This is a genomic window from Actibacterium sp. 188UL27-1 (assembly GCF_016901225.1).
Lineage (GTDB): Bacteria > Pseudomonadota > Alphaproteobacteria > Rhodobacterales > Rhodobacteraceae > 188UL27-1.
The window spans coordinates 112,599-226,998 of the sequence record NZ_JAFEUL010000005.1; the positions used below are offsets into that span (position 1 = coordinate 112,599).

Annotated in this window: 116 protein-coding genes (2 of these 116 only partly in view); 32 read left to right on the plus strand and 84 right to left on the minus strand. The window is 60.0% G+C overall.

Features of this window, described 5'->3' with window-relative positions:
* The 6 genes from gyrA to gluQRS form a co-directional block, all read left to right on the plus strand.
* A protein-coding gene (gene gyrA / locus IU397_RS08855) for a DNA gyrase subunit A (protein WP_204412470.1) crosses the window boundary here: on the plus strand, positions 1-1,810 show its 3' portion. 941 nt of this gene lie to the left of the window's left edge; 1,810 of the gene's 2,751 nt are visible here — the last part of the coding sequence; its start codon lies beyond the left edge, outside the window; the stop codon is at positions 1,808-1,810.
* A gap of 93 nt (positions 1,811-1,903) precedes the next feature.
* A complete protein-coding gene (locus IU397_RS08860; protein ID WP_204412472.1) occupies positions 1,904-3,307 on the plus strand; it encodes a GMC oxidoreductase in 1,404 nt (467 codons plus the stop codon).
* Positions 3,304-3,672, plus strand: coding sequence for a hypothetical protein (locus IU397_RS08865; protein WP_204412473.1), 369 nt, complete (start codon positions 3,304-3,306; stop codon positions 3,670-3,672). The genes IU397_RS08860 and IU397_RS08865 overlap by 4 nt, the downstream gene beginning before the upstream one ends.
* 47 nt (positions 3,673-3,719) lie before the next feature.
* Entirely contained in the window at positions 3,720-5,072 is a 1,353-nt protein-coding gene (trmFO, locus tag IU397_RS08870) for a methylenetetrahydrofolate--tRNA-(uracil(54)-C(5))-methyltransferase (FADH(2)-oxidizing) TrmFO (protein WP_204412475.1), read from the plus strand.
* Between the two features lie 78 nt (positions 5,073-5,150).
* Positions 5,151-5,711: a class I SAM-dependent methyltransferase gene (locus IU397_RS08875; protein WP_370541645.1), complete on the plus strand. Its 561-nt coding sequence runs from the start codon at positions 5,151-5,153 to the stop codon at positions 5,709-5,711.
* Entirely contained in the window at positions 5,708-6,547 is an 840-nt protein-coding gene (gene gluQRS, locus IU397_RS08880) for a tRNA glutamyl-Q(34) synthetase GluQRS (protein ID WP_204412478.1), read from the plus strand. Before IU397_RS08875 ends, gluQRS begins: the two co-directional genes overlap by 4 nt.
* A 35-nt stretch (positions 6,548-6,582) precedes the next feature.
* On the opposite strand, the gene hisI is transcribed toward gluQRS, so the two are convergent.
* On the minus strand, positions 6,583-6,945 hold the full coding sequence (gene hisI, locus IU397_RS08885; RefSeq protein WP_204412479.1) for a phosphoribosyl-AMP cyclohydrolase: 363 nt from the start codon (positions 6,943-6,945) through the stop codon (positions 6,583-6,585).
* 65 nt (positions 6,946-7,010) lie between these two features.
* On the opposite strand from hisI, the gene IU397_RS08890 reads away from it, so the two are divergent.
* Both IU397_RS08890 and IU397_RS08895 read left to right on the plus strand, forming a co-directional pair.
* Positions 7,011-7,466, plus strand: a complete 456-nt coding sequence (locus IU397_RS08890; protein ID WP_204412481.1) for an iron-sulfur cluster assembly scaffold protein — start codon at positions 7,011-7,013, stop codon at positions 7,464-7,466.
* A gap of 63 nt (positions 7,467-7,529) precedes the next feature.
* Positions 7,530-8,930 carry a methyl-accepting chemotaxis protein gene (locus IU397_RS08895; RefSeq protein WP_204412482.1) on the plus strand — a complete coding sequence of 467 codons (1,401 nt, stop codon included), beginning with the start codon at positions 7,530-7,532 and terminating at the stop codon, positions 8,928-8,930.
* Between the two features lie 339 nt (positions 8,931-9,269).
* Here the strand turns inward: IU397_RS08895 and IU397_RS23595 are convergent, their stop codons facing one another.
* The 5 genes from IU397_RS23595 to IU397_RS08915 form a co-directional block, all read right to left on the minus strand.
* On the minus strand, positions 9,270-9,392 hold the full coding sequence (locus IU397_RS23595; protein WP_255569782.1) for a hypothetical protein: 123 nt from the start codon (positions 9,390-9,392) through the stop codon (positions 9,270-9,272).
* A 94-nt stretch (positions 9,393-9,486) separates the two neighbouring features.
* Positions 9,487-11,577: an ATP-dependent DNA helicase RecG gene (gene recG, locus IU397_RS08900; RefSeq protein ID WP_204412484.1), complete on the minus strand. Its 2,091-nt coding sequence runs from the start codon at positions 11,575-11,577 to the stop codon at positions 9,487-9,489.
* The gene (gene ligA / locus IU397_RS08905) at positions 11,574-13,703 is read right to left on the minus strand and encodes an NAD-dependent DNA ligase LigA (RefSeq protein ID WP_204412485.1); all 2,130 of its coding nucleotides are present in this window, start codon (positions 13,701-13,703) and stop codon (positions 11,574-11,576) included. The genes recG and ligA overlap by 4 nt, the downstream gene beginning before the upstream one ends.
* A gap of 169 nt (positions 13,704-13,872) precedes the next feature.
* Positions 13,873-14,589, minus strand: coding sequence for a response regulator transcription factor CtrA (gene ctrA / locus IU397_RS08910; RefSeq protein WP_204412487.1), 717 nt, complete (start codon positions 14,587-14,589; stop codon positions 13,873-13,875).
* A gap of 154 nt (positions 14,590-14,743) precedes the next feature.
* The gene (locus IU397_RS08915) at positions 14,744-15,016 is read right to left on the minus strand and encodes a DUF1153 domain-containing protein (protein WP_204412488.1); all 273 of its coding nucleotides are present in this window, start codon (positions 15,014-15,016) and stop codon (positions 14,744-14,746) included.
* Positions 15,017-15,137: 121 nt separating this feature from the next.
* On the opposite strand from IU397_RS08915, the gene mnmA reads away from it, so the two are divergent.
* Entirely contained in the window at positions 15,138-16,283 is a 1,146-nt protein-coding gene (mnmA, locus tag IU397_RS08920) for a tRNA 2-thiouridine(34) synthase MnmA (RefSeq protein ID WP_204412490.1), read from the plus strand.
* Positions 16,284-16,302: 19 nt separating this feature from the next.
* On the opposite strand, the gene ggt is transcribed toward mnmA, so the two are convergent.
* From ggt to pyrH, 15 genes are all read right to left on the minus strand, one after another.
* The gene (gene ggt / locus IU397_RS08925; protein WP_204412491.1) at positions 16,303-18,099 is read right to left on the minus strand and encodes a gamma-glutamyltransferase; all 1,797 of its coding nucleotides are present in this window, start codon (positions 18,097-18,099) and stop codon (positions 16,303-16,305) included.
* Between the two features lie 114 nt (positions 18,100-18,213).
* Positions 18,214-19,359: a lipid-A-disaccharide synthase gene (gene lpxB, locus IU397_RS08930; RefSeq protein WP_204412778.1), complete on the minus strand. Its 1,146-nt coding sequence runs from the start codon at positions 19,357-19,359 to the stop codon at positions 18,214-18,216.
* Positions 19,356-20,213: an LpxI family protein gene (locus IU397_RS08935; protein ID WP_204412493.1), complete on the minus strand. Its 858-nt coding sequence runs from the start codon at positions 20,211-20,213 to the stop codon at positions 19,356-19,358. Before IU397_RS08935 ends, lpxB begins: the two co-directional genes overlap by 4 nt.
* Before the next feature lie 4 nt (positions 20,214-20,217).
* The gene (gene lpxA / locus IU397_RS08940; RefSeq protein WP_204412495.1) at positions 20,218-21,015 is read right to left on the minus strand and encodes an acyl-ACP--UDP-N-acetylglucosamine O-acyltransferase; all 798 of its coding nucleotides are present in this window, start codon (positions 21,013-21,015) and stop codon (positions 20,218-20,220) included.
* Between the two features lie 3 nt (positions 21,016-21,018).
* The gene (gene fabZ / locus IU397_RS08945; protein WP_204412497.1) at positions 21,019-21,492 is read right to left on the minus strand and encodes a 3-hydroxyacyl-ACP dehydratase FabZ; all 474 of its coding nucleotides are present in this window, start codon (positions 21,490-21,492) and stop codon (positions 21,019-21,021) included.
* 70 nt (positions 21,493-21,562) lie between these two features.
* Positions 21,563-22,183, minus strand: coding sequence for an OmpH family outer membrane protein (locus IU397_RS08950; RefSeq protein WP_204412499.1), 621 nt, complete (start codon positions 22,181-22,183; stop codon positions 21,563-21,565).
* Positions 22,183-24,543, minus strand: a complete 2,361-nt coding sequence (bamA, locus tag IU397_RS08955) for an outer membrane protein assembly factor BamA (RefSeq protein ID WP_204412501.1) — start codon at positions 24,541-24,543, stop codon at positions 22,183-22,185. The genes IU397_RS08950 and bamA overlap by 1 nt, the downstream gene beginning before the upstream one ends.
* A gap of 94 nt (positions 24,544-24,637) precedes the next feature.
* Entirely contained in the window at positions 24,638-24,772 is a 135-nt protein-coding gene (locus IU397_RS23600) for a hypothetical protein (RefSeq protein WP_255569783.1), read from the minus strand.
* 64 nt (positions 24,773-24,836) lie between these two features.
* Positions 24,837-26,186 (minus strand): RIP metalloprotease RseP, encoded by a 1,350-nt coding sequence (rseP, locus tag IU397_RS08960; protein WP_204412503.1) that lies wholly within the window; start codon positions 26,184-26,186, stop codon positions 24,837-24,839.
* Position 26,187: 1 nt separating this feature from the next.
* Positions 26,188-27,366: a 1-deoxy-D-xylulose-5-phosphate reductoisomerase gene (gene dxr / locus IU397_RS08965; RefSeq protein WP_204412505.1), complete on the minus strand. Its 1,179-nt coding sequence runs from the start codon at positions 27,364-27,366 to the stop codon at positions 26,188-26,190.
* Positions 27,363-28,097 (minus strand): phosphatidate cytidylyltransferase, encoded by a 735-nt coding sequence (locus tag IU397_RS08970; RefSeq protein WP_239479703.1) that lies wholly within the window; start codon positions 28,095-28,097, stop codon positions 27,363-27,365. The genes dxr and IU397_RS08970 overlap by 4 nt, the downstream gene beginning before the upstream one ends.
* Positions 28,098-28,149: 52 nt before the next feature.
* The gene (gene uppS / locus IU397_RS08975; RefSeq protein WP_204412517.1) at positions 28,150-28,893 is read right to left on the minus strand and encodes a polyprenyl diphosphate synthase; all 744 of its coding nucleotides are present in this window, start codon (positions 28,891-28,893) and stop codon (positions 28,150-28,152) included.
* Between the two features lie 535 nt (positions 28,894-29,428).
* Entirely contained in the window at positions 29,429-29,989 is a 561-nt protein-coding gene (frr, locus tag IU397_RS08980; RefSeq protein ID WP_204412525.1) for a ribosome recycling factor, read from the minus strand.
* A gap of 32 nt (positions 29,990-30,021) precedes the next feature.
* Entirely contained in the window at positions 30,022-30,222 is a 201-nt protein-coding gene (locus tag IU397_RS08985; protein ID WP_204412526.1) for a hypothetical protein, read from the minus strand.
* 746 nt (positions 30,223-30,968) lie between these two features.
* A complete protein-coding gene (gene pyrH, locus IU397_RS08990; protein WP_204412527.1) occupies positions 30,969-31,709 on the minus strand; it encodes a UMP kinase in 741 nt (246 codons plus the stop codon).
* Positions 31,710-31,786: 77 nt separating this feature from the next.
* Here pyrH and miaA point away from each other — a divergent pair, with 77 nt between their 5' ends.
* The 6 genes from miaA (at position 31,787) to IU397_RS09020 (ending at position 39,522) form a co-directional block, all read left to right on the plus strand.
* Complete coding sequence (gene miaA / locus IU397_RS08995) at positions 31,787-32,653, plus strand: tRNA (adenosine(37)-N6)-dimethylallyltransferase MiaA (RefSeq protein WP_204412528.1); 867 nt, start codon at positions 31,787-31,789, stop codon at positions 32,651-32,653.
* Between the two features lie 272 nt (positions 32,654-32,925).
* Positions 32,926-33,753, plus strand: coding sequence for an AraC family transcriptional regulator (locus IU397_RS09000; RefSeq protein WP_239479692.1), 828 nt, complete (start codon positions 32,926-32,928; stop codon positions 33,751-33,753).
* 241 nt (positions 33,754-33,994) lie between these two features.
* Entirely contained in the window at positions 33,995-35,659 is a 1,665-nt protein-coding gene (locus IU397_RS09005; RefSeq protein ID WP_204412529.1) for an ABC transporter substrate-binding protein, read from the plus strand.
* A 126-nt stretch (positions 35,660-35,785) separates the two neighbouring features.
* On the plus strand, positions 35,786-36,871 hold the full coding sequence (locus IU397_RS09010) for an ABC transporter permease (RefSeq protein WP_204412530.1): 1,086 nt from the start codon (positions 35,786-35,788) through the stop codon (positions 36,869-36,871).
* Positions 36,872-36,884: 13 nt separating this feature from the next.
* Positions 36,885-38,318, plus strand: coding sequence for an ABC transporter permease (locus IU397_RS09015; RefSeq protein ID WP_204412531.1), 1,434 nt, complete (start codon positions 36,885-36,887; stop codon positions 38,316-38,318).
* 358 nt (positions 38,319-38,676) lie between these two features.
* Entirely contained in the window at positions 38,677-39,522 is an 846-nt protein-coding gene (locus IU397_RS09020; RefSeq protein ID WP_204412532.1) for a class D beta-lactamase, read from the plus strand.
* Between the two features lie 119 nt (positions 39,523-39,641).
* Here the strand turns inward: IU397_RS09020 and IU397_RS09025 are convergent, their stop codons facing one another.
* Both IU397_RS09025 and IU397_RS09030 read right to left on the minus strand, forming a co-directional pair.
* Complete coding sequence (locus IU397_RS09025) at positions 39,642-40,457, minus strand: cyclase family protein (protein ID WP_204412534.1); 816 nt, start codon at positions 40,455-40,457, stop codon at positions 39,642-39,644.
* A gap of 61 nt (positions 40,458-40,518) precedes the next feature.
* Positions 40,519-41,607, minus strand: a complete 1,089-nt coding sequence (locus IU397_RS09030) for an anhydro-N-acetylmuramic acid kinase (protein ID WP_204412782.1) — start codon at positions 41,605-41,607, stop codon at positions 40,519-40,521.
* Between the two features lie 68 nt (positions 41,608-41,675).
* Between IU397_RS09030 and tyrS the strand changes: the two genes are divergently transcribed.
* Together tyrS and IU397_RS09040 are read left to right on the plus strand one after the other, a co-directional pair.
* Positions 41,676-42,929: a tyrosine--tRNA ligase gene (gene tyrS / locus IU397_RS09035; protein ID WP_204412536.1), complete on the plus strand. Its 1,254-nt coding sequence runs from the start codon at positions 41,676-41,678 to the stop codon at positions 42,927-42,929.
* A 337-nt stretch (positions 42,930-43,266) separates the two neighbouring features.
* A complete protein-coding gene (locus IU397_RS09040; protein WP_204412545.1) occupies positions 43,267-44,418 on the plus strand; it encodes an aromatic ring-hydroxylating dioxygenase subunit alpha in 1,152 nt (383 codons plus the stop codon).
* 62 nt (positions 44,419-44,480) lie between these two features.
* Here the strand turns inward: IU397_RS09040 and IU397_RS09045 are convergent, their stop codons facing one another.
* A complete protein-coding gene (locus IU397_RS09045; protein WP_204412547.1) occupies positions 44,481-44,861 on the minus strand; it encodes a nuclear transport factor 2 family protein in 381 nt (126 codons plus the stop codon).
* A gap of 141 nt (positions 44,862-45,002) precedes the next feature.
* A complete protein-coding gene (locus IU397_RS09050; protein ID WP_204412549.1) occupies positions 45,003-46,175 on the minus strand; it encodes a serine hydrolase in 1,173 nt (390 codons plus the stop codon).
* A gap of 222 nt (positions 46,176-46,397) precedes the next feature.
* Here IU397_RS09050 and IU397_RS09055 point away from each other — a divergent pair, with 222 nt between their 5' ends.
* From IU397_RS09055 to IU397_RS09080, 6 genes are all read left to right on the plus strand, one after another.
* Positions 46,398-46,739 carry a hypothetical protein gene (locus IU397_RS09055; RefSeq protein ID WP_204412550.1) on the plus strand — a complete coding sequence of 114 codons (342 nt, stop codon included), beginning with the start codon at positions 46,398-46,400 and terminating at the stop codon, positions 46,737-46,739.
* A gap of 145 nt (positions 46,740-46,884) precedes the next feature.
* Positions 46,885-48,492 (plus strand): peptide chain release factor 3, encoded by a 1,608-nt coding sequence (locus IU397_RS09060; protein ID WP_204412784.1) that lies wholly within the window; start codon positions 46,885-46,887, stop codon positions 48,490-48,492.
* Positions 48,493-48,744: 252 nt separating this feature from the next.
* Positions 48,745-49,983: an AAA family ATPase gene (locus IU397_RS09065; protein ID WP_204412559.1), complete on the plus strand. Its 1,239-nt coding sequence runs from the start codon at positions 48,745-48,747 to the stop codon at positions 49,981-49,983.
* 128 nt (positions 49,984-50,111) lie between these two features.
* On the plus strand, positions 50,112-50,579 hold the full coding sequence (locus IU397_RS09070; RefSeq protein WP_204412566.1) for a copper chaperone PCu(A)C: 468 nt from the start codon (positions 50,112-50,114) through the stop codon (positions 50,577-50,579).
* Entirely contained in the window at positions 50,521-50,970 is a 450-nt protein-coding gene (locus IU397_RS09075) for a hypothetical protein (protein WP_204412568.1), read from the plus strand. The genes IU397_RS09070 and IU397_RS09075 overlap by 59 nt, the downstream gene beginning before the upstream one ends.
* Positions 50,971-51,130: 160 nt before the next feature.
* On the plus strand, positions 51,131-52,510 hold the full coding sequence (locus IU397_RS09080) for a DEAD/DEAH box helicase (RefSeq protein ID WP_204412570.1): 1,380 nt from the start codon (positions 51,131-51,133) through the stop codon (positions 52,508-52,510).
* Positions 52,511-52,614: 104 nt separating this feature from the next.
* Here the strand turns inward: IU397_RS09080 and IU397_RS09085 are convergent, their stop codons facing one another.
* The 17 genes from IU397_RS09085 to IU397_RS09165 all read right to left on the minus strand — a co-directional run bounded on the left by IU397_RS09085 (position 52,615) and on the right by IU397_RS09165 (position 68,371).
* A complete protein-coding gene (locus tag IU397_RS09085) occupies positions 52,615-54,282 on the minus strand; it encodes a ribonuclease J (protein ID WP_204412572.1) in 1,668 nt (555 codons plus the stop codon).
* Positions 54,283-55,059, minus strand: coding sequence for a type III pantothenate kinase (locus IU397_RS09090; protein WP_204412573.1), 777 nt, complete (start codon positions 55,057-55,059; stop codon positions 54,283-54,285).
* A 12-nt stretch (positions 55,060-55,071) separates the two neighbouring features.
* On the minus strand, positions 55,072-55,857 hold the full coding sequence (locus tag IU397_RS09095) for a biotin--[acetyl-CoA-carboxylase] ligase (protein ID WP_255569784.1): 786 nt from the start codon (positions 55,855-55,857) through the stop codon (positions 55,072-55,074).
* Positions 55,847-57,286, minus strand: coding sequence for an NADH-quinone oxidoreductase subunit NuoN (nuoN, locus tag IU397_RS09100; protein ID WP_204412574.1), 1,440 nt, complete (start codon positions 57,284-57,286; stop codon positions 55,847-55,849). The genes IU397_RS09095 and nuoN overlap by 11 nt, the downstream gene beginning before the upstream one ends.
* A gap of 1 nt (position 57,287) precedes the next feature.
* Positions 57,288-58,835 carry an NADH-quinone oxidoreductase subunit M gene (locus IU397_RS09105; RefSeq protein WP_204412575.1) on the minus strand — a complete coding sequence of 516 codons (1,548 nt, stop codon included), beginning with the start codon at positions 58,833-58,835 and terminating at the stop codon, positions 57,288-57,290.
* On the minus strand, positions 58,835-60,976 hold the full coding sequence (gene nuoL, locus IU397_RS09110; protein WP_204412578.1) for an NADH-quinone oxidoreductase subunit L: 2,142 nt from the start codon (positions 60,974-60,976) through the stop codon (positions 58,835-58,837). The genes IU397_RS09105 and nuoL overlap by 1 nt, the downstream gene beginning before the upstream one ends.
* Before the next feature lie 6 nt (positions 60,977-60,982).
* Positions 60,983-61,288, minus strand: a complete 306-nt coding sequence (gene nuoK / locus IU397_RS09115; RefSeq protein WP_204412579.1) for an NADH-quinone oxidoreductase subunit NuoK — start codon at positions 61,286-61,288, stop codon at positions 60,983-60,985.
* A gap of 100 nt (positions 61,289-61,388) precedes the next feature.
* The gene (locus IU397_RS09120; protein ID WP_204412580.1) at positions 61,389-62,003 is read right to left on the minus strand and encodes an NADH-quinone oxidoreductase subunit J; all 615 of its coding nucleotides are present in this window, start codon (positions 62,001-62,003) and stop codon (positions 61,389-61,391) included.
* A complete protein-coding gene (locus IU397_RS09125) occupies positions 62,000-62,419 on the minus strand; it encodes a carboxymuconolactone decarboxylase family protein (RefSeq protein ID WP_204412581.1) in 420 nt (139 codons plus the stop codon). Before IU397_RS09125 ends, IU397_RS09120 begins: the two co-directional genes overlap by 4 nt.
* Positions 62,416-62,808 (minus strand): carboxymuconolactone decarboxylase family protein, encoded by a 393-nt coding sequence (locus IU397_RS09130; RefSeq protein WP_204412583.1) that lies wholly within the window; start codon positions 62,806-62,808, stop codon positions 62,416-62,418. Before IU397_RS09130 ends, IU397_RS09125 begins: the two co-directional genes overlap by 4 nt.
* Positions 62,805-63,299, minus strand: a complete 495-nt coding sequence (gene nuoI, locus IU397_RS09135) for an NADH-quinone oxidoreductase subunit NuoI (protein WP_204412585.1) — start codon at positions 63,297-63,299, stop codon at positions 62,805-62,807. The genes IU397_RS09130 and nuoI overlap by 4 nt, the downstream gene beginning before the upstream one ends.
* A 3-nt stretch (positions 63,300-63,302) precedes the next feature.
* Entirely contained in the window at positions 63,303-64,340 is a 1,038-nt protein-coding gene (nuoH, locus tag IU397_RS09140) for an NADH-quinone oxidoreductase subunit NuoH (protein ID WP_204412587.1), read from the minus strand.
* Between the two features lie 204 nt (positions 64,341-64,544).
* On the minus strand, positions 64,545-66,563 hold the full coding sequence (nuoG, locus tag IU397_RS09145) for an NADH-quinone oxidoreductase subunit NuoG (RefSeq protein WP_204412589.1): 2,019 nt from the start codon (positions 66,561-66,563) through the stop codon (positions 64,545-64,547).
* Positions 66,564-66,851: 288 nt separating this feature from the next.
* Positions 66,852-67,259: a DUF5333 domain-containing protein gene (locus IU397_RS09150; protein ID WP_239479693.1), complete on the minus strand. Its 408-nt coding sequence runs from the start codon at positions 67,257-67,259 to the stop codon at positions 66,852-66,854.
* Between the two features lie 159 nt (positions 67,260-67,418).
* Positions 67,419-67,838 carry a DUF5333 family protein gene (locus IU397_RS09155; RefSeq protein ID WP_204412591.1) on the minus strand — a complete coding sequence of 140 codons (420 nt, stop codon included), beginning with the start codon at positions 67,836-67,838 and terminating at the stop codon, positions 67,419-67,421.
* Entirely contained in the window at positions 67,820-68,131 is a 312-nt protein-coding gene (locus IU397_RS09160) for a hypothetical protein (RefSeq protein ID WP_204412592.1), read from the minus strand. The genes IU397_RS09155 and IU397_RS09160 overlap by 19 nt, the downstream gene beginning before the upstream one ends.
* A 9-nt stretch (positions 68,132-68,140) precedes the next feature.
* Positions 68,141-68,371 carry a hypothetical protein gene (locus IU397_RS09165; protein WP_204412593.1) on the minus strand — a complete coding sequence of 77 codons (231 nt, stop codon included), beginning with the start codon at positions 68,369-68,371 and terminating at the stop codon, positions 68,141-68,143.
* Between the two features lie 122 nt (positions 68,372-68,493).
* On the opposite strand from IU397_RS09165, the gene IU397_RS09170 reads away from it, so the two are divergent.
* Positions 68,494-68,883, plus strand: a complete 390-nt coding sequence (locus IU397_RS09170; RefSeq protein WP_204412594.1) for a nuclear transport factor 2 family protein — start codon at positions 68,494-68,496, stop codon at positions 68,881-68,883.
* An 11-nt stretch (positions 68,884-68,894) separates the two neighbouring features.
* On the opposite strand, the gene IU397_RS09175 is transcribed toward IU397_RS09170, so the two are convergent.
* From IU397_RS09175 to IU397_RS09310, 28 genes are all read right to left on the minus strand, one after another.
* Complete coding sequence (locus IU397_RS09175; protein WP_204412595.1) at positions 68,895-69,203, minus strand: hypothetical protein; 309 nt, start codon at positions 69,201-69,203, stop codon at positions 68,895-68,897.
* 3 nt (positions 69,204-69,206) lie between these two features.
* Positions 69,207-70,499: an NADH-quinone oxidoreductase subunit NuoF gene (gene nuoF, locus IU397_RS09180; RefSeq protein ID WP_204412606.1), complete on the minus strand. Its 1,293-nt coding sequence runs from the start codon at positions 70,497-70,499 to the stop codon at positions 69,207-69,209.
* Between the two features lie 19 nt (positions 70,500-70,518).
* The gene (locus IU397_RS09185; protein WP_204412608.1) at positions 70,519-70,740 is read right to left on the minus strand and encodes a DUF5337 domain-containing protein; all 222 of its coding nucleotides are present in this window, start codon (positions 70,738-70,740) and stop codon (positions 70,519-70,521) included.
* 6 nt (positions 70,741-70,746) lie between these two features.
* Positions 70,747-71,550 (minus strand): hypothetical protein, encoded by an 804-nt coding sequence (locus IU397_RS09190; protein ID WP_204412610.1) that lies wholly within the window; start codon positions 71,548-71,550, stop codon positions 70,747-70,749.
* A gap of 45 nt (positions 71,551-71,595) precedes the next feature.
* Entirely contained in the window at positions 71,596-72,726 is a 1,131-nt protein-coding gene (locus tag IU397_RS09195; protein ID WP_204412612.1) for an NADH-quinone oxidoreductase subunit E, read from the minus strand.
* A 13-nt stretch (positions 72,727-72,739) separates the two neighbouring features.
* Entirely contained in the window at positions 72,740-73,024 is a 285-nt protein-coding gene (locus IU397_RS09200) for a hypothetical protein (protein ID WP_204412614.1), read from the minus strand.
* A complete protein-coding gene (locus IU397_RS09205) occupies positions 73,015-73,281 on the minus strand; it encodes a hypothetical protein (RefSeq protein WP_204412616.1) in 267 nt (88 codons plus the stop codon). The genes IU397_RS09200 and IU397_RS09205 overlap by 10 nt, the downstream gene beginning before the upstream one ends.
* Positions 73,278-73,433 carry a hypothetical protein gene (locus IU397_RS09210; protein WP_204412617.1) on the minus strand — a complete coding sequence of 52 codons (156 nt, stop codon included), beginning with the start codon at positions 73,431-73,433 and terminating at the stop codon, positions 73,278-73,280. The genes IU397_RS09205 and IU397_RS09210 overlap by 4 nt, the downstream gene beginning before the upstream one ends.
* Before the next feature lie 180 nt (positions 73,434-73,613).
* Entirely contained in the window at positions 73,614-73,838 is a 225-nt protein-coding gene (locus IU397_RS09215) for a hypothetical protein (protein ID WP_204412619.1), read from the minus strand.
* 11 nt (positions 73,839-73,849) lie between these two features.
* The gene (locus IU397_RS09220; protein ID WP_204412790.1) at positions 73,850-75,061 is read right to left on the minus strand and encodes an NADH-quinone oxidoreductase subunit D; all 1,212 of its coding nucleotides are present in this window, start codon (positions 75,059-75,061) and stop codon (positions 73,850-73,852) included.
* A 6-nt stretch (positions 75,062-75,067) separates the two neighbouring features.
* On the minus strand, positions 75,068-76,081 hold the full coding sequence (locus IU397_RS09225; RefSeq protein WP_204412621.1) for a sulfotransferase: 1,014 nt from the start codon (positions 76,079-76,081) through the stop codon (positions 75,068-75,070).
* A 227-nt stretch (positions 76,082-76,308) separates the two neighbouring features.
* A complete protein-coding gene (locus IU397_RS09230; protein ID WP_204412623.1) occupies positions 76,309-76,917 on the minus strand; it encodes an NADH-quinone oxidoreductase subunit C in 609 nt (202 codons plus the stop codon).
* Between the two features lie 3 nt (positions 76,918-76,920).
* Positions 76,921-77,145: a DUF2158 domain-containing protein gene (locus IU397_RS09235; RefSeq protein WP_204412625.1), complete on the minus strand. Its 225-nt coding sequence runs from the start codon at positions 77,143-77,145 to the stop codon at positions 76,921-76,923.
* Positions 77,142-77,666, minus strand: a complete 525-nt coding sequence (locus IU397_RS09240) for an NADH-quinone oxidoreductase subunit B family protein (RefSeq protein WP_204412627.1) — start codon at positions 77,664-77,666, stop codon at positions 77,142-77,144. The genes IU397_RS09235 and IU397_RS09240 overlap by 4 nt, the downstream gene beginning before the upstream one ends.
* Positions 77,657-78,022 carry an NADH-quinone oxidoreductase subunit A gene (locus tag IU397_RS09245; protein WP_204412629.1) on the minus strand — a complete coding sequence of 122 codons (366 nt, stop codon included), beginning with the start codon at positions 78,020-78,022 and terminating at the stop codon, positions 77,657-77,659. Before IU397_RS09245 ends, IU397_RS09240 begins: the two co-directional genes overlap by 10 nt.
* 389 nt (positions 78,023-78,411) lie before the next feature.
* Positions 78,412-79,194: a crotonase/enoyl-CoA hydratase family protein gene (locus IU397_RS09250; protein WP_204412631.1), complete on the minus strand. Its 783-nt coding sequence runs from the start codon at positions 79,192-79,194 to the stop codon at positions 78,412-78,414.
* A 50-nt stretch (positions 79,195-79,244) separates the two neighbouring features.
* Complete coding sequence (locus IU397_RS09255; protein WP_204412633.1) at positions 79,245-80,102, minus strand: hydroxymethylglutaryl-CoA lyase; 858 nt, start codon at positions 80,100-80,102, stop codon at positions 79,245-79,247.
* The gene (locus tag IU397_RS09260) at positions 80,102-80,770 is read right to left on the minus strand and encodes a glutathione S-transferase family protein (RefSeq protein WP_204412635.1); all 669 of its coding nucleotides are present in this window, start codon (positions 80,768-80,770) and stop codon (positions 80,102-80,104) included. Before IU397_RS09260 ends, IU397_RS09255 begins: the two co-directional genes overlap by 1 nt.
* Positions 80,767-82,710, minus strand: coding sequence for a biotin carboxylase N-terminal domain-containing protein (locus IU397_RS09265; protein WP_204412637.1), 1,944 nt, complete (start codon positions 82,708-82,710; stop codon positions 80,767-80,769). The genes IU397_RS09260 and IU397_RS09265 overlap by 4 nt, the downstream gene beginning before the upstream one ends.
* Positions 82,707-82,889 carry a hypothetical protein gene (locus tag IU397_RS09270; protein ID WP_204412639.1) on the minus strand — a complete coding sequence of 61 codons (183 nt, stop codon included), beginning with the start codon at positions 82,887-82,889 and terminating at the stop codon, positions 82,707-82,709. Before IU397_RS09270 ends, IU397_RS09265 begins: the two co-directional genes overlap by 4 nt.
* Positions 82,886-83,641 carry a hypothetical protein gene (locus tag IU397_RS09275; RefSeq protein ID WP_204412641.1) on the minus strand — a complete coding sequence of 252 codons (756 nt, stop codon included), beginning with the start codon at positions 83,639-83,641 and terminating at the stop codon, positions 82,886-82,888. Before IU397_RS09275 ends, IU397_RS09270 begins: the two co-directional genes overlap by 4 nt.
* Positions 83,638-83,868 (minus strand): hypothetical protein, encoded by a 231-nt coding sequence (locus tag IU397_RS09280; RefSeq protein WP_204412643.1) that lies wholly within the window; start codon positions 83,866-83,868, stop codon positions 83,638-83,640. The genes IU397_RS09275 and IU397_RS09280 overlap by 4 nt, the downstream gene beginning before the upstream one ends.
* A gap of 84 nt (positions 83,869-83,952) precedes the next feature.
* Positions 83,953-84,366, minus strand: coding sequence for an ASCH domain-containing protein (locus IU397_RS09285; protein WP_204412644.1), 414 nt, complete (start codon positions 84,364-84,366; stop codon positions 83,953-83,955).
* 67 nt (positions 84,367-84,433) lie between these two features.
* Positions 84,434-86,038 (minus strand): carboxyl transferase domain-containing protein, encoded by a 1,605-nt coding sequence (locus IU397_RS09290; RefSeq protein WP_304519726.1) that lies wholly within the window; start codon positions 86,036-86,038, stop codon positions 84,434-84,436.
* Complete coding sequence (locus IU397_RS09295) at positions 86,038-86,367, minus strand: hypothetical protein (RefSeq protein ID WP_204412648.1); 330 nt, start codon at positions 86,365-86,367, stop codon at positions 86,038-86,040. Before IU397_RS09295 ends, IU397_RS09290 begins: the two co-directional genes overlap by 1 nt.
* Positions 86,364-87,170, minus strand: a complete 807-nt coding sequence (locus IU397_RS09300) for an EcsC family protein (protein ID WP_204412650.1) — start codon at positions 87,168-87,170, stop codon at positions 86,364-86,366. The genes IU397_RS09295 and IU397_RS09300 overlap by 4 nt, the downstream gene beginning before the upstream one ends.
* Positions 87,167-88,717: an AMP-binding protein gene (locus IU397_RS09305; RefSeq protein ID WP_204412652.1), complete on the minus strand. Its 1,551-nt coding sequence runs from the start codon at positions 88,715-88,717 to the stop codon at positions 87,167-87,169. The genes IU397_RS09300 and IU397_RS09305 overlap by 4 nt, the downstream gene beginning before the upstream one ends.
* A 163-nt stretch (positions 88,718-88,880) precedes the next feature.
* Positions 88,881-89,348 (minus strand): lysozyme inhibitor LprI family protein, encoded by a 468-nt coding sequence (locus IU397_RS09310; RefSeq protein ID WP_204412654.1) that lies wholly within the window; start codon positions 89,346-89,348, stop codon positions 88,881-88,883.
* Positions 89,349-89,766: 418 nt separating this feature from the next.
* On the opposite strand from IU397_RS09310, the gene IU397_RS09315 reads away from it, so the two are divergent.
* On the plus strand, positions 89,767-90,042 hold the full coding sequence (locus tag IU397_RS09315) for a hypothetical protein (RefSeq protein ID WP_204412656.1): 276 nt from the start codon (positions 89,767-89,769) through the stop codon (positions 90,040-90,042).
* Between the two features lie 14 nt (positions 90,043-90,056).
* Here the strand turns inward: IU397_RS09315 and IU397_RS09320 are convergent, their stop codons facing one another.
* Positions 90,057-91,220 carry an isovaleryl-CoA dehydrogenase gene (locus IU397_RS09320; RefSeq protein WP_204412658.1) on the minus strand — a complete coding sequence of 388 codons (1,164 nt, stop codon included), beginning with the start codon at positions 91,218-91,220 and terminating at the stop codon, positions 90,057-90,059.
* Positions 91,221-91,341: 121 nt separating this feature from the next.
* Between IU397_RS09320 and IU397_RS09325 the strand changes: the two genes are divergently transcribed.
* Complete coding sequence (locus IU397_RS09325; protein ID WP_204412660.1) at positions 91,342-91,794, plus strand: CreA family protein; 453 nt, start codon at positions 91,342-91,344, stop codon at positions 91,792-91,794.
* A gap of 15 nt (positions 91,795-91,809) precedes the next feature.
* Here IU397_RS09325 and IU397_RS09330 read toward each other — a convergent pair whose 3' ends face one another.
* Positions 91,810-93,012 carry a DegT/DnrJ/EryC1/StrS aminotransferase family protein gene (locus IU397_RS09330; protein ID WP_239479694.1) on the minus strand — a complete coding sequence of 401 codons (1,203 nt, stop codon included), beginning with the start codon at positions 93,010-93,012 and terminating at the stop codon, positions 91,810-91,812.
* Between the two features lie 118 nt (positions 93,013-93,130).
* Here IU397_RS09330 and IU397_RS09335 point away from each other — a divergent pair, with 118 nt between their 5' ends.
* Positions 93,131-93,481, plus strand: a complete 351-nt coding sequence (locus IU397_RS09335; protein WP_204412666.1) for a hypothetical protein — start codon at positions 93,131-93,133, stop codon at positions 93,479-93,481.
* A gap of 32 nt (positions 93,482-93,513) precedes the next feature.
* Here IU397_RS09335 and IU397_RS09340 read toward each other — a convergent pair whose 3' ends face one another.
* Positions 93,514-94,173 (minus strand): HAD-IA family hydrolase, encoded by a 660-nt coding sequence (locus IU397_RS09340; RefSeq protein WP_204412668.1) that lies wholly within the window; start codon positions 94,171-94,173, stop codon positions 93,514-93,516.
* A gap of 115 nt (positions 94,174-94,288) precedes the next feature.
* Here IU397_RS09340 and glmU point away from each other — a divergent pair, with 115 nt between their 5' ends.
* The 3 genes from glmU to IU397_RS09355 are packed head-to-tail and all read left to right on the plus strand — an operon-like array spanning position 94,289 to position 98,159.
* The gene (gene glmU, locus IU397_RS09345) at positions 94,289-95,644 is read left to right on the plus strand and encodes a bifunctional UDP-N-acetylglucosamine diphosphorylase/glucosamine-1-phosphate N-acetyltransferase GlmU (protein WP_204412670.1); all 1,356 of its coding nucleotides are present in this window, start codon (positions 94,289-94,291) and stop codon (positions 95,642-95,644) included.
* Positions 95,644-97,461, plus strand: a complete 1,818-nt coding sequence (gene glmS / locus IU397_RS09350) for a glutamine--fructose-6-phosphate transaminase (isomerizing) (RefSeq protein ID WP_204412672.1) — start codon at positions 95,644-95,646, stop codon at positions 97,459-97,461. Before glmU ends, glmS begins: the two co-directional genes overlap by 1 nt.
* Positions 97,458-98,159, plus strand: coding sequence for a DNA alkylation repair protein (locus tag IU397_RS09355; protein ID WP_204412674.1), 702 nt, complete (start codon positions 97,458-97,460; stop codon positions 98,157-98,159). Before glmS ends, IU397_RS09355 begins: the two co-directional genes overlap by 4 nt.
* On the opposite strand, the gene IU397_RS09360 is transcribed toward IU397_RS09355, so the two are convergent.
* Positions 98,156-98,662 carry a hypothetical protein gene (locus IU397_RS09360; protein WP_204412676.1) on the minus strand — a complete coding sequence of 169 codons (507 nt, stop codon included), beginning with the start codon at positions 98,660-98,662 and terminating at the stop codon, positions 98,156-98,158. The two genes, IU397_RS09355 and IU397_RS09360, sit on opposite strands and share 4 nt — an antisense overlap.
* 84 nt (positions 98,663-98,746) lie before the next feature.
* Here IU397_RS09360 and moaA point away from each other — a divergent pair, with 84 nt between their 5' ends.
* Positions 98,747-99,754: a GTP 3',8-cyclase MoaA gene (gene moaA, locus IU397_RS09365; RefSeq protein ID WP_204412678.1), complete on the plus strand. Its 1,008-nt coding sequence runs from the start codon at positions 98,747-98,749 to the stop codon at positions 99,752-99,754.
* A gap of 65 nt (positions 99,755-99,819) precedes the next feature.
* Here the strand turns inward: moaA and IU397_RS09370 are convergent, their stop codons facing one another.
* Positions 99,820-100,587 carry a glycosyl transferase gene (locus tag IU397_RS09370; protein ID WP_204412680.1) on the minus strand — a complete coding sequence of 256 codons (768 nt, stop codon included), beginning with the start codon at positions 100,585-100,587 and terminating at the stop codon, positions 99,820-99,822.
* A gap of 120 nt (positions 100,588-100,707) precedes the next feature.
* Between IU397_RS09370 and typA the strand changes: the two genes are divergently transcribed.
* Complete coding sequence (gene typA, locus IU397_RS09375) at positions 100,708-102,522, plus strand: translational GTPase TypA (RefSeq protein ID WP_204412687.1); 1,815 nt, start codon at positions 100,708-100,710, stop codon at positions 102,520-102,522.
* A gap of 67 nt (positions 102,523-102,589) precedes the next feature.
* On the opposite strand, the gene IU397_RS09380 is transcribed toward typA, so the two are convergent.
* The 9 genes from IU397_RS09380 to IU397_RS09420 form a co-directional block, all read right to left on the minus strand.
* Entirely contained in the window at positions 102,590-103,552 is a 963-nt protein-coding gene (locus IU397_RS09380; protein WP_204412688.1) for a DoxX family protein, read from the minus strand.
* Between the two features lie 57 nt (positions 103,553-103,609).
* Positions 103,610-103,948 carry a hypothetical protein gene (locus IU397_RS09385; protein ID WP_204412689.1) on the minus strand — a complete coding sequence of 113 codons (339 nt, stop codon included), beginning with the start codon at positions 103,946-103,948 and terminating at the stop codon, positions 103,610-103,612.
* 204 nt (positions 103,949-104,152) lie between these two features.
* Positions 104,153-104,440: a DUF1330 domain-containing protein gene (locus tag IU397_RS09390; RefSeq protein WP_204412690.1), complete on the minus strand. Its 288-nt coding sequence runs from the start codon at positions 104,438-104,440 to the stop codon at positions 104,153-104,155.
* Entirely contained in the window at positions 104,437-107,100 is a 2,664-nt protein-coding gene (gene alaS / locus IU397_RS09395) for an alanine--tRNA ligase (RefSeq protein ID WP_204412691.1), read from the minus strand. Before alaS ends, IU397_RS09390 begins: the two co-directional genes overlap by 4 nt.
* Before the next feature lie 102 nt (positions 107,101-107,202).
* Positions 107,203-108,279, minus strand: coding sequence for a recombinase RecA (recA, locus tag IU397_RS09400; protein ID WP_204412693.1), 1,077 nt, complete (start codon positions 108,277-108,279; stop codon positions 107,203-107,205).
* 265 nt (positions 108,280-108,544) lie between these two features.
* Positions 108,545-110,866, minus strand: coding sequence for an ATP-binding protein (locus IU397_RS09405; protein ID WP_204412792.1), 2,322 nt, complete (start codon positions 110,864-110,866; stop codon positions 108,545-108,547).
* A gap of 123 nt (positions 110,867-110,989) precedes the next feature.
* Positions 110,990-112,153 (minus strand): RsmB/NOP family class I SAM-dependent RNA methyltransferase, encoded by a 1,164-nt coding sequence (locus tag IU397_RS09410; RefSeq protein ID WP_204412695.1) that lies wholly within the window; start codon positions 112,151-112,153, stop codon positions 110,990-110,992.
* Between the two features lie 9 nt (positions 112,154-112,162).
* The gene (gene guaB, locus IU397_RS09415; protein ID WP_204412698.1) at positions 112,163-113,617 is read right to left on the minus strand and encodes an IMP dehydrogenase; all 1,455 of its coding nucleotides are present in this window, start codon (positions 113,615-113,617) and stop codon (positions 112,163-112,165) included.
* Positions 113,618-113,746: 129 nt separating this feature from the next.
* Positions 113,747-114,400, minus strand: the 3' portion of a protein-coding gene (locus IU397_RS09420) for an HpcH/HpaI aldolase/citrate lyase family protein (protein WP_204412710.1). Its footprint extends 186 nt past the window's final position; the window shows 654 of its 840 coding nt (coding positions 187-840); its start codon lies beyond the right edge, outside the window; its stop codon occupies positions 113,747-113,749.

Here is a 114,400-nt window from a genome sequence, read left to right on the forward strand (position 1 = left end):
CGTGCGTGTCGTCATCGAATTGAAGCGGGATGCCACGGCGGAAGTGGTGCTGAACCAATTGTTCCGCTTCACACCCATGCAGATCTCGTTTGGGTGCAACATGTTGGCCCTGAATGGCGGCCGACCCGAGCAACTGACCTTGCGCAAATTCCTGACCCATTTCCTTGACTTCCGGGAAGAGGTTGTCGCTCGCCGCACGGCATTTGAGCTGCGCAAGGCGCGCGAGCGGAGCCATGTCCTGTGCGGCTTGGCTGTTGCCGTGTCGAATGTCGATGAGGTGGTCGCCACCATCCGCGCCTCTGCCGATGCGACCGAAGCGCGCGAAAAGCTGATGACCCGGCGTTGGCCCGCCGCGGATATCGCGGAATACATCCTGCTGATCGACGATCCGACCCATACGATGAACGATGACGGGACCTATAACTTGTCTGAGATCCAGGCGCGCGAGATCTTGAATCTGCGTCTTCAACGCCTGACCCAAATCGGCGTGACCGAGGTCACCGACGAACTGAAAGAACTTGCCGCCAAGATCATCGACTATCTCGATATCCTGCGCTCTCGCGACCGGATCATGGAGATCATCCGGAACGAACTGATGGAAATCAAAGAACAATTCGCCGTCCCCCGCCGGACCGAGATCGTCGATTGGTCGGGCGACATGGAGGATGAGGACCTGATCGAGCGGGAGGATATGGTCGTTACCATCACCTCTGGCGGCTACATCAAGCGCACACCGCTGCATGAATTCCGCGCCCAGCGTCGCGGTGGCAAGGGCTTGAGTGGCATGTCCACCAAGGAAGATGACGTCGTCACCACACTGTTTGTGGCCAATACCCACACGCCGTTGTTGTTCTTCACGACCGATGGCATGGTCTACAAGCTGAAAACCTGGCGCTTGCCGCAAGGGGGCCGCACTGCCAAGGGCAAGGCGATCATCAATATTTTGCCGATCCCGCAAGGGGTGAGCATCGCTGCAATCATGCCCGTTGACCGGGACGAAGCCGATTGGGGTGACCTGCAGATCGTCTTTTCCACCACCGCGGGGGATGTGCGCCGCAACGCCTTGTCGGATTTCACCAATGTCATGCGCAACGGCAAGATCGCAATGAAGCTGCCCGAGGATGTGCAGCTGGTCCGCGCCCGGATCTGCAGTGAAGATGACGACGTGATGCTGGTCACCGCCCATGGACGGGCCATCCGCTTCCGGACCACCGATGTGCGGATTTTCAAGGGGCGCGATTCAACCGGCGTTCGGGGCATTCGGCTGGCCAGCGGGGATAAGGTGGTTTCCATGGCGGTTATCCGGCACTTTGAAGCAACGCCCGAGGATCGGGCGGCTTATCTGAAAATGCGCCGTGCTGTCGCGGGCTTAGCGGATGATGTTGAACCCGCAGATGATGATGAAGCCACAGCCAGTGCTGATTTCAGCACGGATCGCTATGCGGAAATGTCCGCGTCGGAGGATTTGATCCTGACCATCACATCGGGCGGCGCGGGCAAGATCAGCTCTAGCCATGACTACCCGATCCGGGGCCGTGGCGGTCAAGGCGTCATGGCCATGGACAAAGCCATGCGCGGCGGTGAGTTGGTGGCCTGTTTCCCTGTGGAGCTGGATGACCAGATCATGCTCGCCACCTCCACCGGCCAGTCGATCCGGTGTCCCATTGACGGCATCTCTTTCCGGTCGCGCAGCGCGGGTGGGGTCAAGGTGTTCAACACCGCCACCGGAGAGCAAGTCGTTTCGGTCGCATATATAGCCGATCAGGGGGATGATGGCGACGTGGATGGCACCACTCCTGAAGAGGCGTGAGGATCCAAACTTTTAATTCATCACCGCCATATTGAGCGCATATTTACCGGCGACGTGGACAGCAAGTCTGGAGCCAAAGGGGGCGCGTAGGGCATGATGATTTCGGTCGAACAGGCCAAGGCGGAAGCGTGGGATGTCATCGTCGCGGGAACCAGTTTTTCCGCGATGTATTTCGTGTTGGGCCTGCCAAGCGACCTGCGCGTACTGATGATCGAAAAAGGCGGCTTTGAAGATCATGCTGACCAAGTCTTTGAAAGGCGCATTCCCGGACGCGAAGATTTTCGCCTAGGTGACCGGCATCCCGATACCAAGGAATGGGTGGCCCATACCACATTTGGCGGCAATTCCAATTGCTGGACCGGCAACGTCCCGCGATTTATGCCAAATGATTTCCAGATGAAGACCCTGTACGGTCAGGGCGAAGACTGGCCGCTCAGCTATGATGACCTGGAGCCCTATTATGCACGCGTCGAGGCCGCGATGGAGGTGGCCGGTGGCGGCTCTGAACACCTTTTTCCGCGTTCCACGCCTTACCCTTTTCCACCGCACGCTCCGACACGGACGGATGACCTATTGCGCCAGCATTCCGATGGGTGGATCCCGTTGCCAACAGCCCGGTCAAATGGCGGTAGTCGCGCGACGTGCTGCGCCACCGGTCTTTGCCACCTATGCCCAATCGATGCGAAATACTCGATCTTGAATGATCAGGACCGCTTCCTGCGGGATGGTGTGGCGGTCGTGCTGAACACCGAGGTGCGCCAGGTCATCGTCGAAGGCGGGAAGGCAACTGGGATCATTGCTCGCAGTGCGGGTCGCGACATCACTTTCAAGGCAGGTCATGTCGCGCTCGCGGCTAATGGGGTTTTCAATCCGGCGATCCTTCTCCGATCCGGGATTGAGCATCCCGCATTGGGCCGGTACCTGAACGAGCAATACGGGGCCCATCGTCTGGTCGACGCACCCGGGCTGGGGTACTTCGGAGGCACCTCTTACACAGGCCTTGGCTTCGACCTTTATGACGGTCCCCATCGCAAAGACTACGCCGCCGCACTGATTGAAATTATCAACGTACCGGCGCAACTCCGTCCAGAGATTGGCCGTTGGGGAGAGCGTGCCTTTACCAAGATCATTGTTGAGGATCTGCCGCTGGAGCATAACCGGGTATACCTCGACGATGACGAACCAGTACTCGATTGGTCGGGTTTCTCGGATTACGCGATCAAGGGCATGAAAGCAGCAACCGACGCCCTGCCCGACCTGTTCCCGGATGTGGAAGACTACATACTGTTAGAGGACGCACGGTCAGAGGCGCACATTCAGGGCACACACCGGATGGGCAACGATCCAGAGCGGTTCGTGACCGATGGTTACCAACGGATGCATAGCATACCAAATATCCATGTCCTGGGTTCGGGTGGGTTCCCGACCAGCGTTACCGCAAACCCGACACTGACATTGGCGGCACTCGCCCTGCGCGCCGGGGAGGCGATGACATGATCACACGTCGCAGGCTTCTCTCAGGTGTCGCCGCCTGTGCGGTGGGCACGGGGATTGGGGCGGGCGCCATCGGCTCTGGCTTTGGCCGACGGTTTCAGTTGAGCCGCGCCCTTCAGCGCAGGGTTGGGGCAAGCCTGGCGGAAACGGCAGCCGCCCAGGAATTCATCGACAGCGTGCTGGAAGATGCGCGCTTTCAAAACGTCCAGATTGCCGCGATCCCGGTCACCCAACTGTTCTTTATGTCGACCACGGCGATGGCCGCAGCCGAAACCGGGCAAGAGCCCGAATTTCTGGGTCTCTTCGACTACCGGCAGGGCTGTCAGAACGGGTTGTCCGCGGCCTTTGCGCCTCAGGTCTCTGCCTGACGGCCCCGGGGCTTGTCTGTCGGCCTTAAAACCCGATATGCAGAGCAATGGCAGACACTCTTCACATCATCGGCGGCGGCATGGCGGGCAGCGAGGCAGCCTGGCAGGCCGTGCAATTGGGCGTACCAGTCGTTATCCACGAAATGCGGCCCAAGGTTGGGACGTTTGCCCATAAAAGCGGCGATCTGGCGGAGATGGTATGTTCGAACTCCTTCCGGTCCGACGATAATGAGCAAAACGCCGTGGGCTTGCTCCATTGGGAAATGCGGGCCGCCGGTGGCCTGATCATGGAGATGGCCGATGCCCATGCGCTGCCTGCGGGCGGTGCCCTGGCCGTTGACCGTGACGCCTTTGCCGCTGGTGTAACAGCGCGGCTGAGGGCACATCCGCTGGTCACGGTCTTGGATGACGAGGTGACCACCATGCCCGACGCCCGTGCGATCATCGCAACCGGCCCCCTGACATCGGGCGCTTTGGCGCAAGCCATCGCGGCCGAGACGGGGCAGGATGCGCTGGCATTCTTCGATGCCATCGCCCCCATCGTCTATACGGACAGTATCGACATGGATGTCGCCTGGGAACAGTCCCGCTATGACAAGGGGGAGACTGAAGCGGAGCAACGCGCCTACATCAATTGCCCGATGACGCGCGAGCAGTACGAGGACTTCATCGATGCCCTCCTGGCCGCCGACAAGACAGAGTTCCACGAAGGCGAAACGGCCGGGTATTTCGACGGCTGTCTGCCCATCGAGGTGATGGCCGAACGCGGGCGAGAGACCTTGCGGTTTGGGCCGATGAAACCCGTGGGCCTGACCAATCCGCACCAGCCCGACGTCAAGCCCTATGCCGTGGTTCAATTGCGCCGCGACAACAAGCTAGGCACGCTTTACAATATCGTGGGCTTTCAGACTAAGATGAAGTATGGCGCGCAAGCTGATGTTTTTAGGCGTATTCCCGGGTTAACTGACGCGCGATTTGCACGGTTGGGCGGGATCCACCGGAATACATTCCTGAACTCTCCCACCCTGCTGGATGATCAGATGCGCTTGCGATCGCGACCTGATTTGCGTTTTGCGGGCCAGATCACGGGCGTTGAGGGCTATGTCGAAAGCGCTGCGATGGGTCTGCTGGCCGGGCGCATGGCGGCGTCTGAAATTCTGGGCCTGCCCATGGATCCGGTGCCCGTTGAGACAGCGATGGGAGCTTTGTTGACCCATATCACTGGCGGCGCAGAGGCCAAGACATTCCAGCCGATGAACGTAAATTTCGGGCTCTTTCCAACTGTCGAAGGGTTGAAAGGCGGGCGCCGTGGGCGCAAGGACCGCTATAAAGCCTATACGGATCGGGCGAAGGCCGCGTGGACAGACTGGCTGCACCGCCCCGACATTGCCGCACAGTAGCGTGGGCCAAGCCGGTTTGATAAGCGAGCGACAATGGCAAAATCAGGGATACAACCGCAGCTTTGGACCCCGAGACCGGTGGCCGAAACGCTGCAGGTCTATACCGATTGGGCAGACAGTTATGACGCCGATGTTGGCGATCGTGGCTATGTCACCCCCACCCGGATCGCGGATGCCGTTCTGCCTTGGGTGACGCCTGCGGTAACTGTTTTGGACTATGGCTGTGGCACGGGGCTATCGGGGCGCGCTTTGGCGCGGGCGGGCTTGGGCCCCCTGCACGGGACAGACATCACCCCGGCCATGGTCGAGGTGGCGCGGCAAAAGAAGATCTATGACCGACTTTGGGTTGGCGAGCCGGGCACGCCTCCTTGCGCGCCAGGCGAATACCCGGTGATCATCGCGACAGGTGTGGTCAGCCTGGGCGCAGCTCCGCCCGATTGCTTTGACCTGTTGCTTGATGCCTTGGCACCGGGCGGCGTGCTCGCCCTGTCATTCAATGATCCCACCCTCCAGGATGGCCGCTATGATGCCCGACTGACCGCCCGTGCGGACGATCTGGAGATCCTATTTCGTGAACACGGCCCCCATCTGCAAGAAAGCCAGATGGGCGCCGATGTTCTGGTGTTACGTCGACGATGATCACGCGGTTTGCGCCGTCTCCAACCGGTTCGCTTCACCTTGGTCATGCGTTTTCGGCGATCACCGCCCATGACGCCGCCCGCGCCGCGGGTGGAACTTTTCTGCTGCGGATCGAGGATCTGGACCAGACCCGCTGCCGGCCGGAATATGAGCAGGGCATCTATGAAGATCTCGACTGGCTTGGCCTGTCATGGGATGGCGACGTCTGGCAACAATCCAAACGGGCGGGGCATTATCAGGCTGCATTGGCTGTTTTGGAGACGTGCGACCTGCTCTTTCCCTGTTCGTGCAGCAGATCGCAGATCCGCGCAGCAGCCCAAGCCCGGGGGCAGATGACATTTGGACCGGATGGCCTGGTCTATCCCGGGACGTGCCAAGATCGCCCCATGGCAGACCGGCGCCCCGGCGACACGCTGAGGCTGAACATGGGGCGGGCCCTGACCACCATCGGGCAGGACCTGCATTTTCCAGAGATGGGTCCTGCACAAACCGGTCATGTCACCGTCGCGCCTACCGCTTTGCTCAAAGAGGTGGGCGATGTTGTCCTGGTGCGTCGCGAGACCGGCGCCGCCGCCTATCATCTGGCCTGTATCTGCGATGATGCGGCGCAAGGCATCACCCACGTGATCCGCGGTCAGGATCTGTTCAAGGCGACGCAGATCCATGTCGTGCTGCAACGTCTTTTGGGATTGCCCACGCCGTTTTATCACCATCATCGATTGATCACCGATACTGCGGGCAAACGACTGGCCAAAAGGGACGATTCAAAAGCGATCGCCAAATATCGGTCCGAGGGCATCTCTCCAGACGAAATTCGCCGGATGATCGGGCTTTGACACAGAACCCCCGGGGGCCAATGGCGTACCGAGACCTAACCGTCAGCCGGTGACATCAGTTCGACCTCCACCCCGCCCTGCACAGCTGTGTAAAAACAGGTGCGCCTGCCCGTATGGCAGGCCGGGCCGGTCTGGCGCACCAACACCAGCAGGCAGTCGCGATCACAATCCAGTCGCATCTCGATAAGTTCCTGAATATGGCCGCTGGTCTCTCCCTTGACCCAAAATGCCTGCCGTGAGCGCGACCAGTAGGTCACACGCCCTGTTTCCAACGTGCGCGCCACGGCCTGTGCGTTCATCCAGGCCATCATCAGCACTTCGTGGCTGGCCGCGTCCTGCGCAATGACCGGGATTAGCCCGACTGCGTCAAAGGTCAGGGTTGCGGGGTCAAAATCCATGGGTCTATCCTTTGATCCAAGCGATGGGCGGCTTATGTCAGCCTTAGATATAAAAGGACAAGGCCATGGGCACCGACAGCGATCTTGTTAAACTTTATTCCGGGCGCATTCTGGCACTGGCCAGCGATATTCCCTTGGTTGGTCGCCTGGACACACCCGACACCACGGCCAAGCGCCGGTCCCCCCTTTGCGGATCGACAGTGACCGTGGATCTATGCCTGGACGGCGACCGGGTGACCGATTTCCGGCAAGAAGTTAAGGCGTGCGCCCTGGGTCAGGCCGCTGCTGCCGTTCTTGCCCAAAACGTCATCGGCCGGACTGAAGCAGAGTTGGTGACCGCACGCGATGCCCTGCGCGCGATGCTCAAAGATGACGGCCCTGTGCCCGCAGCTCCATTCGATGGGTTTGACGTGTTAAAGCCTGCGGTCGGGTTCAAGAATCGCCATGCCTCGATCCTGCTGGCGCTTGAGGCGACGACCGATGCGTTGCAAGCCGTCGGGCAGGCCTCCGCGACACGTTAATTCATACGTAAAACCTGATCTTTAAAGTGCTCGGAAATCTGTCCTAACGGTTCGGGCCCGATCATGCCTCGCGATAGTCGATCTATTGAACCTGACGCGCGTATTGTTACCGCGCTGACCCGCGTTGCGTCCGATATGGGTGCAGACATCGTTGATATTGCGGGCTTTCTGGACGAGGTGGAGCATAAGTCGAACCTTCAGGTGGGATCGCTGCATGTTCTCCAAAGCCGCGCCATCGACATGGTGGACCGCAACAGCGCCGTCAGCATTGCCATCGGGCAGGTCAGCGAAACCAGCGATCAGACACTGAAGACGGTCGAAAATTCCATCGACCGACTGCGCGATACCGCAAACTCATCGGAGGCGGTGGCCAGTTGGGTAGGTGCGGTCGAGGCGCGTATGGGTGAATTGGTGCAGACCCTGGGATCCGTCACCACTACCACGACCGAGATTGCAAAAATCGCCCGCCAGGTGAATATCCTGGCTATCAATGCCAAGATCGAAGCGTCCCGCGCGGGCGATACCGGTCGCGGATTTGCCGTGGTGGCAGAGGCGATCAACGATCTTTCCACCCAGACCGGTCAGGCGGCGCGTCAGATCTCGGACAGTATCAGCGCGCTGACCGATCAGGTCACCGATCTGAAATCCGAAGCTGAAACCGTGGGAGGGACGGCAAAGACAGTGCTGGAAACCTCTGACGATGCGGATCGCGCATTAAACGACATTGCCGACAACGTCCGCGAATCCGCAAAAATCGCCGGGGATATCGAGGTGCAGGCATCGGCGTTACGCACCGCCATCGATACATTTAGCCCTGCCCTGACGGACATTCAGAATGCCACGGTGGAAACCGCCCACGGGATCGAGGATGCACGCAAACGGGTCAACGGGCTGATCGACTTTAGTGAGGCCATCCTGCAGAACAGTGTTCAGCTGGGCGGCACGTCGACAGATACCCCGTTCATTGATCACATCATGGTGCTGGGGCAAACGGTTTGCGATGTTTTCGCCAAGGGGATCGCGAGCGGTCAGATCAGTCGGGAGGCGTTATTCAGCCAGACCTACACCCCGATCCCAGGCACCAATCCACAGCAATTCATGGCGCCGTTCACCGAGTTTGCAGACGCCGTTCTGCCCGCAACGCTGGAAAGTGCCCTGCAATTCGACCGACGTATCGTCTTTTGCGCCGCGGTTGATGTGAATGGCTACCTGCCGACGCATAACCGGAAATTCTCTGCCCCACAGGGGACCGACCCGCACTGGAATGCCAGGCATTGCCGAAACCGCCGTGTGTTTAACGACCGGGTCGGGTTAAAGGCCGGGCAGAGCCAGGAACCCTTTCTGTTACAAACTTATCGCCGTAACATGGGTGGTGGTGAGTTTGTCATCGTCAAGGATCTGTCCACGCCAATCACGGTGGAGGGACAACATTGGGGCGGGCTTCGCCTCGGCTATCGGCTTTAGAGCGTTTGACGAATTACCTGAAACATTACGCATCACGTAACGCGTTGAAATCTACAATTTCAGGCAGTTTTAAGTGATTCAGGTTTTTCGCATGACGCTCTAGCAACGGCGTAGATGGTTGAGCCACCCTTGGATCTGGCGCATATGTTCCAACCAAATAAAAAGCCGCCGCACATCCTGGCAGGGATGGCGGCGGAGGAATGCGGAAGTGATCCAAGGCGCGACCGGGACAGGAAGAAAACCCGGGGGCTCTGGGGACAGGCAGATCAGAGGCACAGCATCATGTTGGGGATAGGATGCACGCGCAGGTCACAGGGTCCGCAGGCAGAAACTCGAAAATCAGGTCAGGCTGGGCAAGTGCAGGGCTGCAATCATCATCACGACAAGGGCCGCTGCACCCAAGGCATCTGAAACCAAGGTGGTATCACGACGGGACAAAAGGGCTTTGATGTCGGCTATCATATCGAACCATCCTTAATATTGGTTTGTTGTTGATTTGTTCCCATTTTTTGGCGCGGCTGTAAAGAACTTTTTAAGAACATATCGGAACAAAAATCTAACCCACTGAAATCAGACGGATCGCTTTGTCCTGTTCCATCAACCAAAGCAGCATGCGCATGGCCTGACCGCGCTCTGTTTTCAGGTCGGGATCCCGGGCTAGAAACGCCCGCGCATCTCGCTGTGCCAAATCCATCAAAGCAGCCTGCCGATCCAGATCAGCAACGCGGAACCTTGGCAGACCGGATTGCGCCGTCCCGATCACGTCGCCTGCCCCGCGTAACGACAGATCTTCCTCGGCGATGCGAAATCCATCCTCCGTTTCACGCAGCACCTCAAGCCGGCGCTGTCCGCTTTCGGTCAGAGGGGCCTGGTACATCAGCAGGCAAGTCGACGCCGCCGAACCGCGCCCCACTCGGCCCCGCAACTGATGCAGTTGCGCCAACCCGAATGTTTCGGCCCGCTCAATCACCATTATCGATGCGTTGGGCACGTTCACCCCCACTTCGATCACCGTCGTGGCAACAAGCAGCGACAATTCCCCCGCAACGAACCGGCCCATCGTGACGTCGCGCTCTGCCGGGGCCATCTGGCCGTGTACAAGACCCACCACATCGTCGCCAAACACCGCCCGCAACCGTTTGAACCGATCTTCTGCGGCGGTCAGATCCACGACTTCGCTTTCCTCGACAAGCGGACAGACCCAATAGGCCTGGCGCCCTTGCGCAATGGCCCGGCGCAAACTTTCCACAACTTCATCCATACGCCCAACCGAGACGAGGGCCGTTTTGACCGGCTGGCGCCCCGGCGGTTTCTCATCCAGAACCGACACGTCCATATCGCCGTGTTGCGCCAGGGCCAGGCTACGCGGGATCGGTGTGGCGGTCATGACCAGCACATCGACCGCCTCCCCCTTTGCGCCCAACTCCATCCGCTGGGCCACGCCAAATCGATGCTGCTCGTCAATGACGGCTAGGCGCAAATCGGCAAAGGCGACATCGCGCTGGAACACGGCATGCGTGCCGACAAGGATCTGAATATCCCCAGCTGCAAGGGCGGCCAGTTTGGCAGCCCGCTCTGACGCCTTGTCACGCCCAGTCAGAACCTCCAACACAACACCAGCCGCTTCGGCCAAGGGGTGCAATCCGTTCAAATGCTGTCGGGCCAGGATCTCCGTCGGGGCCATCAAGACCCCCTGCCCTCCCGCTTCAACCGCCGTCAACAGGGCCAACAAGGCTACCAGCGTCTTACCGGATCCAACATCGCCTTGCAGGAGACGGTTCATCCGAAAGGGCTGCGCCATATCAGCCACGATTTCGTCAGTCGCCCGTCGCTGCGCGCCTGTGGGGTCAAAATCGAGCGCATCCAATACATTCTGGCGCAAAATCCCGGCTCCCTCGGATCGCTGCCCAGGGATCTTGCGCTGTTGTGCCCGCGCCAAGGCGAGCGTGGTCTGATGCGCCAAAAGCTCGTCATAGGCCAGTCGTCGCCGCGCAGCGCTATCGGGCGACAGATCATCCGGACCCGCCGGCAGATGCACCGCCTGCACGGCATCGTGCCAATCGGGCCATCCTTCCCGCGCGACCAGAGGCGGATCGATCCATTCCGCCAGTTCCGGAACACGCGCCACAGAACCCGCTGTGACCCGCCCGATGGTGCGCTGGGTCACACCGGCGGTCAGCGGATAGATCGGTTCAAATGCTGGGATCTGGTCCGCCTCCTCTGGCCGCAAGATGTGATCTGGATGCACCATCTGGGCGACGCCATCGAAAAGCTCAACTTTGCCAGAGACGATCCGCTCTTGCCCCGTCGGCAATTGCTGCTGCACATATTCGGGCCGCGCGTGGAAAAACACGATGGCAAAGGTGGTTTGGGCATCCTCGACCGTCACCCGGTAGGGGCCGCCGCGTCGGGTTGGCGCCCGGTGCAACCCCACGCGCACCTTGACCGTGACAGTCATTGGCGGTGAGACATCCCGCACCGACATGCGCAACGAGCGATCAACCCCTGCATAGGGCAGCACGAACAGGGCATCGCGCGGTCGGTGAATGTCGAGACCGGCCAGGTTTTGGGACGTCTTCTTGCCAACACCGTCCAGCGTTTCCAAATCGGCAAACAGAGGAAACAGAACCGATGGCCGGGTGCTCATTCCCCGGTCGGCAAAGCGTTGATCAGGGTCAGCCAGCCATCTTCATCAAGGGTCTCAACGCCAAGCTCCGCCGCCTTTTTGGCTTTGGATCCTGCACCGGGACCCGCCACAAGGATATCTGTCTTGGCCGAAACCGACCCCGACACCTTCGCGCCAAGCGCTTCGGCTCGCGCTTTGGCCTCGGCCCGCGTCATCTTTTCCAAAGTGCCGGTGAACACGACGACCTTTCCGGCGACCGGGCTGTCAGATTGCGCAAGCGCCGCGATGGGTTGGATATCGAGATGGGCAATCAGCCGGTCGATGGAGGCGCGTTCCGCCTCCTGCGTCAGGCTGGTGACAAGTGATCCGGCCATGACCGCGCCAACGCCATCAATCCCTAACAAATCGTCCCAGGCCGTGCCTTCCAACGGCGCGGCGGCGGCAACCGCGTCGCTGAGATGCTCCCAATCACCGTAGTGGCGGGCCAACAATGCCGACGCGCTTTCGCCGACATGGCGCAACCCCAAGGCAAAAATCATGCGGTTCAAGGGAATTTGTCGTCTATCATCAATGGCGTTGAAAAGGTTGGCAGCACTCTTCTCACCCCACCCGTCGCGATTTTTGAGCTGCTGAAGCCCATCGCTGTAGCGCTCTCGCAGGGTAAAAATATCTGCGGGCTCCTTGATCCAACCATCGCTGTGAAATTGCTCAACCTGCTTTACGCCCAGACCTTCGATGTCAAAAGCAGCACGTGAGACAAAATGTTTCAACTTTTCAACGGCCTGAGCCGGGCAAATGAGCCCGCCCGAACAGCGCCGTACGGCGTCGCCCTCCTCCCGGCGCGCTTCCGATCCGCATTCCGGGCAGAGGGTGGGAAAGTCATAGGTCACGGCATCAGTCGGGCGTTGGGACAGATCGACATCGGCGATCTTTGGGATTACATCGCCTGCGCGATACACCTGAACCAGATCCCCGGCGCGAATGTCGCGGCCATCACGGATCATGCCGCCTTTGGCGTCACGACCTGCGATGTAGTCTTCGTTGTGCAAAGTGGCGTTCGACACAACGACCCCCCCCACTGTCACGGGCACCAGACGGGCCACGGGGCTCAACGCGCCGGTTCGGCCTACCTGAATCTCGATCCGTTCCAAGCGCGTCCAGGCCAATTCAGCGGGAAACTTATGGGCAATGGCCCAACGGGGCGTGGTTGAGCGATATCCCAGTCTGCCCTGGAGCGTCAGATCGTTCACCTTGTAGACTACACCGTCGATGTCATAGCCCAATTCGGCCCGGTCAGCCTCGATCCGGTGGTAATGGGCCAGGATTGCATCCGGTGTGTCACAGATTTGGGTCAGCGGGTTGGTGGAAAACCCCAGTTCGGACAAGCGTTCAATGGCGGCGAATTGGGTGTCGGCCAGGGGTGCCGATGTTACGCCCCACGCATAGGCAAAAAACCGGAGCGGGCGCGCGCGGGTGACAGAGGCATCCAACTGACGAAGCGATCCGGCAGCCGCATTGCGGGGATTGGCAAAAGTCTTCGCCCCAGCTCGGGACTGTCTTTCATTCAAAGACGCAAAATCGGCATGGCTCATGTAAACCTCACCCCGGACCTCTAGCAGGTCGGGCGCATCCGTGAGCGTTTCGGGGATATCAGCCACCGTTCTGGCATTTGCAGTGACATTTTCCCCGACACTGCCGTCACCACGGGTCGCGGCCTGTACCAGCACGCCGTATTCGTATCTGAGAGCAAGTGATAAGCCGTCGATCTTTGGCTCAGCGGTATAGGATAAGGACTGATCCTCGGGCCAACCAAGATATTTCCGGATCGATTGATCAAACTCGGTCACATCCGCCTCGTCAAAGGCGTTTCCCAACGACAGCATGCGCTGTTCGTGCGTGACCTTGCCAAACCCCTCGGCGGGGGCGGCACCGATCTGATCGGTCGGGCTGTCGGCACATTTCAAATCAGGGAAACGGTCCTCGATCGCGGCATTGCGGCGTTTGAATGCGTCGTAATCGGCGTCGGTAAGTTCAGGCGCATCGTCGCGGTGATACGCAGCATTAGCCTGGGTCAAAACGTCGGAAAGGCGGGCAATCTCTGCCTTGGCCTCATCTTCGGTCAATTGATCTATCGGCTTTGCATCCACCTGACGGCCCCTCCCTCACCGGGTCCAGTGATATTGTCGCATCTGGTGAAGGTCCAGAGGAAGGAACAATGCACACAAATATGGCGATATCGATTGAGAGGGCGATATCATGTGACTGACACGAAAACGGGGGCACATGGCCCCCGGCTGTCACGATCTTGGAAAAGGACTATGCTCCGATTGCAACGTTCGGCGGCTGCATTGCGTCCGGCTCAGGATCGCGCAGAACGTAGCCTCGCCCCCAAACCGTTTCGATATAGTTTTCCCCGTTGGTGGCCTTGCTGAGCTTTTTGCGAAGTTTGCAGATGAAGACATCGATGATCTTCAACTCAGGCTCATCCATCCCTCCATAAAGATGGTTGAGGAACATTTCCTTGGTCAGTGTCGTGCCTTTGCGCAGCGACAATAGTTCCAGCATCTGGTATTCCTTGCCGGTCAAGTGCACGGCGCGACCCGCTACGCTGACCGTCTTGGCATCAAGATTGACGGAGATGTGGCCGGTATCGATGACGGACTGGGCGTGCCCTTTGGATCGACGGATGATGGCATGGATGCGCGCCACCAATTCCTCTCGATGGAACGGCTTTGTCAGATAGTCATCAGCTCCGAACCCAAAGCCCTTGATCTTGTTTTCGGTGTCATCGGCGCCCGACAGGATCAGAATTGGCGTATCAATGCGTGACAAGCGCAGTTGTCGAAGGACCTCGTGTCCCGTCATGTCTGGCAGGTTCAAATCCAGCAAGATTAGATCGTAATCATAGAGCTTGGCCAGATCTATACCTTCCTCACCCAGATCAGTTGTATACACATTCAGATTGGCATGGGTCAGCATCATTTCGATGCTTTTGGCAGTCGTCGGATCGTCTTCTACCAGTAAAACGCGCATTCAACTTGCTCCGGTTCGGTCTATCTTCGTCGTTACCATTGCTCACAATAGTTAACTCCTCGTTACTTATCGTAGCGCCAAGCTCGCACATCTCAAAGTTGTCTGACCAATTGACAGACAATAACCGTGAAAAAGTCGTGAAATCGGGCACCGGCTATCGATAACGCTGAAGAGTTGTTGCCTTCAAGGCGGCCTCGCCGTGCTGTTGCACCGCGCAGATCCAACTGTCAAACTCTTCTTGTGACAAAGAATACCGCTCCATCGCTTCTTTTTGACCGATCAGACCATACATAACCGCGCGCACAACTGTTGCCTTGCGGCTGGCGACCCAGCGCCGGGTTTGTACGGGCGGTAGATCGGCGCGGGTCAAAACCGTGCCATCTGGCAACGTAACGGCTCGCGGTCCGTCCACTTTTTTGATAAACATCGTTCTGGCCTCGTTTGATCACAAGACGACCATCGCGGGGCACGCTTAAGAACACATGAAGTCCGATCTGCCGTTTGTGTCGGATTTTCTTATATTTTCTCCAGATTGGGAGGCAGTTTCGATGGCACGCGATCACCGTGACACAGGGTTGAACTCCCTGGGTTTCGCCAAACCCAAACAGGACACACGCGTCGTGGTCGCGATGTCCGGTGGGGTGGACAGTTCTGTTGTCGCGGCAGAACTGGCCACTCAAGGCTACGATGTGGTGGGCGTGACCTTGCAACTCTATGACCACGGCGCCGCCCTGGCGAAAAAGGGGGCGTGCTGCGCCGGTCGCGACATCCACGATGCACGCCGTGTGGCGGAGGCAATGGGATTTCCGCACTATGTCTTGGATTACGAGAACACATTCCGGGAAGCCGTGATTGACGAATTCGCCGAAAGCTATCTGACAGGCGCCACACCTGTACCGTGTATTCGATGCAACGAACGCGTAAAATTTAAGGATCTGTTGGAAACTGCCAAGGATCTTGATGCTGATTGCATGGCAACCGGACACTATATCCAACGAAAAATCGGAGCAGCTGGCCCGGAATTACACATGGCGGCTGATTCATTGCGGGATCAGTCCTATTTCTTATTTTCCACGACGGCTGATCAATTGGCGTATCTGCGGTTTCCCTTAGGGCACTTAAAGAGCAAAGAGGAGACCCGGGCATTGGCAGCCAAACATGACCTGATCGTTGCGGATAAACCGGACAGTCAGGACATTTGTTTTGTGCCAGACGGTAATTACGCCAGCGTGATCGAAAAGCTGCGCCCCGGCGCCGGGGAACCTGGTGATATCGTGGATCAGTCCGGCACCGTGCTGGGGCAACATCATGGCGTGATCCATTACACGATCGGGCAACGCCGGGGGCTGGGCATCGGTGGCCTCGCCGATCCGCTCTATGTGGTCAAATTGGACCCGGATGCCCGTCAGGTCATCGTCGGCCCAAAAGATGCGCTGGCGACCCGCATCGTACCCATTCGGGAGATCAACTGGCTTGGCGACCGGCCCCTGACGTCGGGGGATGCATTGCCAATCGCCGTCAAGATCCGGTCGACCCGGCCGCCCCGGGAGGCGATCCTGCGCCCAGGGGCGGATGGTCTGGCCACGGTTGAATTACTATCACCCGAGGAAGGTGTCTCCCCCGGCCAGGCCTGCGTGTTCTACGATCCCAACAGCACGCGCGTTCTGGGTGGCGGATGGATCTGGCGCGGCTAAACCGCCGCGCCAGCCCCCGTCAGTCCCCCAATGCGATTCCTTCTCGGCGCGGATCCGCCCCGCCCTGCAGCCCGTCGCCCACCGCAATGGCGTGCAGGCCGGAATTCAGATCGCGGACATTCACTTCGAACCCCGCAGCGGTCAATGTATCTTCCAGATCCGTTGCCGCAGTTCCAACCTCCAAGTCATAGGTGCCAAAGCGGTTCACAAGATGCGGCAAGCTCACCGCCTGCTGCACATCCATGCCCCAATCGAGATGGGCAATGATCGTCTTGGCGACATACCCGATGATCCGGCTGCCGCCAGGAGAGCCCACCACCAGAACCGGGGCACCGTCTTTCAAAACGATGGTCGGCGCCATGGATGACCGCGGTCGCTTGCCCGGCGCCACGCGATTGGCAATCGGCACGCCCTCCTCGTGACTGGCAAACGAGAAATCCGTCAATTCGTTATTCAACAGAAATCCGCGAACCATGAGACGGGAGCCAAAGCCGTTCTCGATCGTTGTCGTCATGCTCAGCGCGTTGCCTTCAGCATCCACGATGGAAATATGGGAAGTTGATGGAAATTCGATGCTGCGATCATCCGCCCAGTTCAATGCGTGATCAAAAGCCGGGTTTCCGGCCGAAACCTCGGCCAACGCGGCCTCACCCGCCAATAACGCACCCCGTTCCGCCAAATAATCCGGCGCGACCAATCCCTGGACCGGCACCGGGACAAAGTCGCTGTCGGCCATGTAGCGGCCACGATCCGCAAAGGCCAAACGCGACGCATCCCCGATCAACCGCCAGCTTTCCGGGCTCTGCGCGCCCAAGGAGGCAAGGTCATACCCCTCCATCATGCCCAGGATCTGGCCCACCGTCAGCGCGCCTGAAGACGGCGGCCCCATCCCGCAGACATCATGGGCGCGATATTCCACACAAACCGCCGACCGCTCCTTGACGCTGTAAATCGCCAAATCCGTCTCGGTCAGCACACCCGGATTGCCGTCGGCCCCCTGGACCGTGGCCACGATGTCCGATGCAATTTCTCCGGTGTAAAAAGCGCTGGCTCCATCGACCGCAATTGATTGCAACGTGGCACTGTATTCCGCATTCACCAGCATGTCGCCTGCGGCCAAGGGCGTGCCGCCGGGTAGAAAATAGTCGGCTGTGCTAGCAAAGCGTGACAGCCGCTCGGCATCATCGGCGATCAACCCTGCCAGACGCGGCGAGACGGCAAATCCATCCTCCGCCAGGGTAATGGCGTCATTGAACAAACCGTCCCAGGGTTGGTTGCCCCATTTCTCATGGGCCATTTGCATCAAAGCAGGTGTACCGGGTGTCCCGACGGACCGCCCCCCGACGACCGCATCGAAAAAGGCTAGGGGTTCGCCAGCATCATCCTGAAAAAGCCGCGGCGTCGCGGCCAATGGCGCCGTTTCGCGCCCATCCAGCGTGGTCACCGATCCGCTTTCCGCATCATACCACACCAGAAATGCGCCACCGCCCAAGCCGGAGGATTGCGGCTCGACCAACCCAAGCACGGCCTGTACGGCCACCATCGCATCGGCGGCAGTTCCGCCTGCATCCAGCACCTTGGCCCCGGCCTCCACCGCCAGCGGATTGGCAGCAGCCACCATCCAGGTGCTGGCTTCAACCGGCGCGCCCGCCTCTTTCGCGGCAAGTGCCGCCAAGGCCCCATTGGTCAGGCCGGTAAAACCGGTTTCGGTGGTGGCTTCAGGCGCGGTAGCATCCGCAGCGTCCTGGGCCCAGGCGGGTAAAACCGCCAAAAGTGCGATCAACGAAAGATGCGTGCTGAGAGGGATCCGAGGCATTTCGCCATTCTCCTGTCGGTGGTTAACCCTGCGGAACCTAGCACATTGAATGCCGGTGTCTTCCCCGTGTTACCACCCATCACCCGGATGGATGAAACGCTGCATATACCACAATCAATCTGACGCGATCACGCGCAAAACGGCATCGGCCGCGCGATCTCCGGGGGCCGGACCACCGCGCCCCAACGCCGTCATGGTGGCAATCATGGCGTCTTGCTGCGACCGGGGCTGATCCAACACCGAAAGGATAGCAGGTGCGATCAATTCGGGCTGGCACCGCGCCCCGATGAATTCCGGCACAACCCGCGTTTCTGAGACCAGATTGACCAGCGTTACGGTATCAACGATCAGCATCCGGGAAATGATCTGGCGGCTCAACCAGTTCATATCATAGGCGATTACCATGGGCGTACCAGCCGCAGCCAGTTCAAGGGAGACAGTCCCCGACGCGGCCAATGCAACATCAGCAGCGGCGAAGGCTGCCCGCTTCAACCTCGGCCCTTTGTCAGGATCCAAAACCAGCGGATCACCTGGCCAGTCAGCGACAAGGTCGCGTACCGTTTCGGCTTGGGCCCGAACTGTCGGCACGATCACGCGGGCACCGGGACGGGCAGCAATCACGCGGGCCAAGCTCTGCCCAAAGGTCGGGGCAAGCCGGGTCACCTCCCCCTGGCGGGACCCAGGCAAGGCCAGGATCACCGGCCCCTCCGCCCCAAGGTCCGCCCGAAAGGCCGCAATCTCCGCTGCGGTGGCGATGGGTTCAGCGACAACGGGATGCCCGACGAAATCACATCCCATCCCCGCGGCTTCCATATAGGGTGGCTCAAACGGAAAAAGCGCCAGAACATGGTCGATCACGCGCGCCATTTTCACCGCCCGGCCCGGACGCCAGGCCCAGACCGTCGGCGCCACGCAATGGATGGTCTTCTGGGAAGGCCACGCCGCTTTCACAAGCTTTGCGACGCGCAGTGAAAAATCGGGGCTATCGATGGTGATCATCGCATCGGGTGCTGCGGCCAGAACCGCATCCGCCGTCTGCCGAATCCGCCGCTTGAGATGGAAATACTTGGGCAAAACCTCTGCGATCCCCATGACCGACAGGTCCTGCATCGGGAACAGGCTATTCAGCCCCTGTCCCTCCATGCCAGAGCCTCCAACACCGATGAACGAAATATCGGGCACTTGCTGCCTCAATCCAGCCATGACAGCCGCACCCAACATGTCGCCCGATGGCTCACCCGCGATGATGAACACCTTCATGGTGCGCTCTGCCTTGCCCATAGGAACAGCCCGTCAGTATCACAGCGTTGGATCACCGTGTCTCGGTCCAGGACGATCACCCCCCCTGCCTCGATCACCAGACCACGCAGTCCCAAAGCCGCGACTCGCTCAACAGTCTCCCGCCCGATGGTGGGCAAATCAACCCGTCGGTCCTGGTCCGGCTTCGGTCCCTTGTAGAACAGCCCCCGTTGCAGCAGCGCCTTCAGGGCAGGCTGGGCGGGCATGGTCGCTGAAAGCGCCGGGGCCGACCCTGCCTGCAAAGACTGCAACATCCAATTGGTGCCCGGCAGGGCCTCCACCGCAAGGGCCTGACAGTCTGCAATCACACAGGATTGCCCCAGATCCGCCACACCCATCGCGGCCACAATCGCGGCACCACGCGCAGCATTGACACCGTCACGGTCATTTGGACCCGCAACCGTCGGCACTCCAGGTCCCAACAATAGATCCGGCGCCACATCCTGAACTCCCAGCACGCGCAGACCCGCCCGTTCGAACAAACCCAGAATTACCCGAAGCGCGCCATCGTCGCCGGCCCGCAGCGCCGCACCGATCTGCTCCATCAGAGGACGCGTCGCATCATCGATCATGTCCATCTCGATGGCAGGACGAGACACAGCACCGGCAAAACAGACCTCCCGCGCCCCGATCCGGCCCAGCTCCGCCAAAAGGCTGCCCAATCGTTCGATCCGAAACCGCCGCACAGGCACATCGATATCCAGATCGACCGGCACACCGTCCAGGGCATAAACCCGGACCGACCGGCCAGAATCAAAGACCTGCCGCGCCACAATTCCGGGTAACGCGCCCGCTCCGGCAATCAGGACGATCATCGCGCTATTCCGGTGTCAAAAAACTGCGATCACTATCGCCCAGCACAAAGGCCACGATCTCCCGCACATAATCACTGGAGGTCTCATCCCCCAAACGGCGGGCGCGGTCCTGAAACGCGCCCTCTCCCTGGGCCAACATCTGATAGGCGGCGCGCAAGGCCGTGATATCGACACGCGCCACGCCCCGACGCTTCAACCCGACAAGGTTCAACCCGTCCAGACGGCCCCGCGGCGCCTGAACCAACCCATGGGGAATGACATCATTGGTCACCATCGTGACCGCGCCGATGATCGCGCCGCGCCCCACCCGCACCCATTGATGGATACCGGACAAACCGCCAACGATCACCTCATCCTCGATCACGCAATGGCCAGCCACGGCAGAGTTGTTGACCAAGATCACCCTATCGCCGATCCGGGCATCATGGGCGACATGGCAGCCCGCCATGAATAGGCCGTCATCCCCGATCCGGGTGACACCCCCGCCCGCCGCAGTGCCGGTATTCATCGTCACATGCTCCCGGATCCGGTTGCGTGCGCCAATGATCAACTGCGTGCTCTCTCCCTTGAACTTCATGTCCTGCGGGATCTCGCCGATCACCGCGAACGGAAAGATCGTCGATCTCTCGCCGATCTCGGTCTGTCCGCTGATCACCGCATGGGATTTCACCGCCACGTCGCGCCCCACCGCAACATCGGCCCCGATCACGCAAAACGGGCCAATGCTGGCACCCGCGGCGATCCTGGCGCCCTCTTCGACAATCGCACTCGGATGCACATCTGCGCTGGGATCGATGGCCATGGGTTACCCCTGTTCTTGCTGGGACAGGTCCAACATTGCGGTAAAGGCCGCTTCGGCCGCAACCTCATTTCCGACCATACCCTTGCCCGAAAATTTCCAGACCTTGGATCCGCTGCGCGTCACGCTGACATGCAATTCCAGAACATCGCCGGGCGCGACCTTACGCCGAAACTTGGCCCCCTCAATGGCCATGAAATACACCAACATGTTCTTGTCGACCATATCCATGGTGATCCCGGCCATCACGGCAGCGGTCTGGGCCATGGCCTCGATGATCGTGACGCCGGGCATGATCGGCGCGCCGGGAAAGTGACCTTGAAAATGCGGCTCGTTGAAGGTGACGTTCTTGATCCCCACCGCGCTCTCGCCCGGGATGATATCCTTGACATGGTCGATCAACAAAAAGGGATACCGGTGCGGGATCAATCGTTGGATCAGGTTGATGTCTGCCGCCTGTGGCTTTTCTTGGTCTGACATCGGATTTCCCTTCTTTACTGAACTCTTCTTTTTGGCGGGGTGTTCGCTTTCGGCGCGCCCGGTGCAGAGCTCACTCTGACCGGGGTGCCTCTTCCGGCACGGCATCCGGGAGCACGGTCGGAGCGCTCCCATCGCCCAGTTCCGCATTCATACGCTTGATCGCGATATCCGTAATATCGATTTTGTTGACCGTCAGAAAGACCGAGTCGCGGTCGATGATCGCCACCGCTCCGGCCTCCTCGACAATCACCGAGAGTATTGGCAATGCCGTATCGGCAAATGTAGTCCGGGCCACGTCGCCCTGTCGTTGTAGCGCCACTGTCTTGCTGTCCTGACGGCGCCTCAGATCGGTGACCTTTTCATCGAAACGATCCGCCAGAACCCGAAATTCCGCCGGATCCATCTGCTTGCGCCGCTCGGTCAGGTCCTGCTCTTCGGCGGCAAGTTCGGTTTCGATCTGCCGGTTTTCAATGGCGAGCTGCTGCGAGGCTGCCACAAGATCGGCCTGAACCCGGCGACCATAATCCGTTTCCTGGAACAGCCGATCCTGATCGATGGTCAGGATCGGACTTTGCGGGACCTCGACGCTCTCCCCCATTTCCAAGGACAACTCGCCCACCCCAAACAGCCCCTGGGCACTGGCCGACCCTGTCAGCATGGTACCGGCCAGCAGGGCAAATGCCCACCGCATCAGAAGCGGGTCGACACCGTCAGATCGAACGGCCGCTCTTCATCGCCATCCTCGCTGCTAAGCACCTCGGCAAAGTTGAAGCGCAGCGGCCCAAGGGGCGTATCCCAAAAGATCGAAATACCGATAGATTGACGCAGTGCAAAATCGTCGTCGATCTGGAAATTCCCATCCGGCCCGCCATTGGTGTTGTCGAGGCTCCAGACGGATCCTGCATCATAGAAGACGCCGCCCGAAATGCCGTATTCCTCCGGCAATCCCAGCGGGAAATCGGCCTCCAACCGTAGCACAGCAAACATGTTGCCGCCCAAGGCATCTTCATTGGTGACATTAAGATCACGCGGACCAAGGCCATTGGCCTCGAACCCGCGGATTTTGTTGTTCAACGTGAACCGGTCCAGGACCGTCGATCCACCGGTCTGGAAATTGACGGCGCCACCTTCCAGTTCGGCACGCAAGGTGACCTCTTCGTTCAGAACCTTGGTCTCGGCAGATGCCAGCGCGGTCGTCCGGATATAACTGAAGTCATCCCCAAATCCGAAATCCTGGTTGAACCGGAACAGGACGCCAGCATTGGGGTTCAAACCCCTGTTGCGGCTGTCATAGGTATAGGAATAGCCCAGCGTGACCGTTGTGCGGCTTCCTTCCTCACCACGAAGAACAGCCGATGAGCCGGTATCGGCCGGATCATCATCATCCTCCGGAAAGCCAAGATCGACGTCAAACAGCTCGCGGTAAAGGATGCCGCCACGTACGCCAAACCGGCTCCGCTCGCTGATCGGGAACTGGAAGCCCGGGCGAAGCTCGCCCCGACGGGTGGAGAACCGCGAATTCTCATTCGCAGTTTGCCGGTACAGCGCCGAAAAGGTGAAAGCCACATCCCGCCCCAGGAACGCCGGTTCGGTGAAATTCAGGCGCAGCGCCTCTGCATCTTCGGTCGTGTTGAATTCAAAGTTGATCCGCTGGCCCCGTCCCAAAAAGTTCGTGTCAGAGAAAGAAAAGGTCAGACCAAACCCGGAATTGCTGCCAAAACTGGCGCCGAAACCCAGGGAGCCGGTATTGGTTTCTTCAACATCCACGTCCACGATGACCCGGTCGGGCGAACTGCCTTCGCGGGCCTGAACATCGGCATTCTCGAAGAACCCCAATGCTCGGATACGGGAGGCACTTTCGCGAATCTCGCGCGGGTTGAACGGGTCCCCTTCAACAACATCGAACTGGCGGCGCACCACACGGTCCAGCGTGGTCGTGTTTCCTTCGATATCGATCCGCTCGACAAACACGCGCGGTCCGCGGCTCAGTGCAAATTCGATATCAAGCGTCAGATCGCGATCATTGCGAGTGATGCGGGGCTCAACCCTCACGAAATTCTCGCCCTGGCGCACGGCCACCCGTTCCAACCGGGCAATCGCATTCTCGATCACCGCGGGGTTATAGTTGGCCCCGTTGCGGATCCGGATCTCGTTGGCGAATTCGTCAGGGTCAATCGTGTCGATGCTGCTGCTGACACTGATATCGCCGAACTTGAACTGCTGGCCTTCGCGCACATTGAACGTGACAACAAAACCACTGCGGTTCCGGTCCAACTCCGATGTGACGGACAGTGTTTGGAAGTCGACGTAACCGCGGCTCAGGTAGAAGTCGCGCAAGACTTGCTTGTCGAATTCGATACGGTCTTCAACCAGCGTGTCGCGCTGCACGATCTGTCGGAAGATACCGGCCTGTTTGGTCTCCAGCACCCGCCGCAGACGACTGTCAGAGAATTGACGGTTGCCGACAAAGGAAAGTCTTTCAATCTCAACCACGCGTCCTTCGGTGATTTCGAACACCAGGTCGACACGGTTGTCGCTTCGCCGAATGATCTTGGGGGCCACAGTTGCGGCCAACCGTCCGCCCTGCCGATAAGCCTCTGTGATGGCAGCGGCATCAGCTTCGGCCTGACTTGGGCTATACACCCGGCGCGAGGTCGAGCTGACAACGGTGGTCAGATCCTCATCGCTCAGGCGGCGATTGCCCTCAAACGCGATGCGGTTGATCGTCGGAAATTCGCGCACCTCAATCACCAGCGTGCGACCGCGCGGCACGATCTCGACCGTTTCAAACAATCCACTGTTCTGGATATTTTGAAGGGCGGCGTTCAACTGGCCCGCTGACACTGCCTCGCCCCGGGCGATTCCGGCCTGATTGAGAATGGTCGAACTGTCGACCCGCTGGTTCCCGCGCACTTCGACATTATTAAACGAAAATGTCTGCGTTTGCGCCAATGTCGGCACAAAACCCACTGATCCGATAAGGAAAATAACCGTTAAGAGGCGAAGCGCCCGCGTCAGCAAACCACCCCAACCCTGCGATCCACTTACCATTCCACCTGCCCCTAAACCGCCGTTTATTTGTTGCGATAGTGTTATCGGGAATGTTGTGGAGTGTCAAAAGCCTACACGATGTGGTGTGGCACTTTTATTGGGTGACAAGCGAACCCACAAAAGCGCCACCCATAAGGGCGGTCGCAATGGTAGCGACGTAAAGCAACCGATCCGAGTTGAGAGCCAGCAAAAGCAGAACGCTGTTATATCCGACAGCCTGTGTTTTCATGATCAGACACCAATATTTCGTTCCTGTAAAATATCGGTGCAATATGTCGAAATTGGGGCGACTGTCAGATGATGCTGAGCCATCGGCAAAAGACATCATTGCCCAGGGCGAAAACCATCAATGACAGCAACAAAACCAACCCGGTTCCCATGAGAACCCGCAAGGCTCCATCTGGCGGAGGGCGCCGAAAGACGGCTTCATAGGCGTGAAACACAAGGTGACCGCCATCCAAAACGGGGATCGGAAACAGGTTCATCAATCCGACCGCGGTCGATAGAATTGCGATGAAGCTGATGAACTCCACAAGGCCCTGGCTGGCCGTCGCACCCGAAGTCTTTGCAATGGTGATGGGTCCGCTCAGGTTGCAGGTGGAAATGGCCCCGCGCACCAGATGGTAAAGCCCGGAGAGGGAATTGGTCACAACACCCACAGTGCGCTCCACGCCATAGGTAACGACGGTCCACGGGCCGGGTGTCTCGTTGATGGGCGTGATGAACGGGGCACCGTACATCCCGATCAACCACATGTTTTCAAAGCCATCCTCGGTCGGTTGATCGCTCTGACGGGGGCGCAGTGTGAAATCCATCAGCTTCCCGTCGCGCCACACCTCCAAAAGCAAAGCCCGGCCATCCGAGTTTCTGACGATCTCCTGCATCTGCGAGAAGGCGACAATCGGCATCCCGTCGATCTTGGTGATGACATCGTTCTTGATCAGCCCGGCATCCATGGCAGCGGAGATCGGGTGAATACCGGCCGCAATGGGCGGATAGGGATGCGGACCCTCCACCACGGTCGTCGCACCATCCCGTTCAATCGTATATTCGGTCAGTTGGTCATCGGGGATCTCTCGGGAGGCCAGAATAAACTCCTCGAAACTGGCAACGGGTTCGCCATTCACCGCCGTGACCTGATCCCCGGGCTGCAAACCGCTGGCCACTTCGGGCAGTGGCAGAACGGAGTCGATCGTGAACGGCTCCTTCGGAATACCTGTTGACAGGATCAGCAGGCCAAAAACGATGATCGACATGATGAAATTAAAGATCGGACCGGCCGCCACAGTGGCCGCCCGGGCCCAAAGGGGCGCGCCATGCATGGTGCGGCGCCGTGCGGCGGCATCCATCTGCTCCATCTGCGCGCCGTCCTTGCCGCTCGCCGCGTCGGCATCGCCAAGAAATTTCACAAAACCACCCAGGGGTAAGGCCGCGAGTTGCCATTTGGTGCCCCGTTTGTCATGCCGCGACCAGACCACTGGCCCAAACCCGAGCGAGAACACTTCCGCATGGATCCCGCACCAGCGTCCCACGATGTAGTGGCCGTATTCATGCACCGCGACGATCACGCTCAGTGCAATCACAAAGGCCGCAATCACCCAGAAAAACCCACCAAATGCCGCGGTCAAACCGGCAATATCCATATTAATGCGCCTCGTTTCGTTGTGCGATGGCCTCAGCCGCCCTAGAGCGTGCTACTTGGTCCGCCTGGTGTACGGTATCAAGGTTAACTCTGTCACAATGAAGAGCATTGTCGGCATTCATCGCGTCAAGCACCCGTTCGACCACCGGTGCCATGTCGGTGAATCGAAGCTGCCCGGCAATGAACCCGTCCAACGCGACCTCCTTGGCGGCGTTGAAGACCGCACCCGACAAGCCGCCGATTTCCATAACGTGGCGGGCCAGGCGCAGGGCGGGCCAACGTTGCTCGTCTGGGGGACGAAAGGTCAGCGTCGCAATTTGCGCCAGATCCAGCCGCGCCACAGGCAGATGCCGACGGTCCGGCCAATGCAGCGCATACCCGATGGCGTGGCGCATATCCGGCGGGCCGATATGGGCCATCAACGCCCCATCGCGGAACCCAACCATGGCGTGGATCAAGGATTCAGGGTGAACGATGACCTCGATCTTGCTAGGCGAAATCCCGAAAAACTCCTTGGTCTCAATGAGTTCTAGGGACTTGTTAAACATAGAGGCAGAATCGATCGTGATCCGCTGACCCATATCCCAGTTCGGATGGCTGGAGGCCTCCGCCAGGGTTGCATCGGCCAGACGTTCAATCGGCCAATCACGAAACGCGCCGCCTGACGCCGTGATGACAATGCGTTCGACGGCGCTGATATCCTCACCGACCAATCCCTGAAAAACTGCGGAATGCTCACTATCCACCGGCAGGATCGTTGCGCCATGGGCTCGCGCTGTCGACATCAGCAGCGGACCGGCCGTCACCAGGCTCTCCTTGTTGGCCAGCGCCAGCGTGGTGCCATGGGCCAAGGCGGCCAAACCAGGCGGAAACCCGGCAGCCCCCACAATGGCAGACATGGTCCAATCCACAGGCCGCTGTGCCGCCTCGATCAGCGCGGCGCGCCCGGCAGCCACCGCAATGCCGGTCCCTGATAAAAGATCCACAAGCTGCTGATAACATTCGGGATAACAGGTGACCGCTATATCGGCGCGCAGCTGCTTTGCTTGCTCGGCCAGCCGGGTCACGTTCCGCCCGCCCGTCAGTGCCACCACGTCATAGATGCCTGGATCACGCGCGATCAGATCAACCGTATTTTCGCCAATCGACCCCGTTGAGCCCAGGATTGTCACCCGCCTCATATGCGGACCTCGGGGACATCCACGACCAAAGCGGTCAGCAACATGAACAACGCCGCCCCCAACAAACCGTCAAACCGGTCGAACAAACCACCATGGCCCGGGATCAAGGTCGAACTGTCCTTGACCCCGACCCTGCGTTTCAACGCGCTTTCGGCAATGTCGCCCATCTGGGACGAAAAACTCAGCAGCATCGAAATCCAGATCAGATCGCGCCCGGCATTGGTGAAGCTCAAAAACAGCAGACCAACCAGACCGGCCCCGACCCAACCGAAGACAATGCCGGACCAGGTCTTTTTCGGGCTGATCCGCGGCCAGAATTTCGGCCCGCCAATGATCCGACCGGCAAAATAGCCCGCCACATCAGTCACCACAACGACGATGACCAACCAAAACAGCCAGGTCCCGCCATGGGTGTCGCGAAACGTCACCAGCCCCCAGCCCGCTGTCACGATGGCCAGGGCAAACAGGAAAAAGGTCAACCGCTCCTTGGGCAGCGCCAAGGCTCCCAGGATCGCAGGTACGAACAGCAAGGACAGATAAGCCCCACCGCCAACCTCCAACAGCCCGGACAGCACGCTTGCCGTCAACGCCGCCAGAAGCATCGAAAACGGCGCCTCATCCACGCGGATCATCCGCGCCAGTTCCCAAACCATCACGGCGGTGACAAAAACGGTGAGCATCTCGAACCAGATGCCCCCCAACCGGATCGCGACGATGCCAACCACCACCATGGCGATGCCCCAGATCAAACGCTCCGACAGGTCATGCCAGCGCGGATTGACCTCAGGCACGCACAGCCCCAAAACGGCGGTCACGCGCACCATATCCGCTCAGCACATCAGCAAAGCAGTCGGCGGTGAAATCGGGCCAGAGCGTATCGATGAATTCATATTCGGCATAGGCCGACTGCCACAGCAAGAAGTTGCTGATGCGGGCCTCACCACTGGTGCGGATGACCAGATCGGGATCCGGCAGCATGCAGGTATCCAGATAACTGGCCAGGGTCGATGCATCCACATCCTCGGCCTTCAACCGCCCCGCCGCGACCTCCGCCGCCATGCGTTGGGTGGCGCGGGTCACCTCATCGCGCCCGCCATAGTTCAGGGCGATGGTCAGATTGACCAGGCTATTGCCAGCCGTCAGCGCCTCTAGGTTGTCCATCATCTGCACCAGCGCGCTATCCAGCCGGACCCGATCACCGATGAATCGCACCCGGACACCGCTTTGCAGCAATCGCTGCGCCTCCCGCTTGATATAGCGCTTGAACAGCGTCATCAGGCCGGACACTTCAACCTGCGTCCGCTTCCAATTCTCGGTCGAGAAGGCAAAGATCGTCAGATATTCAACGCCAAGGCGGGGGCAGGCCTCCACGATATCGCGGACCCGGCGCGCGCCGTGCTGATGCCCCACCAGCCGCGGCCGCCCGCGCGAGGTCGCCCAGCGCCCATTGCCATCCATGATGATCGCCACATGGGCCGGGCCCGCTCCGGGCTGCTCTTCGTCGGGTCGAATATCTTTGGCGGCCATCGCGGTTCCCACGGTAATACCTCGGTCATGATAATCGGATCCGACATAACGCCCCGACCTCGCCTTGGCTAGGGAAAGCCCGGCCCAGTTTCCGCTTCTGCAGAATAAATCATGGAATTCTGACCGTAAGCGTGCAAACCGCACGCATTTGGCCACCAAATCGTCGCGACAAAGCCTGATCCCGGCCTTCGCTGCCTTAGTTCGGCCGCTCGGTCACGCAGGCTGACACTGCAGCTTGCTGGGCCGGGGTGATTTGCGTCTGCGGTGACCAGGTTAAAGCACTCTGTCCCCGACCGGTTTCCTGGCGCGTGAACGCAAGCTCCCCCTGAACCCCAGCCTCCCGCGCACATCGGATCACCGTAAAGTCAGGATCTGGACCCCGGTTTTGGCCGCAAGCCGCTGTCAGGATCATCAGGAAGAGCGCAGGTGCGATTTTTGTGAAGCTGTGCATTATCTGGTCTTTTCTGCGTGGAGCTGGGCCGGTCAAGGGCAGTGGCGTTCGATCGAACCGTCGGCCGTTTGGCCTAGTCACGGCTTACACCTGCATGATCTCGGATTGCTTGTTTTCCAAGGCGTCATCGACGGATTTGACATATTTGTCCGTCAGCTCCTGAACAGAGGCTTCCCAAAACTTCTGGTCATCCTCCGACATGCCGTCCTTGGCCTTCTTGATCTGATCCATCCCATCGCGGCGGATGTTGCGGATCGAGACGCGGCCATTCTCGGCATATTGCGCGGCGACCTTGGTCAGTTCGCGGCGCCGCTCTTCGTTCAGTTCGGGGATCGGCAGCATGATGATCGTGCCGTTCAGCTGCGGATTGATCCCCAACCCGCTTTCGCGAATGGCCTTCTCGACCTTGCCGACCAGCCCCTTGTCCCAGACATTGATCGTCACCATCCGCGGCTCCGGCACATTCACCGTGCCAACCTGATTGACCGGGGTCATGCTGCCATAGGCATCAACCATGACCGGCTCCAGCATCGACGCGCTGGCCCGCCCCGTCCGCAAGGACGCGAACTCCGTCCGTAACGAGGACATGGCCCCGTCCATCCGGCGCTCAAGATCATCGGTATCCAGCATAAATTCGTCAGACATGGGTCACCTCCGGGTCGTTCAACGGACATGGCTTAAACCGCCACTGCCGGATGATCAATCACGCGCGATGCTGGCCCAGCCCCCCAATCGCCGCGCGCCACGTTATCGTGGGTTGGGAAAACGCGCAGCAAATTGAGCCGCCGGTCAACGGCTTGGGCCTGTGCCAGAGCTGCGTCATCCCGGTACGGTGGCCAGAATTCCCCGTTCGAGACAATCCGCGTGCCGCCCGGCATCGGCATCACCTGGGGCCGCTTCTAGCGGGGACGGCGCCTGGACATGCCCGTCCTACCCTCGGCCCGCCCGGTCTCCTCCTCGGATTTGCCCAGCGGTACTGTTGCAGGCGAACTTGCCCCTGACCCCGTAATCGGCATTTGCACGAAATGGAGAAGCGGCGCAGTTTAGCCCGGCCGGCATATTGGCGACGGTGCAGTGGCTGGGCTCACCCACGATGGCTGGGATATAACCACTGCAATCTTCCATGAAGACATTGTCGCGTGTCCCCGCCTCTGTCTACGCCTGGGCGTCTGGTACAAAGTATGGGTCGGAAACCGGTTAAGCGGGGCGGCGTCTCGCGATACCCAACATGGCTGATCGACGCATTGACACACGAGTTCTAAAGCTGCCGTCTGGCCCCTTGGTTTCGCCACCCACGTCACCACCAGATTTCATGATCGCAGCCCGCGGCGCAGAAAGCCACCGTAACCCTCACGCAGATATCGCCGAAACGGATCTTCGGCCTGCCGGACGGCACGGATCCGAACCTGTTAGCGTCTGATTAAAGACAGAATTCGGGGACAAACGAATATCAAATTTTATAAACCGTAAACGTCGTACAAAATCACTCAAACCATCGGTCCTGGCAACTTGGGGCAATCTCGCGATCTCAGATCGCAACTGATCGTCCTTCAGATGATCGACAAAACACGGCTCTTGCCAGCGAACGGTATCTGCCAAATCGCCATCTGGGCGTTGGATATCTTCACGGGCCGCTGACCCGAGTATACGTCCCCTCCCCCGCCAGGATGCCGCGAAAGCCGCCCGGCTCATCCAGGCTAAAGACGATGATCGGCAGGTTGTTATCCCGGGCCAGGGCAATGGCACTGGCATCCATGACCTTCAGGTTCTTGGACAGGCAATCATTGTAGCTGACCGTGTCATAGCGGACGGCGTCATCATGCTCCATCGGGTCCTTGTCATAGACGCCGTCAACCTTGGTGCCCTTGAAAATTGCCTCACAGGCCATCTCGTTGGCGCGCAGCGTCGCTGCCGTATCGGTCGTAAAATAGGGGTTGCCCGTCCCAGCGGCAAAGATGCACACCCGCGCCTTTTCCAGATGTCGCACGGCGCGGCGGCGGATATAGGGCTCACAGACCTGATCCATGGGGATCGCACTGATCACCCGGGTAAAGACCCCCAGCCGCTCCAGCGAGGATTGCATCGCCAGCGCGTTCATCACCGTGCCCAGCATCCCCATGTAATCCGCCGTCGTCCGCTCCATCCCTTGGGCGCTGCCTTGCAGGCCGCGAAAGATGTTGCCGCCGCCGATCACCATGCAGATCTCGACCCCGATATCATGCACCGATTTCACCTCCGCCGCGATCCGCTCCACCGTCGGCGGGTGCAGGCCATAGCCTTGATCGCCCATCAGCGCCTCGCCCGAGATTTTGAGCAATACACGTTTATAGGATGGCTTCGGTTGATCCGATCCCTCGTCAAGCATATCCTGCTCCCTTGCGCTGGTTTTGGCTGCGCGACACCCATGTCTGAAAACGGGCCGGGGTTCAATGGGGAGCGCCGATGGATCTGTCCGATCTCGATACCGAACGCCCGGTTCTGATCGCCGGACCCACGGCAAGCGGCAAATCGGCGCTTGCACTGCGCATCGCCCAGGCCGGTGGCGGCGTGATCGTCAATGCCGATGCGCTGCAGGTCTTTGCCAATTGGCGCATCCTGACGGCCCGGCCCAGCCAGACGGATGAAGCGGCGGTCGCCCATCACCTTTACGGTCATGTCCCCGGCACGCAGGTCTATTCCGCAGGTGGCTGGCTGCGGGAGGTCGCGCCTTTCCTGACAGGATCCCGGGCGATCATCGTGGGCGGGACGGGTCTTAACTTCGCCGCCCTGACCCAAGGCCTGGCAGACATTCCGGCCATCCCGCCGGAGGTCAGAGCCGAAGGGGACGCGCATCCCCTGCCCCATCTGCTCGCCCAGCTTGATCCGCGCACCCGCAACCGGATCGACACCGCCAACCGCGCCCGTGTCCAGCGCGCCTGGGAGGTGCTGCGCGCCACGGGCCGCCCCCTTACCGATTGGCAAGAGGATACCGGGCCGCCGCTCCTCCCCTTGTCCGACGCCCAGCCCCTGCTGGTCGAGGCAGATCGCGACTGGCTCGCACAGCGCATCGCCCGCCGCTTTGACCAGATGATCGCCCTTGGCGCGCTAGAGGAAGCGCGCGCCAATCTTCCCACCTGGGATCCGTCCGCCCCGTCGGCCAAGGCCATCGGCGCGCGGGAGCTTATCGCCCATCTGAAGGGTGAAGTGACGCTCGACGCCGCCCGCGACGCGGCCACGGTCGCCACCCGGCAATATGCCAAACGCCAACGCACCTGGTTCCGCGCCCGCATGAAAGACTGGCACCGCATAGATGCCCATACACTGATGTAGCGGCAAGCGCCCCGGCCACGGTGACGTCATCCCCCGTAATGCGCCGGGCTGTCGGAGTGGCAGACCCGGAACATGCCCTGACCCGCGCTGTTGCTAAGAGCGTCTGACGAAACACCTGAAATATGCCGTATCACGTAACGCGTTGAAATCTATGATTTCAGGCAGTGTTACGTGATTCAGGTTTTTCGCAGGACGCTCTAAACCGGCTCAAAACCGCGCGCAGTTGAAAACGGGGTTGATCCGACAACAGGAGTCGGGCTTGTGATAGGGTCATGTCGTCGCCCGCCCACAATATGCACCTGTCGCCCGAGCCGCCGCAAACCGGTCTGCGCATGGTGCCCCTGCAACGCCTGACCGCCGGCGGGCGTTGGCGCGCGGCCGCCATGCGCAGCTACCGCGCACCGCTCTTACTGTGGTTCACCCGCGGGCAAGGCCGCGTCACCGTGGCAGGCACCACCAGCGGGTTCGGCGCACATAACGCGATCTTTCTGCCCGCTCGCACCATGCACGGGTTCGAAGCGATCTCGCAAATCTTTGGAACGGCAGTGTTTTTCGGAACCGACCCCGATCCGACCCTACCCGATCACAGTCTGCACCTGCGGATCCGCGATGTCATGGCCCAGGCCGAACTGACCGCCCTGCTGGAAACCATCAATCGCGAAGATACCGGCGACCGCCCCGCCCGACACCGCGCGTTGCAGCATTACAGCGGGCTCCTGTCGGTTTGGCTGGAACGCCAGGTGGCCGTCGAAGGGCCCCATAAGGCGTCCAAGACCGCCATGGATCTGGCGGCACGGTTCACCGCCCTGATCGAGGATCAGTTGTTCACCGGCCAGAATGTCAGCGACTATGCCGAGGCGCTGGGCGTCACCCCCACCCATCTCAGCCGGGTCTGCCGCGAAACCTGCGGGCGCCCGGCCTCTGATCTGCTGGCAGACCGCATCACGTTTGAGGCGCGCCGCCTGCTGATCGACACCAAATTACCCGTGCGCCGCGTGGCCGAAGTTCTGGGGTTCACCAGCCCTGCCTACTTCACCCGTGCCTTCCGCGCCCGCACCGGTCTTACCCCATCAGAGTTCCGCGAGAAGCCGCAACACTGATCCCATCCCAGCCTTGCATCGCAGACATGCCGCAAGGTTATGTCGCATTTGTTATGCGAAAATGTCGCTTTTCACCCTCGATTACCCCCCGTGGCCCGTTGACGCCCATCTCAATATTGTGCCGAATGGTACAGGTCATGGGGGTTTCAGACCGAAAATAACAAGATCGATGCCAAAGCGGTCTGCAATCCTCAAATTTCAACGCATCAGCGCAAGAAAAATAAACTCAAGGGAGATACGGATGATTCAAAACGGTTTGGGTGACAAAGCCCAGCATCCCGCAGCCACGATGTACGCCGCCGAATTCAAGGCCGGGCAACTCAGCCGCCGGGAATTTCTCGCGCGCGCCACGGCTTTGGGGGTTACCACGGCTGGCGCCTATGCCCTGATCGGGGCCACGCAACCCGCACAGGCCGCCGGCCATGCAAAAACCGGTGGCACCCTGCGCATCCAGCAGGAAGTGCGCGAGCTCAAAGATCCCCGCACTTATGACTGGTCACAGATCGCAAACTTCACCCGCGGTTGGCTGGAATACCTGGTCCAGATCAATATCGACGGATCCATGGAAGGCCGCCTCCTGGAAAGCTGGGAAGTGAACGAAGACGCGACCGAGATCACGTTGAAGGTCCGCCAAGGCGTCACCTGGAACAATGGCGATGACTTCACCGCCGAAGACGTCGTCCGCAACATCACGGCCTGGTGTGACACGACGCTTGAAGGCAACTCCATGGCCTCTCGCATGGCCTCTTTGGGCGATGAAGGCACAGGCCAGGCCCGCGACGGCGCGATAGAGGCCACGGATACCCACACGGTCGTGCTGCGCCCGTCCCAACCGGATATCACCCTGATCCCCGGCATGGCCGATTACCCCGCAGCGGTCGTTCATTCGTCGTTCACCGCGGACACGATGCTGACCAACCCCATTGGCACCGGCCCCTACAAGCCCGAAAGCCTCGAAGTCGGGGTCAAGGGTGTCGTGGTGCGCAACACCGACCACACCTGGTGGGATGAGGGCAATGGCGCTTATCTCGACCGGATCGAATGGGTTGATTACGGCACCGACTATGCCTCCATCGCGGCGGCGGCGGAATCGGACGAGTTCGACATGACCTACCGCATGGATGGTGAATTCGTCGACATTTTTGACACCTATGAAGGCTGGGCAAAATCCGAGGTCGCAACCGCCAACACCATCGTGATCCGGCCCAACCAGCAGGCAGAGGTCGGCGGCGAAAAGCCCTATGCCGACAAGCGCGTGCGCCAGGCCCTGGCCATGGCTGTGGACAATGCGGTCTGTCTGGAGCTCGGCTTTAACGACAATGGGGTCGTTGCGGAAAACCACCATGTCGCACCGCTCCATCCCGAATATGCCGAGATGGACGCGCCGACATTCGACCCCGCCGGGGCCAAGGCCCTGATGGACGAGGCGGGCATGGGCGATTTCGAACATGAGTTGATCTCCATCGACGATGACTGGCGCAAGAACACCACCGATGCCGTCGCCGCCCAGCTCAGGGATGCTGGGATCAAGGTCAAGCGGACCATCCTGCCCGGCAACACGTTCTGGAATGACTGGGTCAAGTATCCGTTCAGCTCGACCAACTGGAACCAGCGGCCGCTTGGTGTGCAGATCCTGGCGCTGGCCTATAAAACGGGTGTGCCCTGGAACGAATCCGGTTTTTCGAATGCCGAATTCGATGCGCTGCTGGCCGAAGCGTCCTCGATCGCCGATGCCGATGCGCGGCGGGAGGTGATGGTCAAGATCCAGACAATCATGCGAGATGAGGGCGTGGTCATCCAGCCGTACTGGCAGTCCCTCTACCGCCACTACAAGGAAGGGATCGTGGGGGCCGAGATGCATCCCAGCTTTGAGATCCATGTGCACAAGCTGGGCTTTTCCGCCTAACAAATGTGCAAACAGGCTGTCCCCGCGGGGACAGCCTTTCTTTTTATCGGGCCGCCGCACCTTGCGGCTCTTCAAGATGCGTTCCATCGCACACCCGTCCCGATCCATGACCTGACAGGGAATTCCATGGCCATTTTTCTGCTTCGACGCGTTGGCATGATGATACTGACGGCGCTTTGCCTGACCTTCATCGTGTTCTTCCTGACCAACCTCTATCCGAATCTGGAAAAGCTGGCGAAATCCGAAGGCAACCAGCGCATGACCGATGCACAGGTGGCCAGTTGGCTGGATCGCAACGGCCATTCCCAACCGCTGCTGGTGAAGTACGGCCAGTGGCTGGGCGTGGCACCCGGCTTTGTCCACACCGCCGAAAATGGCACGGTCACAGGGCGCTGCATCTCCACCGGCACAGCGCCCGAGGATGCGCCACGGTTCTGCGGCGTCCTGCAAGGCGAATGGGGCATGTCCACCGTCGCGGGTGAGCCGGTGCTGGACCTCACCCTCAGGCGATTGGGGCTGACAGCCTGGCTGATGCTGTGGGTCATGGTGGTGATGGTGCCCATGGCGCTGATCCTTGGCGTCCTGTCTGGAATGCGAGAAGGGTCGGGCATGGACCGGTCGCTATCGACCTTCTCGATCGCGTCCACCGCGACGCCTGAATATGTCTCGGGCGTGATCTTCATCGCCTTCCTCGCCTCGTCGAAATACGGGCTCTCGCCGCTTCTGGCGGATCTTGGCCTGATCGACGGCAAGACGCTTTTCAAAGGTTCCGCTGCCTCCGCGATGAACGACATCACGTTCGAAAACTTTACCCTGCCTGTCATTACAATCGCGCTTTACGGTATGGGCTATATCGCCCGGATGACCCGGGCCAGCATGACCGAGGTCATGACCGCTCAATATATCCGCACCGCCCGGCTCAAGGGGCAAAGCTTTCGCGCAATCGTGCTGAAACATGCGTTGCGCAACGCGCTGATCGCACCGTTCACGGTCATCATGCTGCAATTCCCATGGCTGCTGAACGGGGTCGTGATTGTCGAAACCTTGTTTAATTACAAAGGGTTCGGTTGGACCGTGGTCCTCGCCGCCAGCAATAACGACATCAACTTGCTGCTGGGTCTTTCGGTCGTGGCGGTGGTCGTGGTGCTGGTCACGCAGCTTATTTCAGATGTGGGATATGTCTTTCTAAATCCCCGCATCCGCGTTTCTTAAAGGAGGCTTTGATATGGATCCCCTCACCTGGACCGGCACGCTTGGCCCCTTTCTGAACCCAATCTTCTTAGTGGCCTGCGCGGCCCTGTTGGTCACCGCATTGGCACAGGCTGTCCTGTCCGCTTTTGTGACGACGGGTGGCTCCGGCAACGTTCTCAGCGTCGCGCGCACCCCGGCGGACTATGCCGGTGTCGCGACCAAAGGCGCCTTCTACCTCTTTCTCGCCACCGCCTTGGCCTATCTGATCGGCGGCATCGTGGTGCAAGGCACGCCGAACAAGGGCATCATCGGCGCCATCTCCACCCAGCTTTTGCCGGTCTGGATCGCGCTTGCCGTAACCTTTGCGCTGTCTATCACGTTCAAAAAGAAACTGGGCCTTTGGGGCAAGCTGATGGGCTCCACCATCGGGGCCATCGGCGCGGGCATGGTCCTGTTCTGGATCTTCACCGGCCTCTTTGCCGAGATCATTGCGACCCACCAACCGCTGGAGATCGCCTCTGGCATGAAGAACAAACTACCTGGCACGCCGTTGCGCGGTGCCGAAGAAGGCGAGTTTCAATGGTACTTGCTGGGCGGCGATGCCTTGACGCGCGATGTCTTTAGCCGCGTTGTCCATGGCAGCACCTGGGTCATGGTGATCGCACCGCTCGCCACGATGTTCGCCTTTATGGTCGGCATCAGCCTGGGCGTGCCCGCCGGGTTCTTTGGCGGTGTGCTGGACACGATCCTGTCCTTCGTCGCCAACCTGATCCTGGCCTTTCCGGTGATCCTGCTGTTTTACCTGCTGGTCACACCAGAGATCGTGGATACCGGCCTGCCCATCTACATGGCCGCGGTCCTATTCCTGTTCCCGATCCTGTTTCTGACGGTGCTGTTCAATTCCAAATTCCACACCCAACCGGCGGTCAACTACACGATCCTCGCCGTGGTGATCGGTGGCGGCGGCTGGCTGTATCTTTCGCTTCTGTCCACCCCCGGCACGATCTGGAATTTCCTGCCCCGCGGCGTTGATCTATTCAATCTGCAAGGCAACTTCCTGATCGTCTTTGTCTCGGTCGTGTTCGTGAATTCACCCACCGTGTTCCGCATCGTCCGGGGCCTGGTGCTGGATATCAAAACACGGGACTATGTGGCCGCAGCGCATACTCGCGGCGAAGGCGTCTGGTACACGATGCTGTGGGAGATCCTGCCCAATGCCCGTGGCCCCCTGATCGTCGATTTCTGTCTGCGCATCGGGTACACCACCATCCTGCTGGGCACGTTGGGGTTCTTTGGCCTGGGCCTTGAATCTGAAAGCCCCGACTGGGGATCGACCATCAATACGGGGCGCAAGTTGATCGCCGTCTACATCCACCCGCTGGTCCCCCCGGCCCTGGCGCTGATGAGCCTGGTCCTGGGCCTCAACCTGCTGGCGGACGGCCTGCGCGAGGAAAGCCTGAAAGACTAGAACTCCGCAGTCCGATCACCCAACATGCATCCCCACGGGGCGGCTGCCGTCGCCCCGTGTGATAAACGTTGCGGATCATTGGAGCCGAGATGCCCGGGCCAACGGCCGACTGCTGCGGGTGAGATGAGGATGCACCGTCCGGCTGCGCAGATCGTTCGGTAAAAATAGCATAACCAAATCGCACCCTTTCGGGGATCCGTTTACTATGGCATCCCTGTCTACGCTGCAGGTCAGCGGAAAACGGTAGATATATCAACATATTACGTATCGCCCTGTGCGGGGCGGTCTGATGTTGCTGTTCACCGTGACGCGCCGCAGCTGACAGCCAAAAAACCTGAGGTGAGCCATGAGAGACATTATGAAAAACATGAAAATACGGATTGCTGCGACCCTTTTGATTTGCGCTTTATTCGCCGGAAGCGCCTCCGCCGATGAACTGACGGTGGTGCCACGCGCGGCGGTGACAGACGAGATTGGCACCCGGCAGGTCAGCTTCATGGCCAAGGAGACCGGGACGGGTCGCCATTGCATCCTGGCAGAAAGCGACCTGGAAACCCGCCATGCCCCATGGTCCACCTTCAAGATCCCCAACCTGTTGATTGCGCTTGAAAAAGGGATCGCCGCTGATCTGTCCGCCCCGCGCGCTTGGGACAAAGGCCGCCGCCCCCGATCCGCCTTCTGGCCCGAGGACTGGGCCCAGGACCAGACGCTCAAGACCGCGTTTCAGCGATCGGTGGTCTGGTATTTCCGGGACATCGCACAGGATGTCGGTACAGCGGCGTATCGCGAGGTTCTGACGGCCTGGGATTACGGCAACGCGGCCGTGCCCGGGGGCAGTGACCAGTTTTGGCTGGATCGCAGCCTGCAGATCTCAATCCGGGAACAGGTCAGCTTTCTGGACCGTCTGCTGACCGGGGACCTTGAAGTCTCCCCCAAGGCGCTGGCGGCGCTGACGGAGGCAAGCCTGGCGGGCGAGATCGGCGACGGCACCCTTCACGGCAAAACGGGGGCCGGCACGGTGGAGCGCGGCAATTTCGATGGCCCATTCGAAGGGTGGTATGTCGGTTGGGTCGCCCTGCCGGATCACCCCCCAACCGTCTTTGCCCTGCATGTGCGGGGGGACAGCTTCGCCGAAATCCGGGCATTCCGGAAGGATTTTACGGTGACGCTGCTGGATCAATGTAACAGTGTCCCGAACAGGTAAGCGGCTGCCGTAACTCAGGCATTGACCGTTTGGTGTTAATTGATGAGAGCCGCATCAGAGTTCAGTGCTCCAGCATTCCACGACAAAGGGATGCCGGAGCATCTGCAATCGAAACGCGATCACACCATGGCAAAGATGCGGGCTGGGCCACCTGTCCCGCCTTTATGCTTGGGTGCGCCGATCATCAGCGTCGCCCCGGCAGCGGGCACCTGATCGAGGTTCGCCAGGTTCTCAATCCCGAACCGGCCCGTTGGCAGCCAGGCATAATGGGTATCGAACGTGGTGGAATTGCCCCGATCCAGGGACAGCGTGTCAGACGCCAGCGACCCCGCCCCGGTTTCCAGCAGCATCTGCGCCGCCTCCACGTGGAAGCCCGGATAGTGCTGCGCCTCCCCATCAAAGCCGCGATAGGCATCAGCGTCTTCGACTTTGGCCGCCCAGCCAGAGAACAACGCGACGCAGGCGCCATCTGGGATATCCCCGTTGGCGTCGATCCAAGCTTGCAGATCATCAGGCGTGACCTCCGCATCGGCGCTTTCCGCCGCGCGGGCCGTGATATCGATCACGCAAAGCGGCGCGATCAGGCTTTCCACGGGGATCTCATCAACCGACGCACCATCGGCCGAGAAATGCAGCGGCGCGTCGATATGGGTGCCCGTGTGTTCGTTGATGCTGAGATTCAGCAGGTTGAAGCCATGTTCGGCAAAGTTGAACGGTTGCTCGGACGAGATCCCGGGCTCCCCGAAATAGGTTGGAAAGGCGTCCGATAACAAATGCGTCATGTCCACCACCGCGCCATGACCCGCTGCCAAAGCCGGAGGTGCGGTCACCGTCGTGGCAACCGCAGCCGCGCCAGCCACCGCAGCCCCACCCAGAAAACGGCGCCGCGACAGCATCTTATCCTTGACCGCATTCATCACGCAGATATCACACATGTCCCCACTCCTTTGATTAACCTGATGGTAGGCTAGGCTGCACCATTTTCGCGGGCAACCCCTAGGCAGGTGGGCTGATCGATCCGCCCGACAGCGGATGGTCGATGCCGGTCGTTGCCGGAAAGCTGATCGGCAAGCCTAATTTCGTGCGGGCGGCCAGGTAGGCAAAGGCCTGCGCCTCCAGCATATCGCCGTCCAGGGCTTCGGCCTCAACCGGTTCCACGGGGCAAGCCAGGTGATCGGCGATCATCGCCATCAGAACCGGGTTGCGCCGCCCGCCTCCGGTGACAAGGACACGCTCCACCGGTGCCGGAAAATGGTCCACCCCTTGCGCGACACCGGCGGCGGCAGCGGCAGCGAGGGTGGCCACGGCATCCGCATCTGACAGATGGGACACGGCCTGCCCCAGATCCCTGAAATCATCCCGGTCCAGGGATTTGGGCGGTGGCGCTGCAAAATAGGGATGGGTCAGGAACTGCGCCAAGACCTCGGCTTGTACTTTCCCGCGCGCGGCAAGGATACCGTCGCGGTCAAACGGGTCGCCGCGCCGGGCCATCATCGCGTCATTGATGGGCGCGTTGGCGGGCCCCGTATCAAAGGCGAGGATCGCACCGGGATCCGCAGCCATATCACGACGCGGATCAAGCCAGGTGAGATTGCCCACCCCGCCCAGATTCAGAAAGGCGACCGGTGCGGTCAGCCCGCGCCATTTGGCCAGCGCAAAGTGATAGGCTGGGGACAGGGGCGCGCCCTGCCCGCCCGCCGCCACATCGGCGCTGCGGAAATCCCAGGCCACCGGCACGCCCAAACGGCGCGCCAGAGCCGCGCCATCGCCGGCCTGATGCGTGCGTCCGGCTGCGGGATCATGGGCCAGAGTCTGCCCGTGAAACGCCACCAGATCAATATCGGTGAAATCCCCCAGAACCTCTGCATGGGCCGCCTCAACGACCTGCGCCGCCTCTGCCACACCGGGCGCACCGGGCCACCGGCCGAGGGCTGCGCGCAAAACGGCCTGCTCCTCACCGGTATAGGCGCGGAACCGGGATGGCCCAAAGGCCAGGATCGCGGTGCCGTCCGTTTCGATCACCGCCGCATCGACACCGTCCAGGGACGTGCCCGACATGGCGCCCAAAACCCGCATTCGCTCCATCACGGCCCTTCCCCTTCCTGCATGCGGCGCGTATGAAGCGGCGCATCCTAAGACTGGACCATGGCACCATGACGTACCACCCGAAATCAGACTTCCTGTCGGTGATCATCGAACGCGGCTTTCTGGCCGACTGCACCGACCTGCAGGACCTGGACACCGCGTTGATCAATCGCGTGGTGCCCGCCTATATCGGATATGATGCGACGGCGGCGTCTTTGCATGTGGGGCATCTGCTGAACATCATGCTGCTGCGGTGGCTGCAGAAGACGGGGCACAAACCAATCACCCTGATGGGGGGCGGCACGACCAAGGTAGGCGATCCGTCGTTCCGGTCGGATGAGCGGCCTTTGCTGGGCCCCGAACAGATCGATGCCAATATCGCGGGCATGCAACGGGTGTTTGACCGTTACCTGCGCTATGGTGATGCGCCCGGCGATGCGATCATGCTGAACAATGCCGAATGGCTGGACGGGCTGAACTACCTGGAGTTCCTGCGCGATATCGGGCGGCATTTTTCGGTCAACCGGATGCTGAGCTTTGAATCGGTGAAGTCGCGGCTGGACCGGGAACAATCGCTCAGCTTTCTGGAATTCAACTACATGATCCTGCAGGCCTATGACTTTCTGGAGTTGAACCGCCGCCATGGCTGCCTGCTCCAGATGGGCGGCAGTGATCAATGGGGCAATATCGTCAACGGTATCGACCTGACCCGCAGGGTGGCCGAGACCGAGATCTTTGGCCTGACCACGCCCCTGCTGACCACCAGCGATGGGCGCAAGATGGGCAAAAGCCAGGGCGGAGCCGTCTGGCTGAACGGCGATATGCTGAGCGCTTATGAATTTTGGCAGTTCTGGCGCAATACAACCGATGCCGATGTCGGTCGGTTCCTGAAGCTCTATACCGACCTGCCGGTCGAGGAATGCGACCGCCTGGGCGCGCTGGAAGGGTCTGAGGTCAACAGCGCCAAGATCATCCTCGCCAATGAGGTGACCGGCCTTTTGCATGGAACCGACGCGGCTGCCGCTGCCGAGGCGACGGCCCGCGAGGTGTTTGAAAAAGGCGGCACCGGAGACGACCTGCCGACGCTTGCCCTGACCGCTGCCGATATCGGCGACGGGATCTCGGTCGTGCAGATGTTCGTGCGCGCAGGCCTTGCAGGATCCGGCAAGGAGGCCAAACGCCTGATCGCGGAGAATGGCGCCAAGCTGGACGATGCGCCCGTAACCGATGCCGGACTGATGCTGGATGCGACCGCCTTCTCTTCACCGGTGAAACTGAGTGCGGGCAAGAAGCGCCACGCCCTGGTCACCCTTAGCGACTGATCCCGACCCGGGGCGCTCCCGCCCCTTTTGACCGCATCACAGATGCGTCAAAAAGCGTTGGGCCCGGCGCCGCGCCCGTGACGGGACGCAGCGGACCCAGCCAGCATAACAGTCACGCGAGAGTTCCCCATTATGTGTTCGAAAACATCCCCGCCGGAGGCACAGAATCTCAAGTCATGCCCATTGGATTTTGTGCCTCCGGCGGGAATATTTTTAACAATAAGAAAGGGGACGTTTGGCGCCGAGCCTGTCGTCTTGGGAAAAACCGCATGTCGGAAATGGTCAAGCGCACCCGAACAGGGCCAGTAGGCTGGGAAGATCAGAAGGGAGCCTCGCCATGCCCAAGGGCCTGACCGATCTATCCCGTGTGAGCCGCCCGTTGGAGCATGCCAATGGATTGCCCAACGCGCATTATACCGACGCATCGGTCTATGCCGAGGAATGTGCTGCGTTGATGTTCAGCACCTGGGCTGGGTTGGATGTGGCAGCCGATGTGCCGGAGCCCGGAGACGCCAAGCCGATTGATTTTCTGGGCCAGCCGCTTTTACTGGTCCGTGACCGTGCGAGGCAGGTGCGGGTCTTTCAGAATATCTGCCGCCACCGGGGGATGGTCCTGGTTTCGGAGCCGCGCCGGATCGAAGGCGCCCTGCGCTGCCCCTACCATTCCTGGTGTTACAAATTGTCGGGCGAATTGGTCTCCACCCCCCATGTGGGTGGGCCGGGCCATAATACCCATGCCGCAATGGATCGCGACACGCTGGGCCTGATCGAGGTGCGCAGCCATATCTGGCGGGATGTCGTCTGGATCAATCTGTCCGGTGACGCTCCGCCATTCGAAGAGGTCCACGGTGATCTGATGGCGCGTTGGGCCGAAATGGAACACCCTCTGTTTCACGGTGGCAGCGACAGTCGGTTCACCCTGGCGGTCCGCGGAAACTGGAAACTCGCCGTCGAAAACTACTGCGAAAGCTACCATCTGCCGTGGATCCATCCCGGCCTGAACAGTTATTCCCGGCTGCAGGATCACTACCATATCGAGGCACCCGGCGCGTATTCGGGCCAAGGCACGCTGCTTTACCGCCAACTGACCGGGGCGGATGGCCAGCCCTTCCCCGATTTTGCCGACCTGTCCGACAGATGGGATACCGGGGGCGAATACATTGCCGTTTATCCTAACGTTTTGCTCGCCGCCCACCGCGACCACGCCTATGCGATGATCCTGCTCCCACGGGGGCCCGACCGGACGCTGGAACACACGCACCTTTACTATGCGCAGCCCGACACTGATGCCGAGTTGCGCGAGCGCAACCGCACCTTGTGGCAGGGGGTGCTGGAGGAAGACATCTTTGTCATCGAAGGGATGCAAAGGGGGCGCCACGCGACCGGGTTTGATGGCGGGCGGTTCAGCCCGGCCATGGATGGACCCACCCATTGCTTCCATGACTGGGTCGCAAAACGCCTATCGGCGTATCGCGATCAGGCCCAATAAGTGCCAGGCCTTGGCACATGGCAGGCATCCGGGACATTGCCCCGGATGCCCCGTGCACACGATCACGACCCGGTATAAAAGAACTCTTCGCGGGTGATCTTTCCATCGCTCACATGGTAGACGGCGATCTCTTCCATATTGCTGCGCTCACCCGTCTGCTTGTTTGTGGCATCCAGGCGAAAGATCAGGCCGAACCGATCATCGCCATGCATAAACGGCCCCTCAACAGCGCCGCCATGGACCTCGAAATTCGCGTCCCACCAGGCATGCTTGCCCCGGATGCCTTCCAGCCCCTTTGTCTCTGCACCGTCTGATCCGGGCATGGCCATCGCCTCGACCGAGACGGCATCGGGGTGGTAGAGCGTGTTCAGGGCCTCAGCCTCGGTCTGGGTGCGGCAGTGATTGGCCAAGGCGTCAGCCACCTCTTTCACGGATTGCGACATCATTTCCTCCAGTAAATGTTCCGCTAATGTTCTCACCATTGCGCCTTGTTAACCTAAAGTCAATTGGCAGAATAGGGACATCCGAGGCCGGCATGTCGAGCTATCGGCAAAGATAGGCGCACCCGCATAGGGGCGGGCCGCTCACTCCAAATCTGCCGCTGCATCCGCGATCTGGCGCAACTGGTCGATATTGCCAGCCTTTACCCCCGCACCGCGAAACCCACGGTCGGCAGATGTGGCGATGATCACCACCTCCTGCGCCTGATCCAGATAGAGGAATTGGCTATAGATCCCGTGGGCATAAACCTCACCGGGGCGCGCATCATGGGGCGTCCACCACTGGTAGCCATAGCCCTGCTCCCCCTCCCGGGTCTTGGCTGAGGCCGTCATGCTTTCCGCAAGCCAGCGTTCCGAGACGATGCGATGCCCGTTCCACTGCCCGCCCTCCAGTACCATCTGCCCGAACCGGGCATAGTCCCGGATGCGCAGGTTGAGCCCGCCCAGCACAAACGCGACGCCGTCCCCATCGGTCAGGTAAATCGGATCGGCCTCCAGGCCCAAAGGTTTGATCACCCGCTCCGTCATCAAATCCGGGATGGACCGACCCGTCGCCCCGCGGATCACCATGCCCAGTACATGGGTGTCGATGGAAACGTATTGCCAATCTGTGCCGGGCACCGCGAAGCTTTCGGTCAGGCCGGCGGCAAAGTCATCCATCGACGCACCAAGGGCCAGCACCCGGCCCATGCGGTTGATATCGGAATAGAAATCCAGGTAATCCTCGTCAAAGACCACCCCGCTCGACATTTGCAGGACATTGCGAATAGAGACGGCATCATAGGCGCCACCCGCCAGCGACGGGGCATATTGCGTGACTGGCGCATCCAGATCCGTGATCGTGCCATCATCGACCAACGTTCCCATCAGGACCGACAAAAAGCTTTTCGCGACGGACCAGGAAATGCGGCGATCATCGGCCTTTGTGCCCTGGTAATGTTCCTCAAAAACCAGCTTACCTTGGTGCAAAACCACCAATCCGGTGACATTGCGCGCCTCTATCCAGGTCGTGGCACCGTCCGGCAGCACCAGTTGCACCCCCTGCGGCAATTCGGAAACAGCGCCATCCCCGCGTGGTAAGACGGTATGCAGAAACAGTTGATCCATGGAACTGAAATTGCTGACGATCTTATCTTCGGCAAAAAGGCTGTTGACCGCCAAAAGGCGCCCGATCTCTTCCCATTTCCAAATTCCGATGATTGCCGCCAGACCGGCAATTGCACCGACGCCCCGCAAAACCCATTTCAAGACTGACATTATCCACCCCTCCCATCCGTAAAAACAGGCTAGGACCAGCGGCGCGCAGGCACCACACTTCCCCAACGTCAGGCCCTGACTGGAACTGCTCAACCCCTTGTTGGCAAGGTAAAAAAGTCAATTGATTTAAATCCTGATCCGGACATCTTGCTGAAAAGTCTCTGCCATATTTCTGGGCTCGGTCGCGAGTGACATTGCACGATCACCTGGGGATTATTCCATATGAAAACGCATTTGGGCCTGCTGGCGGCTGGGGTTATTGTTCTGTGCGGCTGCGCCCAAAAGCCCGAGGCGATTGCCCCTGCCTATGTCTCCCCCACGACTTACCAGTCCTTTGGGTGTTCCGCCTTGCGGGCTGAGGCCGTGCGGGTCGACAACGCCCTGGCCCGGGCCTCGGCGCAGCAGAACAAGGCGCGCCAGAACGATACGGTGGGCGTCATCCTTTTGGGTCTGCCCACGGCGTCGCTCTCTGGCAGCAATGTCGCCGACCAGGTTGCCAGCCTGAAAGGGCAAAAGCAGACGATCCGGCAGACCCAGATCCGCAAGCGCTGTATCCGGGGCTGACCCCGCTGGTGCAGCGCGAAGTCGGGGTGTCAAACCTTAACCCCGGCTGAACCCCCAGCGCGCCGCGTATGTACGGCATATGTATGAAATGTGCATGGGATCTGCATGGATTGTGCAGGCTGGTTTCGGGGGCTATATCGCCCCCATGCTGGACACCCCCACAAACCGCCCCGACCTGCCGCCCGAGATCGCCCGACGCCGGACCTTTGCCATCATCTCTCACCCGGATGCCGGCAAAACGACGCTGACGGAAAAGTTCCTGCTCTATGGCGGCGCCATTCAGATGGCCGGTCAGGTCCGTGCAAAGGGGGAGGCACGGCGGACACGATCCGATTTCATGCAGATGGAAAAGGATCGCGGGATCTCTGTCTCCGCGTCGGCAATGTCGTTTGACTACAATGACTTCCGGTTCAACCTTGTGGACACGCCGGGCCACTCGGACTTTTCCGAAGACACCTATCGCACGCTGACCGCCGTCGATGCCGCGGTGATGGTGATCGATGGGGCCAAAGGAGTGGAAAGCCAGACCCAGAAGCTGTTCGAGGTCTGCCGCCTGCGCGATCTGCCCATTCTGACCTTCTGTAACAAGATGGACAGGGAAAGCCGCGATACATTTGAAATCATTGATGAAATCCAAGAAAACCTGGCGATTGACGTAACCCCCGCCTCTTGGCCCATCGGGGTCGGTCGGGATTTCGTGGGCTGTTACGACCTGCTTAGGGATCGGTTGGAACTTATGGACCGCGCGGACAGGAACAAGGTCGCGGAATCCGTCAAGATCAACGGGCTCGACGACCCTGCCCTGGCGGAACATGTGCCCGCCGAGCTTTTGGAAAAGCTGCTGGAAGAGGTTGAGATGGCACGCGAATTGCTGCCGCCCCTGGATCCGCAGGCCATGCTTGACGGGACGCTGACCCCCATCTGGTTCGGCTCCGCCATCAACTCGTTCGGGGTCAAGGAATTGATGGATGGCATCGCCGATTACGGGCCGGAGCCGCAACCTCAAATGGCGGAGCCGCGGCAGATTTCTCCAGATGAATCAAAGGTTTCCGGATTTGTCTTTAAAGTGCAGGCCAACATGGATCCCAAGCATCGGGACCGTGTCGCATTTGTCCGCCTCGCCTCCGGGCACTTCAAGCGGGGCATGAGACTGACCCATGTGCGCGACAAGAAACCGATGGCGATCAGCAGCCCTGTCCTGTTCCTGGCCTCCGACCGCGAACTGGCAGAGGAGGCGTGGGCCGGTGACATCATGGGTATCCCCAACCACGGTCAATTGAGGATCGGGGATACCCTCACCGAGGGGGAGATGCTGCGTGTCAAAGGCATTCCCAGTTTTGCGCCCGAGCTTTTGCAATCCTGCCGTGCCGGAGATCCGTTGAAAGCCAAGCACCTAGACAAGGCGTTGATGCAGTTTGCCGAAGAAGGGGCCGCCAAGATTTTCAAGCCGATCATCGGATCGGGCTTCATCGTCGGTGTCGTCGGCGCGCTGCAATTTGAAGTTCTGGCCAGCCGGATCGAACTGGAATACGGCCTGCCCGTCCGGTTCGAGCCGTCGCAGTTTACCTCTGCCCGCTGGGTCCACGGCCCAAAGGAGGCGGTCGAGAAATTCGCCAATGTCAACAAAGGCCACATGGCCGAAGACAATGACGGCGACGCAGTTTATTTGACGCGATTACAATGGGATATCGACCGGATCGAGCGGGACTATCCAGACGTAACCCTAAGCGCCACAAAAGAGATGATGACTTAGCGGCAGCTGCCCCTGTGGCGATTTCGCAACACATTCGCCCCTCATCAAGATACCCCACGCGGAATCGGGGGGCCTGGTGTTAGTCCAACTGAACTGAAATTCGGCAAAAAGACAGGAGGATGCACATTGAATATCAACCATGCCCAACGCACCTCCATGACGCACGGATAACTCCGTTCCGCTCTGCCACGGCACGTCTTCAAATTTCACAAAGAGTAGGTTTGCGCCAAAAGGCGGCGGCCTGAATCGGTTATGTTCAACGATATTCAAAATTTCGCCCAAACGGCGATGCGAAGCGATGTTTTTGCGGCAGGGCTGGCCCTTGGCCTCATCGGCTTTGCATTGGGTTTTTTGCGTTTTGGTTATGGAACCGTCGCGGAGCTGATACGTCGGCGTTTTGCCGTGACCTTGACCCTCGATAACCGTGCAATGGCCTATCGCGACGTCCTGGCTTGGCTCAACAGTACCAATGCCTTGTCCCACACACGCAGGATGCGGGTGACCGGCGCCGAAGATGCCGGAACAGAAATGCTGGGCCCTGCTGACGGCGGACATTGGTTCAGGATCGGCCGCTACCTGTGCCATCTGGACCGCGAGATGGATGCCAAGGCCCGTGTTTCATCCCATACGGGCACGATGCCGCTGGAACGCATTGTTCTAACTGTATTTTTTGGATCAAGAGCGCTTTTGGAAGATTGGTTGGCCCAAGGCCGCGCCATTGTCTCCAAACGTGATCGGATTGGCCCGGGATTGTACATCCACCGGACGGATTGGTGGGACCATGTGGGCGATGTGCCCGCCCGCGCGCTCAGTTCGGTGCTGTGCGACGACAACCGGATCGAACAACTGGCGCGGGATGTCTCGCGGTTCTATGCGGGGCAAGCATGGTATGCTGAACGTGGTGTGCCCTGGCGCCGGGGATATCTGCTTTACGGTCCACCGGGGACGGGGAAATCGAGCGTCATTCGCGCATTGGCCAGCCATCTTGATCGGGATATCGCGACCATTGATCTGGGTCGGACAAACCTCTCGGATGACGAATTGCGAGAGGCCATGTTCTCAGCACCAAAGGGCGCGTTATTGGCCATGGAAGATGTCGATGCCGTCTTTCGCGAGCGATCAGCAGACCAAGCCCGCGGCATTAGCTTTTCGGGATTGCTGAACGCCATTGACGGTGTCGGCGCGCAGGAGGGGCATGCCCTGTTCCTGACAACAAACCACCGCGACCGTCTGGATCCAGCATTGGTCCGGGGCGGTCGGGCGGATGTCCATATGGAGCTTGGTCATGTCTCCGCGGCAACGGCCAGGGCGTTGTTCCTGCGGTTCTTCCCCGACAGCAGGTCGGAGGCCGACATGTTCGAGCACGCCTTGGGCGACCGCAGATTTGCCCCGGCAACGCTGCAGGCCTGGCTCCTGGAAACAGCTGACGATCCAATCCGCGCCGCAAAGGCCGGGCCCTTGACGGAAAGAACCACCTTGGCTGCCGAGTGATCGGTGGCCAAGGTGAACCGGGCAACCCACGCGATCGGAATCTTGCCAAAGCGGGGTTTTGATCTGACCCTGTTGCCTTGGCGCAGGCCTTATGTTTGTTATACTATAACAGACTTCAGGAGCTATACATGCGCTACACCTTTGCATTCATCCTGCTCACGACCCCCGTTTTTGCCGAAGATAGCGACCACCTTGTCAAGATCGACGGGGTTGAGATCCTGCATGCCTGGGCGCAAGCCAGCGATGGCCCCAAGGCGCGGGTCTTTGTCGAGATTGAAAATGACAGCGATACACCGATCATCCTTCGCGGCGGGGATGCGCCTGATGTCGCGGCCAGTATCGCCCTTATGGGCGCATCGATCAAAGCGGGCGGCGATCCTCAACCCATCGACGAGATGCCGATTGCCCCCGGCAGCCACATTGATCTGGTACCCGATGGCCTGTATCTTGCGCTGGACGGTCTCAAGGCCCCGCTGACGAAAGGCGAGGAATTCGAGATGCACTTGATCCTAGAACCCCACGGCGAGGTTGAGATCCATGTTGAGATTGAAGCGGCTGACGCAACTGCTCATTCTCACGCTGGTCACAGCCACTAGCGCCGCCGCGCTGGAAGACCCGGATGCCTGGTCGCTGCTGCGGCTGGCTGAAATCCGGGAAGAAGGGCTGGATGAAGACTGGCGCGCGATCAAGCACTTCCCGGACGAATTGCGCGCCGCCGCCGATGCTTTCGAGGTGGACGGGTTCGTGGTGCCAATCCTGCCCGAGCCTTATTTGAAACAGTTCCTCCTTGTGGAACAGCCGGACAATTGCCCCTTCTGCGGCAATAGCGGCTATGGCCCGGTGATCGAAGTGGAAATGAAACGCCCCCTGCCCGATTTGCCCGAATTTACGCGCGTTATCATCAGTGGCAGACTTGAGTTGAACGAAGACCCCGAAACGTTTCAGATGTTCCGCTTGGTGGATGCCGTCCTGATTGATCAGCCCTGATCCCACGCCCACCCAGACAATGCACCCGCCAAAGTTGACCAAAGCCGGTCCATGAGCTAAACGGCCTGCACGGTGTCGTGATACGCACGACCCGAATACGCAGGGGCGTGTTGACCTACGTCCCATTCTTGGCGGGAAGACCCGCAAGTATTGGACGAATATGACAAAGTTTTCTGACCTAGAGTTGGACCCAAAGGTCCTGAAAGCCGTTGATGAGGCGGGCTATACGCAACCGACCCCCATTCAGGAAGGTGCGATCCCTCCTGCGCTGAAGGGGCAGGATGTGCTTGGCATCGCGCAAACCGGCACTGGCAAGACGGCCAGCTTCACACTGCCGATGATCACATTGCTGGCCAAGGGGCGCGCCCGGGCCCGGATGCCGCGGTCCCTGGTTCTGGCGCCGACGCGCGAATTGGCCGCCCAGGTGGCCGAAAACTTTGACACCTACGCCAAACATACCAAGCTGACCAAGGCGCTGCTGATCGGCGGCGTGTCCTTTGGCGAACAAGACAAGCTGATCGACCGCGGCGTCGACGTGCTGATCGCCACGCCCGGCCGCTTGCTGGACCATTTCGAACGCGGCAAGCTGCTGCTGACCGGTGTGCAGATCATGGTCGTGGACGAAGCTGACCGGATGCTGGATATGGGTTTCATCCCGGATATCGAACGGATTTTCCAGCTGACGCCGTTCACCCGCCAAACGCTGTTTTTCAGCGCCACCATGGCGTCAGAGATCGAGCGGATCACCAACACCTTCCTCAGCAGCCCCGCCAAGATCGAGGTGGCCCGCGCCGCAACCACAAGTGAAACGATTGAACAGGCCTTGGTTCAGTTCAAACCCAAGCGCAAGGATCGCACCGCGACCGAAAAACGCGCCATCTTGCGGGCCCTGATCGAGCAAGAGGGCGAGGCCTGTACAAACGCCATCATCTTTTGCAATCGCAAGGTCGATGTGGATGTCGTGGCCAAATCCATGAAAAAACACGGCCTCGATGCCGAACCGATCCATGGCGATCTGGATCAAAGCCACCGGACCCGGACCCTGGACGGATTTCGCGGCGGGACAATCCGGTTTCTGGTCGCCTCAGACGTTGCGGCGCGGGGTCTGGACATCCCGAATGTCAGTCATGTCTTTAACTTCGACGTACCCAGCCATTCAGAGGATTATGTGCATCGCATCGGCCGTACGGGTCGCGCCGGTCGGTCAGGCAAGGCTTTCATGATCGCGGCTCCGGCGGATGACAAGAACCTGTCCGCCATTGAAAATCTGGTGAAACAAGAGATCCCGCGGATCGAAAACCCCGTCAAGCCAAGCGCGAAAGAGGATGATACGGGTGAAGCCCGCACCCGTCGCAGTCGCGAGAAACCGGAAAGCAAGCCGGTGAAATCCGACACGGCTGAGGCGGAGACCCCCAAAGCGCGGTCGAATTCAGGGCGTCGGGGCCGTGGCGGCTCTGGTCGTGATGACGCCCGGGTGGTGGGGTTCCACGATCACGTCCCCGATTTCATCACACGGTCCTTTATCCGCAAGGCCAGCTGAACGGCCATCGTTACGGTATGGGGGCCGCACCCCCTCCCCCATCCTGGCCCTGCAAATATCGCTACCCTGGTTGAAAATCCCGTTTTCGACAAAGGCCGCAGGGATCAGGCCAATCGGCTGACCACTACCGTCACCTCGGGCTTTTTGCCTATTTCCGACATGCAGGTCTGGCGGACAATCCGGCGAATGCTGTCATCCAGCGCCTTGTCATCGGTCAGGATCTTGTCAGCGGCGCGGCCCAGCATCTGATCGACTTCGGCCTCGATGATCTCGACCAAAGCCGTGTTTGACAAGCCGGTCTCGGGCAGGCCCATGACCTCCGCCCAGGGCTCGCCCAAGGGTTCATCATCCTCATCTATGATCAGCGTCACCATGATATGGCCGTTCAGGGCCAGGCGGATCCGGTCGCGGACAACGCCGTCCAACGCGCCGATCTTGACGGCACCGTCCAGATAGGTCCGGCTGGATTCGATGTATTCCACCACATCCGGCGTCTTGCCAGTCAGATCCAACATGGTGCCATTGGTCGCTATTTCAGTTGCGATGCCCTTATCGGCGGCCAGCTTCGCGTGGCGGCGCAACATGCGGTGCTCCCCGTGCATGGGCACCAGCATCTCCGGTTTGACCAGATCATGGAGCGCCTCCAGATCGGGCCCGTTCGCATGGCCCGACACATGGTAAATGCCAGCACTGTCATCGACGACATCGACGCCCATTTCCGAGAATGAATTCACGATCTGCAAGACGCCACGTTCATTACCGGGGATCGTTTTGGAGGAAAAGAGGAACAGATCGCCCTCCTTCATCTCCAACCCCAGATATTTGCCCCGCGCAAGCTGCGCCGTTGCGGCCCGCCGTTCTCCCTGGCTTCCGGTCGAAAGGAGCATCAGGTTTTCGCGCGGGATTTGCTGCGCCTCTTCGGGGCTGACGGTGGAGGGAAAGTCGGTCAATACTCCGGTTTCCTGTGCCACGGTGATCATGCGTTTCATGGCCCGCCCCAGCAAGCAGACCGAACGCCCCGCAGCCGTCGCCGCATCTGCCAAGGTCTTCACGCGCGCCACATTGCTGGCGAATGTGGTGGCCACGACCATGCCTTTGGCCTTGCGCACCAAATCCTGGATAGCGGGCCCCACAACCTCCTCTGACCGGCCGGGATGCCCGACCATTACGTTGGTGCTGTCGCAAACCAGCGTCTTGACGCCCTGCCCCACGACCTCGCGCCACAGATCGGCATCAAAAGGTTCCCCCACCACGGGGCTGCCATCCAGCTTGAAATCGCCTGTATGGATGATCCGGCCCGCAGGCGTGTCAATCACGATGGCAGAGCTTTCGGGGATAGAATGGGACACCGGCAGGAAGGACACCTTGAATGGCCCAAGCTGGCTCATATCAGGCCAAGGTCCGACAACCTGCACCGCGCCCATGTCACCGCCATGTTCATCAAGTTTACGCGCGGCAAGGGCACCGGTAAATTTACGCGCGTAAACTGGCGCTCCCAAACGCTCCCAGAAATGGCCAAGGGCACCGATATGGTCCTCATGCCCGTGGGTGATGATGATGGCTTCCAACTGGTCCACCCGTTCAAGCAGCCAACTGAGATCGGGAAAGATCAGATCCACACCCGGTGTGGTATCCATGTTCGGGAAGGTTACGCCCAGATCGACCAGGATCAGCCGCTCCGCCCCTTCCGGCCCATAGCCATAGACGTAAGCATTCATGCCCACTTCGCCCGCCCCACCAAGGGGCAGGTAAATCAATCGGTTATCGGCCATTCATGTCCCGTTTTCTTTATTATGTTTGTGGATGACGGTCAGCCCATGCATCGTCAGATCATCTTCGATCCGGTCAAATAGCACATCCCCAGAGGAGAACAACGGGGCAAGTCCGCCCGTCCCGATGATCGTCATCGGGCGGTCCCGCTCCGCCTTGATGCGGTCACAAATACCGCGCACCAGACCGACATAGCCCCAAAACACGCCTGACTGCATGCAAGCCACGGTGTTGGTGCCAATGACGGCTTGCGGTTTGGTCACATCGACATGGGGCAAGGCGGCAGCCGCCTGGTGCAAGGCTTCAAGGCTGAGGTTCACGCCGGGTGCGATCACCCCGCCGATATAGGCCCCATCGGCTGAAACGACATCAAATGTGGTGGCCGTGCCGAAATCCACGACGATCAGGTCGCCGCCATGGCGATCAAAGGCGCCTGCCGTGTTCACCAACCGGTCCGGCCCCACTTGCGTGCCCGCATCCACGCGGGGCGGTTGTGGCAACAGGCAGTCCGGTTTGCCCACCACCCAAGGCCGGCAGTTGAAATACCGGTCCGTAAAGACCCGTAAGTTGAACACGACGCGCGGTACGGTGGACGAGACGATGACCTCATCAATCACGACATCCAGCTTGTGATGGTCGCGCAAGGTAGAGAACCAGACATAATACTGGTCCGCCGTTCGCTGATGTTCGGTCGAGGTCCGGAAGGTCGCCAGAAACTGCGTGCCATCCCAGATCGAAAACACGGTATTGGTGTTCCCGCAATCGATACACAGCAACATGGGCGTACCCCTTTAGAAATAGATCTCTGCAGCGGCGATCCGACGCTCGCCTTTTGCGGTATTCAGGATCAAATGACCCTCCGCATCGATTGTAGTGAACGTGCCCGTGATCTGTTCGGATGGCAACCGGGCCGTGATCACCTCACCCAGCCGGGCCGCGTGTTTGAGCCACAGGTGGCGGATGGGATCGAACCCGAATTGCTGGAACTGTTGCTCAAGATCGGCAAAATGACTGGCCAGCCAGAACAGGAAATCTTCGGGGCTGGAGGCCTTGCCCCCTGCCCCGACGACACTGATCGGGGGGACGGCATTGTCTTCCACCTGCGATCCGTCGGGAGCCGATGCCAAGTTTACACCGATCCCTATGGACAGGTGATCCACCCCGCCGCCTTGGCCCGCGCTCTCAAGCAGGATGCCCGCAACTTTACCCCCCTTAAGCAATACGTCATTGGGCCATTTCAGCGACAGCATCTTTGGCCCCGTCAGCATGGCCAGCGCTTGATAAAGCGCGACCGCCGCCGTGAAAGACCGTAACGCCGCCTGCGCCGGATCGCCTTTTGGCTGCATCACAAGGGTGGCGGCGAAATTGCCCGGAGGCATGGACCAGGGCCTTCCGCGCCTGCCATGGGCTGCGATTTGGTTCCGCGCGAGGATCCAGGTGGGGCCGGTCAGCGTGTCGCGGCGGCGGGCGGCCTCTGCCATGGTGCTGTCGGTCTGGTCCAGCACGATCCGGTCATAGGCCGAGGGCCAGAAGGCCCGCGTTTCAGCCGCATCCCAAAGCGGGATCTCAGTTGACAAGTGCGATGGCGGCGGAGGCGGCCAGTGCCTCTACCCCGAAAAGGTTGATAATCCCAAGCACCATGACGGCGGCCGAGGCAATCAGGAACGCACCCTGAACCGGAGCCACCGCCACATCGGTGCCCCGTGCCTCTGGATCGCCAAAATACATGAAGAACACGATCCGCAAATAGTAAAATGCCCCGATGACGCTGGCGATAGCACCGGCCACAGCGAGCCAGCCCAGTCCTGCATCGACAGCTGCCAAAAGGACACCGTATTTGCCAAAGAAACCCAGCAGCGGCGGCACCCCGGCCAAGCTGAAGAACAGAACCAGCATCGCCAGCGCCTTAGCCGGTTCGCGCGCGCTGAGCATGTTGAGCCCGCCAATGTCGGTGATGTGGCGCCCGTCTTGTTCCATCGTCAAGATAAACGCGAATGTGCCGACGTTCATGGTCACGTAGATCGCCATGTAGATCAGCATCGCCTCCACACCCTGGGCCGTGCCTGCCGAAAGGCCCACCAAGGCAAAACCCATATGCGCGATGGAGGAATAGGCCATCAGCCGTTTGATATCGCGCTGCCCGATGGCGGCGATAGCGCCAAGGAACATCGAGATCACGGCGAGGAAGGCCAAGATCTGTTGCCAGTCTCCGACAACGCCACCGAATGCATCATGGACCACCCGGGCGAACAGAGCCATGGCGGCGACCTTGGGCGCAGTGGCAAAGAACGCAGTGACCGGTGTGGGCGAGCCTTCATAAACGTCCGGCGTCCACATGTGAAACGGCGCGGCAGAGACCTTGAACGCCAAACCAGCAGTCAGGAAAACAAGGCCAAAGAGCAGACCGACCGAGATATTGCCATCCGTCGCGACCGAGATGATGCCCGCGAAACTGGTTGTCCCGGCAAAGCCATAGGTCAGCGACGCGCCGTAAAGCAGCAAGCCCGAACTGAGCGCGCCGAGGACGAAGTATTTCAACCCTGCTTCGGTCGATTTCACACTGTCCCGGCGCAGGGAGGCCACGACATAAAGGGCAAGCGATTGCAGTTCCAATCCCATGTAAAGCATCATCAGGTCGCCAGCAGAGACCATGATCATCATGCCGACCACCGCAAGGGCGATCAGAACCGGGTATTCAAACCGCAACAGATCGCGTTTGACCATGTAGTCCTTGCTCATCACAAGGATTGCCGCCGCCGATAGCAGGATCGTCACCTTGGCAAAGCGGGCAAAGGCATCATCGACGAACATGCCCCCAAAGGCAGTGCGGGTGACATTGCCCGACAGGGCCACCCACAGGGCCAGCGCCACGAACACCGCCGCCGTGCCCCAAACGAGCAACGGCGCGACCTCGTCCTTGGTTGTGTAGACGGCAAAGATCAGCGCCGCCATGGCACAGAGCGACAGAAAGATCTCGGGCAGCAGGATGGTCAGATCGGCACCCATATCATTGGCCTCCGTCAGCGATTTGCGTGGTGGCGCGGTATTCGGCCAGGGCCGTCTCGCGGGTATCGATCAGATTGCCGACCGAGGGGCCGATGACATCCGTCACCAGCGCGGGATAGACGCCCAGCAGCAAGGTCATGGCGACCAACGGAGCAAAGATCCATTTCTCGCGCCGCGTCATGTCGGTGATCGATTTCAGGCTCTCCTTGATCAGATCGCCCATGACGACCCGGCGGTAAAGCCACAGGGCATAGGCGGCGGACAGGATAACGCCGCTCGTTGCGACCACGGCGACCCAGGTATTGACCTGGAAGACCCCCATCAGGGTCAGGAATTCACCGACAAAGCCCGATGTCCCAGGCAGGCCCACATTGGCCATGGTGAACAGCATGAAGATCAGCGCATAGGCGGGCATGCGGTTCACGAGGCCACCATAGGCCGAAATCTCCCGCGTGTGCATTCGGTCGTAAATGACACCAACGCACAGAAACAACGCACCCGAGATAAAGCCATGGCTGAGCATCTGGAAGATCGCGCCGTCGATCCCCTGCTGATTGGCGGCAAAGATCCCCATCGTCACGTATCCCATATGGGCGACGGAAGAATAGGCGATGAGTTTCTTCATATCCTCCTGCGCCAAGGCCACGAGGGAGGTGTAGACAATCGCGATGGCCGACATCCACAGAACCAGGGGGGCCAGCAGCTCGGAGGCAACCGGGAACATCGGGAGGCTGAACCGGATCAACCCGTACCCGCCCAGCTTCAATAGGATCGCCGCCAGAACGACAGAGCCCGCCGTGGGCGCCTGCACATGGGCATCCGGCAGCCAGGTATGGACCGGCCACATGGGCATCTTGACCGCGAAACTGGCGAAGAAGGCGAGCCAAAGCAGCGTTTGCAAACCTCCCACCACCTCGAACCCCAATAGCGGGAATGTGGCGGAAGAGAAATCATGGCTCAGCAGCGCCTGTATGTCGGTTGTCCCCGCCTCGACATACATGGCGATCATCGCCACCAGCATCAGGACCGAACCGAGGAAGGTGTAGAGGAAGAACTTGAACGAGGCATAGACGCGGTTCGCCCCGCCCCAAATGCCGATGATCAGGAACATCGGGATCAGGCCCGCCTCAAAGAACAGGTAGAACAGGACCAGATCCAGCGCCATGAACACGCCCAGCATCAGCGTTTCCAGGATCAGGAAGGCGGTGATGTATTCCTTCACGCGGGTCTTCACGTCCCATGATGCGGCAATGACCAGCGGCATCATGAAGGTCGTCAGCATCACGAAGAGAACACTGATCCCATCGACGCCCATCTTGTATTTCAGGCCGAACAGCCAGTCCCGTTCTTCGACGAATTGGAAATCCGTGTTGGACGGGTCGAACTGAAAGATCAGAAAGAGAGAGACAAAGAAGGTCGCCCCCGTAGCCCAAAGCCCGATGCGCTTGGCATTCAGTTGGGCGGCCTCGTCATTGCCGCGCAGGAAACCGGCAAGGATCAGCGCCGCGATCAGCGGGATGAACGTGATGATCGATAGGAGGTTATCCATTAGCCCGCTCCTCCGACCATGACCCAGGTGACCAGGATCACGATCCCTAGGATCATCGCCCCCGCATAGTGGAACAGATATCCCGATTGGGCGCGCCCGGCGAGCCGGGTGAAGAACGGGATGATCCCCATCGCCAGCCCGTTGATGCCACCGTCAATCACGTTGCCATCCCCACGCTTCCACAGGAAATTGCCAAGGGCCTTGGCCGGTTTGACGAAGACCGCGTCGTAGATCTCGTCAAAATACCACTTGTTCAGCAGGAATTCATAAAGCGGGCGCTGGTTCTCTGCCAGTTTGGCGGGCAGGTCTGGACGGCGAATATACATAATATAGGCCAGGATCAGACCGGTTAGCATCGCGATGAAGGGTGAGGCTTTGACCAGCGCGGATACCGCATGGGCATCGTCCAGAATGGTGTTGTCCTCACCAATGTAGATCGCACCTTCACCAGGCTTGCCGCCAAAAGCCGCGTGATGATCGTCACCGTGGCCATCCGCCGCCTTGGCCCCATCGCCATGGTCGTCACCTGCGGCCTCATCATGAGCGTCGCCATGGGCCTCTGTCGTTTCTGCCCCGCGATCGTCGCTGGCATGGACCTCTCCGGCCAGCGGGATACCATAGAAGCGGGCAACCTGATCGGTATGGCCAAAAAAGCTGCCAAACCAGATCATGCCTGCAAAAACAGCACCCAGTGCCAAAACGCCAAGGGGTGCCAGCATGGTCACCGGGCTTTCATGGGCATGTTCATGGGTGTGTTTGTTGCCGCGCGGCTCCCCAAAGAAGGTCATGAACATCAACCGCCAGCTGTAGAAACTGGTGAAGCAGGCGGCGATCACGAGGGACCAGAAGGCAAACCCGCCCGCCATCGTGCCCGAGGCAAAGGCGCTTTCGATGATTGCATCCTTGGACAGGAACCCGGCGAAACCGATATGGGTCAGCGGGATGCCGACGCCGGTGATCGCCAATGTGCCAATCATCATGGCCCAAAACGTGTAAGGCATCTTGTGTCGCAAACCACCGTAGTTCCGCATGTCCTGCTCATGGTGCATCCCGTGGATGACCGAGCCTGCGCCAAGAAACAGCATTGCCTTAAAGAATGCGTGGGTGAACAGGTGGAACATCGCTGCCGAATACATGCCCACACCAGCGGCCACAAACATGTAGCCCAGTTGCGAACAGGTCGAGTAGGCGATCACCCGTTTGATGTCATTCTGCACCAGGCCGACCGTGGCTGCAAAAAACGCCGTTGCCGCACCGATATAGACGACAAACGTGGTGGCATAGGGCGCGAATTCCATGATCGGGGACATCCGGCAGACCAGGAATACACCCGCTGTCACCATGGTCGCCGCGTGGATCAAGGCCGAAACCGGGGTCGGCCCCTCCATCGCGTCGGGCAGCCAGGTATGAAGCAGCAATTGCGCTGACTTGCCCATGGCCCCCATGAACAACAGCACGGCAATCACTTCAGCCGCGTTCCATTCGCCCCAGAGAAAACTGATCTGCGTTTCAGCCAATTCGGGGGCCGCGGCAAAGACATCGCTGAGGTTGATGGAATCCGTGAGGTAGAACAGCGCAAAGATCCCCAACAGGAAGGCGAAATCACCTACGCGGTTGACGATGAACGCCTTCATCGCGGCTGCCCCGGCACTGGCCTTGCGGATGTAAAAGCCGATCAACAGGTAGGAGGCGACGCCGACGCCTTCCCACCCAAAGAACATCTGGACCAGGTTATCGGCGGTCACGAGCATCAGCATCGTGAAGGTAAAGAAAGACAGGTAGGCGAAAAAGCGGCTCCGGTAGGTCTCCCCCTCGCGGAAATGATCGTCGTGGGCCATGTATCCAAAAGAATAAAGGTGCACGAGCGCCGAGACGGTCGTCACCACAACCAGCATGATCGCGGTCAGCCGGTCCATCCGTATGGCCCAATCGGTGCTGAGGGATCCGCTTTCGATCCAGCGCATGATCTGGATCTGTTCGGTCACACCGTCAAAGGTGAAGAACACGATCCAGCTGAGCAGCATGGACAGAAACAGCAGCCCCGTCGCCACCACCATGCCCGCCTGTTCGCCAATCAGCCGCCAGCCGAACCCGCAAATCAGCGATCCGATGAGCGGGCTGAATAGGATAATCGTTTCCATTGGCCCTTAGCCCTTCATATTGCTCACGTCTTCGACCGCGATCGTGCCCCGCGCCCGGAAGAAACAGACCAGGATGGCCAGACCAATCGCCGCCTCGGCCGCCGCGACGGTCAGAACAAACAGCGTGAACACCTGCCCCACCAGATCGCCCAGAAACGCCGAAAACGCCACCAGGTTTATGTTGACGGCCAGCAGCATCAATTCGATCGACATCAGTATGACGATCACGTTCTTGCGGTTCAGAAAGATCCCGAAGATTCCGATCACAAACAACGCCGCCGCAACGGTCAAATAATGCTCAAGTCCGATCATTCGGAACCCTTCCGGTTCTTTGACTTATCCCACCGCCAAAAGGCATAGATGACCGCCCCAATCACAAGATGGGCCAAGATATAGCCGAGCGTCGCAGACATCAGAGGCCCTGCCCCGGTTTGACGTCTTTCAGCTCCATGGCCTTCGCCGGATCGCGGTAGATTTGGGCAAGGATGTCTTGGCGTTTGATATCCGTGCGATGGCGCAGCGTCAGCACGATGGCGCCAACCATGGCCACAAGCAGGATCAAGCCCGCGATCTGAAAAAGCGGGAAATATTTGTCATAGACCAGCAGGCCCAACGCAGCGGTGTTGTGAACCTCACCCGGTGGCGGGGCAACGGCACCGCGCATGGCCATGGCGTCGTCCGCGAAGGTCCAAGTGCCAAAGACCATGCCCAACTGCATCAGCAAGACCAACCCGATGACGCTTGCAACGGGCACATATTGGGCCATCTCGGCCTTCAATTCGGCGAAATCCACGTCCAGCATCATGACCACGAACAGGAACAGCACCGCGACCGCGCCCACATAAACGATGACCAGCAGCATCGCCACGAATTCCGCGCCAAGCAGAACGAACATACCCGCCGAGGTGAAAAACGCGAGGATCAGCCACAATACTGAATGGACCGGGTTGCGGGAGACCACCACGAACAAGCCCGCCGTCACCACGACGACGGCAAAGCAGTAGAATGTGATATCGGCGGCACTCATGCGCTGCCCTCCCCTTGCTTTTCGATCTCGGTCTGGGCCAGTTCCATGGCTTTTGTCATGGCGGGCACGCCGCCAAAAGGCGCCATCTGGGCAATGACCTGCGCCACTTCTTGCGGGCTTGCCCCGGCAACCATGGCATGGCGCACCGTCAGGCGCACCTGATCCTCGGCCTGGGCGCCCAGAACCGTCAGGGCAGCCAACGTGACCAGCAGGCGGGTCTTTGCGTCCAGCCCGTCTGGGCTGAGGCCCTTACCCAGAAACGCCTCCATCAGCTCAGCGGGCATCGTCGGCATCCAGTCGGCCATGTTCGGCATGGCCGGGATCTTGCCTGGGTCAAAGGCCGGGTTCAGCGCCTTCGCCATTTCCTGCCCCTGCGCCATCATCTGGGCATAGAACTTGCTCAGGTCGTCGCTCATGCGGCGTCCTCCTCCGCCTCGAACACCTCAATCGCAGCGTTCAAGCCGTTGATCATTGAGGGAAAGCCACCATAAAGCGCCATCTGAAAAATGATTTCCGAAACCTCTTCGCGGCTGGCGCCAACCCTGCGGGCGCTCGCAATATTAACTTTGAGCTGCGGTTTGGTTTGCCCACCCAGGGCCGTCAAGGCCGCGATGGTGGCCAGCAACCGGGTTTTTTCATCAACCACCGGGCGGGCGTAGAATTGCCCATAAGCCACATCAACGACAGTGCGCGCCATGCCCGGGACAAGCGCATCGTAGCGCGCCGCAAGCGCCTCTTCCATGCCCGGGTTCACGGTCTCGGACAAAGCCTTGCCCTTGGCATATGTGTCTTCCGTGGACGTCATCGGTACGGCGCATCAAGCTCCAGATTGCGGGCGATTTCCGCTTCCCAGCGTTCGCCGTTTTCCAATAGCTTTTCCTTGTCGTAATACAATTCTTCGCGCGTTTCGGTGCTGAACTCGAAATTCGGGCCTTCAACGATGGCATCCACCGGGCATGCCTCCTGGCAGAACCCGCAATAGATGCATTTGGTCATGTCAATGTCATAGCGGGTGGTCCGCCGGCTGCCATCGTCGCGTGGTTCGGCATCGATGGTGATGGCCTGGGCGGGGCACACGGCCTCGCACAGCTTGCACGCAATGCAGCGTTCTTCCCCGTTGGGATAACGGCGCAGGGCATGCTCTCCCCGAAAACGCGGGCTCAAGGGGCCCTTTTCATGGGGGTAGTTCAGCGTGGCCTTGGGCGCAAAGAAGTAGCGAAAGCCCAGCTTGAACCCTTTGAAAAAGTCCATCAGCAAGAAGTACTTGCCAGCGCGTTGCCAATCGATCTGTGTCATTGATTACGCTCCTAAAGTGTAGCGGGCCCAGAAAGCGCCCAGCACTTCGAATTTCGCCAGGAATGCCACGATCACGACCCAAGCCAGCGACATCGGCAGGAACACTTTCCAGCCCAGGCGCATCAACTGATCATAGCGGAACCGTGGGACGATAGCCTTTACCATGGCGAACATGAAGAAGAAGACTGCCATTTTGGCGACCATCCACAGCGCGCCGTCCGGCAGGAATGGAAATGGGGAAAGCCAGCCACCAAAGAACAAAAGGGTGATCAGCGCGCACATCAGGAAGATGGCAATATATTCGCCGGCCATGAATAGCAGGAATGGCGTGGATGAATATTCGACCTGATAACCCGCCACCAATTCCGATTCCGCTTCGGGCAAATCGAAAGGCGGGCGGTTGGTTTCCGCCAAGGCGCTGATAAAGAACAGAAACACCATCGGCAGATGCGGCAGCCAGTACCAGTTCAGAAGTCCCAAATTGCCATCTTGCGCGCGCACGATATCGCCGAAGTTCAAGCTACCGGTCGAAATGATGACACCGATGATGATCAAGCCAATCGATACTTCGTAACTGATCATCTGAGCCGCGGATCGGAGGGACCCCAAGAAGGGATATTTGGAGTTCGACGCCCACCCCCCCATGATCACGCCATAGACCTCAAGCGAGGAAATGGCAAAGACATAGAGGATCGCCACATTCAGGTCAGCCAAAACCCAGGTATCGTTGAAGGGGATCACCGCCCAGGCGATGATGGCCAGCACGAAACTAGTCAGGGGGGCCAGCATGAAGACCGTCTTGTCGGCACCTGCGGGCACCACGATCTCTTTCACGATGTATTTCAGCGCGTCGGCCACGGTCTGCAGCAGACCAAAGGCACCGACCACGTTTGGCCCCCGGCGCATCTGAACCGCCGCCCAGATCTTTCGGTCGCCGTAGACGAGAAACAGCAGGCTGACCATAACAAAGCCAATGACCAACATACATTGAAGCGCCACGATGATGAAGATGCCCAGACCGGTATTCAGAAACGCTGCCATATCAGGCTCCTCAGTTCTGCATCGTATCCTGTGCCATCCCACAGGCTACCCCCAGCGCTGAAGCTGACCTGGGTCAGGCAGATATCGCTGTCGTAGCGGTGTAAATCGTATCTCGCAGACAATGACCAGCCTTCATGACGCCGCATGGGCGCGGTCGGAAACCTTTGCCCGATGGTCTGGCCTGGATCGCGCACCAAAGACCACCTATTCCGCCGCCAACGGAGCTGTAGCGCGGGCTTTGGCATTGGACGAAAGCTCCGCCATCAACTGGCTGGCCCGCGCGATGGGGTTGGTCAGGTAGAAATCGGTGATCGGCGATACGAAGGGGCCATCGCCCAACGTTCCGCCATCGGGAAGGATCAGTTCATTGACCGGAACCTCGTCGATCTTGCGCAGATGCGGGGTGATCTTGACCATCTGGTCACGCAGTTGCGCCAGGCTGTCGAATGGCAAGGTTGTCCCCAACTCGGCTGACAAGGCACGCAGGATAGCCCAGTTTTCCTTGGCCTCACCCGGCGGAAAACCAGAGCGGAGCGCCAGTTGTGGCCGCCCTTCCGTGTTGACGAACAGGCCCTGTTCTTCGGTATAGGCGGCGGCGGGCAGGATGATATCGGCCCGGTGGGCCCCGCGGTCGCCGTGGCTGCCTTGATAGATCACGGTCGGGCCTGCGGGTATGTCCATCTCATCGGCACCCAAGGCATAGATTGTCTCTGCCCCGTCCAGAGCGGCCGTGATGCCGCCATCAGTGGTGCAGCCGATATCCATGGCGCCCACGCGACTGGCCGCCGTGTGAAGGATCATGAGCTTGGATTGTGCAGCCACTGCCATCTTCATGACGGTGGCCAAGACCGCCGCGCCATCTGCACCCAGCAAAGCCCCCTGCCCCACGATCATGACACCCGGCACGCCGTGCTTGTCCGAATGGTCCATCTTGGCGAGCTTGGTCAGGGCGGCGCGATCGGCCCCCAGATTGATCACATCATAGGTCAGATCGACGGACTCGCCGATCCTAGCAACGCGTGCGCCCCGCGCCCAGGCCTTGCGGATCCGAGCATTCAGCACCGGCGCTTCGAGCCGGGGATTGGTCCCGATCATCAGGATCATCTCGGCCGCATCAATATCCTCGATCGTTGCTGTACCGACATAGCCGGAGCGGTTCCCCGAAGGCAGCATTGCGCCATCGGTCCGACACTCGACGGCACCGCCCTGCCCGCCCACCAATTGCTTCAATGCAAAGGCAGCCTCGACCGGGGCCAGATCGCCCACCAGCCCAGCAACTTTTCTGCCGATCATGGCGGCCGCTGCGGCCGATAGAGCCTCAGGCCAGGAGGCCGGACGCAATTTGCCGTTTTCGCGGATATAGGGTTTGTCCAGGCGCTGGCGACGCAGACCATCCCAAACGAAACGGGTTTTGTCGCTAATCCATTCCTCGTTCACGCCATCATGGTTGCGAGGCAGAAAGCGCATGACCTCACGCCCCTTGGTGTCCACGCGGATGTTCGAGCCGAGGGCATCCATGACGTCGATCGATTCCGTTTTGGTCAGTTCCCAAGGTCGTGCGGTGAAGGCATAAGGCTTGCTGACCAAGGCACCGACCGGACACAGATCAATGATGTTGCCTTGCAGATTGCTGTCGAGCGTTTCACCCAGATAGCTCGTGATCTCGGCATCCTCGCCCCGGCCCGTCTGACCCATCTGGGCGATGCCCGCGACCTCAGTTGTGAACCGCACGCAGCGGGTGCAACTGATGCAGCGGGTCATGTGGGTTTCGACCAATGGGCCCAGATCCAAATCCTCAGTCGCGCGTTTGGCCTCCCGGTAGCGGGAAAAATCGACACCATAGGCCATCGCCTGGTCTTGCAGGTCGCATTCGCCGCCTTGGTCGCAGATCGGGCAATCAAGCGGATGGTTGATCAGCAGAAACTCCATCACCCCTTCACGGGCTTTCTTGACCATGGGGGAGTTCGTCTTGACCTCTGGCAATTCACCATTGCGGCCCCCGCGCAGGTCACGGACCTGCATTGCGCAAGATGCGGCAGGTTTGGGCGGACCACCCACAACCTCGACAAGGCACATGCGGCAGTTGCCAGCGATACTCAGGCGTTCGTGGTAGCAGAACCGAGGGATTTCGATGCCAGCTTCTTCGCAGGCCTGGATCAGGGTCATGGCCGGGTCGACCTCGACCTCCTGTCCATCGATGACGATTTTGCGCAGGTCAGTCATGGATACGAGCCTCCCGATCAGCGGTCTTCGGGATGGGCCCGCACCGCGCGTCGACCCGTTGCTAAAATATGCAGCCCGCCGGCGCAACTGTCTGCACGGTCACGACACGGCATCGCCGGGAAACTGCGACGAAATGCACCGGGATGTTGCTCCCGCGCAGGCATTGCCTGTTTGGGGGTGGCGCGTGCGCGACGAATCCGCCCCCTTACCAGCGGCTCACCCGCACGCGCGATGCCGATGTCGCGACCTTGGCGGGCTCGTAGCCACCGGACCGCTTTTTGACAGAGTTTAACGCTGACGCAGCAAACGTCCGGCCGCCGTGCCCGCTGCAATCTCGGCCGCGCCCACCTTGCAATAGGCCTGGCCCACCCCGCCACTAGCTCCTTTGGATTTCAGGTAAGCACGCGCCTGTTGTTCCAGTCGTTTTTTTTCTGCCTTGTTGTCGACAAAGGCATCGATCTCAGCATCGGTATAGCCCTGTTTGCGCGCAGTGCCTTTCAGGCTGTTGAGATACGAGATCCCCCGCAGGGTCCGAGCAGAGATCGAATTGCATTTCTCCCCGATCTCGATGGCTATACCGACGGAAACCAGCCCATCGGTCACGACCTTGTTGTCCCGCAAAGCGGGCTTCGCCGCAGCCGAAAAGGCCAGCGTGAATGCGATGATTACGAAAACAACGGAAAACAGGTATTTCATCTGCCACATGCTCCAATAAAGTCGCCGCCTTTGGACGGTCTTGATGGTGCATGACATTGGGAAAGGTGCCCTGATATTCAATATCAGGGCACCTTTCGCGAGATTTCGTGAGGTTATCTGGGCACAGATCCACCGCAAGCGACCCGTTCCGGAAACGCATTACGGCGTGACAGACAAAAGATATGCGCCCACATCGGAGCTTGCTGCGATTTCTGCTGCTCCGGCGGCGCAGACGGCGTCAGCACCGGGGTTCTCCGCCAATCCGTGCTTGGCGACGAAGGCCGCTTGTTTATCTGCAATCAACTCCGAAAAACCGGTGATCTGCGTGTCCAGCTGATCGGGGTCGAAGCCGTCTTCCGCGAGCCGGGCCACAACAGGTTCGGTCGCCCGGGACGCAGCCACGATATCAAAAGACAGGCTGGGACAGGAGAGGGCCAGTTGTTGGGCCGTGGTGGTGGCCATGACGATATCCACAAAATAGCCCGGGGCCGGGCGCGGTTCTTGGGCCTGAACGTCACCGGCCAAGGTCAACATGCCCAATATCGCCCCTTTCAAGGCCCTCATGATGCGTTTGGCCACGGCTTGATCACGAGGATCAGCAACAGACCAGCGACTATGAGACTGTAGAGGGTCATTGGCAGCGCCATCACCAGATTGATACGTTCCAAGGGGATACTCGGTGCCATCAGGGCCGTAAATAGCGGTTGGCCCATGACCAAAAGGACCGGCAACACAGCACCGACACACCACCAGATCCCATGACCCGTGCGCCAGAACAAAGCGGCGACTGCGCCACACAGGATTATCGACGTCACCACCCCGATTCCGTAAAGAATGATCGCCTGGCCGACCAGCGTATCGTAGTTCTCCATATCGTCCCCCTACCGTCGTCGTTCGTTCAAGGGGGCAATGCCCTTAATCGCCTTGCGCAGAAAATCAAAGGTCAGAAGAATGGCCAGAAAGCCGAACACCCCCAACACGCCGTAAATCCAGGCGGGCACGATGCCATATGTAATTGCCAGATGACTGCACCAGATCGGGACACCGCATAACATGACCGTCACGGCAGCGCAGAGGAACGAAAGCAGCCCGTCCCAGATGTTCTTAACCATGGCCTACCCTTCATCCCCCGCTTTTCGGGGGTGATAGGCGGCGGCCCCAAGCCTGGCAAGAGCAGGACCAGATGGCGATATCGATATAGACTATTGTGCCAAACAACCCAAAGGGCCGTTCGATGACCCCGAAAAAGACCGTTCTTGCCTATTGGCAAACAATGGCGACCAACGATTTCACTGCGGCAAGCCAGTATTTGGCCCCCGGTTTCTGGTGCCATTGGCCGCAATCTGCTGAGCTGATCCGCGGGCGGGAGAACTTTGCCGCGCTGAATGCCAATTACCCTGCTCATGGTATCTGGCAGTTTGACGTCAAACGGATCGCAGCCGACGGTCAGGTCGTGATGACCGAAGTGGACATTACCGATGGGGTCCAGACGGCAAAGGCGTTGACGTGGCACAGGGTTGTGGACGGCAAGATCGCTCACCAGGTGGAATATTGGCCAGACCCGTATGATGCCCCGGCCAACCGATCCCAGTGGGTCGAAACTGTCGCCGATACGCCCGTATAGCTTTGCCGTAGCTAGGTCTGCATTTGCTGCCGTGGCCACCGCTTTAACGCAAGAAAAAGCCCGGTCACCGTCAGAATTGGCGGACCAGAGAACAAGACCACGCCAAAAACTGACGTGATCCAGGCCGTCTGAACCGGATGGCCAACGGCATGGGCCAGAAAGGCAATCAGAAGGAGGCAATTGGCGGCCACCAGGCTACCAAGCCCGATGGTCCAAACCTTCCCATGGCCCGTGCGACGCGCAGCAATCAACAGGGCGAGCGGCGCGAAAATACTGCACAGCAGATACCCACCAAAAATAAGCGTGTCCTGCCAGGGCATTGGTTACTCTGCGGCCATGGGGGTGGCTTTGCGTTTATGCTTGATGCGGTCCTCGATCTCATCCCGGAAATGCCGGATCAAGCCTTGGATCGGCCAGGCGGCGGCATCACCCAGGGCGCAGATCGTGTGCCCTTCGACCTGTTTGGTGACGTCAAGCAACATATCGATCTCGGCAGGATCGGCCTCGCCCGTGACCAGACGGTCCATCACGCGCATCATCCAGCCGGTCCCTTCGCGGCAGGGCGTGCACTGGCCACAGCTTTCATGCTTGTAGAACTTGGACAGCCGCCAGATCGCCTTGATGATATCGGTATCCTTGTCCATCACGATCACGGCGGCGGTTCCCAGACCGGATTGCTGCTCCCGCAACCAGTCGAAATCCATGATCGCCCCGTCGCGCATGACCGTTGCCGGCAGGCATGGCACAGAAGATCCACCCGGGATGACGGCTTTCAATTTATCCCAACCGCCGCGGACGCCACCACAATGACGATCAATCAATTCATCGAACGGGATCGACATCTCTTCCTCGACGACGCAGGGGTGGTTCACGTGGCCTGAGATCGCAAACAGCTTGGTGCCCGCATTGTTTGGGCGACCGAAGCCAGCAAACCATTCACCGCCACGTCGCAGGATGGTCGGGACGACGGCAATGGACTCAACGTTGTTTACCGTGGTCGGGCAACCGTAAAGGCCAGCACCCGCCGGAAATGGTGGCTTCATCCGGGGCATGCCCTTTTTGCCTTCGAGCGATTCCAGCAGCGCAGTTTCTTCGCCACAAATGTAAGCGCCCGCCCCGTGATGCAGGTACAAATCAAAATCCCACCCCGACCCGGCGGCATTGGCCCCTAAAAGGCCAGCATCATAGGCTTCATCAATCGCGGCCTGAAGCGCCTCCCGCTCGCGGATATATTCGCCGCGGATGTAAATATAGCAAGTATGGGCATTCATGGCGAAGCTGGCGATCAGGCAACCTTCGATCAGCGTATGCGGATCATGGCGCATGATCTCCCGGTCCTTGCAGGTGCCGGGCTCCGATTCGTCGGCATTAACGACCAGATAGGCCGGGCGCCCGTCGCTCTCCTTGGGCATGAAAGACCATTTCAAACCGGTCGGAAACCCCGCGCCGCCGCGCCCGCGCAGACCGCTTGCCTTCATCTCGTCCACGATCCAATCGCGGCCTTTGGCGATCAAACCGGCTGTACCATCCCAATGGCCCCGCTTTTTGGCGCCATCCAGCGTGCGGTCATGCATGCCGTAAATGTTGGTAAAGATCCGGTCTTTGTCCTGCAGCATGGCCGTGGGTGTCCTTATCTCAGTCGCGGCGTTCCCGCCAAATTCTCAGAGCCACAATAAACGCCCAGACGAAGGCACCCAATGCGGCAAAGTCGAACAGGAAGGCGTATTTTGCCGGTAATCCCAGTTGTCCGCCCAACCAGTTCCCTGCCAACCACAGAAGGAAGGCCACCGCAATCACGATGGCCACCAACCTGCCCTGGCGCGCCAGGGCTTGATCGCGTTCGGGCGTCACGGGCATTGCAGGTCAGTAGACCCCGCCTTTTTCAACCTTGGATGAAAACGCGGTTTCCCCACCTGCTGCCAGTATCTTTGCTTGATCGACCCATTCATCGCGAGAGACGCGACCTTTGAACCCTTCCAGATTCTCGTCAACCCAGGCCACTTCCGCGTCGTTCCAACCCGCGATCTGGTCAAAGTGGTAAAAACCCAGGGAATTGCACAGCTGTTCCAGTTTGGGCCCGACACCCTTGATTTGCTTGAGGTCATCGGCATTGCCATCCCGCGGGGCCTCCAACGCCTCGGGGCGTGTCCCGATATCGCCGCTATCCGATACAGGCGCTTCTTTAGCGGGGGCCACTTCGGCTGGGGCCGGATCGGACGCTGGGGTCGAATTGGCTTCGTATTTCCACTCGCCCTTACGCTCACCCAGTTCTGCCTCCCCCGCCAAAGCTGAGGATGGTTTGACCGACGGATCAGACACAGTTGTCGCTGGCGCGGTGGCGGGCGCCGATGCGTCCGGTGCAGACTCCGCGACAGGGGCAGCGCTTGGTGCAGATGATGCAGGTCCGCCCGTGTCGCGCGCTACGTTTATGCCGTCAGAGCCGGATGCGCCAGGGGACAGATCACGCGGACCGGTCGGACCGGGCAGCGGCTTGCGCCATCCCAGCCACAGAACCAAACCTGCAACCGCCGCCACACACCCACCGCCGAAAACTGCACCTACCAGTTCGTAATCCCACATGACCCAAAGCATCGTGCCGCCCACGATCCCAAACAGGGCCGCAACAGCAATCACGCCTTCGCCTATCGGTGCACTATGTCTGTCCATCTGATTCTCACTCCCAGTTGCGACAAATCGCCCATTTCTCAGGCCCTATTTAGCGCGTTGTGAGAACTCTGTCTCCTCCCCCGTGGCCAAAATGGTGGCTTGGCTCACCCAGTCGTCCCGGCTCACCCGCCCCCTAAAGCCTTCCAGGTTCTCATCAACCCACGCGACCTCTCCCTCAGACCATGCTGCAATCTGATCAAAATGGAAGAAGCCCAACGTGTTGAGAAGCTTTTCAAGCTTTGGCCCAACGCCCTTAATTTTCTTCAAATCATCGGCGGATCCATCGCGCGGGCCATCCAAGGCAGCAGGTTTCGTGCCGCTTGTGGCCGCCTCCAACGTTTCTTCGGGCGGCTTCGGCGTTACCTCTTTTTTCTTCGGTGCATTGGCCTTGGCCGCGTCAGTGGTCTTGGAGGCAGGCTCCGGCGCATCTTTGCCGACGTCGGAGGCGGACGGCCCCGGCTCCATCGTTGCAGGGCGCCACGGCGCCAGGATCGGCGTTTCCGTACCGTCGATGCGCTTGACCGTGTCCCCCAGATCAGCCGCCAAAGCAGCGCTGGCATTGCCCGCCGCCCGACCTTCGACATAATCAGCAAGGCTGGTCACGCCGCCGAACGGTTCAGCAGCATAACGGCCATTCTGGGGCCCGGGTGTCGGCACCTCACCGGCGCGCAGGGCATCTATAATTTCCCCGAACCGGGCTGTCGTCAGATCTTCGTAATAATCCTTGCCGATCTGCGCCATGGGCGCATTCGCACAAGCCCCCAGACACTCGACCTCTTCCCAGCTCAGCTTGCCATCTTCACTGATCTGGTGAGCCTTCGTCGCGATCTTGTCCTTGCAGACGGCAATCAGATCCTCCGCCCCGCAAATCATGCAGGAGGTCGTGCCGCATACCTGAATATGCGCAACAGAACCAACAGGTTGCAGCTGAAACATGAAGTAGAATGTGGCAACCTCCAGCGCGCGGATATAGGCGAGGTCCAGCATTTCCGCCACGTGCTCAATCGCCGGGCGGCTCAGCCAGCCTTCCTGCTCCTGCGCCCGCCACAGCAACGGAATGATCGCACTTGCCTGACGACCTTCGGGATATTTGGTCATCTGCGCCTCGGCCCAAGCCTTGTTTTCGGGGGTAAAGGCAAAACCTTCGGGCTGTTCTTGATGCAATCGGCGGAGCATGGGCGGCCTCTTCTCAGTTTACGTTCGCGCAGACAGATCCGATTTCAGCCAGGTCAGACCCGTTTCGGAAATCGGCAAACTCAAAAAATTCCTCATAGTTTGTGCGACAGATGTAAAGCGTCTTTGCCTGATCGGACTGGGGTGCGACGATGATCACCGTCGGATATCCTCCTTGGTCAAAGACCGACACGACCTCTCCGCCGCGGTTCAGCAGGCTTGCCACCGTTTCGCGAGCCATCGCAGCCCCCGAGACGGCGGCCAGAACAAATGTCAGCGCAAGCAGGCGGATCAACTGCATGGCCCGGTCACCAGCTTGATGCCACCGGGGACGTCAACGAATTCATCGGCCATGGCCATCGTTCCTGCAACGATCCCCATGCGCCGCTCATCAACGCCGACCTCTTCCATGACACGCACCCGTAACTCCTCGGTATTGACCGTACACCCGACCGTTGCCATCGCGGTACGCAGCCGGGTCTTCTCATCCTCAGTTACATCCTCGGCGACCAACGGTGTCGCTGCCATGACAGCCATCACGGTAAGGGGTCGGATCATCGGGAACACTCCTTCGTCATCAAAATCAATTGGTTCTGGGCAGGGTCGATCATCGCCTGTCCCGCCATCAAAAGGTCCGTTACCAGATCGCGGGTCTCGGTCTTGGTAAATCCGTATTTCGGCAGTTCCTGATCGGCAACAATGTCGGTCATTTTGCATCCCGCCTTTATGATCACGGCGACAAACAATTCCATCCTTGGGTCATGATTAGGATGCGAGGCCACCTGACCAGCCCCAACAGCCACCGCTCCGATAATGATCCAGCCCCGCAAGTCGGGCCAAGGACCGACCGTGATAGCACCCAATCCTGATTTCGGCGGAAAAATCACGGACTATCCCGCAATATCGGGGCGCGGCAGGTCGCGTATCGTCCCCAAAATACCGAATGCCTCAACAAGGGCAAGCAGCAGCACAACGACCCCAAAGACCAGCACGCTTAAAATCGCTGCGACCGGGTAGGCAATCATCGGGTTTCGGATGAAACGCCCCGTCGTGACCGAAACCGATGAAACGGCCAGCCATAACAGTGCAAAAAGCAGATATTTCAACACAGCCATACAGCGGCAGTTCAGCGGTCGATCTCGCCGAACACCACGTCCATGGTGCCGATGATGGCACTGACATCGGCCAACTGATGGCCCTTGGCGATGAAATCCATCGCCTGCAGGTGCAGATAACCCGGCGCACGCAGCTTGGCGCGATAGGGTTTGTTCGTGCCATCAGCGACCAGATACACGCCAAACTCACCTTTCGGGGCTTCCACCGCGGCGTAGATCTCGCCCGCTGGCACATGGAAACCTTCGGTGTAAAGCTTGAAGTGGTGGATCAACGCCTCCATTGAGGTTTTCATCTCCCCCCGTGTCGGCGGTGTCATTTTGCCCCGCGCCATCACATCGCCGGGTTCGTTGCGCAGCTTTTCACAAGCCTGGCGGATGATCTTCAGGCTTTCGCGCATCTCGGCCATCCGGCACAGGTACCGGTCATAGCAATCGCCGTTTTTGCCCACGGGGATCTGGAAATCGAACTCGTCATAACATTCATAGGGTTGCGCCCGACGCAGATCCCAGGCCAATCCGGATCCGCGGACCATGACGCCGCTGAACCCCCAATCCTGAATGTCCTGCTCCGTGATGATCCCGATATCGGCGTTGCGCTGCTTGAAAATCCGGTTTTCGGTTAACAAGCCGTCGATATCATCCAGCACCGACGGAAACTCGTCGGCCCAATGGTCAATATCCTCGATCAAGTCGGCAGGCAGATCCTGATGAACGCCGCCGGGCCGGAAATAGGCCGCATGCAGACGCGCGCCGCAGGCTCGCTCATAAAACACCATCAGCTTTTCACGCTCTTCAAAACCCCACAGCGGTGGGGTCAGCGCGCCCACATCCATCGCTTGCGTGGTAACATTTAGGATATGGCTCAAGATCCGCCCGATTTCGGAATACAAAACCCGGATCAATGAGGCGCGGCGCGGCACCTCTGTCCCGGTCAGCCTTTCGATGGCCAAGCACCAGGCATGTTCCTGATTCATCGGCGCCACGTAATCCAGCCGGTCCAGATAGGGCAGGTTCTGCAGGTAGGTCCGGCTCTCCATCAGCTTTTCCGTGCCGCGGTGCAGCAAGCCAATATGGGGGTCGCAGCGCTCCACGATCTCCCCGTCCAACTCAAGCACAAGCCGCAAAACACCATGTGCCGCAGGGTGTTGCGGACCAAAGTTGATGTTGAAATTTCGGATCTTCTGTTCACCCGTCAGGGCGTCGTCGAATTTGCTGCCGTCCATCATGGTCTACTCCACCAAGTTCGGGTCGCTTTGTCTCAAAAGCTTTTGTCCAGTATCGAAAGAGGTTCGCCACGCCTCGGGCACATGTTCTTGGAACCGTTCAAACATGTATTCGTAGGTCGGTGTCAATGCGGCATAGGCGGCACGCATCATCGCCTCTGTCCCCACCGTTTCTGCGATACCGCTGACATGTTTCCGGGTCCCGAACGCCGCCTCGATGCGATCAATACCAATATGCGCCGCGATCTTGGCCATGCTTTCTTCGTTGAACAGGTTCTCATAGAATAAATAGAGGATTTGATCGGCGGGAACAGCGCGTTCGAGTGCGCGAATTGTCCGGTCATATCGGCTGCGCAGGATATCTGCGCTGACCTCCGGCTCATCGATCGCTTGCGCCAGCAACTGCTCAGCGGCGGCTGCACCCCCCAACCGTTCGCCGACAGAATGGTGCGAGCGTTGCTTGACCCCAGAGACGAGCCGCTCAACAGGATCCCGCATGATGAACAGAAACCGTGTATTGGGATGGAGCGCTGCCATTTCTGCAAATGTCCGGCCGGACACGCGCGTATAGGCAGGCGTAATGTCCGCAACAACCGGTTGGCCCTTCCGCCCGATCACAAGGGATTTCGCGTAGTAGCTGTGATCAAGCGGCCCAGATAGCAGGGCGCTCCAGCGGGTCATCATCAGGTGGATCGCACGACCGAAATGCCGCGACAGCTGCTGCAATCGTATGTGACGCCGCCGCAGGATCCTGGTCGCCGGTCCCAGGGGCAACCCATAGAGGGCAACATAGGGGGACCGGACACTGTTCCAGTAATGATGCTCTTTGACAGCAAAATGCACCTTGCCCGTGTTCAGAAGCTGCTGTTGAAGCCAGGTTGTCCCGCAGCGTTGGCCGCCGATGCCAATCAACAAGCAATCAACATCCTGCAGATGTTGACGCGCTACGGGATCGGCTGGAACGTCAGCCATCAACTCGTTTGACTGAAACAAACCCTGGTCAAGCTCCTTCGGGGTCATGGCGTCTCCTTTTCGCCTGCTCACCCACCGGTTGACTGAAACTGATCAGGTGTCGATACCAGGGATCTTCAACTCATCCCTAAACGCCATCACGTATAGCAGCAAGATCACGCCAAATGGAATGACCGCGATAAGCGACGCTGGAGCAGGAAGGCGGTATCGCGGCAACAGGACCCATAAAGGGAAAACAGTGATCGCCGATATGACAAGCCACCATAGGACGGCCATCAGCCTTTTGCCTCGGCCTTATCATCACCGGGCAAGATATATTCCGCACCTTCCCATGGGCTCATGAAGTCAAACTGGCGATATTCCTGAACCAGGCTGACCGGTTCATAAACCACCCGCTTTTCGACCTCGTCATACCGCACTTCGGTATAGCCGGTGGTGGGGAAATCCTTGCGCAACGGATAGCCGCGAAACCCGTAATCCGTGAGGATCCGCCGCAAATCCGGGTGCCCCTTGAACAGTAACCCGAACATGTCAAAGACTTCGCGTTCGAACCAATTGGCCGAGGGATGAACCTCGATGATCGAGGGAACCATATCCTCTTCGCGCACGGCCGCCCGCAGCCGGATGCGATGGTTCTGATACATCGACAGGAAATGGTAAACGACATCGAACCGTTTGTCCCGCTGGGGATAATCGACCGCCGTGATATCCACCAATGTGGAAAAGCGGCAGGCCGTATCCGTCTTCAGGAACTCACATAGACCGGGCAAGGAGGACGGGGCCACATCCACCGTCAATTCGCCATTCTCCACGGCCCATGAAATGACGCAATCGGGGCGCTTGCCCTCTATATGCGTGCCAAGTTCGTTCAATGCGTCCGTCAAGGTTTAGGTTCCAGCACTTTCATCAAAGTTTTCGACCACATTCACGACCAGCCGCGCATCCTTGGCGCCTTTCAGTGCCGCTGCCGGAAAATCGTAGGTGTGGAACCGGCCTTCCGAAGAAAACCAGCAGCATTTCCGGCTCGCTCCGTCAGAGGCGACGACCGTCATGGACGGCCCCCCGCTTCGCAACGATACCAGATCACCCAAAGCCACTTTGTCAGCATTCATCGCACAATCGTCCCCGTTCTGCGGATCTTGCGTTGCAGTTGCAAAATCCCGTAAAGCAGCGCCTCAGCCGTCGGCGGGCAGCCGGGCACATACACATCCACCGGTACAATCCGGTCACAGCCTCGCACCACCGAGTAGCTGTAATGATAATATCCCCCGCCATTGGCGCAGGACCCCATGGATATGACATAGCGCGGCTCGGGCATCTGGTCATAGACCTTTCTGAGCGCGGGGGCCATTTTGTTTGTTAGCGTTCCAGCAACAATCATCAGATCCGACTGGCGGGGCGAGGCGCGCGGCGCCGTCCCAAACCGTTCCAGATCATAGCGCGGCATCGAGGTGTGCATCATCTCGACGGCACAACAGGCCAGACCAAAAGTCATCCAATGCAGGCTGCCCGTGCGCGCCCAGTTGATGATGTCCTCGGTCGAGGTGACCAGGAACCCCTTGTCCTGCAACTCGCTGTTCAGCTGTCGGGTGGCGACCTCGCGGTCACCGCCAGCGGTCGCGGCTACTCCCATTCCAGTGCTCCCTTTTTCCATTCATAGGCGAAACCAATGGTCAAAATGGCCAGGAAAACCATCATTGACCAGAACGCCGCCATCGACATGTCCCCAAAAACGACCGCCCAGGGGAACAGGAACGCCACTTCCAAATCGAAAATGATGAACAGGATCGACACCAGGTAGAACCGCACATCGAACTTCATCCGTGCATCGTCAAACGCGTTAAACCCGCATTCATAGGCGCTGACCTTTTCTGGGTCGGGGTTGCGCACGGCGACGACAGCAGCAGCGAGGATCAAGACCAAGCCCAACCCGATGGCGAGCCCTAAAAATACGAGGATGGGCAGATAATCTTGAAGCAGCGTGTCCACGTCCGGCTCCTTTCATTGGCTGCTCTCGGGTCTAGCCCCCACCGCCAGCCCCGTCAACGCGCCCCGGTCCACCATTTGTCGCAGGTTTCATCCGGATAATCGTATGCGTAACTCCGCAACCAGATCCCGGGCCTTGGCAACCTGACGCGCCGACCGCCTGACCATACGGAGAGCACAGCAAGGAACAAGTTCAGCGCATGGGCGCGGCTGGCATATCAGGGTGCCGCGAAGACAGACGTTCATGCATCATTTCAGGCGACAGAACATAGATCAGGGCCAGCGGTGTGCGGATCAGGGCGCAGGATCTTTTCGTCAATGGCCCAGACAAAGCTCTATGCGATCCACTCCTGAACTCGCTCCGAAACATCATAGCGCCGCCAGGTCATCGCCTAGGTCCTGACCCAGCACGCTTTGCGTTTGTCAAAGAACGCGCCCACGCCTTCGGGCGCTTCATCTCCTTCCCAGCACGCCACCAGCGCGTCAATGCTTTCGTCAATCGCGTCTGCATCGATGACCGGGCCAAGTCGCCGGGCCAGGGCCTTGGCCGCCGCCACTGCCCCCGGCGCGCAGGCCAGATAGGGCACAACCTCCGCCTCGACCGCCGCATCCAAACCGTCCGTCGCCACAACCTGCGCCACCAAATCCAACCGCTGCGCCTCCAGCGCCCCGAACACCCGGCCCGACATGAAAACGCGCCGCGCGCGCCCCTCCCCCATCCGGGCCAGCACATAGGGCCCGATCGTGGCGGGGATCAAACCCAGCCGCGTCTCGGTCAGCGCAAATTTCGCGCCCTCCACGGCCACAACCACATCGCAGACTGCCATCAAGCCGATGCCACCGCCAAATGCATTGCCCTGCACCCGGCCCACAACAGGCTTGGGCAACTCATTCCACTCCCCCAACATGGCCGCCAAAGCCCTCGCCCCCTCCGCCCGGGTCGCGGCATCCGCCGCCATCTGCGCCTGCATCCAGCCCAGATCACCACCAGCGCAAAAACTGCGCCCGGCCCCGGTCAACACCACAACCCGCACGGCACTGTCTGCCGCCAGCCGATCCGCGAGCTGGTGCAATTCGGCAATCATCTCGGCCGACATGGCATTGTGCTTTTCTGCCCGCGACAGAACAACCAACGCCACCCCACGACCATCGACCGAAACCTCAACAAGCGCCATGAACCCACTTTCTTATTGTCAGAAATACTCTCGCCGAAGGCACGATATCCTCACGCCACCGCCCGCAGCCCGCGGGCCATCTCGGCGGCGCGCAACACTGCCGCCCGGTCCAACCCGGTCTCAAATCCCAACGCGACCATCCGGTCCAGAACAACTTCCGTAGCCACATTGCCCGCCGCCCCCGGCGCGTAGGGGCAGCCGCCAAGTCCGCCGACCGCCGCATCAAAGACACGCAAACCACGGGCCAGGGAGATCTCGATATTCTCCAGGGCCCGCCCATCCGTGTCATGGAAATGACCGGCCAGCGCCGCCACCGGCACCACGTCAAGAACAGCCGCCAACATGGCATCTACCCGCTCCGGCACACCCTTACCAATCGTATCACCCAGGGAGATCTCGGCGCAGCCCATCGCGAACAACCGCTCGGCCACCCGCGCCACCGCTCGCGGCTCAACGGGTCCGTCATAGGGGCAATCGGTGACACAACTGACATAGCCACGCACCGGCACATCATCTGCCACAGCGGCCTCCACCAAAGGCGCAAATCGCGCGAAACTTTCCTCGATCGAACAGTTCAGGTTCGCCTTGCTGAACCCTTCGGAGGCCGCGCCGAACACCGCCACGCCATCGGCCCGCGCCGCCCGTGCGCTGCGATAGCCGCGCATATTCGGCGTCAAAACCCACAGGCCCAGCCCTGCGCGGCGGGTCACGCCCGCCATGACCGCAGCCCCATCGGCCATCTGCGGCACCCATTTGGGGCTGACGAAACTCGCGGCTTCAATCCGGGCGAACCCGGCTTCCGCCAAAAGCTCGACCAAGGCGATCTTATCCGCCGTCGGAATAAAGCCGGCTTCATTTTGCAGACCATCGCGCGGCCCGACCTCAAAGATCTCGACCCGTTCGGCCATCACGACGCCCCGGGGATCGGGTAGAAATCCTGAGCGTAGAAATCCTGCACCCCGTCCCGCGCCTGTGCCGCCTGATAGGCCGCTCGTTCCGCAATCCGGTCCCGATACGCGGTGACACGCGGCAGCCCGTCCAGCCGCACGAAATACGGGGCAGCCATCAGATTAAAGCCCAGCATGACATCCGCAGCCGAAAATCCACTGGGCAGCAGATAATCCTGATCGCCCAACAGACCGTCAAGCGCCCGCAAGGTGGCCTCCAACCGGCGCGTGTTCAGCTTGATCACCACGGGGGAGGCCTGCGCCGGGTCGCGCAGAAAGACATGGTTCAGGTTCAACTGTTCGATCAGTGAACCCATCGTCTCCGCAAAATGGATGACCTCCAGATACCGCCCCCGCTCCGCATGACCGGGCGCGCGGTGAAATCCGGCCGCCTCCCGCGTCTCCGCCAGATACTGGATGATCGCCCCACTCTCGAACAAGGTCAGGTCATCGATCTCCAATGCAGGCACACGGCCCGCGGGCGTCTTGGCCAGCACGTCAGGTTTTTGCAAAGATCCGTCGCGGATGCTGTAGACCACGATCTCGGCTTCCAACCCCAACTCGGTCAACATCCAGAGCACCCGGAACGAGCGCGAGGCCGGCACGTGGTGCAACACGATTTCGCTCATGCGGCGTCCTCCTCGGCCAATCGCACCAGCGGCGTTCCGGCCTCAACCTGATCTCCGGCACCCACCAGTATCTCTGACACGGTGCCATCGCGGGCGGCGCGCAAGACATGTTCCATCTTCATCGCCTCCAGCACCGCCAATCGGTCCCCGGCAGCGACATGGGCGCCCACGGCCACGGCCACATCCCGCACCAATCCGGGCATCGGTGCAACGGTCAAACCGGCGCCAATCGCGCTGTCCTCCACCGGTGCCAACGGGTCGGGGATGGCAAAGACATGGGTTTCCGCCCCAAACACGGTCACCTGCCGGTCGGTCACGCAGGCCGCGGGCATCGCGGCACCGTCCAGGGCCCACCCCCCGACACCACGCCGCGCCTCGACCATCGCATCGCCCACCCGGATCTCAAAGTGATCGGGGGCAAGGATCCGCACGGCAACCTCCGCCTCGATCCCCAGATCGACCCGCCGCCAAGGCGCCTCCCACAGGGTGAATCCCAGATCCCAACCGGCAGCCCGGTCCAACCCGGTCAGGGCCAGTGCCGCGGCGGCGATGGTGGTCTGCGCCGGATCCACTGCCACCGACAGCGCCGTAATCTCCCGCCCGATCAACCCGGTATCGACATCGCCTGCGGCAAAGCCACCCTGGCGCGCCAACCGCCCCAGAAAGCCCAGATTGGTGACCAACCCTGCCACTTGGGTCCCGGCCAGCCCCTGGCAAAGTCGCCGCAATGCCACGGCCCGGTCCGGCCCCTCGACAATCACCTTCGCGATCATCGGGTCATACCACGGGCTGATCACATCGCCCGACCGCACGCCGGTATCGGCCCGCACCCCACCGGGAAACTGCAAATGATCCAGCCGCCCCGTCGCGGGCAGAAACCCCGCTGGCACATCCTCCGCATAAAGGCGCGCCTCAAAGGCATGGCCACGCAACGGGATGTCGTCTTGCGCCAAGGGCAACGGCTCTCCTGCGGCCACACGCAACTGCCATCCGACCAGATCAACCCCGGTAATGGCTTCGGTCACCGGATGCTCGACCTGCAGGCGGGTATTCATCTCCATGAACCAGAACCCGTCGGGGCGCAGTCCCCCCGCGCCGTCCACGATGAACTCGATCGTCCCGGCCCCCTGATAGCCGATGGCCTCCGCCGCGCGCACGGCCGCCTGCCCCATCGCCGCGCGCACCTCTGCGGTCATGCCCGGTGCAGGTGCCTCCTCGATCACCTTCTGATGCCGCCGCTGGAGCGAGCAATCCCGCTCATAAAGATGCACCACGTTGCCATGGGCATCGCCAAAGACCTGCATCTCGATATGGCGGGGCTGCTGGATGTATTTCTCCACCAGCACATCGGCATTGCCAAACGCCGCCAGCGCCTCCGCCCGGGCCGAAGCCAGAGCTTCGGCAAAACCCGCCGCCCCATCGACGATCCGCATCCCCTTGCCACCGCCACCGGCCACCGCCTTGATGATGACGGGATAACCGATGCCCGCCGCCTCTGCCGCCAACAGGTCATCACCCTGATCGGCACCGTGATAGCCTGGCACGACCGGCACGCCCGCCGCCACCATCCGCGCCTTGGCGGCATCTTTCAGACCCATCGCCCGGATCGCCGCCGCAGACGGCCCGACAAAGATCAAACCCGCCGCGTCGCAGGCCTCTACGAAATCCGGGTTCTCTGACAAAAAACCATATCCGGGATGCACCGCCTGCGCCCCCGTGGCCTGCGCCGCCGCGATGATCGCATCGCCCCGCAGATAGCTGTCCGCCGGGGCTGGCCCTCCGATACACACGGCCTGATCCGCCATCGCGACATGCATCGCACCCGCATCAGCCTCGGAATAGACAGCCACGCAGCGCAGCCCCATGGCCTGGGCCGTGCGCATGATCCGGCAGGCAATCTCCCCCCGGTTGGCAATGAGCAGGGTATCAAATGAGCTCACGAACAGGCCTCCGCCTCTTTGTCGTTCCGTTCAGGATGCCAGCGCGACAAAGGCAGGCAACCCTCTTCCAAATCTGCATCAAAATCGCGGTCAATCCGGGTCACCGACACCGCCGCCCGTTCGACATCAAGCCCCAAAACACGCTTTGCAGGCCATGCAGTCGGGTCAAACCTGCTCATGGTCCGACCTCCTGTCGCAAGCGCTCGAACCGCCAGCGATACACCAGATTGGGCCGCACCCCATCCGCCCAATAGATCAAAAGCGGGAACGAGAACGGGAGGCTGACCCCCAACAGGATCAGGGTCATGCCATAGGCGACCGGCCACCGCAAAAGCAGCGCCACAAAGGTCAGTTCGGCAAACATCGCCGCAATCCACCAGGTCCAGCCAAAGCGCCAGAAATCATCGGCGACAGCCGCCAGGGTATATCCGGCGGCCAACAGCGCCACCCAGGCAATGACCAGCCAAACTGCGCCAAACCGCGCGGCGGCGGGATGGGATCGGGCAAATTCAGGGCCAACGTACACCCATTCCCAACCGATGGTCCCGCGACCCCGGCTGGCCAGGGCGACCGCGCGCCCCCAGCCCCATACCAACCCGATGCGGGCCGCCAAAACGGTCAAGCCGATGGTCCCCATGGCAATGCCCACCAATGCCAGAACCGGCCAATTCGGAACGAACGGCACTGCCAGCCCGACGATGAGACCGAACCACACCAGCAAAGACACCACCAGCACCGGGTACTTTGCCAGGGATCCCGTCACCAGTGTGAAGATCGCCCCGAAACACAGCAGCCAGAACACGCCTGCCCCCAGAACCGTGACATAGCCTTGGGCGATGAAGCCAAACATCAAGGCCGCCACAATCCCGTAGGGCGCTGAAAACAGGATCAGGCCAACCCAGAACAGGCTGTTCTTCTCGGCCCCCCTCACGACAGATCCACCCGGTTCAGCCAGTTCGGCAAATCTCGCGCCGTCCGGCCCAGACCCCTGCCGCGTCGGTGAACGGCCCGGGTCGGGATCGCAGGGTAAGCCACGCCATGGCATCGCTTCCCCGTTCCACAGTCACCGCCCGGCAGAAACCGATTGACAGCAGTCGCAAGGACATCCGCCCCAAGCGTCGCAATATCCGCGCGCAGCATCTTGACCACCGCAGTCATGAATGCGCCACGCCTCGCACAGCCTTCAACGACCGCCATGACCCATGTGCCGGGCTCTTCAGGCGCACGCGCATATCGTCAAGATCATCCGCCGAGATCCTCCACCAATCGGAACCGCTCACAAACCACCACCATCTCTGGGTGCCATCCGCCATTGCGCTCAAAATACCTTTGATGATCGCGCTGCCAGCCCTCCAGTGTGTCGTTCTCTCCCTCCGCCAAGGCGAAATCGGCATCGACATCACAAAACCGCCGCCGGGTAACCTTGACCGTCTCGATTACAAAAGCAGGGCTGCCATCCCAGTTCAGCGCAATGTCAAACCGCCCTATCGCTGGCATCGCCTCCCCGCCCGGGTCAAAGTCCCGCAAGGCACCGCAGGTCGCTGTCTTTTTGCCCGACCGCACCAGCGCGATCAGGTCATCGCACAACGCCTGACCATCGCCAAAAGTAAAGGTTTCGGCGCCCGGATATCGCGCTTTTACATCATCAAGCGTCACGGCGCGTGCCCTAGGGTAATGTGTCTGGCGTATGTATGGAATGTGTATGGGTTCTGCATCGAAATCATCACATCCGAAATACGCCAAACTGCGTGGGCTCAACGGGGGCGTTCAGCGCAGCCCGCAGGCTCAGCGCCAGCACTTTGCGACTGTCGCGCGGGTCGATTACGCCATCATCCCACAGCCGAGCCGAGGCATAAAGCGGGTGGGATTGCTCCTCGAACTGTTTGATAACAGGGTCTTTTATCGCGGCTTCATCCTCATCCGAAAATACACCGCCACGTCGTTCCACGGCATCGCGCTTGACCGTCGCCAGCACACCAGCCGCCTGCGGCCCCCCCATCACGCTAATCCGCGCATTGGGCCATGACCACATGAAGCGTGGCCCATAAGCCCTTCCGGACATTCCATAATTTCCAGCACCAAACGATCCGCCCACCACCAGGGTGATCTTCGGTACCGATGTCGTGGCCACCGCCGTCACCATCTTCGCCCCGTGCCGCGCGATCCCTTCATTCTCATAACGCTTACCGACCATGAAACCGGTAATATTCTGGATAAAAATCAACGGGATAGACCGTTGAGAGCACAGTTCAACGAAATGCGCCCCCTTCTGCGCGGCCTCCGAAAACAGAACCCCGTTATTGGCGACGACACCCACCGGGCAGCCTTCGATATGGGCAAAACCGGTCACGAGGGTCTCTCCGAACCGCGGCTTGAATTCATCGAAATCGGAGCCATCCACGATCCGCGCGATCACTTCGCGGATATCATAAGGTGTTGATAAGTTTGCAGGAACCACGCCAAGCAACTCAGCCGGATCATGGGACGGCGGGCGCGGATCAGCCCAGACCACGCTTTCGGGCCGCCGCCGGTTCAATGCCCCGACCGCCTGCCGCGCAAGCGCCAGGGCATGGGCATCGTCTCGCGCCAGCATATCGGCCACGCCGCTCAACCGGGTATGGACATCGCCACCGCCCAACTCTTCGGCCGTGACAACTTCGCCTGTGGCAGCCTTGACCAAAGGCGGCCCGGCCAGAAAGATAGTACCCTGATTTTCAACGATAATCGTGACATCCGACATGGCCGGCACATAGGCCCCGCCTGCTGTGCAAGACCCCATGACGACAGCAATCTGCGCAATGCCCTTGGCACTCATCCGCGCCTGATTGTAAAAGATCCGTCCAAAATGATCGCGGTCCGGAAACACCTCATCCTGGTTCGGCAAATTAGCCCCACCACTATCCACCAGATAGATGCACGGCAGATGGTTCTCCTCCGCAACCTCCTGGGCGCGCAGGTGTTTTTTGACCGTCATCGGATAATAGGTGCCGCCTTTCACGGTGGCGTCGTTGCAAACCACCATGACCTCCTGCCCCGCCACCTGGCCAATCCCTGCGATCACCCCGGCGCAGGGCGCGGCCCCGTCATACAAACCATGGGCCGCGATAGCGCCGATCTCCAGAAACGGAGAACCCGGGTCCAGCAGGTTCGCGACCCGTTCGCGGGGCAGCATCTTTCCACGGGCGATATGGCGCGCGCGTGCAGCCTCCCCACCACCGGCAGCGGCATGATCGGCAGCCTCCCGAACAACCTGCAGAGCCGCGAGGTGGCTGCTGCTATTGATCTGAAAATCCTGTGATTTATCAGATGACTGCGTTCCGATCTTCATCAAAATCCCCACATTTTGATACGCACCGCCCGTCGCCGTGATCGCGCGCCGGCGCTTTGGATACGCCGCTTTTGTTGCTGGGCCACATATTCGCCCAGGCGCGTGTCGGGCCACTTCACCCAACCCGCCTTGGGTCGCGTCGGCAGGGCAGCGTCCGGATCGTGCCGCAAGCCTGCCTTGTCGGTCCGGCGCACTGCACGTTTGGATTGCGCCTTGTGCAGTGGCACCAAACGGCGGCTCGCCTTATGGTTCTGGCCATAGGCCGCGCGCGTATCTCGCGCATAGCTTAATGCCTTTTTTTCTTGTGGTGTCAGTCTCCTGCGGGTCATTCCTCAACTACCTCCGGTGCCGGCAGAACCTGGCGATGCATCAACCAGCGCATCCGGTAGCCATAGCGCGCCGCCCGTCCCACATCTGTCTGGAACGAAGCATTGATGCCAGCCGCGATCACGCCGCCTGCGATGGGCACCACTTGGGAGGCCTTGCGTTTCAACAGATCGGTGCCCAGCGAGCGTGCCACACGGTCCAGCACCTTTTCCACCACCCATTCCGTGGCCTTTTCCGTGATCATCCGAACCTCGGGTTCGTTCAACTCGCTGGCGATCCGGTTGATCCGGCCCAACGCATCGTTGCGCCCTTCCAATCCTTGAACGGTGGCCAACTCCAACAAAGCCAGCCGGAAAATACGCTCTTCTTCCGCCTCCCCGCTGAATCCAAAGGAAAGGCCGGTGGCCCGAACATTGCGCGCGGCGATGGTGATCGTGGCGGGAATATCCAGCGTCATGCCCGCCCCGCCGAACCAGCCCGATACCCCACCCGTGGCCGCAGCAGAACCCGCAGACCAGGCTTGGACCCGCAGGGCCGCCGCCTCGCACAGAGCCAACTCACTGGTGTCATGGCCGCTCAGCTCCCGGGGCAAGGTCAGTCCCGTTCCGCGATCCGCAGCCTCCAACGCGGCCCGCATCATGCCAGGTGGCACAAACCGGCGGATCAGACGGCTGGCTGGCGCCATCACCCGCTCCGTCCCCTGGCCCAGGCGGGTCGTGCGGCGTTCTTCATACCGGCGCTGTTCTTTCAACGCCGCGTCGATGGCGCGGGACAGGTCGGTGTCGCGATCGGGCAGTTGGGTCATGGCAGACGCTCCAGGGCCAGTTTACGCAAGTCTTTGCGCATGATCTTACCCGTGACGGTCAGGGGTAAGTCATCCACAAAATGCACCTCTCGCGGATATTCGTGGGCGGCGAGGCGGGTTTTGACATGGTCTTTCAACTCTTGCTCCAGCCCCTCGGTCGGTGTCTCACCGGGGCGCAGCACCACAAAGGCGCAGACGATCTGCGTGCGGTCCGGGTCGGGTTTGCCGATGACACCGGCACTGTCGACGGCGGGATGGGTCAGCAGGCAATCCTCAACCTCAGCCGGACCGATCCGATACCCTGACGATGTGATGACATCATCGGAACGCCCCACGAAACGGATGAAGCCGTCTTTGATAACGCCGCGATCACCTGTCAGCATCCAGTCGCCCTTGAATTTTTCGGTGGTGGCTTGCGGGTTGTTCCAATAGCCCAGCATCATGGACGCAGCGCCGCGCCGCACGGCAATATCACCTTCGCCAGCCGCGTCCGGATCCAATACGGCGACGTCGAATCCGGGAACGGCGCGCCCGATGAAACCCGGTCGCGCCGGGAACAGGGCCGCGCAGGATGAGACGGTCATGTTGCATTCCGTTTGTCCGTAAAATTCGTTGATCTCCAGGCCAAAGGCGGTGCGGCCCCAATCCAGCATCTCGGTCCCCAGCGGCTCCCCGCCCGACGCGACAGAGCGCAAATCGGGAATCCGCGTGCCCTCAGCCCGCAACCGGCGCAGGGCCGTGGGTGGAAAAAACACGTTGCGAACCGCTGCCCGCGCAATGACATCAGCGGCTGCGGCGCCTGTGAATTTAGGCAGGCGCGCGGCGATGACAGACAAGCCATGGTAAAGCCCGGGCATCAGCACATCGAACAGTCCGCCGATCCAGGCCCAGTCCGCCGGTGTCCAGATCCGGTCCCCGGGGCGCGGCATGAGATCATGGGAGCGTTCGACCCCCGGCAGATGACCGCACAAGATACGGTGGCCATGGAGCGCCCCCTTGGGCGGACCGGTGGTGCCGGATGTATAGATCAGCACAGCCGGATCATTTGGACCTGTCCCCGCGGGGACAAAAGGCGCGTTATCCAGATCCAGCTTGTCTGGCACCACGGTTGGGCACAGATCCATGCTGGCCAGGCGTTCCGCCCCGACCGCATCGGTGACAACGGCCCGCGCCCCGGCATCGCGCAGCCGCATGGACAGCGCATCGGGGCCAAAAAGCGTGAAGAGAGGGATCGAGATTGCCCCAAGTTTCCAGATGGCGATATGGGCGGCGGCGGTCCAGGCATGCTGGCTGCGCAAAACCCCGATCCGGTCCCCCGGTTTCAGGCCAAGGCTGGTCAAGTGATGGGCCAGCCCATCCGCCATGCGGCGCAATTCGGCAAAACTCGTCTTGTGCAGGTCAGGCCCGGATGCGTCGAGGATCGCGGGCTGGGCCGGATCCAATCTGGCCCACCGATCACAAACCCATTCGGCCATATTCAACTGGTCCGGCAAGTCCCACGCGGAAGAGAGCGCAATAGGCCCCGATATCACCGACCCGTCCGTCATGTTGCTGTGGCGTCCTGCACGTAGGATCTGCAGGCAGGGAATGCACCCCTGGTCCCGGTATTCCGTATGTTCAGTCTTTCATTCAGGGTGCCATGTGCCGCGTTCAGCTCGACCCCCCCTTGTTCCAATTCAGCCGTCCGACAGGCCCACGACGCGACAGCACTCAGTTGTAAAGCGTGTAATAGAACTCGGTGGCGCGTTCGGCAGTGCGCGTGATCATACAGTTCAGGTAGTCGATATTGCGGATCGAGCCGCCGCCTGAGGCGCGGTAGGCAGCGTCGCACGCCGCGTCGCGGTCCTTGATCCACTGGCGTTGACGGCCCAGCAACTGATCCCATGTGCCTTTGGCCTGGGCATTGGCTTTCATGGGCTGCCACCACTTGTTGAGCAACGCGTCGTAGGCCTTGTGGGTGCGGTCCATGCAGTTCTCGATGGCAAGGGTCGTTTGAGACGTATTGCCGATGCAGGCCTGAAATGTGATGTCGCGGCACAGCTCCACATTGCGGGCGAGCGGCGCGTCGCTGCTGTAACTGACGCAGGACTCCAGGTCCGCAATAACCTGCCCGCTGGGTTGGTCGGCCCAAACAGTGGAAGGCATGAAGAGGGCTGCGGCGAAGATCAAGTGTCTCATGGGGACCTCGTTGAATACTGATTACAACATCTACTGTGCGGGGCATGCGCGAAGCATGGTGCGTCTTGAACGGAACCGAAACAGTCTTTTGCGGATCGGGGGGCATTGATCGGTCGGGTCGGATCAAACTACGGAAGGCGTATATCTTTTTTTGGGAACGTGGATATGTTTGGACAGCGCAAGACCTAAGCTTTTGGGCATTGCGGTACAGCGTACCGCCGCTTGTCTGCCCGGCCTGGGCCTTTCCCCCATCAAAAGAGGCGGGCACACATACGTGCCCCATATCTCCGTGTATATTCGATTTGTATCGCCCGCGCGATGCGAACTGTTTTTCGTTGAGAATGGCATCTTTGGCGCGACCGATGACATATGGTATGATCACGCGACGCGTCGCCACTGACCGTGGCTTGTCAGCAAGTTGCGCCGCGAGCTTGACTGGTTCAACGACAACCTGGACGAACCCAATCGGCTTTGGCTGCGCCCCAACCGCAAAGGAGAGCAGGCCGGAATTTGCTGGTTTCGTCCAACGGCGCGGGAGCATATCGCCAGGGCCCATTACATGGCTTGGCTGCTCCAGGAGATGGATGTTCCGATCCAGACCCTCCGCCTGCGGGAACCCGGCCCGCTTCTGTGGGAGGACGAACATCAGGTCGTCGCAATCGTCCCCCGCGACCTGCCCCGCGTGCACCATTGACGAAGGGCTATGGATCACCCCATCGCCCCCATGAGTTCGCGACCGACGAGCATGCGGCGGATCTCGGACGTGCCGGCGCCGATCTCCATGAGTTTCGCGTCGCGAAAGATGCGGGCCACGGGGGCGTCGTTCAGGAAGCCCGCGCCCCCCATGGCCTGCACGGCCTGGTGGGCCTGCTTCATCCCCTCTTCGGAGGAATAGAGGACGCATGCCGCCGCATCAGCGCGGGTCACGGTGCCTTTATCGCAGGCCTTTGCGACCTCATAGACATAGGCGCGGGCGGAGTTCAGGGCGGTATACATATCGGCTATCTTGCCCTGCATCAGTTGGAAATTCCCGATGGGTGTGCCGAACTGTTTGCGAGTGGAAAGGTACGGCATGATCTCGTCCATGCAGGCAGCCATGATGCCGGTGCCGATACCTGCCAACACCACGCGTTCGTAATCGAGGCCGGACATCAGAACCTGGACGCCGCGGCCCTCCTCTCCCAACACATTCTCGAACGGGACCTCGACATCGTCAAAAATCAGCTCGGCCGTGTTCGAGCCGCGCATACCCAGTTTGTCGAAATGGGGGCTGGTGGAAAAGCCTGTCATGGCCTTTTCGATCAGGAAAGCGGTAATACCGCGACTGCCCGCGTCCGGGTCGGTCTTGGCATAGACGACCAGCGTGTCGGCATCGGGGCCATTGGTGATCCAGTATTTGGTGCCGTTCAGGATGTAGCGGTCGTTGCGTTTTTCGGCGCGCAGCTTCATCGAGACGACGTCGGAACCGGACCCGGCCTCTGACATGGCGAGCGCGCCAACGTGGTCACCGGAGATCAAGCCGGGCAGGTATTTCTGCTTTTGCTCCTCCGATCCGTTCAGCCGGATCTGGTTGACGCAAAGATTGGAATGGGCGCCGTACGACAGCGAGACAGAGGCCGAGGCACGCGCAATCTCCTCCACCGCGATGGTGTGGGCGAGGTAGGACATGCCGGTGCCGCCATATTCCTCTTCTACTGTGATGCCGAGCAGGCCCATCTCTCCCATCTCGCGCCATAGCTCGGATGGGAAAGCGTTGGCCTGGTCGATTTGGGCGGCCATGGGTTTGACCCGCTCCTGCGCCCAACGATGGACCGCCTCCCGCAGGTCATTCACATCCTCGCCCAGATCAAAGGTCATGGAAGCCTGAAACATGACGGTCACCCCAGTTATTGAACGCTCGTTCAATATTACTATCCGCGCCAATCCCGCTGGTCAATCTCGCCATCGCGTCCAGATCCCTGGAACCAATGACGGTTGCTGACGTTTTCATCCCATGAAACACGTAATCACAGCTTTTCTCATTACAATCTCAGCGTCCGCCGCCATGACCGAGGAGGTTGGCGAGGTCGGTGTTGATTGGGTCGGCAATGATATTATCGTTGAGGCCATCCAAGATCCGAAAGTCGACGGGGTGACCTGCCACATTGCCTATTTCGAACGATCCGTGCTGGATCGGCTGAGCCAGGGCAATTGGTTTGAAGATCCGTCCAATGCCTCCATCGCCTGCCGCCAGACCGGCCCGATTGAGGTTGGGGACATCGACCGCAGTCCTGACGGTGAGAGCGTCTTTCGCGAACGCCGGTCGGTCATCCTGAAAAGTCTGCGGATCAAGCGGATCTTCGATGAAGGGAACCAGACGCTGATCTACCTGGCCCATGCCAGTGAGTTGACGCAAGGATCGGCAAAGATGTCGATCTCAACCGTTCCGCTATATGCCGGCAATTGAAAGTGCCCCTGCCCGCTATTCGGCGGCGGCACGCCCCTGCCAAACAATGCTAACCTCAGCGCGGATGATCCTCGCGATCAGGGCGCAATCCTCCACACTGAATGTCAGCGGGATGCGCATGTCGATGACGCCGTGCAAGACGGCGTCGGATTGCGGCAGGGGTGTGGGCTCGGCATAGCGCCACTGATCGTATTTTGAGGTGAATGCCGCGGGCTCTGGCGCACCAAACCACTTGAGTTCGACCCCGCGGGCAGCGCATCGTTGCAGCACAATGCGGATATCGGCATCCTCCCAATCCTGCAAAAGCACCTGAATTGAGGACCCGACATAGGTTTCTTCGGGCGGCCGATGGATCACGGTCAGACCAGGGGTATTCTTTAGACCCGCCTGGACCGTCCGGTAGCGGACATTCCACTTCTCAACCTGGCTTGTCAGCCGCGCAAGTTGAGGCCGCAGGATCGCGGCGCGCAAATGGTCCATCCGGCCCGAGACATTGGGGGTTTCATAGCGCAAATCGGCAAAAGCCTCTGCGGGTGGTGCAGCCAGATGGCGATCATAAAGCATGTAGCTGCCTGACAGCAGAATCGCCCGCGCCATCAGCGCATCGTCATCTGACACAAGAAAGCCACCCTCGCCCGAATTGATATGCTTGTAGGTCTGGGTGGAGTAGCACCCGATCACCCCGTGCCGACCGGAAGGCGTGTCGCGCCAGGCCGCCCCCATCGTGTGGGCGCAATCCTCAATCACCGTGATCCCAGCCGCGTCGCAGATCGCCATCAGGCGATCCATATCGCAGATATGGCCGCGCATATGGCTGAGCAGCAGGACCTTGGCCTGGCCGGCTTTCGTCTGCAGGTCATCCAGATCAATGGTCAGATCAGATGTCACATCCACAAAGATCGGCACCGCCCCAACGGACGCAATCGCACCGGGGACAGGCGCCAGCGTGAACGCATTCGACAAGACGTGGTCACCGGGTTCGACGCCCACGGCGCGCAGGGCCGCCCCCATGGCGTAGCCACCCGAGGCCACGGCCAGGCAGTACTTCGCGCCGACGGTCGCGGCGAATTCCTGTTCCAGCAACGCAACCTCACCCGGGTCACCCGCAGCGGTGTTGTAGCGGTGCAGGCGACCGGAGCGCATGACAGCAACGGCCGCCTCGATCCCGGCGTCCGGGATCGATTCCTGCTGTGTGAAAGAACCTACAAATTTCTCCATCCCATTAACCTTGCTGGTCATTTCCAGAGCGTCAATCGCTAAAAGTCACAGTTAAGCCCAAGTTAACACGGATACGGAGGCTGTGACGATTGACAAGATGTAAACAAGGATTTTGGGTATGAAACACATCACTTTAGCCGCAGCCTGCGCCCTGACTCTGACGATGATCGCCCCCCAGGCGGACGCACAACTGGCCATTAAGGGCAAATCCGCCCAGGCGTTGCATTGCGCAGCAATTCAATTCTCGGTCAGCGAAGTTCTGTTTTCGGGCGGCCTGATCGACCCGTCAGACCGCGATGCTGGACAGTTGAAGGCCGTCAGATATCTGAACCACGTGCCCGGCGATGACCGCACGAAGATGAAAGCGATGAAGAAACGTCTGGTGCAACTGCTCGACAGCCGTTCCCTGCTGGACCTGGTCAGCGAATGGGACAAATCCCGCAAATGGTGCGCCCGGACATTCTCTTGATCCCCGATGCCTAAAACTTGACTCGAAATGAGTTAAGTCAACAGATGCGCGGCCAGATCCGGCAGGTCGGCAAAGTCCGACAAAAGCGCATCCGGCTGCAAAGCCGCCATATCCCCCCCCGCCGGACCGAATGTGACCAGAACGGATGGAACGCCCGCGGCGCGCGCCGTGCTGTGATCCGTGTCACTGTCCCCGACCAACAGGGCGCGGCGGCTGTCTCCCCCGGCACGGGCGACGGCCTCGTGGAAGGGCGCGGGATCGGGTTTGCGCACCGGCAGCGTGTCTGCCCCGATGAGCGACCCGAACAGGTCACGCACCCCAAGGTTTTGCATCAGTGTTTCGGCCAGACCTTCGGGTTTGTTGGTGCAGATGCCTACCTTAACCCCCTGACTATTCAAAGTTTTCACGGCCTCTATCGCGCCGGGATACATCACGGTATGGGTGTCAATATTCTTTGCATAAGCCTGCAACAGAACGGGATATTGAATGTCGATCTCGGCCTCGGTCGCGCCACCCAGACGTGAGAAACCCAGCCGTAACATGGCCCGCCCGCCGCGCAATGCCGTGCCCGCATCCTGCGGCCCCAGTTGCGGCCCATGGCCCAAGCCGATGAAACAGGCATTGGCGGCGGCCAGCAAATCTCCGCTGGTATCGGCCAGCGTTCCGTCGAGATCAAAGATAACCGTCCGCATATCCGTCCCATTTCGTGTAATCTTATGTCATGGCAAGTGACCGGAAGGCCCTTTGCCCCAGCATCGGCACGGGATACTAAGGGTTAACGAAAAGAACAACGCAGGCTGGGCAGTCATGGCGGTAAATCTAGTGGTCCTGGCCGCAGGTCAGGGGACGCGCATGCGATCGGACCTACCCAAGGTGCTGCACGAGGTCGCTGGTCAGTCGGTTCTGGCCCATGCGATGCAATCAGGCGCGGTTCTGGATCCCGAGCAAACGGTGATTGTGACGGGTCATGGTGCGGACCGGGTTGAGCAAGCGGCGCGCCAGATCGACTCTGACGTGCGCATCGCCGTTCAGGCCGAACGATTGGGAACGGCCCATGCCGTGGCCCAGGCCCGCCCCGCCCTGCCCGACGTCAGCGGCGATATCATTGTTTTGTATGGCGACACGCCCTTTATCAGCGGTGAGACCTTGGAGCGGATGACCCGGGCACGGCAAACCCATGACGTGGTGATCCTTGGGTTCGAGGCGGCGGATCCTGCCCGCTATGGCCGGTTGGTCATGGATGGCGACAGGCTGCTGCGGATCGTCGAGTTCAAGGACGCTTCAGATGAGGAGCGCGCCATAACCTTTTGTAATAGCGGCGTTGTTATGGCCAATGGTGCAACACTCTTTGATCTGGTCGATACGGTAGGAAACGACAATGCGGCCGGTGAGTATTATCTGACTGATGTCGTGGGCCTCGCCAATGATCGGGGTCTGACGGTCACCGCGGTCGCCTGCCCCGAGGCCGAGACGCTGGGCATCGACTCCCGCGCGGGTCTCGCCAAGGCAGAGGCGATCTTTCAGGCGCGCGCCCGAACCGAGGCGCTGGACAATGGCGTGACCCTGACCGCGCCCGACACCGTGTTCTTCAGCCACGACACCCATATCGGGCGCGATGCCATCATTGAGCCCAACGTGGTTTTCGGCCCCGGTGTCACGGTGGAAACCGGCGCCCGGATCCGCGCCTTTAGCCATCTGGAAGGATGCCATGTCTCGCGCGGAGCGGTTGTTGGCCCCTATGCCCGCCTGCGCCCCGGCGCCGAACTGGCAGAAGACGTCCGGATTGGCAATTTCGTTGAGGTCAAGAATGCAACCCTCGCGGCGGGGGCCAAGGTGAACCACCTGTCCTACATTGGCGATGCGAGCGTCGGCGAGGCCACAAATATTGGCGCGGGCACAATCACCTGCAATTATGACGGTGTGTTCAAGCACCAGACCACCATCGGGGCGCGCGCGTTCATCGGCTCGAACACCATGTTGGTCGCGCCGGTAAGGGTGGGAGATGAGGCCATGACGGCCTCCGGCTCTGTCATCAACCGGAACGTGCCGGAGGGCGCGATGGCGGTCGGGCGCGCGCGGCAAGACAATAAGGACGGGTTCGCACGGAAGATGTTTGCCCGTCTCAAGGCCCTGAAAGCGGCCAAAACCAAGGGAGAGCAGTGATGTGTGGAATTGTGGGGGTTCTGGGTCACCATGAGGCCGCCCCGATCATCGTTGAGGCGCTGAAACGTCTGGAATATCGCGGCTATGACAGTGCGGGGATCGCGACCATCCACAATGATCGGCTGGACCGGCGGCGCGCGGTCGGTAAGCTGATCCACCTGCAGGATCTGTTGGTACACGACCCCCTGCCTGGCAAATCCGGCATCGGCCATACCCGCTGGGCCACCCATGGCAGCCCAACCCGGGGCAATGCGCATCCCCATCGATCTGGCCCCGTCGCCGTGGTTCATAATGGCATCATCGAAAATTTCCGGGACCTGCGCGCGGACCTTGCTGCCAAGGGCTTGATGCAAGAAACCGAGACCGATACCGAGACGGTCGCGATGCTCGCCAATTACTACCTGAGCCAAGGCAACAGCCCACGCGACGCCGCCGCGCAGGTGCTGGCCCGGCTGGAAGGCGCCTTTGCCCTGTGTTTCCTGTTTGACGGCGAGGATGATCTGCTGATCGCGGCGCGACGTGGCCCCCCCTTGGCCGTGGGGCATGGTGAGGGGGAGGTCTTTGTCGGCTCTGACGCGATTGCCCTTGGGCCACTGACGGACCGCATCACCTATCTGGAAGACGGCGACTGGGCCGTTCTGACCCGTGACAGTGTTGAGATCCTGGATAGTCATGGACGCTTGGCCAACCGCCCCGTCAGCCGCGTGCAGCTTGACATGACACGCGTCGACAAGGGCGGCCATCGGCACTTCATGGGCAAGGAGATCGCCGAACAACCCACCGTCCTGGGCGACGCACTTGCCCATTATGCCGAAGGGGGGCAGATCACCCTGCCCGAGCCTGGACTGGACTTCACCGCCTATGACCGGATCAGCATGGTGGCCTGTGGCACCGCGTTTTATGCCTGCCTGACGGCGAAATACTGGTTTGAACAGATTGCGCGGTTGCCCGTTGAGGTCGATGTGGCATCCGAATTTCGCTACCGTGAACCGCCGATCCCGGGCCGGACGCTCGCGATGTTTGTCAGCCAGTCGGGGGAGACAGCCGACACGCTGGCGGCCCTGCGATACTGTGAGGACAAAGCCGCGACGATCGCATCGATTGTGAATGTCACCGAAAGCTCCATCGCGCGGGCCAGCGACTTGATCCTGCCGATCCGTGCCGGGACAGAGATCGGCGTAGCCTCGACCAAGGCGTTCACTTGTCAGTTGACAGTGCTGTTCCTGCTGGCGCTGAAGGCCGCGCAGGATCGTGGCGTGCTTGGCCGGCAAGACGTCACCAAGCATCTGGAAAATGTTCAAAGCCTGCCTGGCCTGATCAGTCAGGCCATGGCGCTGGATGAACAGTTTGAGACCGCAGGCAAAGGCTTGGCCGAAGCGCGTGATATCCTGTTCCTGGGCCGTGGCGCGATGTTCCCGCTGGCCATGGAAGGGGCGCTGAAACTCAAGGAAATCAGCTATATACATGCCGAAGGTTACGCATCCGGCGAATTGAAACACGGGCCTATAGCGCTGGTCGACAAGACGGTCCCGGTGGTCGTCATGGCACCGCCTGATGCCGTCTTTGACAAGACAGTTTCGAACATGCAGGAAGTGATGGCTCGCGGCGGCAAGGTTCTGTTGGTCACCGACAAAACCGGCGCGCAAACCGCTGGCGAAGGCGCCTGGCAGGTCATCACAATGCCGCCTTGTGCATCAGAGCTGGCACCCATCCTTTATGCCATTCCCGCACAGCTTTTGGCCTATCACACCGCCATGGCCAAGGGCACGGATGTCGACCAACCCCGCAACCTCGCTAAATCCGTAACGGTGGAATGACGCCCGAAGCGGCCCTTGATGCATTGCGGGCCAAAGCCGATCCGGGCAAGGCGGCGGATATGGCGGCCTATCACAAGGCCGACCGGCCCTATCTTGGCGTGGCGAACCCGGTTCTGGACGATCTGGCCAAGGGATGGCGTCAGTCCTTGGATGTGCCTCAACGGGTGAACCTGGCCCGGGCCTTGTGGCACACCAACATCCATGAGGCGCGCATGGCGGCTGCCAAACTGTTAACGCAGGCCAGGCTCAGGCCCGATGACGCGGCGTGGGATCTGATCCAGTCTTGGGCACCGGATTTCGATGCCTGGGCAATTGCGGACCATGCCTGCATGGCGGGACAACGGCGGTTGTTGGCGGATCCGGGTCGCGTGGATCAGGTGGCAGAGTGGACGCAATCGGACCACATGTGGACGCGGCGCGCGGCACTTGTCATCACCCTGCCCTGGACCAAGCAAAACCACCCTACCGAGCAGGATCTGGCGATCCGGGACCGCGTGCTGGGTTGGGCCGCTGACTACGTTTCAGACAAGGAGTGGTTCATCCAAAAGGCGGTCGCATGGTGGCTGCGCGATTTGTCAAAACACGATCCCAGCCGCGTGGTCACGTTTCTTGAAAAGCATGGAGCGACGATGAAACCCTTTGCCCGCAACGACGCCGCACGAAAGTTGCCGACCGACCTCAAAACGGGCCACAGCTAGCCTGGATTGCCGATCACGATCAATTCGGGCAGGTCAGTCAGCGGCGCCTCAAGCGCGCGGAATGCCGCGAGCGAAACACGGCTGCCCGCTGCCGGGTCAGTACCCGAGGGGCGCAATTCAACTGTCACGGTCTTGCCGCTGGCCGGATAGCTCAGCCGCCCTTCCTGCGCCGATGTGACCAGACCGGTTTCGGCCCAGAAGCCGGGATCGGTCGGATCACCGAGTGAGGCGATTGTGCGCCCCAATTCCCGCCGGCCACCGCTTGGGGCCGTTGCCGTGGCTGCCGCGCGTTCCTCCGCCGTGGTCGTATCGAAGTCATCCGCTGTGCGCGCGCCGCTTGTCAGACTATCGGTTTCGGGCCGGGCCTCAGGGGGTTGCGCCGCCACCGCTGGCGCTGGCTCGGACTGACCGCCGCGCATCCGATCAAACGTACCCGAAACGCGCGCGCAACCCGCAACGGCGAGAAGAAGAATGAGGATTGCGAGAGGTCTGAATACCGACATACGACGAATGTATCCCGCTGCTGTGGGACCTTCAACGCGCAATGCGGCTTGCGGCGCGGGTTCGCGCATCCTAGCTTTACTTCTATGACCGCTCCTTTGATTGATCCCTTCCAGCGCGCCATCAGCTATTTGCGCGTCTCCGTCACCGACCGTTGCGATTTTCGCTGTGTCTATTGCATGTCAGAAAACATGCAGTTTCTTCCCAAAAAGGAGTTGCTGAGCCTTGAGGAGCTGGACTGGATCTCGACCGTGTTTGTCCGGCTGGGCGTGCAGAAATTGCGCATCACTGGTGGGGAGCCATTGGTGCGGCGCGATATTCTGAAATATTTCCAGGGCATGTCACGGCATCTGGACAGTGGTGCATTGCGCGAACTGACCCTGACCACGAATGGTAGCCAACTTGAACGGTTTGCCGCAGATCTGGTGGCCTGTGGTGTCAAACGGGTCAATATATCCCTGGATACGCTGGATGAGGCGAAATTTGCCGAGATCACACGCTGGGGCCGCCTTCCCCAGGTGATGCGCGGCATCGATGCGGCTCAGGCCGCCGGTCTGAGGGTTAAGATCAATGTCGTGGCGCTGAAAGGTTTCAACGAAGCAGAGTTGTTCGACATTGTCGCCTGGTGTGCCGATCGGGATATGGACCTGACCTTTATCGAGGTGATGCCCATGGGCGATCTGGGCAATGAAGATCGGTTGGATCAGTATTGGTCCCTCAAGGATCTGCGCATGCGGTTGGGCGAGCAATATCAGTTGACGGATTTGGCCGAACGCTCTGGCGGGCCTGCCCGCTATGTACGGCTGGAAGAGACGGGCCAGAAAATTGGATTTATCACGCCGCTCAGCCACAATTTCTGCGAAAGCTGCAATCGGGTGCGCCTGACCTGCACGGGTGAATTGTATATGTGTCTGGGGCAAGAGGACATGGCCGACCTTCGCGCCCCGATGCGGGAGCATCCCGGCGATGACGACGTTCTCGAAGATGCCATTCGGGCAGCGATTAGGCTGAAACCAAAGGGCCATGATTTCGACTATTCGCGCCAAAAGGTCGATGGTCAGATGACCCGGCATATGAGCCATACCGGCGGCTAATGGGAGGCCCGTGCCGGCCTGCCTGCGGCGCGAGTATTTTCGACAATAAGAAAGTGGGATTGGCGCTATTCGACCCAGTGGTCGGCTATCCAGGGTGTGGGGCGGCAATAGCGCAGGGCCGAGCCGGAATAGCCTTTGATGGCCTCTGGCATCTTTGGACGGCCGTGGAAGCAGACGACGCGGGCATTGGCGGGTTTTCGTGCCCTGCGGAGCCAGTTGAGCGGCGGCAGATCCAGGCAGTCATGTTTGAAGCTGACCACCTGGTCGGGCGGGAGGTAGGCGAACTGGTTTTTCTCTTGGGCCAGGGTCGAGGTGTAGCGCTGTTCTGATCCGCGCGCCTTTTCGACCTCTGCCGTGGGATTGGCGGCCAGGGTTTCGTAGAGCCAGCCATGGAGCGCCGGATCGAAGCGGAAAACCGATCCGTGGCCGGTTTTGCGGCCCCGGCGCGCCTCCACCCAGTCGGCGCGCATCGCGACCTTGCCCGGCGCGTGGTTTAGGATGTCATCGAGCGGACCGGTGATTGCGACATCAAGATCAAAGCCGAGCAAGGGTCCGTCCAGATCCGGGATCAGGCCGGGGCGAAACAGGCTCACCTTGCGCATGGCCCCCTGGCGGTTAGCGACGGCGAGGGCAGCGTTCATCTGGTCATGGAAGGGCTCGACCGGCAGATCCAGCGCCTCGATCGCCGGATCAAACCCCGTGCGATCCTCTGTCATGCAAAAGAAGCGCACATCGCCGCTGAGATGCCGCCGCGCCCCGGCAAAGAGGCGGTTTACGTATTCCGGGCCAAACAGCGTGCCCCACTTGATGCAGATGACATTGGCGGTGGTCATAGTCCGGTGCCTTAACGTCCCCAGCGTCCAAACGCCACCAGCCCGCCCTTTTGTCTGGCTATTTCTGCAACTGCACGGTAGGGCGCCTGCAACTTCGAAAGATCTCAAGGACGCATCGCAATGGATTTGCGCAATATCGCCATCATCGCCCACGTTGACCATGGCAAGACAACATTGGTGGACGAGCTGCTGAAACAGTCTGGCGCGTTCCGCGATAACCAGGCCGTGGCCGAGCGCGCCATGGACAGCAACGACCTGGAGCGGGAGCGCGGGATAACGATCCTGGCCAAGGCGACCAGCATCGAATGGAAAGACACACGGATCAACATCGTAGACACGCCGGGCCATGCGGATTTCGGTGGGGAAGTGGAGCGGATCTTGAGCATGGTCGACGGTGTTGTGCTGTTGGTCGATGCCGCCGAAGGACCCATGCCGCAGACCAAGTTCGTGACGTCAAAGGCCCTGGCCCTCGGGCTTCGACCCATCGTCGTGCTGAACAAAGTTGATAAGCCGGATGCGGAGCCTGATCGCGCCTTGGACGAGGTTTTTGACCTTTTTGCCTCTCTCGATGCCAATGACGAACAGCTGGATTTCCCGACCATGTATGCGTCGGGCCGCAGCGGCTGGGCAGATATGGAATTGGACGGCCCGCGCAAAGATCTGTCGGCCTTGCTGGATCTGGTCGTGGAGCATGTGGAGGCCCCTGCCCAGATCGCCCGCCAGTCAGAGCAATTCCAGATGCTGGCCACGACCCTGGGCAGCGATCCCTTCATTGGCCGCATCCTGACAGGGCGGGTCGAGGCGGGCACGCTGAAGACAGGTGAAACGGTCAAGGCGCTTGGCCGCGATGGCAACAAGATCGAACAGTTCCGCGTGACGAAGATCCTGGCCTTTCGCGGCCTGACCCAACAGCCGATTGACGTGGCGGAGGCTGGCGACATCGTCTCCCTTGCCGGGATGGCCAAGGCGACTGTGGCAGACACGATCTGCGATACCGGGCTGGACACGCCCCTGCCCTCGCAACCCATCGACCCGCCGACGATCACCGTAACCTTCGGGATCAATGACAGCCCGCTGGCGGGCAAGGATGGCAAAAAGGTCCAGTCCCGGGTCATCCGCGAACGTCTGATGAAAGAAGCGGAGTCCAATGTCGCCATCCGGATCAGCGATACGCCCGGCGGCGAGGCGTTCGAGGTTGCCGGTCGCGGCGAATTGCAGATGGGCGTTCTGATCGAGAATATGCGGCGCGAGGGGTTCGAGTTAAGTATCTCACGCCCACAGGTTCTGTTTCAGGAAGACAACGGCCAACGCATGGAGCCTGTCGAAGAGGTTACCATCGACGTGGATGACGAATACTCCGGTGCCGTCATCGAAAAACTGACCGGCACACGCAAGGGCGACCTGGCCGAGATGCGCCAGAATGCGGGCAAGACCCGGATCATCGCCCATGTCCCCTCGCGCGGCTTGATCGGCTATCATGGCGAGTTTCTCACCGATACGCGCGGCACTGGCGTGCTGAACCGCGTGTTCCATGAATGGGCGCCCTATAAAGGATCGATCCCCGGGCGGCGCGCAGGCGTTCTGATCTCAATGGAAAATGGCACATCGGTTGCCTATGCGCTGTGGAACCTGGAAGATCGCGGACGGATGTTCATTGGCGCGCAGGAGGCGATTTATACGGGCATGATCATCGGCGAGCACAGCCGCGAGAACGACCTGGAAGTGAACCCGCTGAAGGGCAAGAAACTGACGAATGTACGGGCCAGCGGCACCGATGACGCCGTGCGCCTGACCACGCCAATCACCATGTCGCTGGAAGAGGCGATTGCCTATATCGACGATGATGAACTGGTGGAAGTCACGCCCAATGCGATCCGCCTGCGCAAGCGGTATCTGGATCCCCATGAGCGGAAGCGTCAGGCCCGTGCCAGCTAACAGTTTTCGATAGAGATATCAGCGTGACAGAAAAGGCCTGCCGTGTTTAGCAGGCCTTTTTATCTGATCAGACGCGGGATGCCCCGAATAAAACGCCCATTGGCTTTTGCGCCAATTCACCCACACGCAACAGCGAACCGCCGGAAAACCGGGCAAGGACCAGGGCCGCGGCCAGGAACGCAAATTCCCGCTTGAAGCTGTTGAGCGTGTCCCAAAACGACTTGTCGGGCGCCATTGTCCCGATGGCAAAGACCACCAAGACCGCGACCGTTGCAACCGCCGCGATACGAACCCCATGTCCGGCAACAAAGATCGCGCCAATGATGAGCAGCAGCAATGGCACACCAATCCAGGATTTGACGTGATCCAGCCCATAGAACGCGCCTCCAGCAAGCAGGGGGAGCGCAATCGAGATACGCAAAACCAAGGCAAGCACCGGCCATGGCAGCGCTTCCGACGGTGCTCCGCGCGCCATAAGGCGTTCATCCAGGCTGTGGCGACCAGACCCGATCAGGGCCAGAACCAGGCAGATGCCCGACAGACCAACATCCCGGATCTGCACGATCAGCGCGGGAGTCAGATAGGTGCTTTGATCCGTGGCGGCCCCCGGCGTGGTCAAAACGGGCAATGCCGCCACGAACGACCACATCAGAACGCCAAAAATGATGGCCAATGGCCGAATGAACACACCAAGGATCAAGGCAATGCCCGCCAGCAATTCAAATGCCGACAGGGCGGTCAGAAAAGCCCAGGGCGTCAAGAGACTGTCGGTGAACAGGTAATCCTGGAAGAACGCATTGATATAACCATTCGGTGCCATGTACCTCGTCACCAAATCGCCGGCGCGATCCGGGTCCAGCGCGCGGGATAGTTTCCACCAGCCACCGGTCAGGAAAACACCACCCAGTCCAAGGCGCAGGGCAAGGGCCACATGATCCAACTGGGCACGGTTCAGGTCCGACGGACCGGCATCGACAAGGGTTTGGGCATGGCGACGCCAGTCGCCCGAGGCTACGGGAGTATCAGTCATTTTCATCTCCGATATCAAAATGTGAGAGTGAGGGCGCATAGGCGCTTCAATCGCTCATCACACTTTCGGAGGATCAGGATCAAAACCGGGTTCAATTCCAATCAAAGGTGCGGTGCCATGATCAATAACCTGGCGAGCATTCAGGTCGCCGAAGGGGATGATGGAAAGGGTCAACAGGTTCGACGCACAGCCGCCACCGCAGGTCATGGCAACCCCAGCACAGTCCCCGTCGCAAGGCGTGTCATCTGGTGTTTCACCGCCAGCAACGGAACCAGCAATCGGTTCACCCTGGATCGCCGCAAATACCTGATCTGCAACACCGACATTTATTAAAAGGGTGGTGACAACCAATAAACGGAGTGCAAAAGAATATAAAAATTTTAGGATCATCTGCATCTTTTTACCATTTTCAGGTCAAAAAAGGGGCGACACGCTCAAAATCACCGACGTAACAGCTATGGCCAGAGAATACAGATACTGGCAGACTGCAACCGTTAATCGCGCCTAGTCACAATGATATTATTTGGCGGATCAATGAGTATTAATCGGTAGGGTTCCGCCTATTCGGCAAGGATCACACTGCAAATGCCGTGAACAAAATCACGCGCCTTCCACAATCACCAAATCCCGCTCTGCCGCACCTTTTGCATGGCTCATCGCCTCCTGGTATTCGCGCGAACGATAGCAGGCCTCCGCCGCCTCAAGTGATGGGAACTGGGCCAGAACGTTGCGGGCCCGGTCCGTCCCTTCAAGCTGCAGGTAACGCCCGGCGCGCGCCAAAAAGGTGCCGCCATGGGCCGCAATTGCCTGCGTGGCCAGGGCGGCATAGCGGCCATAGGCCTCTTCATCTGTCACGGTGACATGGGCAATCCAATAGGCGGGTTTCATGCGCTGGTCTCCAAAAGGGTTTCGGCGGCCTTGATCGCGGCATCTGCATTGGCGGCATCACGACCGCCGCCTTGGGCCATGTCCGGTCGGCCACCGCCCCCTTTGCCGCCCAATTCAACAACGGCGGCTTTGACCAGATCAACGGCTGAGATCCGACCTGTCAGATCCTCGGTCACGCCAGCCGCGACCGCCGCCTTGCCATCCGCGTCGGCGATCAGCAGGACAGCACCGGATCCCAGGCGGGATTTATGGGCGTCGATCAAACTGGGCAGATCCTTACCGGTGACACCCGACAGGATCTGCGCGATCAGGGTGACCCCACCCACCTCGCGCCCTTCGGGCTGCGGCTGATCTCCACTCGACAGGGCCAAGTCGCGGCGGAGCTGCGCCAGTTCGGCCTGCATTGCCTTGCGCTCGTCCAACAGGGCCTGCACGCGCGGCACGACGTCCGCCACCGGAGCTTTCACCGCCGAAGCTACCTGGGCCAATCGCTGGTCTTGTTCGGCAAGATACCTGCGCGCGGCTTCCCCGGTCAGCGCTTCGAACCGACGCACCCCGGCCGACGATGCGCTGTCACCCAGGCTAACAAACAACCCAATATCGCCTGTCTGGCGCACATGGGTGCCACCGCACAGTTCCAGCGAATATGTCTGGCCATCTGTGCCCTTACCGGTGGCCGCCTGCCCCATGGAGACAACGCGGACCTCATCGCCATATTTCTCCCCGAACAGAGCCTGCGCACCGATCGCACGGGCATCATCCGGGGTCATGATCCGTGTCTCGACAGTGCTGTTCTGGCGGATATAGGCATTCACTTCGGCCTCGACCGCGCTCAGATCCGCCCCCGACAAAGCCGCCCCATGAGAGAAATCGAACCGCAGCCGATCCGGCGCATTCAGTGAACCGCGCTGTGCAACATGATCGCCCAACCGCACCCGCAAAGCCTCGTGCAGAAGGTGCGTGGCGGAGTGATTTGCGCGGATCATTGTCCGGCGGTCGTGGTCAATCCGCAACTCCGCCCCCGTGCCAGGTGTCAATGCGCCATCGGTGACCTGAGCTATATGCAAAAACAGACCGGCCGTTTTGATCGTGTCGGTGATCGTCGCCTGCCCGGTTTCGGTTTTTAGCGTGCCGGTATCGCCGACCTGTCCGCCGCTTTCGGCATAAAACGGGGTTTGGTTCACGATCACCGTCACGCTCTCGCCTGTCTTGACAGTGTCAATCGCAGCACCGTCGCAAACCAATGCAAGGATCTGCCCCTCAGCAGTCTCAGTGTCGTAGCCCAGAAACTCGGTGGGGCCATGCTGTTCTGCCAGATCGAACCAAATGGCGGCATCCTTGGCCTCACCACTGCCCGACCAGGCGGCACGGGCCTTGGCTTTCTGTGCCTCCATCGCGGCGTCAAAGCTTGCGACATCCACTTCACGGCCCTTTTCGCGCAAGGCGTCCTGAGTCAGATCCAGTGGAAAACCGTATGTGTCATAGAGTTTGAACGCCGTTTCCCCCGGAAGCGTGACACCGTCCGGCAATTTGGCCAATTCATCATCCAGAAGGCCCAAACCACGGTCAAGCGTCTGGCGAAAGCGGGTCTCTTCGGAGCGCAGCGTCTCTTCGATCAGGGACTGGGCCTGCCCCAGTTCCGGGTAAGCAACGCCCATTTGCCCAATCAGGTTGGGAACCAAGCGATGCATCAGCGGTTCATCGACGCCCAGTTGATGGGCGTGACGCATCGCGCGACGCATGATCCGGCGCAGTACGTAACCGCGCCCCTCATTTGACGGCATCACGCCATCAGCGATCAGAAACGAGGTCGAGCGCAGGTGATCCGCGATCACCCGGTGATGCACCGATTTGCCTTCGACATCGGGGGCCACACCGGTCAGGTTGGCCGAAGCCTCGATCAGACTGCGCATGAGGTCGGTTGCGTAGTTATCGTTGGTGCCTTGAAGCAGCGCCGCCACCCGTTCCAACCCCATGCCCGTATCTATGGACTGGTTCGGCAGATCGGTTCGGCTGCCATCTTCATGCTGTTCATATTGCATGAAGACGAGGTTCCAGATCTCCACAAACCGGTCACCATCCTCCTCGGGGCTGCCCGGAGGACCGCCCCAGATGTGGTCGCCATGGTCATAGAAGATCTCAGAGCTTGGGCCGCACGGGCCGGTCGGACCCATCATCCAGAAGTTGTCATCCGTCGCGATGCGAATGATCCTGTCATCGGACATCCCGGCGACCTTCTTCCAGATCTCTGCGGCTTCGTCATCGGTATGATAGACCGTGACCAACAGCTTGTCGGCATTGATGCCCAATTCCTTGGTCACCATGTCCCAGGCAAACGGGATGGCGTCAGATTTGAAGTAATCCCCGAACGAAAAATTTCCCAACATCTCGAAAAACGTATGGTGGCGGGCGGTGTAACCCACGTTATCAAGATCGTTGTGTTTGCCGCCGGCCCGCACGCATTTCTGGGCGGTTGTCGCGCGGGTGTAATCGCGGGTCTCGACACCGGTGAACAGGTTCTTGAACTGCACCATCCCCGAATTTGCGAACATCAGGGTCGGGTCGTTGCGCGGCACCAGTGGTGAGCTGTCCACAACCGCGTGGCCCTGCGCTTTGAAGTAGTTCAGAAAAGTTGCGCGGATATCGTTCAGGCTGGCCATCGGTCCTCTCCCGGCTGGGGTCCATCGGGAGGTTTAGCGGCGTGGCGAAAGGGTGTCCACAGCAAGAAGCCGGGGCAGTTCGGCCCCGGCATCAGGTGGCGATCAGGCCTCCATCAGGTCGTCGTCATCCTTGCCGCCCGGCGGCATATCGAAATCCAGGCCATGCGCTGCGCGGATCTTGTCTTCAATATCGATGGCAATCGCGCTGTTTTCCTTCAGGAAGGTCTTGGCATTCTCACGCCCCTGCCCAATCCGTTCGTCGCCATAGCTGAACCAGGCACCCGATTTTTCGACCACGCCAGCTTTGACGCCCAGGTCCAGTAACTCACCCATTTTGCTGATGCCTTCACCATACATGATGTCGAATTCGACCTGCTTGAACGGCGGCGCGACCTTGTTCTTCACGACCTTAACGCGCGTGGCGTTGCCAACAACTTCGTCACGATCCTTCAGCGCACCGATGCGGCGAATGTCCAAGCGGACGGAGGAATAGAACTTCAGCGCATTGCCGCCTGTGGTGGTTTCGGGCGAGCCGAACATGACGCCGATCTTCATACGGATCTGGTTGATGAAGATCACCATGCAATTGCTGCGCGCGATGGAGCCGGTCAACTTGCGCATGGCCTGGCTCATCAAGCGGGCATGGACACCGACAGAACTATCGCCCATGTCGCCTTCCAGCTCCGATTTGGGCGTCAGCGCCGCCACCGAATCCACGATGACCATGTTCACGGCACCGGAGCGCACCAGCGTATCCGTGATCTCCAACGCCTGTTCACCTGTATCAGGCTGGCTGATCAACAACTCGTCAAGGTCAACGCCCAACTTGCGCGCATAGAGCGGATCAAGCGCATGTTCGGCATCGACAAAGGCGCAGACACCGCCCTTTTTCTGCTCTTCGGCCACGCAATGTAGCGTCAGGGTGGTCTTGCCCGAACTTTCGGGGCCATAGATCTCGATAATTCGGCCCTTCGGCAGGCCACCGATGCCAAGGGCGATATCAAGACCCAGCGATCCGGTCGAAGTCGCCTCAATCTCGGCAATGGGGTTGTCACCCCCCAGCTTCATGATCGAGCCCTTGCCAAACTGCCGCTCGATCTGGGCGAGCGCGCTGTCGAGCGCCTTTTGTTTATCGGCGGTTTTTTTATCCGGCATTGTCAACAGATCCGCATTTGCCATGTCCTGTTTTCCTTATCTCATAGGCCGCACGGGGCGGCAACGGGCGCTCTTGTTCCTCTATTGTTCGCAACATGTGCAGGACAAGCCCGAACATTTCAAGAAAGTTCTTCCTAAATTTTAGATGAGGCAGACTTAATAAGCCGTAAATCATGTTTGAAAAACACAGGTTCGTCTCCGCATGGAATGGAAGTTTTACCCAGACAATCACATAACTTTACCGGCTTCGGCCCGTACAGCCGCGGCCATCTACCAAAGCGGCATCACATCAGTGGATCTGGTCGTGGACCGTGGCGACTGTGGCCGTCAGCTCATTGAGGGAGAACGGCTTGGGCAAAAAGACGGAGTTGGGTATGCCCGCCTGATCCTCGGCAAACGAATCCTCTGCATATCCCGAGACAAAGACCACTTTGACATCCGGACGCTGCTTGAGCGCACGTTTGACCCAGCTTGGCCCGTCGAGGCCCGGCATGATCACATCGGTCACGAAGACATCGATCTTGAGAGAGATATCCTCCAGAAGGCTCAGCGCATCTTCTGCGTTTTCAGCCTCCAAGACGGTGTAGCCCCTCATCCGAAGCGCGCGGGAGGCGAAGGCCCGCACAGGTGCTTCATCTTCGACCAGTAATATCACCCCATCGCCTTTGTTCATACGCCGTTCTGCTTCTGCGGAAGGCGGGTCGACCGGGGCCGGAATGCTCTGACTGTAGGCGGGAAAGACGAGGGAAAATGTGGTGCCTTTATCGACTTCACTATCAACAAAGATGTACCCACCGGTTTGCTTGACGATGCCATAGGCGGTCGAAAGTCCCAGTCCCGTGCCCTCGCCAGTGCGTTTGGTCGTGAAAAACGGCTCAAAAATCTTGTTGAGCTTGTCTGGCGCGATCCCCACACCCTCGTCAGAGACCTTGACGATCACGTAATCACCCTTGGGGATGACAGCCCGGTCGCGCCGATATTCTTCCGCGAATTGGCGCATCTCGGTCTCGACCCGGATTTCGCCTCCATCCTGCATGGCATCCCGTGCATTCACGACAAGGTTCATGATGACCTGCTCCAATTGGCGCTTGTCGGCCCGCATGGGTTTCAGCGCCGAATCGTGGGCGAGGCTGAGCATGATCTTCTCTCCCACCAGACGGTTCAACAGATGGGTCAGATCCCCCAGTGTATCGCGCAGATCCAGGACTTCCGGCTGCAGGTTCTGCTTGCGTGAGAAGGCCAGCAATTGTCCGACCAAACTGGCCGCACGGTTGGCGTTCTGGTTGATCTGCACCAAGTCGCCATAATCCTGATCGCCATGGTCGTGGCGCAGCAACAGCAGATCGCAATGGCCGGAAATCGCAGTCAGCAAATTGTTGAAATCATGGGCAACACCCCCAGCAAGCTGGCCGATCGCCTGCATCTTCTGGCTCTGGACGAACTGCGCCTCCAATGTCTTCAACTCGGTCGCATCACTGAGCACGGCAATGAGGGTCGTCTGATCCTCGCCCACAACCCTGCTGAGCGTGATCTGCAAAAAGACCTCCGTCTCGGCCCGGCGGGCGCGCACAACCTCCGGTTTGTTCAGGTTCCGACCTTCGGCGGCCTCAAGCAGCCAATCCCGCACAGAGCGTCCCAAACCCTCAACAAGGTGGGCCAGATTAACCTCCGGCTGGGCTCCCTTACCCAAAAGATCACGCGCCATGCGATTTGCGATGAGCAATTCGCCAGCATCAGTCATCTTGATCACCGCAACAGGAAGATCATCCAGCATTTCGCTATCGATGGGCAATTCCGACCGCGCCGCAGCTTCGCTGACCGGGAAAAGAAATACTTCCATCTGCTCGTTCTGCCTGGGGCTGCAGAACACCCTGACGCGTACGGGCGCCTCGGTCGACAGCAACATATTGTCCTGATCGGATTGCAACGGCAACTGCTTGAACACAGCATCGAGCGTCTTGCGTCGCCCCCCCAGCAATCGCCGGGTCGCCTCATTCATGAACAAGATATCACCGGTCGCGTTTGCTGTCAGCATCGGCAGGTTCAGCCCTTCCGCCCCACGTCGAATGCTGCCCACCACGCTCTCCGCCATGTCATCCAGGCGCCACAGCAGCACTCCGTCATCGACACGGCGCACGGACAAGCGCACATGACCCCGGCGGGTCACAACATCCTCTCGTCCGCCACCGTCCTGCATGGCCTTTTCCGACAATCGCTTAAGAACGGCACCAGGATTGGCGAAATATTCCCGCATGGGGCGGGACAAGCCCTGCCCAGCGCGTGTGTCAAACCGTTCATCTGCCACGGGGTTTTGCCGGATGATCATCGCCTGCCCATCGGTAACAAAGCTAGGGGAGGCATCGTGGCGGATGAGGGTCGATACGGTATCCAAAAGCCCGGTATGGCGAAGATCACGCTGGCCCGACAGGACCCGGATGAACAAGGCAAGTGCCGCGAGGGTCCCGCCAACAGCAAACATCAACAGACCAATCGCGGGATAGGGAACAAAAACTGCACCAATGCACAACCCACCCGACATCAGCGCGATTGGGATCAACCGATCGGATAATGCCGCTGCCGTGCGAACCACTGGACTTGGCGAAAGAGCCATATTCAGCACAAAATTCCTCCCCATCGATTCGTAGCAGACCCATTTCGATCGGAAAGTCTTAATCCCTGATTAAACATGTCTCGAAGACAGTTTGTTCGGGATTTCAGCACTGCAGGCCGGACGTCACCGTGACAGCAGCGCCACAAAAAGCCCGTCCCCGCCATCGCTGGGCAGGATCTGTCGGCCCAGATCGCATCGCCAACCGGGGTGGCGCGCCAGAAAACCGTTCACTTGATCCGCATTTTCAACCGCCAACAATGCGCAGGTGATGTACGCGATCCTACCATTATCCGTGATCAACGTGGCGGCTTGATCCAGCAATCGAGCCTGCAAATCGGTCAATTCGATGAGCCGTTCGGGGGTAAGACGCCACTTGGCCTCAGCTTGGCGCCGCCATGCCCCAGAACCTGAACAAGGAGCATCCACGATCACCAGATCAAACGGGGCATGCCGGGCGAGATCATCATCTGACGTCAGAACGGTGATCGAAGCGGCCGCACGGGCCGACCGGTCTGGCAGGTCGGCCATGCGCTGGAGGTGGATATCATGGGCATAGAACCGCGCCGTCGCGCGGGCGGCCAAGGCCAGGCTCTTGCCCCCACCACCGGCGCAGAGATCGAGCACGCGAATACCGTCTGGGATGGGAATTTCCGCACAGACGGCTTGAGAGGCCACATCCTGGATCTCGACCAGACCCGATAGGTAAGCCTTTGATCGCTGAACCTTGGACGCGCCTGACGTGACCTGCAAGGCGGTCGGCGAAAGCGTATGCGGCAGGCTGTCGATGCCATCTTGAGCCAAGCTGTGCCGAGCGGTTTCAAGATCGCCTTTGCGCACATTCACCCGAAGGAACAGCGGGGCCCGGTCGCGCATCAACGCCATGGTTTGGGCAAAATCCAGGCCAAGATCTTGCCGAAGGTGCGGCGCTATCCAATCGGGGCAGTCGAGCGCGTCAAGCTCTGACAAAGGGGGCGGCGGAGCTTGCTCAACCTCCGTCAGAGGCGATGGAGCATAGCCCTGGCCCGTGAACATGTCCGAAGAAGGCGTACCTGCCGCCCGCAATGCGCCGATCATCAACCCGCGCCCTGACAGACCATGGCCAAGCCGCGCATAGGAGCGTTGCCGACGGATCGCATCAAAAACAAGATCGCGAATTGCCCGCCGGTCGCCAGAGCCGGCATAGCGGTTTCGACGCGCCCAATTGGTCAGGATCTGCTCGGCAGATTGGCCATCCAGAATCTGGTCCAGGATCTCAATGGCCGCGGCAATGCGCGCAGGCGGTGTCATCGGCTCAGGTCACACCATCCGGTAATTCGGGCTTTCTCGGGTGATCTGCACATCATGGACGTGGCTTTCCTTTAACCCGGCACCGGTGATCTTCACGAATTGGCAATTCCGCCGCATCTCCGCCACCGTGCCATTGCCGGTGTAACCCATGGCCGCGCGCAAACCGCCGACCAGCTGGTGAATGACCGTCCCCGCCGATCCCTTGTAGGGAACCTGCCCTTCTATGCCTTCGGGAACCAGTTTATCGCTGGCCGCGTCCTTCTGAAAATAGCGGTCGGCCGACCCCCGGGCCATGGCCCCTAGCGAACCCATCCCCCGATAGCTTTTGAAGCTGCGGCCCTGATACAGGATCACCTCGCCTGGGCTCTCATCCGTGCCCGCGATCATCGAGCCGACCATGGCGCAGGATGCCCCCGCCGCGATCGCCTTGGCAAAATCGCCCGAGAACTTGATGCCACCATCGGCAATGACCGGAATTTCAGCGCTTGCCGCCCCTTCGGCACAATCGCTGATGGCGGTGAGCTGTGGCACACCAACGCCTGCGACCATCCGGGTTGTGCAGATTGAACCGGGACCGATACCCACTTTGATCCCATCCGCTCCGGCCCCGATCAGGGCGCGCGTCGCCTCGGCTGTGGCCACGTTTCCCGCAAGGACTTGCACCTCGTTCGACGCTTTCTTGATCCGTTCCACGATCTGACCCACGCCTTCGGAATGGCCATGGGCGGTATCCACCACGATCAAATCGCATCCGGCATCGATCAGCGCTTCTGCCCGGGCAAAGCCCGCATCGCCCACCGTGGTGGCGGCCGCGACGCGCAGGCGGCCCAAATGGTCCTTGCAGGCTTGCGGGTTCAGGACAGCTTGTTCGATATCCTTGATGGTCAGAAGGCCGGTCAAACGCCCCTGCCCGTCCACGACCAGCAGCTTTTCGATCCGCCGGGCCGCCATCAGGCTGCGCGCCTCCGCCAAATCCGCGGGTTCGGCCAGCATCGCCAGACCTTCGGCCGTCATCATCGCATGGACCGGCGTGGACGGATCAGTGGCAAACCGCATGTCCCGATTAGTGACGATGCCCAGGACACGGCCCGTTTCATCGGTGACGGGAAAGCCGGTGATGCGGTAGCGGTCTTGCAACTCCTTGGCATCGGCCAGGGTCTGATCGGGTCGCAAGGTCACCGGATTGTAGACAACGCCACTTTCAAACCGCTTGACCCGGCGCACCTCTTTCGATTGCGCCTCGATATCCAGGTTGCGGTGAATGACGCCCATGCCACCTGCCTGGGCCATGGCGATGGCCATGCGTGCTTCGGTCACGGTATCCATCGCCGAACTGAGCAGCGGGATATTGAGCCGGATCGAAGGTGTCACAAAGGTCGAGGTATCGGCGCCGGCTGGCAGCACGCGGCTTTCGGCGGGAACGAGCAAAACATCATCGAAGGTCAGGGCCTCGCGAATCTCCATGGCACACTCCTTGGGCGCGGGATCGGTTGGCACGTCCCTATCGCATAGGATTGGCGAAGCTGAAAGCCCTGATTGGGGTGACGGTTGGTGGTTTGCGCAAGGTTTTGTGGTGGGTCAAAGGCCGCGTAGTCACGGTTGGGATGCGCGCGCCCGATGATCCTGCAACGAATAGACGGACCCGCTGCCGCGCCCGTCTTGCACGGCGGCAGCGGCAGATGTGGCGAGATCGCGGACGGCCTTGGCATAGGTGGTCGCGTCGCCCCCAACACCCAGAAAGGTCACACCCTGGTCGGCGTAGCGTTTCAGCGCCTCGGTCTTGAAGGACACGATCCCGGGTGCCTTGCCCGCAACGCGGATCGCCTCAATACCCTCTTCGATGACCGAGATCACCTCGGGGCATTCCGGTTTACCGATATGCCCCAACCCGGCGCACAGATCGGGGGCGGAGATGAACACACCGTCAATACCATCAACGGCGGCAATCTCGGCCAGATTATCCAAACCGGTCTGACAGCCGATCTGCACTAGAACACAGATCTGATCATCGGCCGTTTCGGCATAATCGGTCACCGCACCATAACCTGCCGCGCGGATCGTATCATCGGCCATCCTGCGCGTGCCGGTCGGGCCATATTTGCAGGCGGCGACAACCTTTTGGGCCTGGATCGCCGTCTCGATATCCTGCACCAGCACGGTCTGAACGCCGAGGTCGAGTACATCGCGCAAGATCCCATCAGACCCGAATGGCACGCGGACAACAGGCGTGGCGCCCTGCCCATCCAT

Coding starts and splice junctions, on each gene's coding strand:
- IU397_RS08860 (WP_204412472.1), top strand. CDS start 1,904: ATGATGATTTCGGTCGAACAGGCCAAGGCGGAAGCGTGGGATGTCATC.
- IU397_RS08865 (WP_204412473.1), top strand. CDS start 3,304: ATGATCACACGTCGCAGGCTTCTCTCAGGTGTCGCCGCCTGTGCGGTG.
- trmFO (WP_204412475.1), top strand. CDS start 3,720: ATGGCAGACACTCTTCACATCATCGGCGGCGGCATGGCGGGCAGCGAG.
- gluQRS (WP_204412478.1), top strand. CDS start 5,708: ATGATCACGCGGTTTGCGCCGTCTCCAACCGGTTCGCTTCACCTTGGT.
- hisI (WP_204412479.1), bottom strand. CDS start 6,945: ATGGATTTTGACCCCGCAACCCTGACCTTTGACGCAGTCGGGCTAATC.
- IU397_RS08890 (WP_204412481.1), top strand. CDS start 7,011: ATGGGCACCGACAGCGATCTTGTTAAACTTTATTCCGGGCGCATTCTG.
- IU397_RS08895 (WP_204412482.1), top strand. CDS start 7,530: ATGCCTCGCGATAGTCGATCTATTGAACCTGACGCGCGTATTGTTACC.
- IU397_RS23595 (WP_255569782.1), bottom strand. CDS start 9,392: ATGATAGCCGACATCAAAGCCCTTTTGTCCCGTCGTGATACCACCTTG.
- recG (WP_204412484.1), bottom strand. CDS start 11,577: ATGAGCACCCGGCCATCGGTTCTGTTTCCTCTGTTTGCCGATTTGGAA.
- ctrA (WP_204412487.1), bottom strand. CDS start 14,589: ATGCGCGTTTTACTGGTAGAAGACGATCCGACGACTGCCAAAAGCATC.
- IU397_RS08915 (WP_204412488.1), bottom strand. CDS start 15,016: ATGTTTATCAAAAAAGTGGACGGACCGCGAGCCGTTACGTTGCCAGAT.
- mnmA (WP_204412490.1), top strand. CDS start 15,138: ATGGCACGCGATCACCGTGACACAGGGTTGAACTCCCTGGGTTTCGCC.
- ggt (WP_204412491.1), bottom strand. CDS start 18,099: ATGCCTCGGATCCCTCTCAGCACGCATCTTTCGTTGATCGCACTTTTG.
- lpxB (WP_204412778.1), bottom strand. CDS start 19,359: ATGAAGGTGTTCATCATCGCGGGTGAGCCATCGGGCGACATGTTGGGT.
- IU397_RS08935 (WP_204412493.1), bottom strand. CDS start 20,213: ATGATCGTCCTGATTGCCGGAGCGGGCGCGTTACCCGGAATTGTGGCG.
- lpxA (WP_204412495.1), bottom strand. CDS start 21,015: ATGGCCATCGATCCCAGCGCAGATGTGCATCCGAGTGCGATTGTCGAA.
- fabZ (WP_204412497.1), bottom strand. CDS start 21,492: ATGTCAGACCAAGAAAAGCCACAGGCGGCAGACATCAACCTGATCCAA.
- IU397_RS08950 (WP_204412499.1), bottom strand. CDS start 22,183: ATGCGGTGGGCATTTGCCCTGCTGGCCGGTACCATGCTGACAGGGTCG.
- bamA (WP_204412501.1), bottom strand. CDS start 24,543: ATGGTAAGTGGATCGCAGGGTTGGGGTGGTTTGCTGACGCGGGCGCTT.
- IU397_RS23600 (WP_255569783.1), bottom strand. CDS start 24,772: ATGAAAACACAGGCTGTCGGATATAACAGCGTTCTGCTTTTGCTGGCT.
- rseP (WP_204412503.1), bottom strand. CDS start 26,186: ATGGATATTGCCGGTTTGACCGCGGCATTTGGTGGGTTTTTCTGGGTG.
- dxr (WP_204412505.1), bottom strand. CDS start 27,366: ATGAGGCGGGTGACAATCCTGGGCTCAACGGGGTCGATTGGCGAAAAT.
- IU397_RS08970 (WP_239479703.1), bottom strand. CDS start 28,097: ATGGTGGTGGTTGGCATCGTCGCGATCCGGTTGGGGGGCATCTGGTTC.
- uppS (WP_204412517.1), bottom strand. CDS start 28,893: ATGGCCGCCAAAGATATTCGACCCGACGAAGAGCAGCCCGGAGCGGGC.
- frr (WP_204412525.1), bottom strand. CDS start 29,989: ATGTCTGACGAATTTATGCTGGATACCGATGATCTTGAGCGCCGGATG.
- IU397_RS08985 (WP_204412526.1), bottom strand. CDS start 30,222: ATGCCGGGCGGCACGCGGATTGTCTCGAACGGGGAATTCTGGCCACCG.
- pyrH (WP_204412527.1), bottom strand. CDS start 31,709: ATGCTTGACGAGGGATCGGATCAACCGAAGCCATCCTATAAACGTGTA.
- miaA (WP_204412528.1), top strand. CDS start 31,787: ATGGATCTGTCCGATCTCGATACCGAACGCCCGGTTCTGATCGCCGGA.
- IU397_RS09000 (WP_239479692.1), top strand. CDS start 32,926: ATGTCGTCGCCCGCCCACAATATGCACCTGTCGCCCGAGCCGCCGCAA.
- IU397_RS09005 (WP_204412529.1), top strand. CDS start 33,995: ATGATTCAAAACGGTTTGGGTGACAAAGCCCAGCATCCCGCAGCCACG.
- IU397_RS09010 (WP_204412530.1), top strand. CDS start 35,786: ATGGCCATTTTTCTGCTTCGACGCGTTGGCATGATGATACTGACGGCG.
- IU397_RS09015 (WP_204412531.1), top strand. CDS start 36,885: ATGGATCCCCTCACCTGGACCGGCACGCTTGGCCCCTTTCTGAACCCA.
- IU397_RS09020 (WP_204412532.1), top strand. CDS start 38,677: ATGAAAAACATGAAAATACGGATTGCTGCGACCCTTTTGATTTGCGCT.
- IU397_RS09025 (WP_204412534.1), bottom strand. CDS start 40,457: ATGTGTGATATCTGCGTGATGAATGCGGTCAAGGATAAGATGCTGTCG.
- IU397_RS09030 (WP_204412782.1), bottom strand. CDS start 41,607: ATGGAGCGAATGCGGGTTTTGGGCGCCATGTCGGGCACGTCCCTGGAC.
- tyrS (WP_204412536.1), top strand. CDS start 41,676: ATGACGTACCACCCGAAATCAGACTTCCTGTCGGTGATCATCGAACGC.
- IU397_RS09040 (WP_204412545.1), top strand. CDS start 43,267: ATGCCCAAGGGCCTGACCGATCTATCCCGTGTGAGCCGCCCGTTGGAG.
- IU397_RS09045 (WP_204412547.1), bottom strand. CDS start 44,861: ATGTCGCAATCCGTGAAAGAGGTGGCTGACGCCTTGGCCAATCACTGC.
- IU397_RS09050 (WP_204412549.1), bottom strand. CDS start 46,175: ATGTCAGTCTTGAAATGGGTTTTGCGGGGCGTCGGTGCAATTGCCGGT.
- IU397_RS09055 (WP_204412550.1), top strand. CDS start 46,398: ATGAAAACGCATTTGGGCCTGCTGGCGGCTGGGGTTATTGTTCTGTGC.
- IU397_RS09060 (WP_204412784.1), top strand. CDS start 46,885: ATGCTGGACACCCCCACAAACCGCCCCGACCTGCCGCCCGAGATCGCC.
- IU397_RS09065 (WP_204412559.1), top strand. CDS start 48,745: ATGTTCAACGATATTCAAAATTTCGCCCAAACGGCGATGCGAAGCGAT.
- IU397_RS09070 (WP_204412566.1), top strand. CDS start 50,112: ATGCGCTACACCTTTGCATTCATCCTGCTCACGACCCCCGTTTTTGCC.
- IU397_RS09075 (WP_204412568.1), top strand. CDS start 50,521: ATGTTGAGATTGAAGCGGCTGACGCAACTGCTCATTCTCACGCTGGTC.
- IU397_RS09080 (WP_204412570.1), top strand. CDS start 51,131: ATGACAAAGTTTTCTGACCTAGAGTTGGACCCAAAGGTCCTGAAAGCC.
- IU397_RS09085 (WP_204412572.1), bottom strand. CDS start 54,282: ATGGCCGATAACCGATTGATTTACCTGCCCCTTGGTGGGGCGGGCGAA.
- IU397_RS09090 (WP_204412573.1), bottom strand. CDS start 55,059: ATGTTGCTGTGTATCGATTGCGGGAACACCAATACCGTGTTTTCGATC.
- nuoN (WP_204412574.1), bottom strand. CDS start 57,286: ATGGGTGCCGATCTGACCATCCTGCTGCCCGAGATCTTTCTGTCGCTC.
- IU397_RS09105 (WP_204412575.1), bottom strand. CDS start 58,835: ATGGATAACCTCCTATCGATCATCACGTTCATCCCGCTGATCGCGGCG.
- nuoL (WP_204412578.1), bottom strand. CDS start 60,976: ATGGAAACGATTATCCTATTCAGCCCGCTCATCGGATCGCTGATTTGC.
- nuoK (WP_204412579.1), bottom strand. CDS start 61,288: ATGATCGGACTTGAGCATTATTTGACCGTTGCGGCGGCGTTGTTTGTG.
- IU397_RS09120 (WP_204412580.1), bottom strand. CDS start 62,003: ATGAGTGCCGCCGATATCACATTCTACTGCTTTGCCGTCGTCGTGGTG.
- IU397_RS09125 (WP_204412581.1), bottom strand. CDS start 62,419: ATGAGCGACGACCTGAGCAAGTTCTATGCCCAGATGATGGCGCAGGGG.
- IU397_RS09130 (WP_204412583.1), bottom strand. CDS start 62,808: ATGACGTCCACGGAAGACACATATGCCAAGGGCAAGGCTTTGTCCGAG.
- nuoI (WP_204412585.1), bottom strand. CDS start 63,299: ATGACACAGATCGATTGGCAACGCGCTGGCAAGTACTTCTTGCTGATG.
- nuoH (WP_204412587.1), bottom strand. CDS start 64,340: ATGGCAGCGTTTCTGAATACCGGTCTGGGCATCTTCATCATCGTGGCG.
- nuoG (WP_204412589.1), bottom strand. CDS start 66,563: ATGACTGACCTGCGCAAAATCGTCATCGATGGACAGGAGGTCGAGGTC.
- IU397_RS09150 (WP_239479693.1), bottom strand. CDS start 67,259: ATGAAATACCTGTTTTCCGTTGTTTTCGTAATCATCGCATTCACGCTG.
- IU397_RS09160 (WP_204412592.1), bottom strand. CDS start 68,131: ATGGAGAACTACGATACGCTGGTCGGCCAGGCGATCATTCTTTACGGA.
- IU397_RS09165 (WP_204412593.1), bottom strand. CDS start 68,371: ATGGTTAAGAACATCTGGGACGGGCTGCTTTCGTTCCTCTGCGCTGCC.
- IU397_RS09170 (WP_204412594.1), top strand. CDS start 68,494: ATGACCCCGAAAAAGACCGTTCTTGCCTATTGGCAAACAATGGCGACC.
- IU397_RS09175 (WP_204412595.1), bottom strand. CDS start 69,203: ATGCCCTGGCAGGACACGCTTATTTTTGGTGGGTATCTGCTGTGCAGT.
- nuoF (WP_204412606.1), bottom strand. CDS start 70,499: ATGCTGCAGGACAAAGACCGGATCTTTACCAACATTTACGGCATGCAT.
- IU397_RS09185 (WP_204412608.1), bottom strand. CDS start 70,740: ATGCCCGTGACGCCCGAACGCGATCAAGCCCTGGCGCGCCAGGGCAGG.
- IU397_RS09190 (WP_204412610.1), bottom strand. CDS start 71,550: ATGGACAGACATAGTGCACCGATAGGCGAAGGCGTGATTGCTGTTGCG.
- IU397_RS09195 (WP_204412612.1), bottom strand. CDS start 72,726: ATGCTCCGCCGATTGCATCAAGAACAGCCCGAAGGTTTTGCCTTTACC.
- IU397_RS09200 (WP_204412614.1), bottom strand. CDS start 73,024: ATGCAGTTGATCCGCCTGCTTGCGCTGACATTTGTTCTGGCCGCCGTC.
- IU397_RS09205 (WP_204412616.1), bottom strand. CDS start 73,281: ATGATCCGACCCCTTACCGTGATGGCTGTCATGGCAGCGACACCGTTG.
- IU397_RS09210 (WP_204412617.1), bottom strand. CDS start 73,433: ATGACCGACATTGTTGCCGATCAGGAACTGCCGAAATACGGATTTACC.
- IU397_RS09215 (WP_204412619.1), bottom strand. CDS start 73,838: ATGGCTGTGTTGAAATATCTGCTTTTTGCACTGTTATGGCTGGCCGTT.
- IU397_RS09220 (WP_204412790.1), bottom strand. CDS start 75,061: ATGGACGGCAGCAAATTCGACGACGCCCTGACGGGTGAACAGAAGATC.
- IU397_RS09225 (WP_204412621.1), bottom strand. CDS start 76,081: ATGACCCCGAAGGAGCTTGACCAGGGTTTGTTTCAGTCAAACGAGTTG.
- IU397_RS09235 (WP_204412625.1), bottom strand. CDS start 77,145: ATGAATGCTGACAAAGTGGCTTTGGGTGATCTGGTATCGTTGCGAAGC.
- IU397_RS09240 (WP_204412627.1), bottom strand. CDS start 77,666: ATGGGAGTAGCCGCGACCGCTGGCGGTGACCGCGAGGTCGCCACCCGA.
- IU397_RS09250 (WP_204412631.1), bottom strand. CDS start 79,194: ATGGCGCTTGTTGAGGTTTCGGTCGATGGTCGTGGGGTGGCGTTGGTT.
- IU397_RS09255 (WP_204412633.1), bottom strand. CDS start 80,102: ATGGCCGAACGGGTCGAGATCTTTGAGGTCGGGCCGCGCGATGGTCTG.
- IU397_RS09260 (WP_204412635.1), bottom strand. CDS start 80,770: ATGAGCGAAATCGTGTTGCACCACGTGCCGGCCTCGCGCTCGTTCCGG.
- IU397_RS09270 (WP_204412639.1), bottom strand. CDS start 82,889: ATGAGCAGGTTTGACCCGACTGCATGGCCTGCAAAGCGTGTTTTGGGG.
- IU397_RS09280 (WP_204412643.1), bottom strand. CDS start 83,868: ATGACTGCGGTGGTCAAGATGCTGCGCGCGGATATTGCGACGCTTGGG.
- IU397_RS09290 (WP_304519726.1), bottom strand. CDS start 86,038: ATGAAGATCGGAACGCAGTCATCTGATAAATCACAGGATTTTCAGATC.
- IU397_RS09295 (WP_204412648.1), bottom strand. CDS start 86,367: ATGACCCGCAGGAGACTGACACCACAAGAAAAAAAGGCATTAAGCTAT.
- IU397_RS09300 (WP_204412650.1), bottom strand. CDS start 87,170: ATGACCCAACTGCCCGATCGCGACACCGACCTGTCCCGCGCCATCGAC.
- IU397_RS09305 (WP_204412652.1), bottom strand. CDS start 88,717: ATGACGGACGGGTCGGTGATATCGGGGCCTATTGCGCTCTCTTCCGCG.
- IU397_RS09310 (WP_204412654.1), bottom strand. CDS start 89,348: ATGAGACACTTGATCTTCGCCGCAGCCCTCTTCATGCCTTCCACTGTT.
- IU397_RS09320 (WP_204412658.1), bottom strand. CDS start 91,220: ATGTTTCAGGCTTCCATGACCTTTGATCTGGGCGAGGATGTGAATGAC.
- IU397_RS09325 (WP_204412660.1), top strand. CDS start 91,342: ATGAAACACGTAATCACAGCTTTTCTCATTACAATCTCAGCGTCCGCC.
- IU397_RS09330 (WP_239479694.1), bottom strand. CDS start 93,012: ATGGAGAAATTTGTAGGTTCTTTCACACAGCAGGAATCGATCCCGGAC.
- IU397_RS09335 (WP_204412666.1), top strand. CDS start 93,131: ATGAAACACATCACTTTAGCCGCAGCCTGCGCCCTGACTCTGACGATG.
- IU397_RS09340 (WP_204412668.1), bottom strand. CDS start 94,173: ATGCGGACGGTTATCTTTGATCTCGACGGAACGCTGGCCGATACCAGC.
- glmU (WP_204412670.1), top strand. CDS start 94,289: ATGGCGGTAAATCTAGTGGTCCTGGCCGCAGGTCAGGGGACGCGCATG.
- glmS (WP_204412672.1), top strand. CDS start 95,644: ATGTGTGGAATTGTGGGGGTTCTGGGTCACCATGAGGCCGCCCCGATC.
- IU397_RS09355 (WP_204412674.1), top strand. CDS start 97,458: ATGACGCCCGAAGCGGCCCTTGATGCATTGCGGGCCAAAGCCGATCCG.
- IU397_RS09360 (WP_204412676.1), bottom strand. CDS start 98,662: ATGTCGGTATTCAGACCTCTCGCAATCCTCATTCTTCTTCTCGCCGTT.
- moaA (WP_204412678.1), top strand. CDS start 98,747: ATGACCGCTCCTTTGATTGATCCCTTCCAGCGCGCCATCAGCTATTTG.
- IU397_RS09370 (WP_204412680.1), bottom strand. CDS start 100,587: ATGACCACCGCCAATGTCATCTGCATCAAGTGGGGCACGCTGTTTGGC.
- typA (WP_204412687.1), top strand. CDS start 100,708: ATGGATTTGCGCAATATCGCCATCATCGCCCACGTTGACCATGGCAAG.
- IU397_RS09380 (WP_204412688.1), bottom strand. CDS start 103,552: ATGACTGATACTCCCGTAGCCTCGGGCGACTGGCGTCGCCATGCCCAA.
- IU397_RS09385 (WP_204412689.1), bottom strand. CDS start 103,948: ATGCAGATGATCCTAAAATTTTTATATTCTTTTGCACTCCGTTTATTG.
- IU397_RS09390 (WP_204412690.1), bottom strand. CDS start 104,440: ATGAAACCCGCCTATTGGATTGCCCATGTCACCGTGACAGATGAAGAG.
- alaS (WP_204412691.1), bottom strand. CDS start 107,100: ATGGCCAGCCTGAACGATATCCGCGCAACTTTTCTGAACTACTTCAAA.
- recA (WP_204412693.1), bottom strand. CDS start 108,279: ATGGCAAATGCGGATCTGTTGACAATGCCGGATAAAAAAACCGCCGAT.
- IU397_RS09405 (WP_204412792.1), bottom strand. CDS start 110,866: ATGGCTCTTTCGCCAAGTCCAGTGGTTCGCACGGCAGCGGCATTATCC.
- IU397_RS09410 (WP_204412695.1), bottom strand. CDS start 112,153: ATGACACCGCCTGCGCGCATTGCCGCGGCCATTGAGATCCTGGACCAG.
- guaB (WP_204412698.1), bottom strand. CDS start 113,617: ATGGAGATTCGCGAGGCCCTGACCTTCGATGATGTTTTGCTCGTTCCC.